102 protein-coding genes and 1 tRNA gene are annotated in these 113,747 nt (G+C 64.1%); 43 read left to right on the top strand and 60 right to left on the bottom strand.

Translation table 11 applies throughout. The features are described 5' to 3' along the window. Positions 1 to 498 precede the first annotated feature (498 nt). From rpsT to FEZ63_RS05225, 6 genes are all read right to left on the bottom strand, one after another. Complete coding sequence (gene rpsT / locus FEZ63_RS05250; RefSeq protein WP_150942585.1) at positions 499 to 771, bottom strand: 30S ribosomal protein S20; 273 nt, start codon at positions 769 to 771, stop codon at positions 499 to 501. Between the two features lie 267 nt (positions 772 to 1,038). Further along, positions 1,039 to 1,830: a TSUP family transporter gene (locus tag FEZ63_RS05245; RefSeq protein WP_150942584.1), complete on the bottom strand. Its 792-nt coding sequence runs from the start codon at positions 1,828 to 1,830 to the stop codon at positions 1,039 to 1,041. A 19-nt stretch (positions 1,831 to 1,849) separates the two neighbouring features. Continuing rightward, positions 1,850 to 2,623 carry an enoyl-CoA hydratase gene (locus tag FEZ63_RS05240; RefSeq protein ID WP_150942583.1) on the bottom strand — a complete coding sequence of 258 codons (774 nt, stop codon included), beginning with the start codon at positions 2,621 to 2,623 and terminating at the stop codon, positions 1,850 to 1,852. A gap of 156 nt (positions 2,624 to 2,779) precedes the next feature. Beyond that, complete coding sequence (locus FEZ63_RS05235; RefSeq protein WP_150942582.1) at positions 2,780 to 3,574, bottom strand: DUF2189 domain-containing protein; 795 nt, start codon at positions 3,572 to 3,574, stop codon at positions 2,780 to 2,782. Between the two features lie 172 nt (positions 3,575 to 3,746). Continuing rightward, positions 3,747 to 4,169 carry a hypothetical protein gene (locus tag FEZ63_RS05230; protein ID WP_150942581.1) on the bottom strand — a complete coding sequence of 141 codons (423 nt, stop codon included), beginning with the start codon at positions 4,167 to 4,169 and terminating at the stop codon, positions 3,747 to 3,749. A 45-nt stretch (positions 4,170 to 4,214) separates the two neighbouring features. Then, positions 4,215 to 5,825, bottom strand: a complete 1,611-nt coding sequence (locus tag FEZ63_RS05225) for a phosphoenolpyruvate carboxykinase (protein ID WP_150942580.1) — start codon at positions 5,823 to 5,825, stop codon at positions 4,215 to 4,217. A 354-nt stretch (positions 5,826 to 6,179) separates the two neighbouring features. Here FEZ63_RS05225 and FEZ63_RS05220 point away from each other — a divergent pair, with 354 nt between their 5' ends. The 12 genes from FEZ63_RS05220 (at position 6,180) to trxA (ending at position 23,783) form a co-directional block, all read left to right on the top strand. Beyond that, entirely contained in the window at positions 6,180 to 6,878 is a 699-nt protein-coding gene (locus FEZ63_RS05220) for a response regulator transcription factor (protein ID WP_150942579.1), read from the top strand. 23 nt (positions 6,879 to 6,901) lie between these two features. Further along, positions 6,902 to 8,677: a sensor histidine kinase gene (locus tag FEZ63_RS05215; protein ID WP_150942578.1), complete on the top strand. Its 1,776-nt coding sequence runs from the start codon at positions 6,902 to 6,904 to the stop codon at positions 8,675 to 8,677. Positions 8,678 to 8,683: 6 nt separating this feature from the next. Continuing rightward, on the top strand, positions 8,684 to 9,142 hold the full coding sequence (locus FEZ63_RS05210) for an HPr kinase/phosphorylase (RefSeq protein ID WP_150942577.1): 459 nt from the start codon (positions 8,684 to 8,686) through the stop codon (positions 9,140 to 9,142). Between the two features lie 89 nt (positions 9,143 to 9,231). Next, positions 9,232 to 9,639 carry a PTS sugar transporter subunit IIA gene (locus FEZ63_RS05205; protein ID WP_150942576.1) on the top strand — a complete coding sequence of 136 codons (408 nt, stop codon included), beginning with the start codon at positions 9,232 to 9,234 and terminating at the stop codon, positions 9,637 to 9,639. Then, entirely contained in the window at positions 9,639 to 9,953 is a 315-nt protein-coding gene (locus FEZ63_RS05200) for an HPr family phosphocarrier protein (RefSeq protein ID WP_150942575.1), read from the top strand. Before FEZ63_RS05205 ends, FEZ63_RS05200 begins: the two co-directional genes overlap by 1 nt. A gap of 99 nt (positions 9,954 to 10,052) precedes the next feature. After that, positions 10,053 to 11,480, top strand: coding sequence for an adenosylhomocysteinase (ahcY, locus tag FEZ63_RS05195; RefSeq protein ID WP_150942574.1), 1,428 nt, complete (start codon positions 10,053 to 10,055; stop codon positions 11,478 to 11,480). Between the two features lie 312 nt (positions 11,481 to 11,792). Beyond that, complete coding sequence (locus FEZ63_RS05190) at positions 11,793 to 14,402, top strand: sensor histidine kinase (protein ID WP_150942573.1); 2,610 nt, start codon at positions 11,793 to 11,795, stop codon at positions 14,400 to 14,402. Positions 14,403 to 14,454: 52 nt separating this feature from the next. Next, positions 14,455 to 16,017 carry a tRNA (adenosine(37)-N6)-threonylcarbamoyltransferase complex ATPase subunit type 1 TsaE gene (gene tsaE / locus FEZ63_RS05185; protein WP_150942676.1) on the top strand — a complete coding sequence of 521 codons (1,563 nt, stop codon included), beginning with the start codon at positions 14,455 to 14,457 and terminating at the stop codon, positions 16,015 to 16,017. 13 nt (positions 16,018 to 16,030) lie between these two features. After that, the gene (locus FEZ63_RS05180) at positions 16,031 to 16,765 is read left to right on the top strand and encodes a nucleotidyltransferase family protein (protein ID WP_150942572.1); all 735 of its coding nucleotides are present in this window, start codon (positions 16,031 to 16,033) and stop codon (positions 16,763 to 16,765) included. Further along, positions 16,762 to 19,923, top strand: a complete 3,162-nt coding sequence (addB, locus tag FEZ63_RS05175) for a double-strand break repair protein AddB (protein ID WP_150942675.1) — start codon at positions 16,762 to 16,764, stop codon at positions 19,921 to 19,923. Before FEZ63_RS05180 ends, addB begins: the two co-directional genes overlap by 4 nt. After that, positions 19,920 to 23,363 carry a double-strand break repair helicase AddA gene (gene addA, locus FEZ63_RS05170; protein ID WP_150942571.1) on the top strand — a complete coding sequence of 1,148 codons (3,444 nt, stop codon included), beginning with the start codon at positions 19,920 to 19,922 and terminating at the stop codon, positions 23,361 to 23,363. Before addB ends, addA begins: the two co-directional genes overlap by 4 nt. 99 nt (positions 23,364 to 23,462) lie before the next feature. Then, the gene (gene trxA, locus FEZ63_RS05165; RefSeq protein ID WP_150942570.1) at positions 23,463 to 23,783 is read left to right on the top strand and encodes a thioredoxin; all 321 of its coding nucleotides are present in this window, start codon (positions 23,463 to 23,465) and stop codon (positions 23,781 to 23,783) included. Between the two features lie 67 nt (positions 23,784 to 23,850). On the opposite strand, the gene FEZ63_RS05160 is transcribed toward trxA, so the two are convergent. The 12 genes from FEZ63_RS05160 to FEZ63_RS05105 form a co-directional block, all read right to left on the bottom strand. Beyond that, the gene (locus tag FEZ63_RS05160; protein WP_150942569.1) at positions 23,851 to 25,176 is read right to left on the bottom strand and encodes a bifunctional folylpolyglutamate synthase/dihydrofolate synthase; all 1,326 of its coding nucleotides are present in this window, start codon (positions 25,174 to 25,176) and stop codon (positions 23,851 to 23,853) included. Between the two features lie 129 nt (positions 25,177 to 25,305). Continuing rightward, positions 25,306 to 26,166 carry an acetyl-CoA carboxylase, carboxyltransferase subunit beta gene (accD, locus tag FEZ63_RS05155; protein ID WP_150942568.1) on the bottom strand — a complete coding sequence of 287 codons (861 nt, stop codon included), beginning with the start codon at positions 26,164 to 26,166 and terminating at the stop codon, positions 25,306 to 25,308. A gap of 111 nt (positions 26,167 to 26,277) precedes the next feature. Continuing rightward, entirely contained in the window at positions 26,278 to 27,117 is an 840-nt protein-coding gene (gene trpA, locus FEZ63_RS05150) for a tryptophan synthase subunit alpha (protein ID WP_150942567.1), read from the bottom strand. 148 nt (positions 27,118 to 27,265) lie between these two features. Continuing rightward, positions 27,266 to 28,483 carry a tryptophan synthase subunit beta gene (gene trpB / locus FEZ63_RS05145; protein ID WP_150942566.1) on the bottom strand — a complete coding sequence of 406 codons (1,218 nt, stop codon included), beginning with the start codon at positions 28,481 to 28,483 and terminating at the stop codon, positions 27,266 to 27,268. 44 nt (positions 28,484 to 28,527) lie between these two features. Beyond that, positions 28,528 to 29,196, bottom strand: coding sequence for a phosphoribosylanthranilate isomerase (locus tag FEZ63_RS05140; RefSeq protein WP_150942565.1), 669 nt, complete (start codon positions 29,194 to 29,196; stop codon positions 28,528 to 28,530). A 12-nt stretch (positions 29,197 to 29,208) separates the two neighbouring features. Continuing rightward, positions 29,209 to 30,156 carry a bifunctional Delta(1)-pyrroline-2-carboxylate/Delta(1)-piperideine-2-carboxylate reductase gene (lhpI, locus tag FEZ63_RS05135; RefSeq protein ID WP_150942564.1) on the bottom strand — a complete coding sequence of 316 codons (948 nt, stop codon included), beginning with the start codon at positions 30,154 to 30,156 and terminating at the stop codon, positions 29,209 to 29,211. Between the two features lie 7 nt (positions 30,157 to 30,163). Further along, positions 30,164 to 30,511, bottom strand: a complete 348-nt coding sequence (locus FEZ63_RS05130; protein WP_150942563.1) for a lipopolysaccharide assembly protein LapA domain-containing protein — start codon at positions 30,509 to 30,511, stop codon at positions 30,164 to 30,166. A gap of 16 nt (positions 30,512 to 30,527) precedes the next feature. Next, on the bottom strand, positions 30,528 to 30,836 hold the full coding sequence (gene ihfB / locus FEZ63_RS05125; protein WP_150942562.1) for an integration host factor subunit beta: 309 nt from the start codon (positions 30,834 to 30,836) through the stop codon (positions 30,528 to 30,530). A 26-nt stretch (positions 30,837 to 30,862) separates the two neighbouring features. After that, on the bottom strand, positions 30,863 to 31,828 hold the full coding sequence (sppA, locus tag FEZ63_RS05120) for a signal peptide peptidase SppA (RefSeq protein ID WP_150942561.1): 966 nt from the start codon (positions 31,826 to 31,828) through the stop codon (positions 30,863 to 30,865). Between the two features lie 123 nt (positions 31,829 to 31,951). Continuing rightward, a complete protein-coding gene (locus FEZ63_RS05115; protein ID WP_150942560.1) occupies positions 31,952 to 32,356 on the bottom strand; it encodes a YkvA family protein in 405 nt (134 codons plus the stop codon). A gap of 82 nt (positions 32,357 to 32,438) precedes the next feature. Further along, positions 32,439 to 34,145 carry a 30S ribosomal protein S1 gene (gene rpsA, locus FEZ63_RS05110; protein WP_150942559.1) on the bottom strand — a complete coding sequence of 569 codons (1,707 nt, stop codon included), beginning with the start codon at positions 34,143 to 34,145 and terminating at the stop codon, positions 32,439 to 32,441. A gap of 338 nt (positions 34,146 to 34,483) precedes the next feature. Continuing rightward, positions 34,484 to 35,116: a 2-hydroxychromene-2-carboxylate isomerase gene (locus tag FEZ63_RS05105; RefSeq protein WP_150942558.1), complete on the bottom strand. Its 633-nt coding sequence runs from the start codon at positions 35,114 to 35,116 to the stop codon at positions 34,484 to 34,486. Between the two features lie 189 nt (positions 35,117 to 35,305). Between FEZ63_RS05105 and FEZ63_RS05100 the strand changes: the two genes are divergently transcribed. From FEZ63_RS05100 to typA, 4 genes are all read left to right on the top strand, one after another. Next, positions 35,306 to 36,538: an argininosuccinate synthase gene (locus FEZ63_RS05100; protein ID WP_150942557.1), complete on the top strand. Its 1,233-nt coding sequence runs from the start codon at positions 35,306 to 35,308 to the stop codon at positions 36,536 to 36,538. 75 nt (positions 36,539 to 36,613) lie between these two features. Then, positions 36,614 to 36,811, top strand: coding sequence for a type II toxin-antitoxin system VapB family antitoxin (locus FEZ63_RS05095; protein ID WP_150942556.1), 198 nt, complete (start codon positions 36,614 to 36,616; stop codon positions 36,809 to 36,811). Next, the gene (locus FEZ63_RS05090; RefSeq protein ID WP_150942555.1) at positions 36,808 to 37,176 is read left to right on the top strand and encodes a type II toxin-antitoxin system VapC family toxin; all 369 of its coding nucleotides are present in this window, start codon (positions 36,808 to 36,810) and stop codon (positions 37,174 to 37,176) included. Before FEZ63_RS05095 ends, FEZ63_RS05090 begins: the two co-directional genes overlap by 4 nt. A gap of 159 nt (positions 37,177 to 37,335) precedes the next feature. Beyond that, the gene (gene typA, locus FEZ63_RS05085) at positions 37,336 to 39,168 is read left to right on the top strand and encodes a translational GTPase TypA (protein ID WP_150942554.1); all 1,833 of its coding nucleotides are present in this window, start codon (positions 37,336 to 37,338) and stop codon (positions 39,166 to 39,168) included. 39 nt (positions 39,169 to 39,207) lie between these two features. On the opposite strand, the gene FEZ63_RS05080 is transcribed toward typA, so the two are convergent. From FEZ63_RS05080 to ubiE, 11 genes are all read right to left on the bottom strand, one after another. Beyond that, positions 39,208 to 39,387, bottom strand: coding sequence for a hypothetical protein (locus FEZ63_RS05080; RefSeq protein ID WP_150942553.1), 180 nt, complete (start codon positions 39,385 to 39,387; stop codon positions 39,208 to 39,210). A 10-nt stretch (positions 39,388 to 39,397) separates the two neighbouring features. Beyond that, on the bottom strand, positions 39,398 to 39,622 hold the full coding sequence (locus tag FEZ63_RS05075; protein WP_150942552.1) for a hypothetical protein: 225 nt from the start codon (positions 39,620 to 39,622) through the stop codon (positions 39,398 to 39,400). 54 nt (positions 39,623 to 39,676) lie between these two features. Then, positions 39,677 to 39,976 (bottom strand): hypothetical protein, encoded by a 300-nt coding sequence (locus tag FEZ63_RS05070; protein ID WP_150942551.1) that lies wholly within the window; start codon positions 39,974 to 39,976, stop codon positions 39,677 to 39,679. Positions 39,977 to 39,978: 2 nt separating this feature from the next. Then, positions 39,979 to 40,293, bottom strand: coding sequence for a hypothetical protein (locus tag FEZ63_RS05065; protein ID WP_150942550.1), 315 nt, complete (start codon positions 40,291 to 40,293; stop codon positions 39,979 to 39,981). A 92-nt stretch (positions 40,294 to 40,385) separates the two neighbouring features. Further along, entirely contained in the window at positions 40,386 to 41,075 is a 690-nt protein-coding gene (locus tag FEZ63_RS05060; RefSeq protein ID WP_150942549.1) for a glutathione S-transferase family protein, read from the bottom strand. Positions 41,076 to 41,144: 69 nt separating this feature from the next. Next, complete coding sequence (gene cysK / locus FEZ63_RS05055) at positions 41,145 to 42,107, bottom strand: cysteine synthase A (RefSeq protein ID WP_150942548.1); 963 nt, start codon at positions 42,105 to 42,107, stop codon at positions 41,145 to 41,147. Between the two features lie 74 nt (positions 42,108 to 42,181). Continuing rightward, a complete protein-coding gene (locus FEZ63_RS05050; RefSeq protein WP_150942547.1) occupies positions 42,182 to 42,631 on the bottom strand; it encodes an RrF2 family transcriptional regulator in 450 nt (149 codons plus the stop codon). Further along, positions 42,628 to 43,089, bottom strand: a complete 462-nt coding sequence (gene dut, locus FEZ63_RS05045) for a dUTP diphosphatase (protein WP_150942546.1) — start codon at positions 43,087 to 43,089, stop codon at positions 42,628 to 42,630. The genes FEZ63_RS05050 and dut overlap by 4 nt, the downstream gene beginning before the upstream one ends. After that, positions 43,086 to 44,294 (bottom strand): bifunctional phosphopantothenoylcysteine decarboxylase/phosphopantothenate--cysteine ligase CoaBC, encoded by a 1,209-nt coding sequence (gene coaBC, locus FEZ63_RS05040; protein ID WP_201274090.1) that lies wholly within the window; start codon positions 44,292 to 44,294, stop codon positions 43,086 to 43,088. Before coaBC ends, dut begins: the two co-directional genes overlap by 4 nt. A 2-nt stretch (positions 44,295 to 44,296) precedes the next feature. Further along, entirely contained in the window at positions 44,297 to 45,868 is a 1,572-nt protein-coding gene (gene ubiB, locus FEZ63_RS05035) for a 2-polyprenylphenol 6-hydroxylase (RefSeq protein WP_150942545.1), read from the bottom strand. A gap of 1 nt (position 45,869) precedes the next feature. After that, on the bottom strand, positions 45,870 to 46,619 hold the full coding sequence (ubiE, locus tag FEZ63_RS05030) for a bifunctional demethylmenaquinone methyltransferase/2-methoxy-6-polyprenyl-1,4-benzoquinol methylase UbiE (RefSeq protein WP_150942673.1): 750 nt from the start codon (positions 46,617 to 46,619) through the stop codon (positions 45,870 to 45,872). Positions 46,620 to 46,716: 97 nt separating this feature from the next. Here ubiE and mutM point away from each other — a divergent pair, with 97 nt between their 5' ends. Further along, positions 46,717 to 47,622 carry a bifunctional DNA-formamidopyrimidine glycosylase/DNA-(apurinic or apyrimidinic site) lyase gene (gene mutM, locus FEZ63_RS05025; protein ID WP_150942544.1) on the top strand — a complete coding sequence of 302 codons (906 nt, stop codon included), beginning with the start codon at positions 46,717 to 46,719 and terminating at the stop codon, positions 47,620 to 47,622. On the opposite strand, the gene FEZ63_RS05020 is transcribed toward mutM, so the two are convergent. Then, positions 47,600 to 49,015 (bottom strand): sodium:proton antiporter, encoded by a 1,416-nt coding sequence (locus FEZ63_RS05020; protein WP_150942543.1) that lies wholly within the window; start codon positions 49,013 to 49,015, stop codon positions 47,600 to 47,602. The two genes, mutM and FEZ63_RS05020, sit on opposite strands and share 23 nt — an antisense overlap. A 173-nt stretch (positions 49,016 to 49,188) precedes the next feature. Between FEZ63_RS05020 and FEZ63_RS05015 the strand changes: the two genes are divergently transcribed. After that, entirely contained in the window at positions 49,189 to 49,980 is a 792-nt protein-coding gene (locus FEZ63_RS05015; protein ID WP_150942542.1) for a class II glutamine amidotransferase, read from the top strand. A 150-nt stretch (positions 49,981 to 50,130) separates the two neighbouring features. Here FEZ63_RS05015 and FEZ63_RS05010 read toward each other — a convergent pair whose 3' ends face one another. The 3 genes from FEZ63_RS05010 to FEZ63_RS05000 form a co-directional block, all read right to left on the bottom strand. Next, entirely contained in the window at positions 50,131 to 50,841 is a 711-nt protein-coding gene (locus FEZ63_RS05010; protein ID WP_150942541.1) for a glutathione S-transferase, read from the bottom strand. A 58-nt stretch (positions 50,842 to 50,899) separates the two neighbouring features. Beyond that, on the bottom strand, positions 50,900 to 53,893 hold the full coding sequence (polA, locus tag FEZ63_RS05005) for a DNA polymerase I (RefSeq protein WP_150942540.1): 2,994 nt from the start codon (positions 53,891 to 53,893) through the stop codon (positions 50,900 to 50,902). A 74-nt stretch (positions 53,894 to 53,967) separates the two neighbouring features. Continuing rightward, the gene (locus FEZ63_RS05000; RefSeq protein ID WP_150942539.1) at positions 53,968 to 55,176 is read right to left on the bottom strand and encodes an ROK family protein; all 1,209 of its coding nucleotides are present in this window, start codon (positions 55,174 to 55,176) and stop codon (positions 53,968 to 53,970) included. A gap of 226 nt (positions 55,177 to 55,402) precedes the next feature. Here FEZ63_RS05000 and xylF point away from each other — a divergent pair, with 226 nt between their 5' ends. The 4 genes from xylF (at position 55,403) to FEZ63_RS04980 (ending at position 59,461) form a co-directional block, all read left to right on the top strand. Further along, positions 55,403 to 56,449, top strand: a complete 1,047-nt coding sequence (gene xylF, locus FEZ63_RS04995; protein ID WP_150942538.1) for a D-xylose ABC transporter substrate-binding protein — start codon at positions 55,403 to 55,405, stop codon at positions 56,447 to 56,449. A gap of 131 nt (positions 56,450 to 56,580) precedes the next feature. Next, positions 56,581 to 57,885 carry a sugar ABC transporter permease gene (locus FEZ63_RS04990; RefSeq protein ID WP_150942537.1) on the top strand — a complete coding sequence of 435 codons (1,305 nt, stop codon included), beginning with the start codon at positions 56,581 to 56,583 and terminating at the stop codon, positions 57,883 to 57,885. Between the two features lie 11 nt (positions 57,886 to 57,896). Then, complete coding sequence (locus FEZ63_RS04985) at positions 57,897 to 58,676, top strand: ATP-binding cassette domain-containing protein (protein ID WP_150942536.1); 780 nt, start codon at positions 57,897 to 57,899, stop codon at positions 58,674 to 58,676. 32 nt (positions 58,677 to 58,708) lie between these two features. Further along, positions 58,709 to 59,461, top strand: a complete 753-nt coding sequence (locus tag FEZ63_RS04980) for an SDR family NAD(P)-dependent oxidoreductase (RefSeq protein WP_150942535.1) — start codon at positions 58,709 to 58,711, stop codon at positions 59,459 to 59,461. Positions 59,462 to 59,482: 21 nt separating this feature from the next. Here FEZ63_RS04980 and FEZ63_RS04975 read toward each other — a convergent pair whose 3' ends face one another. The 4 genes from FEZ63_RS04975 to FEZ63_RS04960 all read right to left on the bottom strand — a co-directional run bounded on the left by FEZ63_RS04975 (position 59,483) and on the right by FEZ63_RS04960 (position 63,708). Beyond that, the gene (locus FEZ63_RS04975) at positions 59,483 to 60,799 is read right to left on the bottom strand and encodes an AmpG family muropeptide MFS transporter (RefSeq protein ID WP_244622649.1); all 1,317 of its coding nucleotides are present in this window, start codon (positions 60,797 to 60,799) and stop codon (positions 59,483 to 59,485) included. A 96-nt stretch (positions 60,800 to 60,895) separates the two neighbouring features. After that, the gene (locus FEZ63_RS25890; RefSeq protein WP_150942534.1) at positions 60,896 to 61,765 is read right to left on the bottom strand and encodes a tellurite resistance TerB family protein; all 870 of its coding nucleotides are present in this window, start codon (positions 61,763 to 61,765) and stop codon (positions 60,896 to 60,898) included. Between the two features lie 130 nt (positions 61,766 to 61,895). Continuing rightward, positions 61,896 to 62,411: a hypothetical protein gene (locus tag FEZ63_RS04965; RefSeq protein ID WP_150942533.1), complete on the bottom strand. Its 516-nt coding sequence runs from the start codon at positions 62,409 to 62,411 to the stop codon at positions 61,896 to 61,898. 184 nt (positions 62,412 to 62,595) lie between these two features. Beyond that, on the bottom strand, positions 62,596 to 63,708 hold the full coding sequence (locus FEZ63_RS04960) for an S-(hydroxymethyl)glutathione dehydrogenase/class III alcohol dehydrogenase (protein WP_150942532.1): 1,113 nt from the start codon (positions 63,706 to 63,708) through the stop codon (positions 62,596 to 62,598). Positions 63,709 to 63,857: 149 nt separating this feature from the next. Between FEZ63_RS04960 and FEZ63_RS04955 the strand changes: the two genes are divergently transcribed. Beyond that, entirely contained in the window at positions 63,858 to 64,508 is a 651-nt protein-coding gene (locus FEZ63_RS04955) for an MBL fold metallo-hydrolase (RefSeq protein WP_150942531.1), read from the top strand. On the opposite strand, the gene FEZ63_RS04950 is transcribed toward FEZ63_RS04955, so the two are convergent. The 3 genes from FEZ63_RS04950 to FEZ63_RS04940 form a co-directional block, all read right to left on the bottom strand. After that, positions 64,505 to 65,257, bottom strand: a complete 753-nt coding sequence (locus FEZ63_RS04950; RefSeq protein WP_150942530.1) for a pseudouridine synthase — start codon at positions 65,255 to 65,257, stop codon at positions 64,505 to 64,507. The two genes, FEZ63_RS04955 and FEZ63_RS04950, sit on opposite strands and share 4 nt — an antisense overlap. Next, positions 65,254 to 66,171, bottom strand: coding sequence for a class I SAM-dependent methyltransferase (locus FEZ63_RS04945; RefSeq protein ID WP_244622648.1), 918 nt, complete (start codon positions 66,169 to 66,171; stop codon positions 65,254 to 65,256). The genes FEZ63_RS04950 and FEZ63_RS04945 overlap by 4 nt, the downstream gene beginning before the upstream one ends. Before the next feature lie 78 nt (positions 66,172 to 66,249). Continuing rightward, positions 66,250 to 67,956 (bottom strand): amidohydrolase family protein, encoded by a 1,707-nt coding sequence (locus FEZ63_RS04940; RefSeq protein ID WP_150942529.1) that lies wholly within the window; start codon positions 67,954 to 67,956, stop codon positions 66,250 to 66,252. 80 nt (positions 67,957 to 68,036) lie between these two features. Between FEZ63_RS04940 and FEZ63_RS04935 the strand changes: the two genes are divergently transcribed. Next, entirely contained in the window at positions 68,037 to 72,131 is a 4,095-nt protein-coding gene (locus tag FEZ63_RS04935; RefSeq protein ID WP_150942528.1) for an AAA family ATPase, read from the top strand. Further along, the gene (locus tag FEZ63_RS04930; RefSeq protein WP_150942527.1) at positions 72,115 to 73,665 is read left to right on the top strand and encodes a B12-binding domain-containing radical SAM protein; all 1,551 of its coding nucleotides are present in this window, start codon (positions 72,115 to 72,117) and stop codon (positions 73,663 to 73,665) included. The genes FEZ63_RS04935 and FEZ63_RS04930 overlap by 17 nt, the downstream gene beginning before the upstream one ends. Before the next feature lie 9 nt (positions 73,666 to 73,674). On the opposite strand, the gene FEZ63_RS04925 is transcribed toward FEZ63_RS04930, so the two are convergent. The 7 genes from FEZ63_RS04925 to FEZ63_RS04895 all read right to left on the bottom strand — a co-directional run bounded on the left by FEZ63_RS04925 (position 73,675) and on the right by FEZ63_RS04895 (position 81,527). Beyond that, positions 73,675 to 74,133, bottom strand: coding sequence for a RidA family protein (locus FEZ63_RS04925; protein ID WP_150942526.1), 459 nt, complete (start codon positions 74,131 to 74,133; stop codon positions 73,675 to 73,677). Next, on the bottom strand, positions 74,112 to 75,329 hold the full coding sequence (locus FEZ63_RS04920) for an acyl-CoA dehydrogenase family protein (RefSeq protein ID WP_150942525.1): 1,218 nt from the start codon (positions 75,327 to 75,329) through the stop codon (positions 74,112 to 74,114). The genes FEZ63_RS04925 and FEZ63_RS04920 overlap by 22 nt, the downstream gene beginning before the upstream one ends. A gap of 2 nt (positions 75,330 to 75,331) precedes the next feature. Continuing rightward, positions 75,332 to 76,168: an enoyl-CoA hydratase family protein gene (locus tag FEZ63_RS04915; protein WP_150942524.1), complete on the bottom strand. Its 837-nt coding sequence runs from the start codon at positions 76,166 to 76,168 to the stop codon at positions 75,332 to 75,334. Next, positions 76,165 to 76,674, bottom strand: a complete 510-nt coding sequence (locus tag FEZ63_RS04910; RefSeq protein WP_150942523.1) for a MarR family winged helix-turn-helix transcriptional regulator — start codon at positions 76,672 to 76,674, stop codon at positions 76,165 to 76,167. Before FEZ63_RS04910 ends, FEZ63_RS04915 begins: the two co-directional genes overlap by 4 nt. Before the next feature lies 1 nt (position 76,675). Beyond that, on the bottom strand, positions 76,676 to 77,437 hold the full coding sequence (locus tag FEZ63_RS04905; protein WP_420846262.1) for an SDR family NAD(P)-dependent oxidoreductase: 762 nt from the start codon (positions 77,435 to 77,437) through the stop codon (positions 76,676 to 76,678). A 5-nt stretch (positions 77,438 to 77,442) separates the two neighbouring features. Continuing rightward, a complete protein-coding gene (locus FEZ63_RS04900) occupies positions 77,443 to 79,797 on the bottom strand; it encodes a bifunctional salicylyl-CoA 5-hydroxylase/oxidoreductase (RefSeq protein WP_150942522.1) in 2,355 nt (784 codons plus the stop codon). 77 nt (positions 79,798 to 79,874) lie between these two features. Then, entirely contained in the window at positions 79,875 to 81,527 is a 1,653-nt protein-coding gene (locus tag FEZ63_RS04895) for a benzoate-CoA ligase family protein (RefSeq protein ID WP_150942521.1), read from the bottom strand. A gap of 250 nt (positions 81,528 to 81,777) precedes the next feature. Here FEZ63_RS04895 and FEZ63_RS04890 point away from each other — a divergent pair, with 250 nt between their 5' ends. The 6 genes from FEZ63_RS04890 (at position 81,778) to FEZ63_RS04865 (ending at position 87,348) form a co-directional block, all read left to right on the top strand. Continuing rightward, on the top strand, positions 81,778 to 82,953 hold the full coding sequence (locus tag FEZ63_RS04890; RefSeq protein ID WP_150942520.1) for an ABC transporter substrate-binding protein: 1,176 nt from the start codon (positions 81,778 to 81,780) through the stop codon (positions 82,951 to 82,953). A 156-nt stretch (positions 82,954 to 83,109) separates the two neighbouring features. Then, entirely contained in the window at positions 83,110 to 84,030 is a 921-nt protein-coding gene (locus FEZ63_RS04885; RefSeq protein ID WP_150942519.1) for a branched-chain amino acid ABC transporter permease, read from the top strand. A gap of 9 nt (positions 84,031 to 84,039) precedes the next feature. After that, positions 84,040 to 85,071, top strand: coding sequence for a branched-chain amino acid ABC transporter permease (locus FEZ63_RS04880; RefSeq protein ID WP_150942518.1), 1,032 nt, complete (start codon positions 84,040 to 84,042; stop codon positions 85,069 to 85,071). Further along, positions 85,064 to 85,813 (top strand): ABC transporter ATP-binding protein, encoded by a 750-nt coding sequence (locus FEZ63_RS04875; RefSeq protein ID WP_150942517.1) that lies wholly within the window; start codon positions 85,064 to 85,066, stop codon positions 85,811 to 85,813. The genes FEZ63_RS04880 and FEZ63_RS04875 overlap by 8 nt, the downstream gene beginning before the upstream one ends. Continuing rightward, on the top strand, positions 85,813 to 86,511 hold the full coding sequence (locus tag FEZ63_RS04870) for an ABC transporter ATP-binding protein (RefSeq protein WP_150942516.1): 699 nt from the start codon (positions 85,813 to 85,815) through the stop codon (positions 86,509 to 86,511). The genes FEZ63_RS04875 and FEZ63_RS04870 overlap by 1 nt, the downstream gene beginning before the upstream one ends. Before the next feature lie 15 nt (positions 86,512 to 86,526). Beyond that, on the top strand, positions 86,527 to 87,348 hold the full coding sequence (locus FEZ63_RS04865) for an alpha/beta hydrolase (RefSeq protein ID WP_150942515.1): 822 nt from the start codon (positions 86,527 to 86,529) through the stop codon (positions 87,346 to 87,348). Between the two features lie 8 nt (positions 87,349 to 87,356). Here FEZ63_RS04865 and FEZ63_RS04860 read toward each other — a convergent pair whose 3' ends face one another. Both FEZ63_RS04860 and FEZ63_RS04855 read right to left on the bottom strand, forming a co-directional pair. Further along, entirely contained in the window at positions 87,357 to 88,622 is a 1,266-nt protein-coding gene (locus tag FEZ63_RS04860) for a hypothetical protein (RefSeq protein ID WP_150942514.1), read from the bottom strand. Positions 88,623 to 88,650: 28 nt separating this feature from the next. Then, positions 88,651 to 89,829 (bottom strand): TAXI family TRAP transporter solute-binding subunit, encoded by a 1,179-nt coding sequence (locus tag FEZ63_RS04855; protein ID WP_150942513.1) that lies wholly within the window; start codon positions 89,827 to 89,829, stop codon positions 88,651 to 88,653. A 364-nt stretch (positions 89,830 to 90,193) separates the two neighbouring features. Between FEZ63_RS04855 and FEZ63_RS04850 the strand changes: the two genes are divergently transcribed. The 4 genes from FEZ63_RS04850 to FEZ63_RS04835 all read left to right on the top strand — a co-directional run bounded on the left by FEZ63_RS04850 (position 90,194) and on the right by FEZ63_RS04835 (position 93,442). Continuing rightward, positions 90,194 to 90,270 (top strand) — tRNA-Arg (locus tag FEZ63_RS04850). A 242-nt stretch (positions 90,271 to 90,512) separates the two neighbouring features. Next, the gene (locus FEZ63_RS04845; RefSeq protein WP_162419666.1) at positions 90,513 to 92,354 is read left to right on the top strand and encodes a mechanosensitive ion channel family protein; all 1,842 of its coding nucleotides are present in this window, start codon (positions 90,513 to 90,515) and stop codon (positions 92,352 to 92,354) included. A gap of 108 nt (positions 92,355 to 92,462) precedes the next feature. After that, on the top strand, positions 92,463 to 93,221 hold the full coding sequence (locus FEZ63_RS04840; RefSeq protein WP_150942511.1) for a hypothetical protein: 759 nt from the start codon (positions 92,463 to 92,465) through the stop codon (positions 93,219 to 93,221). Next, positions 93,218 to 93,442: a hypothetical protein gene (locus tag FEZ63_RS04835; protein WP_150942510.1), complete on the top strand. Its 225-nt coding sequence runs from the start codon at positions 93,218 to 93,220 to the stop codon at positions 93,440 to 93,442. The genes FEZ63_RS04840 and FEZ63_RS04835 overlap by 4 nt, the downstream gene beginning before the upstream one ends. Positions 93,443 to 93,471: 29 nt before the next feature. Here the strand turns inward: FEZ63_RS04835 and FEZ63_RS25465 are convergent, their stop codons facing one another. The 7 genes from FEZ63_RS25465 to FEZ63_RS04800 form a co-directional block, all read right to left on the bottom strand. Beyond that, on the bottom strand, positions 93,472 to 93,693 hold the full coding sequence (locus FEZ63_RS25465) for a SlyX family protein (protein WP_275552330.1): 222 nt from the start codon (positions 93,691 to 93,693) through the stop codon (positions 93,472 to 93,474). Next, positions 93,686 to 94,444 (bottom strand): oxygen-dependent tRNA uridine(34) hydroxylase TrhO, encoded by a 759-nt coding sequence (trhO, locus tag FEZ63_RS04825; RefSeq protein WP_150942508.1) that lies wholly within the window; start codon positions 94,442 to 94,444, stop codon positions 93,686 to 93,688. Before trhO ends, FEZ63_RS25465 begins: the two co-directional genes overlap by 8 nt. 129 nt (positions 94,445 to 94,573) lie before the next feature. After that, positions 94,574 to 94,786 carry a hypothetical protein gene (locus FEZ63_RS04820; protein WP_150942507.1) on the bottom strand — a complete coding sequence of 71 codons (213 nt, stop codon included), beginning with the start codon at positions 94,784 to 94,786 and terminating at the stop codon, positions 94,574 to 94,576. A gap of 128 nt (positions 94,787 to 94,914) precedes the next feature. After that, on the bottom strand, positions 94,915 to 95,715 hold the full coding sequence (gene iolB, locus FEZ63_RS04815) for a 5-deoxy-glucuronate isomerase (protein WP_150942506.1): 801 nt from the start codon (positions 95,713 to 95,715) through the stop codon (positions 94,915 to 94,917). Positions 95,716 to 95,727: 12 nt separating this feature from the next. Beyond that, on the bottom strand, positions 95,728 to 96,612 hold the full coding sequence (gene iolE / locus FEZ63_RS04810; protein ID WP_150942505.1) for a myo-inosose-2 dehydratase: 885 nt from the start codon (positions 96,610 to 96,612) through the stop codon (positions 95,728 to 95,730). A 20-nt stretch (positions 96,613 to 96,632) separates the two neighbouring features. Beyond that, the gene (gene iolD / locus FEZ63_RS04805; RefSeq protein WP_150942504.1) at positions 96,633 to 98,480 is read right to left on the bottom strand and encodes a 3D-(3,5/4)-trihydroxycyclohexane-1,2-dione acylhydrolase (decyclizing); all 1,848 of its coding nucleotides are present in this window, start codon (positions 98,478 to 98,480) and stop codon (positions 96,633 to 96,635) included. Positions 98,481 to 98,524: 44 nt separating this feature from the next. After that, positions 98,525 to 100,438 carry a bifunctional 5-dehydro-2-deoxygluconokinase/5-dehydro-2-deoxyphosphogluconate aldolase gene (locus FEZ63_RS04800; protein WP_150942503.1) on the bottom strand — a complete coding sequence of 638 codons (1,914 nt, stop codon included), beginning with the start codon at positions 100,436 to 100,438 and terminating at the stop codon, positions 98,525 to 98,527. A 145-nt stretch (positions 100,439 to 100,583) separates the two neighbouring features. Here FEZ63_RS04800 and iolG point away from each other — a divergent pair, with 145 nt between their 5' ends. Next, positions 100,584 to 101,573, top strand: a complete 990-nt coding sequence (gene iolG / locus FEZ63_RS04795) for an inositol 2-dehydrogenase (protein WP_150942502.1) — start codon at positions 100,584 to 100,586, stop codon at positions 101,571 to 101,573. A gap of 22 nt (positions 101,574 to 101,595) precedes the next feature. On the opposite strand, the gene FEZ63_RS04790 is transcribed toward iolG, so the two are convergent. Further along, positions 101,596 to 102,444 carry a MurR/RpiR family transcriptional regulator gene (locus FEZ63_RS04790; RefSeq protein ID WP_150942501.1) on the bottom strand — a complete coding sequence of 283 codons (849 nt, stop codon included), beginning with the start codon at positions 102,442 to 102,444 and terminating at the stop codon, positions 101,596 to 101,598. A gap of 282 nt (positions 102,445 to 102,726) precedes the next feature. Here FEZ63_RS04790 and FEZ63_RS04785 point away from each other — a divergent pair, with 282 nt between their 5' ends. The 4 genes from FEZ63_RS04785 to FEZ63_RS04770 all read left to right on the top strand — a co-directional run bounded on the left by FEZ63_RS04785 (position 102,727) and on the right by FEZ63_RS04770 (position 106,796). Then, a complete protein-coding gene (locus FEZ63_RS04785; protein ID WP_150942500.1) occupies positions 102,727 to 103,677 on the top strand; it encodes a sugar ABC transporter substrate-binding protein in 951 nt (316 codons plus the stop codon). Positions 103,678 to 103,747: 70 nt separating this feature from the next. Then, on the top strand, positions 103,748 to 104,887 hold the full coding sequence (locus FEZ63_RS04780) for an ABC transporter permease (protein ID WP_150942499.1): 1,140 nt from the start codon (positions 103,748 to 103,750) through the stop codon (positions 104,885 to 104,887). After that, on the top strand, positions 104,887 to 105,672 hold the full coding sequence (locus FEZ63_RS04775) for an ATP-binding cassette domain-containing protein (protein WP_150942498.1): 786 nt from the start codon (positions 104,887 to 104,889) through the stop codon (positions 105,670 to 105,672). The genes FEZ63_RS04780 and FEZ63_RS04775 overlap by 1 nt, the downstream gene beginning before the upstream one ends. An 11-nt stretch (positions 105,673 to 105,683) precedes the next feature. Continuing rightward, positions 105,684 to 106,796 carry a Gfo/Idh/MocA family protein gene (locus FEZ63_RS04770; RefSeq protein WP_150942497.1) on the top strand — a complete coding sequence of 371 codons (1,113 nt, stop codon included), beginning with the start codon at positions 105,684 to 105,686 and terminating at the stop codon, positions 106,794 to 106,796. A 161-nt stretch (positions 106,797 to 106,957) separates the two neighbouring features. Here FEZ63_RS04770 and recQ read toward each other — a convergent pair whose 3' ends face one another. Together recQ and FEZ63_RS04760 are read right to left on the bottom strand one after the other, a co-directional pair. Next, entirely contained in the window at positions 106,958 to 108,760 is a 1,803-nt protein-coding gene (gene recQ, locus FEZ63_RS04765; RefSeq protein ID WP_150942496.1) for a DNA helicase RecQ, read from the bottom strand. After that, positions 108,757 to 110,028, bottom strand: a complete 1,272-nt coding sequence (locus FEZ63_RS04760) for a TIGR03862 family flavoprotein (RefSeq protein WP_150942495.1) — start codon at positions 110,026 to 110,028, stop codon at positions 108,757 to 108,759. The genes recQ and FEZ63_RS04760 overlap by 4 nt, the downstream gene beginning before the upstream one ends. Positions 110,029 to 110,173: 145 nt before the next feature. On the opposite strand from FEZ63_RS04760, the gene FEZ63_RS04755 reads away from it, so the two are divergent. Beyond that, the gene (locus FEZ63_RS04755) at positions 110,174 to 110,635 is read left to right on the top strand and encodes a CAP domain-containing protein (RefSeq protein WP_244622646.1); all 462 of its coding nucleotides are present in this window, start codon (positions 110,174 to 110,176) and stop codon (positions 110,633 to 110,635) included. A gap of 62 nt (positions 110,636 to 110,697) precedes the next feature. Next, entirely contained in the window at positions 110,698 to 112,473 is a 1,776-nt protein-coding gene (locus FEZ63_RS04750) for an SLC13 family permease (RefSeq protein ID WP_150942494.1), read from the top strand. Positions 112,474 to 112,521: 48 nt separating this feature from the next. On the opposite strand, the gene FEZ63_RS04745 is transcribed toward FEZ63_RS04750, so the two are convergent. Further along, positions 112,522 to 112,824, bottom strand: coding sequence for a hypothetical protein (locus FEZ63_RS04745; protein WP_150942493.1), 303 nt, complete (start codon positions 112,822 to 112,824; stop codon positions 112,522 to 112,524). A gap of 194 nt (positions 112,825 to 113,018) precedes the next feature. Between FEZ63_RS04745 and FEZ63_RS04740 the strand changes: the two genes are divergently transcribed. Then, on the top strand, positions 113,019 to 113,747 hold a 729-nt coding region (locus tag FEZ63_RS04740; RefSeq protein WP_420846261.1), incomplete at its 3' end, for a hypothetical protein.

Here is a 113,747-nt window from a genome sequence, read left to right as displayed (position 1 = left end):
TACCCTGAGACTTGATTGGATGACTTCGCGGCGGACCGCTGAAGTGAGGTGACCTTACACAGGGGGTCAGGGGGGTGCAACACGCTCAAGCCAGATGCCAATGCTGGAAGCCGGCCACAGATGCCCACAGCCCCGTCCACAGCTTTTCCCGCACACCGATAAAGTCCTGACTTCGCAACTGATTCAGTGTTCCGGGAAGGGGGGTGCGGGGGGCGTCAAAAAAGGTTTTGGCGCAATGTTGATTCAGGTGCGATTCGGGCTCGCCAGGTGCGGGATTCGGATGCCTTGCGAACCTTTGCCTGCTAAACTGTTGAATATATTCGGGCTTTCCTGCGCGTTTTAAACCTGATCTCGGCCCAAAGCACCCCTTGAAGCGACCCCGGAGTCAAGGGGCAATGTGGATAAGTTGCGGGGTCGAAAAGTAGGGTACGGGCATGAAAAAACCCGGCTGAAAAGCCGGGTTTGAAGGGTCGTCCTCAAGGTCGCCCCGAGGGGAATTTACGCAGTGGCTTCAAGCGCCTTGACGCGGCTTGCCAGGCGCGAAACCTTCCGCGACGCGGTGTTCTTGTGAAGGATGCCCTTCTGGGCCGCCCGCATCATCTCCGGCTCGGCGGCGCGCAGGGCTGCTGCCGCATCCGTCTTGTTGCCAGTGGCGAGTGCTTCCTCAACCTTGCGGACAAAAGTCCTGACACGGCTGCGACGCGACTTGTTGATCGCGGTACGCTTCGCGATCTTGCGGGTCATTTTCTTGGCCGACACGGTGTTGGCCATGGGCCTGTCCTCGTCATTAAAATCCGATACGCCGAACCAGGCTCAATACAGCCTTGGCGGCGGTCGGGTGATTGCATGGAAACCGGAAAGCCCGCTTCATGCGCGGGCTCATGTGGAGCGGCTTATAGACGGCAGCGCGCGGAACGTCAACGCTAGAGTCGGATTCAGCTTCCTCGAACCTGATCCGGCTCTACCGCTTGCTTTGCCGCATGATCTTCGGCGAACCGGTATCCACTTCGCCGGATCAGGCTAGCGCGTGTCCGCGCGTCAAAAAAGCGCTGCGAGTCCCTGCCGCCATGGGTTGGCGGGGTCGAGAAGCAGGCGCAACGCCATCAGGCTCGACACCGCCACGAGCAGTGGGCGGATGATCCTGACCCCGAAGCGCATGGCGACTCGCGAGCCGATCTGCGCCCCGATCAGGGACGCCCCCGCCATCACGAGGCCGAGGGGCCACACGACGGTGCCGGTCGCGCTGTACAGCATGAGGCTGCCGAGGTTGCTCGCGAGATTGAGCAGCTTGGTGTGGGCGGTGGCGCGCACGACCCCATAGCCAAGCAGCATCACGAAGGCGAGCATATAGAAGGAGCCGGCGCCGGGCCCGAAGATGCCGTCGTAAAAGCCGATGGCGACGGGCGCGGTCAGCCCGAAGGCAAGCGACGTCATGCGGGCGCTGGCATCCGCGTCCTGGACCTTGCGCGAAAGCGCGAAATAGAACGCGATGACGATCAGCAGAACCGGGATCAGGATTTCGAGGACCGGGCGCGGCAGGAACTGCACGCAGAGGGCGCCGGCGATGCCGCTCACGAAGGCGATCAGCGCGAAACGCCAAGCCTGACGCCACTGGATCAGGCCCTTGCGGCCGAAGGTCCAGGTGGCGGACGCGGCCGCAAAGGAGCCCTGCACCTTGTTGGTGGCGATGGCCTGGGCGGGATCGAGCCCTGCGAGCATGAGCGCCGGGACGGTCAGCAATCCGCCGCCTCCGGCAATGGAATCGACGAAGCCCGCCAGCAGCGAGATCGCAGCCAGGGCCGCGAGCATATCGATCCCGATATCGCCCATGAGAGATGCCGCCCGTAGGTCAGCTTGACTTGAATTGGGGAGCGCGCTTCTCGATAAAGGCCTTCATGCCCTCGCGCTGGTCGTCGGTGCCGAACATGGCGTGAAACACGCGGCGTTCGAACCGCACGCCTTCGGCGAGGGAGGTCTCGTCGGCGCGATCGACGCTCTCCTTCGTCATCATGACGGCCGGCCGCGACATCGACGCGATGGTCTCGGCCGTCTTGATGGCCTCCGCGACGAGATCGGCCGCCGGAACGATCCGCGCCACCAGACCCGAGCGCTCCGCTTCCTCGGCGCCCATCATCCGGCCGGTGAGGCACATGTCCATGGCCTTCGCGCGGCCGATCAGGCGGGTCAGGCGCTGCGTCCCGCCCATGCCGGGCATGACGCCGAGCTTGATCTCGGGCTGGCCGAATTTGGCGGTGTCCGCCGCAATGATGAAATCGCACATCATGGCGAATTCGCAGCCACCCCCGAGCGCAAAGCCCGCAACCGCCGCGATCATCGGCTTGCGCCGGCTCGCCACACGGTCCCATCCCGCGAAGAAGTCGTCCACATAGGTGTCCGGATAGGAAAGCTCCGACATTTCCTTGATGTCGGCGCCGGCCGCGAACGCCTTCTCGGAGCCGGTAATGACGATGCACCCGACATTGCGGTCGGCATCGAAATCGTCGAGGGCCCGGTTCACTTCCGTGAGGAGCGTGGAATTGAGGGCGTTAAGGGCCTGCGGGCGGTTCAGCGTGACCAGCCCCACCTTGCCCCGAGTCTCGACGATGATCGTGTCATAGCTCATGCGATTGCCCCTCAACGGATGACCGTTCACCGGTTAAGCGAGGCCTCGCTTCGCGGCAAGGAAAAACGGGCAAGGCGCGCACGCTAGAGTCGGATTCAGCTTCCTCGAATCTGATCCGGCTCTATCTCTCTGTTTTCTACTTCGCCGGATCAGGCTCTAGGGGCCGACCACCCGCCGATAGAGGTGCCATGTGGCGTGGCCCAGAATGGGAAGCGTCACGGCGAGCCCGAAGAAAACCGGAATGAAGCCGATCGCCAGCAATGCGGCGACGATGAAACCCCAGAGGATCATCGTTCCCGGATTGGCGCCCACGGCCCGGATCGAGGTCTGGATCGCCACCGCCGCGCTCACGTGCCGGTCCACCAACATCGGGAACGAGAAGACGCTGATGGCGAGCACCACCAGGCTGAATACGAATCCGACGGCGTTGCCGATGACGATCAGCATCCACCCCTGACGCGTCGTCAGGACGTCGCGCAGAAAGCCGGTGAGAGAGGCTGGCACGTAGGCTCCGAAGATCGCTAGATAGAGCGCCTGCGCGACTGCCAGCCACACCAGGAAGATGCCAAAGAGCAGCAGGCCCACCAGGATGATCGATCCGATGGCGGGCGAGCGCATGACCTGCGAAGCGCCCGACCACGTGATGTCCTGGCCCAGTTCCCGCCGCCGGCTCAGTTCGTAGAGCCCGATGGCCGCCACCGGCCCCAGCATGGCAAAGCCGGCCATCATCGGGAACAGCAAGGGCAGGATGTTATTGCCGAAGATCGCCGCTGCGAGCAGCAGGCCGAGAATGGGATAGATCAGCGCCACAAAGAACGCGTGAGTCGGCATCTCGCGGAAATCGTCGACGCCTTTCTTGAGCGCGTCGCTCAGGTCGGAGGTTTGAATGTGACGGATCTGCGGAAGCTCCACCTCCGTCTCCAGATCGGGCATCGTGGGGAATTTCGCCATGGCCTTACCTCGCAAACCAGATGAACCTGAACGCGGCGGCTTCTCGACCGATCTTGCCGGTCGCGGCAGCGGCATGTCAAATGAACGGCATGCAGCAAGCTTGAGCGGGTTAAACGCGCAAGCGTGGCATTAGATCCGCAAGCCCGAGGGATTTCCCCGCCGACGACGAGGATCAGTCGCGCGGCCGGGGTGTGCCGTCGACAGCGACAACGAACGAGATCGCCAGCAGAATTGCAAGAGCCGACGAGACGATGGCGGTGGCAATCGAGGCACCGCCGCAACCCTCGATGCGGGCGGCGATCAGCGCGGCATCGGGAAACACGTTGGCGCCGATGGCGGTGACCGCCTGAACGGCCGTCACCAGACCGGCAATCAGCGCGATCCCGCGAAGGCCCGGCATCTTGGTGGCGGTCAGCACGGCGATCGCGAGGAGAACGATGGTCGCGGGTGCGAAGAGGCGGTCGCCGACCTGATGCCAGAGCGACGCATTTATCAGCCTGTCGAAATCCTCGCCCAGCACCTTGTCGCAAACCTCCGCCATCGCGGGCGAGCCCGAGGCGAACAGGACGAGGCTGGCATGAAGAAGGCGGCTCATGCGCCGCCTTCTAGCTCATCGGTGCGGTGAGGCAAGCGGACGCTCTCAGGCCGCGAGCGAGGATTGCGGCGCGGCGGCGCGGACATCCGCGTCCACATGGGCCTCAAAGCGCTTGAAGTTCTCGTTGAACATCTCGACGAGGCGTTTCGCCGAATGCGCGAAGGCTGCCTTGTCCTGCCAGGTTTTCACCGGGTAGAGGATATGCGGCTCGACGCCCGGAACCGAGGTCGGCACCGCAAAGCCGAAATACGGATCGCGACGGAAATCGGCGCGCGACAGGGATCCGTCGAGGGCGGCCGTCAGCAGGCGGCGCGTGACCCGGATCGGCATGCGGCGGCCGGTGCCGTACTGACCGCCGGTCCAGCCGGTATTCACGAGCCAGCAATCCACATGGTGCTTGGCGATGAGATCACGCAGCAGGTTGCCGTAGGCGGAGGGATGCCGCGGCATGAAGGGAGAACCGAAACAGGTCGAGAATGTCGCCTCGGGATCCTTCACGCCCTTTTCGGTGCCGGCGACTTTCGCCGTGTAACCGGAGAGGAAGTGATACATGGCTTCCGCCGGCGTCAGCTTGGCGATGGGCGGCAGCACGCCGAAGGCATCGCAGGTCAGCATGACGATGTTCTTGGGGATGCCGGCGCGACCCGTCGTGCTCGCATTGGGAATGAAATCGAGCGGATAGGCGCAGCGCGTGTTCTCGGTCTTCGAGGCATCGTCGAAATTGGGCTCGCGAGTGATCGGATCGACCGTCACGTTCTCGAGAACGGTGCCGAAACGCTCGGTGGTGGCGAAAATTTCCGGCTCCGCCTCACGCGACAGGCGGATGGTCTTGGCATAGCAGCCGCCCTCGAAATTGAAGACGCCGTAGGGTCCCCAGCCGTGTTCGTCATCGCCCAGGAGGATCCGGTCGGGATCGGCCGACAGGGTCGTCTTGCCGGTCCCGGACAGGCCGAAGAATACCGCCACGTCGCCGCCATGGCCCACATTGGCCGAGCAATGCATCGGCATGACGTTCTGGGGCGGGAGCGAGAAATTCAGATAGCTGAAGACCGACTTCTTCATCTCGCCCGCATAGGAGGTGCCGCCGATGAGCACGATCTTGCGCGTGAAGTCGCAGGCGATCACGGTCTCGGAACGGCAGCCATGGCGTGCCGGATCGGCGCGGAAGGACGGCAGGTCGATGATGGTGAGTTCAGGCACGAAGCTTTTCAGTTCGCCGCGCTCGGGACGGATCAGGAGATTGCGGATGAACAACGAATGCCACGCATATTCGGTGAAGACCCGCGTCTTGACCCGGTAGGACGGATCCGCGCCGCCCTGGAGATCCTGCGCGAACAATTCCCGGCCCTCCGCATGGGCGAGGAAATCTTCCAGCAGCGTATCGAACTGGCCCGGCGAGATGGCGCCGCTATTGTCCCACCAGACGGTATTCTCGGTGGTTTCGTCGCGCACCACGAACTTGTCCTTGGGCGAGCGGCCGGTATGCACACCGGTCTCCGCCAGCAAGGCGCCACCCTTCACCAGCTGGGTTTCGCCGCGCACCAGGGATTGCTCATAGAGGGCAGGCGCCTCCAGATTCCAGAAAACCTTCTTGAGGTTGCGGAGGCCGATGGCTTCAGCGCCCTGCGCGCTGTTGAAGACGCCGATAGTTTCCACTGAGACTTCTCCTGATCGCCGGCCGGTGTCAGCAGCCGTGTCATTTGCCGGATAGGCTTGAATATAGGCTCGCGGACGAGCGTGTCGTCCGGCGCGGGCTTTTTCTTTCAGAGATCGGGCGGGCTCGTCAACACACCTGTTCCATTTCGTTCCGTTTTGCCGGTTTCCGGCGCGTGCACCCTCCGTTCATCCCCCGTTCCGGCTTCACCTTTATGATCCCGCCACTGGCAGAGGAGTGAGGAGAACCTTACTTACGCCATGAGAAAGGCGCAGTTCGGCACGTTTTGGGGCTTTCTGCGTTACACGAGGCTACGCTGCGGCGTGGCCATCCGCGTTCAGATTTAAGGAAGTCTCATGCCAACGATCGCTCTCGTCGACGACGATCGCAACATCCTGACGTCGGTCTCCATCGCCCTCGAAGCCGAGGGCTACCGGATCCAGACCTATACGGACGGCGCCTCGGCCCTCGACGGGTTGAAGCATGCTCCGCCGGATCTCGCGATCTTCGATATCAAGATGCCCCGTATGGACGGCATGGAATTGCTGCGCCGCCTGCGCCAGAAATCGGACCTGCCGGTCATCTTCCTGACGTCCAAGGACGAGGAGATCGATGAGTTGTTCGGCCTCAAGATGGGCGCCGACGATTTCATACGGAAGCCGTTTTCGCAGCGCCTGCTGGTCGAGCGCGTGAAGGCGGTCTTGCGTCGCTTCGCCCCCCGCGACCAGATGCAGACCCGCGAAGCCGACGCCAAGGCGTTGGAGCGCGGCCAGCTCAAGATGGATCCGGAGCGCCACGCCTGCACGTGGAAGGGCGAGCCGGTGACGCTGACGGTGACGGAATTCCTGATCCTGCAGGCGCTCGCCACCCGTCCCGGCGTGGTCAAGAGCCGCAATGCCCTCATGGATGCGGCCTATGACGATCAGGTCTACGTGGACGACCGCACGATCGACAGCCACATCAAGCGGTTGCGCAAGAAGTTCAAGTCCGTTGACGACAGTTTCGAAATGATCGAGACCCTGTACGGCGTCGGCTACCGGTTCCGGGAAGGCTGACGCTCAACGTCCTTGTGAGTGGCATGAAGGTTGACCTCAATCTCGCCGAGGCCGCGGCCGACGATCCGCCTGCCCCGCGCGGCGCGATGGTTCGGGTCAGGAAGCTCGGCCGCTGGCTCGCTCAACGGGCCTCCTCGAGCCTGACGCGGCGCATCGTGGTGCTCAACCTTGCGGGCCTCGTGGCGCTGCTGGTCGGCTTCCTTTACCTCAATCAGTTTCGGCAAGGGCTGATTGAGGCCCGCGTGCTCTCCCTCGTCACGCAGGGCGAGATCATCGCCGGCGCGATCGCCAGTTCGGCCACCGTCGAGACGGACGCGATCACCATCGATCCCGACCAGCTCCTGCAGATGCAGGCCGGCGACACGGCTCGGTTCAACGAGGAAGTGCCGTCGCTGGAATTCTCGATCAACCCTGAGCGCGTCGCGCCCCTGTTGCGACGTCTCGTGACGCCCACCCAGACGCGGGCGCGCATCTACGATCGGGAGGGTTCTCTCCTGCTCGATTCCCGCACGTTCTATTCGCGCGGCGACATTCTGCGGATGGACCTGCCGCCGATGGCGGATGAGGACCTGACCTTCATCGAGCGCACCTGGCAAAACCTTCGCACGTTGTTTCGGACCAGGAAGCGCCTGATCCTCGAGGAGGTGGGACCGGCCAACGGCAAGACGCTGCCGGAGGTTCAGCGCGCCTTTGCGGGCGAGCGCGCAAGCGACGTTCGGACCAATGCGCGCGGCGAGACGATCGTGTCGGTGGCGGTTCCGATCCAGCGCTTGCGCTCGGTCCAGGGCGTGCTGCTGCTGTCCACCCAAGGCGGCGATATCGACACCATCATCGCGTCGGAACGCTTCGCGCTGCTGCAGGTCTTTCTGGTCGCCGCCGTGGTGATGATCGTCCTGTCGCTGTTTCTCGCCGGCGCCATCGTGGGGCCGGTGCGGCGGCTTGCGGAGGCGGCTGAACGGGTCAGGCGCGGCACCAAATCGCGCCAGGAAATTCCGGACTTCACCGGTCGCTCCGACGAGATCGGCCACCTGTCGGGCGCCCTGCGCGACATGACGCGCGCGCTCTACAATCGCATCGACGCCATCGAGAGTTTCGCCGCCGACGTGGCCCATGAATTGAAGAACCCGCTGACATCGCTGCGCAGCGCGGTCGAGACGCTGCCACTCGCGCGCAGCGACGATTCGCGCGGGCGCCTGATGTCGATCATCCAGCACGACGTGCGCCGCCTCGACCGGCTGATCAGCGACATCTCGGACGCCTCGCGCCTCGATGCGGAACTGGCCCGCGCCGACGCGGAGCCGGTCGATATGCCCAAGCTGCTTCAGGCGGTGGTCTCCGTCGCCAATGAGCGCCGGCACAAGGACGATCCGGCGATCGCCCTGACCATCGACCCCGCTCCTCGCGACGCCTATCTGGTGGTCGGCCATGACAGCCGTCTCGGCCAGGTCTTCAACAACCTGATCGACAACGCGCGGTCGTTCTCGCCGCCCGACGAGACGGTCCGGATCCTCATGCGGCGGCGCAAGAGCGAGATCGAGATCCTGGTCGAGGATTCCGGTCCGGGCATCGAGCCGGATGCCCTCGACCGTATTTTCGAGCGCTTCTATACCGACCGGCCCGAGCAGGGCTTCGGCCAGAATTCCGGCCTCGGCCTTTCCATCTCGCGCCAGATCATCGAGGCGCATCGCGGTACGATCCGCGCCGAAAACCGCCCCGGGCCGCTGGACGAGCACGGCGAACCGAGGCCACTCGGCGCCCGCTTCGTCATCCGGCTGCCCGCCGTCGGCAAGAAATCGTAGGCTGCCGTGAGCCTGCCCGACACCATCCACGCCACGACGATTGCCCTCGGTGAGGCCGGAATCCTGATCCGGGGGGAACCTGGATCGGGAAAATCCTCGCTCGCCCGGCAACTCCTCGGCGACGCCCGCGCCTTGAGGATATTCTCTCTTCTTGTCGCCGATGACCGCACCCGCGTTGAGGAACGGCATGGCCGTCTGGTCGCCCGGGCGGTGACGGCCGTCGCCGGCTGCATCGAAATCCGCGGCATCGGGATCGTCCGGCGGGCGGCCGAACCGGCGGTGGTCGTGCGGCTGATTGTCGATCTCTCTGAGGGCGCGCCCGAGCGGTTGCCGGAGCGGACTGAGGGAACCGTCGCCGTGTGCGGCGTCTTGCTCCCTCGCATCCGGGCGCAAACTGGGGCAAATCTCACCGATATCGTGATGGAACACATCGGTGGCCTTTGCGACGCGCCCGTGACAGAGTGATGAAGTTTTTATCGGAACTGCACTTGCGCTCAGCTTCGCAGTGCACAAAATAGCGGCTCCGCTCACGGAGCGATCGGACCAGTAACATTATGATTGGCATGGTGCTCGTCACCCACGGGCAGCTCGCGACGGAGTTCAAGGCTGCACTTGAACATGTAGTGGGGCCTCAGGAGCAGCTCGAGACGATCACGATCGGACCTGACGACGATATGGAGACGCGGCGCAAGGACATCATGGCCGCCGTCTGTCGCGTCAATTCGGGCACCGGCGTCGTGGTGCTGACCGACATGTTCGGCGGAACACCCTCGAATCTCGCCTTGTCCTGCATGAACGGCAGCACCGTCGAGGTGGTGGCCGGCATCAATCTGCCGATGTTGATCAAGCTCGCCAGCGTCCGGGACGAGGAAGGCCTCGAGGATGCGGTTTCTCATGCCCAGGAGGCGGGCCGCAAATACATCAACATCGCGTCGCGCGTCCTCACCGGGAAATCGAGCTGATGGACCTTGACGAGGATTGCCCGCCTGCGCCGATCCCGGACGGTGCGAGTCATCGAGTTCTCCCGATCACGAACCGGCGCGGCCTTCATGCCCGCGCCTCGGCCAAATTCGTCCAGACGGTGGAAAAGTTCGACTCGGACGTCACCGTCACACGCTGCGGCGAGACGGTCGGCGGGCGCTCCATCATGGGCCTGCTGACGCTCGCTGCCGCCCAGGGCACCACCATCACGGTCACGGCCAAGGGCCCGGACGCCGTGCCGTGCCTCACGGCCATCGGCGATCTCCTCGCCAACAAGTTCGGCGAAGACGAGTGAATTTCCGCAAGATATAAAGATATCTTTATATCTTGATTGCCTCCCTCTCCGGTCTCTGCTAGAGACAGCGCCAATTCAACGACGCGAAGAGAGAATGCTATGAGCCAGGCTGCCCTGAAAGGCGCGAATGCGCAGGACTATATCGTCAAGGATATCGGCCTCGCCGATTTCGGCCGCAAGGAAATCTCGCTCGCCGAGACCGAGATGCCCGGCCTCATGTCCGTGCGCGAGGAATACGGCCCGAAGCAGCCGCTGAAGGGCGCCCGCATCGCCGGCTCGCTTCACATGACCATCCAGACGGCGGTGCTGATCGAGACGCTGAAGGCTCTCGGCGCCGATATCCGCTGGGTCTCGTGCAACATCTACTCGACCCAGGATCACGCTGCTGCGGCGATCGCCGCCGCCGGCATCCCGGTCTTCGCCTATAAGGGCGAGACCCTGCAGGAATATTGGGACTACACCGCCAAGCTGTTCGACTGGCATGGCGGCGGCACCCCGAACCTCATTCTCGACGATGGCGGCGATGCCACCATGCTGGTCCATCTCGGCCTGCGCGCCGAGCAGGGCGACGTGGCGTTCCTCGACAAGCCGAGCTCGGAGGAGGAGGAGATCCTCTTCGCGCTGATCAAGAAGCTGGTCAAAGAGAAGCCGAAGGGCTGGTTCGCGGAACTCGCCGGCGCCATCAAGGGCGTGTCGGAAGAGACCACGACGGGCGTCCATCGCCTTTACATGATGGCGAAGGAGGGCAAGCTCCTCTTCCCGGCCATCAACGTCAACGACTCGGTCACCAAGTCGAAATTCGACAACCTCTATGGCTGCCGCGAGTCGCTCGTCGATGCGATCCGCCGCGGCACCGACGTCATGATGGCCGGCAAGGTCGCGATGGTGGCGGGCTTCGGCGACGTCGGCAAGGGTTCGGCCGCCTCGCTGCGCCAGGCCGGTTGCCGCGTCCTGGTGTCGGAGGTCGATCCGATCTGCGCCCTTCAGGCCGCCATGGAAGGCTACGAGGTCACGACAATGGAAGATGCGGCGACCCGCGCCGACATCTTCGTCACCGCGACCGGCAACAAGGACATCATTACCCTCGACCACATGCGGGCGATGAAGGATCGGGCGATCGTCTGCAACATCGGCCACTTCGACAACGAGATCCAGATTGCGGGCCTCAAGAATCTCACGTGGCAGAACATCAAGCCGCAGGTCGACGAGATCGCCTTCCCGGACGGCCACCGCATCATTCTGCTGTCGGAAGGCCGCCTGGTGAATCTCGGCAACGCGATGGGGCACCCGTCCTTCGTGATGTCGGCCTCGTTCACCAACCAGACGCTGGCGCAGATCGAACTCTGGACCAATGCCGGCAAGTACGAGCGCAAGGTCTACACCCTGCCCAAGCATCTCGACGAGAAGGTCGCGACGCTGCATCTCGAAAAGATCGGCGTGAAGCTCACCAAGCTCCGTCCCGATCAGGCCGCCTATATCGGCGTGTCGGAGAGCGGCCCGTTCAAGCCGGATCATTACCGCTACTGAGCGGTATCCACATCCCAAGCACTTAAAAAGCCCGGCGCCGCCGGGCTTTTTTGCGTCGCCAGCTCTTCGGCCGTTCGTTGCCCGCCGTCATCAACGGCTTGTCCACAGGTTCTCCCCGGGATCTTCAAGCCGTCCTCAACCCTCTTCCTGCCGGAGTCGCCCGTAGTCTAAGGTGGGGGCGATTCGTTTCCGATCCGTGGATTTTGGCCGGTCGGGCGTTCTGTTCATCGCGTCGAAACCGTCTTGTGGGCAACATGTCCGACAGGATTGCTGAAATGGCCTCTTTCAGGGGCGAGAGGGAGTCTTGGGAGAATGCGCGGCAGGGTCCGGCGCCGCGGGCGCCCTGGCACAACGGGAGTGACGGCGGGATGGCGCGTCGCGGCCACGCGCTCGCCGCTCGCCACCGCCTCCCTCGCCACGACGCTCCTCGCGGGCTCCTCACTGCGCGCCCTCTCGAACGAAATCACCATCCCGTTCACAGATCGCACCCTTGTGCTCCCCGATGACCCAGGCGGGGTCTTGAGTCTTCTCGCGAGCTTCGACCTGCATAACGCCTATTTCGGCCTGTTCCTTGGCCTCGTCGCTTTTTCCGCCACCACTGCGGTGATGCTTGTGCGTGAACAACGCCGCTCGTCCCGTCGCGAACGCGGGTTGCGCGCCGAGATCGCCAGGCTGCGCGGCACGGACGATCTCGCGACGCTGCTCATGGGCTCGGAGCGACAGCTTCTGGTGAGCTGGCATGGGCGGGACGGGGAGCCGCGCTTCGAGGGTGACCCCACGATCGTCGGCGAGGGATCGCCGGCGCAGCGTGCCCTCGCGTTCGGTGCGTGGCTGTTGCCCGCCGACGCGGCGGCGGTGGATGCATCGCTCGAGCGGCTGAAGCAACGGGGCGAGGCGTTTCGTCTGACGGCGCGCACCACAACCGACCGCTTCATCGACGTCGAAGGCCGCACCATCGGCGGACGGGCTCTCCTGCGGCTGCGCGATGTGACGGGAGACCGGGCGGAATTGCTGCTCGGGCGTTCCGAACTCGCGAGCGCGCGGGGCGATTTTCGCGCGATGACGACCCTGCTCGATGCGGTTGCCCACCCGCTCTGGATTCGCGACGGAGAGGATGTCCTCGTCTGGGCCAATCAGGCTTATCTGCGGGCCGTCGAAGCGGCTGACATCGCGGATGCGACGGCCCGTTCGCTCGAATTGCTCGACCGGCCGACGCGAGAAGAAGCCGACCGCCTGCGCCGAACCGGCGCGACGTTTGCGGCCCGGGTTCCGGCGGTCGTCGCCGGCCAACGCTCGGTCTTGGATGTGGTCGAACGGCCCACCGGCAGCGGCAGCGCCGGGATTGCGGTCGATGTGTCCGAACTCGAGGCCGTTCGCGTCGACCTACAACGGCAGATGGACGCGCAGCTGCGCACGCTCGACCAATTGCCGACTGCCGTTGCGATCTTCGACGGCGGTCAGACCCTCATTTTCAGCAATGCCGCCTATCAACAGCTCTGGGGCCTCGATCCGGCGTTCCTCGCCTCGCGGCCGACGGACAGCGAAATGCTCGATCGTCTGCGCGCCGGGCGCAAGCTGCCCGAACAGGCTGATTTCCGCGCCTGGAAGGCCGACATCCTGTCCGGCTACCACACGGTCGAATCGACCGAGACCTGGTGGCACCTGCCCGACCGCCGCACCCTGCGCGTGGTCATCAATCCGAATCCCAAGGGCGGCGTCACCTATCTGTTCGACGATGTCAGCGAACGCGTGCAGCTTGAATCCCAGGTTCATGCGCTCACGCGGGTGCAGAGCGAGACGCTGGACACGCTGAAGGAAGGCGTCGCGGTGTTCGGCTCCGACGGCCGTCTCAAGCTGCACAATCGCGCCTTTTCCGACATGTGGGAGCTGTCGGCGGATCTCACCGCGCAGCACCCGCATATCGACGCGATCATTGACGCCTGCCGCCGCCTGGCGCCGCAGGACGAACCGTGGGTCGATCTTCGCGGCGCGGTCGCAGGTCTGGCGGATCTGCGGATGGGCATGGATTGCCGCATGGACCGGCGCGATGGCTCGGTTCTGGAATGCGCCGCGCAGCCGCTGCCCGACGGCGCGACGCTGCTCACCTTCATCGACGTGACCGCAAGCGTCAGCGTGGCCCGCGCCTTGACGGAGCGCAACGACGCGTTGGAGCGGGCCTCGCGCCTGCGCGATGAATTCGTCCACCATGTATCCTACGAGCTGCGTTCCCCGCTCACCAACGTGATCGGTTTCGCGCAATTGCTCGGAGACGAGACCGTCGGCACGCTCAATCTGCGCCAGCGCGACTATGCGGATCACATCCTGCGGTCCTCCGGCGCGTTGCTGGCGATCTTGAACGACATTCTCGATCTGGCCTCCATCGACACCGGCTCCCTCGAACTGACGCCCGAAGAGGTCGATATTCGCTCGACCATCGATGCTGCCATGCGGGGAATCGAGGATCGGCTCGCGGAAGCGTCGCTCACCGTCGATATCGACGTTCCGGACGACATCGGGTCGTTCGTGGCGGACGGGAAACGCATTCGCCAGATTCTCTTCAACCTCCTGTCGAACGCGGTCGGCTTCTCGTCATCCGGCCAGAGCATCCGCATCCTGGCGCGCAAGCGGGAAGACGAAGTGATCTTCCAGGTGAGGGACGAAGGCCGCGGCATTCCGCCGGAGGTGAAGGCCCGCATTTTCGAGCGGTTCGAAAGCCATACCCTGGGCACCCGCCATCGGGGCGTCGGCCTCGGCCTGTCGATCGTTCGCTCGTTCGTGGAACTGCATGGGGGCAGGATCGATCTCACTTCGGCACCCGGAATGGGCACGACCGTCACGTGTATTTTCCCCAATAGCCGCGACGAATCGCCCTCGGATGGTCGATCCGCGCAGAATGCGCTACCACCACTCGCAGCCGAATAGACTCGACGTCGCCGAAGCGCGACGACGACGAAGACGAAATAGATTGGACCTTATGCACGCGCAGGATTCATCGCTCTCCGGTTGGACAATCCTCCTGGACGACCATGCGGCGACCGAACGACTCGCCAGGATTCTCGCGGATGAACTGCGTGCCGGGGATCTCGTGACGTTGTCGGGCGGGCTTGGCGCCGGCAAGACGACGCTCGCGCGCGCCCTCATCCGCCTTCTCGCCGAGGATCCCGATCTCGAGGTTCCGAGCCCGACCTTCACGCTCATGCAGACCTACGAGGGACCTGCGGGCGCGGTCGTTCACGCGGATTTCTACCGCATCGGCGGCGGGCAGGAACTGGTGGAACTGGGCTGGGACGATGCGACCGAGAACGCCATCACGCTGGTCGAATGGCCGGAACGCGCGGACGACGCGCTGAAAGCGGAACGCCTGCATATCGACCTCGATTTCGCCCCCGGGACGGGAGGACGAGGCCGGATCGCCAGTCTCGGTGGTTCGGGCTCGTTCGCGTTGCGCCTGCGGCGTCTCAGGGCGTTCCAGGGGCTGGTCGAAAAGAGCGGCTGGGCGGATGCAACCCGGGCGCCGATGCCGAGCGACGCCTCCGTGATCCGCTCCTATGAGCGGCTGGTGAGGCCGCGTGGCGACACCGCGCTTCTGATGATCTCGCCGCCACGGCCGGTCGGGCCGCCGGTGCGCCGGGGTCGTCCCTACACCACCATCGCCAAGCTCGCCGAGACGGTCCACGCTTTCGTTGCGATGGACAAAGGCCTGCGGGCGCAGGGCCTGAGTGCGCCGCGCATCTATGGCGAAGACCTCGATGCGGGGCTGCTGATCGTCGAGGATCTCGGCAGCGAGCCGGTGGTCGATGCCGGCGGTCCGATCCCCGAGCGTTATGCCGAAGCAACGCGCGTGCTCGCCAAGCTCCACGCCACCGCGCTGCCGCAGGTTCTCCCCGTCGGCGATGGTACCGATCACACGATCCCGCCCTATGACCTCGAAGCCCTGCTGATCGAGGTCGAGCTTCTGACCGATTGGTATGTGCCGCACATCATCGGCACGCAGCTATCAGGATCGGCGCGCGCGGAGTTCGTCAATATCTGGACCGAGACGCTGCAGGAGATCATCGCCGGCCCGACGACCTGGACCTTGCGCGACTACCATTCGCCCAACCTGATCTGGCTGCCCGAGCGCGAAGGGCTCGCACGTGTCGGCATCATCGATTTTCAGGATGCGGTGCTGGGTTCTCCCGCCTACGACGTGGCCTCGCTGCTGCAGGATGCCCGCGAGACGGTTCCGCCGGATCTAGAGCTGAAGCTGATCGGGGTTTATGCCCGTGAGCGCCGGGCGGCCGATCCGCAATTCGACGTGGCGGCTTTTGCGCGGGCGTACGCGATCATGGGCACGCAGCGCGCGACCAAGATTCTCGGCATCTTCGCGCGGCTCGACCGCCGCGACGGCAAACCGCATTACCTCAGGCATCTGCCGCGGATCGAGGCCTATCTCATGCGCAACCTCGCCCATCCGTCGCTCGCCAAACTCAAAGGCTGGTATGAGAATTATCTGCCGCGCCTGATTCCGCACATCGACGATTCCCCTCCTGCCTGAACCAGAGCCGCCCTTGTCCCAGCCCCTTTCGAACGCACCCACCTCCGCCATCGTGCTCGCAGCGGGTCTTGGCAAACGCATGCTGCCGCTCACCGCCACCATGCCGAAGCCTTTGGTCAAGGTCGGCGGACGGACCCTGATCGACTTCGCGCTCGATCGGCTCGACGAGGCAGGGATGACCATGGTGGTGGTCAACGTGCACCATTTCGCCGACATGCTCGAGGCGCATCTGCGCACGCGCCACAGCCCTCTCGTGGTCATCTCGGATGAACGCGAGGCGGTTCTGGAAACCGGCGGCGGCGTCAAGAAAGCCCTGCCATTGCTGGGCGCCGCACCGTTCATTACCTTCAACTCCGATTCCATCTGGGTCGAGGGAGCGCAGCCGAACCTGTCGCGGTTGATGGAGGCGTGGGATCCCGCCGAGATGGATATCCTGATGCTGGTGGCACCGCGCGATACCAGCGTCGGCTATGAGGGCGAGGGCGATTTCGGCATGGCATCGTCCGGCCGTCTTCAGCGCCGCAAACCTGGTGAGCGCGTGCCTTTCGTGTATGCGGGAGTTGCCATCGTGAAGCCCGAGATGGTGCAGGGCACACCCGATGGGCCGTTCTCGGCCAATCTTTTCTACGACCGGGCGATTGCAAACGGCCGTCTCTACGGCCTTGAGCTCGATGGCCAATGGCTCCATGTGGGCGAGCCTCATGCCATCGCCGAGGCGGAAGCGTGCCTGACCGCCAGCGTGCGATGAGCGCGGGCGAGCCTCACGTTTTTTCGATTCCCCCCGGCAGCCCGTTCCTGCCGACCCTGGTGGATGCGCTGCTCGACGGCCGCCTGGTCGGCCCGCTGTCGCGGGACCCGGCGGCACTTGCCGACATCACCATCTACGTGCCGACCCGCCGCGCCACCCGCGCGCTGGTGGCGCTTCTGGCCGAACGCGGCGGCGCGAGGGCCCAGCTCCTGCCGCGGATCGTGCCCCTCGGTGAGGCGGACGAGGCCGAGTTCGAACTGACCGGACTGGAGGGCACGCCGCTTGAAGACGCCGCCACCCTGAAACCGCCGATCCCGCCGCTGGAACGGCGCCTGATCCTCACACGCCTGATCCAGCGCTGGTCGGCCCAGGTCGATCGCACGTTGCTGCAACTGGGTCCCGATGTGCCGTTTCTGGTGCCGGGCTCGCCGGCGGAGGCCATCAATCTCGCCGCCGATCTCGAAACGCTGATGGATTCCTTCACCACCGAGGGGATCGACTGGCATGCGCTGGAACTCGCTGTCGAGGCGGATTTTTCCGAGTATTTCCGCATCACGCGCAACTTCGTGCAGATCGTCAGCGAATACTGGCCGCAAATCCTCGCCGACCGGCAGGCGAGCGACCCCGCGGCGCGGCGCGGCGCCCTGATCGAGGCAGAGGCCCGACGACTCACCCGTCTGCGCCCCATGACGCCGATGATCGTCGCCGGTTCGACGGGCTCGATCCCCGCCACCGCCAATCTTATTGCCGCCATCGCCCGCCTGCCGAAAGGCGCGGTGGTGCTGCCGGGTCTCGACACCGATCTCGACGAGGATAGCTGGCGGAAAATCGGCGGCCTCGGGGACGATGACACTGATCCCGTTCACACTCATCCGCAGGCGACCTTGCGGAGGCTGGTGGACAGCCACCTGCGCGTCCAGCGCTCGGACATTGTCGTGCTGGGGAACACCACACCGGGCGCTAGAGCACGCACCCGGGTGCTGTCCGAGGCCTTGCGTCCGGCGGAGACCACCGATCTGTGGTCCGAGATCCCGCCGACCGAGCGTCAGTTCCTCGCGGAACTGGGATGTGAGGGGCTGGCGGTCGTCGAGGCGACTGACGAGCGCGAAGAGGCGCTCGCCATCGCGATCGCGTTGCGGCAGACACTCGACGACCCGCACAAGACCGCCGCGCTCGTGACGCCGGATCGGGCGCTCGCCGCGCGTGTTGCGGCTGAACTGGGACGTTGGGACATCGCGATCGAGGATTCGGCCGGATGCCCGCTGTCGGATACGCCATCGGGCCGCCTGGCGCGCCTCGCGGCGGAGGCTGCCGCCGAAGACCTGCGACCGCTGCCGGTCCTGGCGCTCCTCGCCCATCCCCTCGTGCGGTTGGGATGGCCGCGCGAGACCGTGGCGCGCGCCTCGGCGGTTCTCGAAATCGGCGTCTTGCGCGGCCCGGCCCCTGGCGAGGGTCTGGCAGGCATGAGAACGACGCTGGCCAATAACCGGTCGGACAAGGGCCGCCGCGCGCCGCGGGCGCGAAAGCGGCTTTCGGATGCGGACTGGGATCTCGCCGACGAATTGTTGCGCCGCCTGCAGGCCGCCTTCGAGACCTTTTCGCCTGTGCTGCATGGGAAAGGGACGCTCGATCTGATCGCCCTGACGGAGCATCATCGCCGAACTTTTGAAGCGCTCGCGGCAAAGCCTGACGACGACCAGGCGGGCGATGCGGGCGACCCCTCCGCGGAGGCCCTCCGGGCGCTCTTCGACGATCTCGAATTGTCGGAGATCCGGTCGGAGGAAGATCAGCCGCTGCAAGGGCGCTTCGCCGATTATCCGGCGTTCTTCACGACGCTCGCCAAGCAGCAGACGCTCAGTCCCTCGCCACGCTCGACCCATCGCCGGGTTAAAATCCTCGGTCTTCTGGAAGCCCGGCTTCTATCGGTCGATCGGGTCGTCCTGGGCGGGCTCGACGAGGGCACCTGGCCGCCGCGCACGATCACCGATGCGTTCCTCAACCGGCCCATGCGGGCGCGTGTCGGCCTCGCCCCGCCGGAGCGGCGCATCGGCCAGACGGCGCACGACTTCGTGCAGGCACTGGGCACGCAGGACGTGGTCATCACCCGGGCGCAGAAGCGCGACGGATCGCCGATGGTGCCGTCGCGTTTTCTACAGCGCCTGAAAGCCTTCACGGGCGAGACGATCTGGTCGCGGATGGTGGCGGCGGGCGACCGCTATCGCGATTGGGCACAGGTGCTCGATACGCCGCTTCCGGCACCGCCCCTCGCGCGGCCGCGCCCGCTGCCCGATCCCGCCCTGTTTCCGCGCAGCCTCAGCGTCACGGAAATCGAGATCCTGGTGCGCGATCCCTATTCGATCTTTGCGCGCCACATCCTCAAGCTCGATGCGCTGGACGCGATCGCGGTGGCGCCGAGTGCGGCTGATCGCGGCACGATCATTCACGATGTGCTGGGCAGCTTCGGGCAGGCCTACCCCCGCGAGCTGCCGGCCCACGCGCTCGAGGATCTGCTCGGACGAGGCGCGGATGAATTCTCTGCCCTGGCCGAGGCATTTCCTGAGCTTTATGCCGAATGGTGGCCGCGTTTCACGCGCCTCGCGACGGAATTCGTCGCCTGGGAAACGCGACGCCGGCCCGAAATTCTCGATATCTACGCCGAATGCTCGGGCGCCCTTCCCATCCCTCTTTCCGACGGCACGATCTTCACCTTGCGCGCCCGCGCGGACCGGATCGAGCATCGGCGCGACGGCGGTTTCACCATCGTCGATTTCAAGACCGGTCAGCCGCCGGGAATCCGCGAGGTCTATGCGGGATTCTCGCCGCAACTGACTCTCGAAGCCGTGATGCTGATGCGTGCTGCGTTCAAGGGCCTGCCCGCCGCGAAGGAAACGCCGGACCTGCTCTACATGCACACGACCGGCGGACGAAAACCCATGGTGGCGCGCCTGATCGAGCCGACAGGTGCGGAGAAACGTCCGGTCTCTGAAATCGTCGAGGAGCATGGCCGCCGTTTCGAGGGCATGATCGCGCGCTTTGCCAAAGGCGAAGCGCCTTTTCTGTCGCGGCCTTTCCCGAAATATGCGCGCCGCTACTCGGATTATGACCATCTCGCTCGCGTCAAGGAATGGTCGCTGGTCGGCGGCGAGGGGCTCGAATGAGAACCGATCTGGTCATCCCGCAATACACCAAGGATGCGCAGCGCCGCGCCGCCAATCCGCGCGCGTCGGCCTGGGTGTCGGCCAATGCGGGCGCGGGCAAGACGAAAGTGCTCACCGATCGGGTCGTGCGCCTGCTGCTCGACGGCTGCGCGCCCGGCCGCATTCTCTGCTTGACCTTCACCAAGGCGGCCGCTGCCAACATGGCGATCCGGGTGTTCGAGTTGCTCGGTCGATGGGTGACGCTCGACGAGGAGCGTCTGGTCGTCGAATTGACCGAACTCGAGGGGCGAGCACCCAGCCGGACCCAAGTGCGGCTTGCCCGCACGCTGTTCGCGCGCGCGGTGGAAACGCCCGGTGGACTCAAGATCGACACCATCCACGCTTTCTGCGAGCGGCTGCTTCATCTGGTGCCGTTCGAGGCCAACGTGCCGGCGCGCTTCGCGGTGCTCGATGAGAACCAGAGCGGCGAAATGCTCGCTGAGGAGACCGCCAATGTGCTGGCGGATTCGGCGAGCGGCGATTACCCGCATCTGCACGATGCGCTCGCGGTCATCAGCGTCGAGGCCGCCGGCGACAAGCTGAGCGCGGCGCTGAGCGCGGCCTTGCGCTGCAAGCGCTTCCTGCGCCGCCCCGACGGGATCGCGGCCGGGTTCGAGGATCTGCGCAAGGCGCTTGGTCTCGATCCTGGCGAGAATGCCGCCTCGGTCGAGCGCGCGATGCTCGAAGACGGGATTGCTCCCAGCGATTGGATGGCGCTTGCGGCCGAACTCCGAACCGGCAAATCGACCGACGAGGCACGCGCCGCATCGCTCGTTGCGGCGTCCCTGGCGCAGGATCCCGAAGAGCGGCTGACGCATTACCTGACGGTGTTTTTCACTCAGCAGAACACGCCGCGCAAATCGTCGTCGTTCGTCACCAAGGCGGTCCCGCTGCCTGTGGCGGAGCGGCTGATCGAGGAGCAGAACCGGCTCGACCGCCTCAAGTCGAGGCTCAAGGCGGCGCATGCCTGGCAGCGCACGAGCGCCCTGTTCATCCTGGCGGCAGAAATCGGCGCCCGCGTGGAGCAGGCCAAGGCGCGTTACGGTGCGCTCGATTTCCAGGATCTCATCGACAAAACGCTGGCGCTGCTCTCCCGCGGCGACACCGCCTGGGTGCTCTACAAGCTCGATCGCGGCATCGATCATGTGCTGATCGACGAGGCGCAGGACACGAACCCGGAGCAATGGGAAATCCTGCGCCGCATCACGGCCGATTTCACGGCCGGGTTCGGCGCCAATGGCGGGCGGGTGCGCACACTCTTTGCGGTCGGCGATCCCAAGCAATCGATCTACGGCTTCCAGGGTGCAGCGCCGCAGAAATTCGAGGAAAGCCGTCAGGACTGGAAGCGCAAGGTCGCGGAGGCGGCGCTGGCTTTCGAGGATGTGAGCCTGACGCTCTCCTTCCGCTCGACGCCCGCCGTGCTCTCGGCGGTCGATGCCACCTTCGCGGTGGACGCGCATTTCAAGGGCCTGTCGTTCGAGGACACGGCCGTAGGAACGGTGCACCAGAGCGCCCGTCCGGATGTGCCCGGCTGCGTCGAGCTGTGGCCCGTCGTCACGCCGCAGGACGAGGATGAGCCCGATGCCTGGGTGCTGCCGGTGGATGCGCCCGAACAGCAATCGCCGCCTGTGGTGGTGGCCGGCCGCATTGCCGATGTGGTCAAGCGGTGGACATCGACCGGCGACGAAACGGGCCGGATCTGGAAAGCCGGCGAGGTGCTGGTTCTGGTGCGCAAGCGCGGTGCCGCCTTCGAGGCGGTGATCCGCGCGCTCAAGGAAAAGGGCGTGCCGGTCGCGGGCGCCGACCGGCTCAATATCGGTGAGCATATCGCCGTGATGGATCTGGTGGCCGCGGGCCGCGCTGCGCTTCTTCCCGACGACGACCTGACGCTCGCCACCGCGCTGAAATCGCCCCTCGTCGGCCTCACCGACGACGACCTGATCCGCATCGCCGCCTATCGGGGAGACGATGAATCGCTGCTCACGGCGCTGCAACGCCATGCGCAAAGCGAAGACCTTCCGGCGCGCCGGGCCTGCGATGCGCTTCGGCACTGGCGCGAGCTGGCGCGGGAGCAGGGTCCGTTCGGGTTTTTTGCGTCGCTGCTGGGTCCCCTGCGGGGCCGCGCGCAACTGGTCGCCCGGCTCGGCAGCGAAGCAGGCGACGCCATCGACGCCTTCCTGTCGGCCGCTCACCAATCGGAGAAGCTCGACACGCCGTCCCTTGTGACCTTCCTCGACCGGTTCGAATCGGCCGACCACACGATCAAGCGCGATCTCGATTCGACCAACAATGAGGTCCGGGTCATGACCGTGCATGGGGCGAAAGGGCTCGAAGCGCCGCTCGTGTTCCTGTTCGACGGCTGCGCCACGAAGGGCGCGGATCCGGTTCTGCTCGAACTTCCAGCCGGGACTACTGGGACCGTTCCGGTCTGGTCGCCGGGGCACAACTATGATTCGGATGCCATCGCGGCCGCGCGAACGCTGCTGCATGAGAAAGCCGCCGAGGAACACAATCGGCTGCTTTATGTCGCCATGACACGCGCCAAGGACCGGCTTGTGGTGGCTCCCTATCTGACCAGCGGCAAGACTGTGAAGCCCGAGGCATGGTCCGAAATGATCCGCCACGGACTCGGCCTGAAACCCGGCGTCCTGGAACCAGTGGAAGCGCCGTTCGGCCCCATCGAGGTCTGGCGGGAAGGACCCGTCGCCGTCGCCGCGGTGGCGGAACCCGAATCCGCATCCGTTGCCCGTGCGGCCATGCCGGAATGGCTCACGCAGAAGGTGTTGGCCGAACCGGAACCGCTGCCGCCGATCCGGCCCTCGAGCGCGCTCGGTGCGGCCGATCGAATGACGCGCCCCGGGGACGGCCCTTACGCGCCGGAAGCGCGCCTTCGCGGCACCATCGTGCACGCCCTGTTGGAGCGCCTTCCCAGCCTGCCGCCGGAGAAGCGCGAGGCCATGGCGACCGCCTATGTGAAAGCAAGGGCGCCGAGGCTCGCCGCAGGGTTGCGTGAGACGTTTGTCAGCCATGCGTCGAGCGTCCTCCAGCATGCAGCCCTGGCACCGCTTTTCGGGGCGGGATCGCGCGCGGAGGCGCCGCTTGCCGGACGGATCGCGACCGCTGAGGGCGAGCTCCTGGTGTCGGGGCAGGTCGACCGGCTCGCGGTGCTCGAGGACGAGGTGCTGGTCGCGGACTTCAAGACCACGGCGCGCCCGCCGCGAGAAGGCGAGCCGCCACCGCCATCCTATGTAACGCAGCTCGCGCTCTACCGTCTGCTGCTGCAGGAAATCTACCCGGACAAGCGCGTGCGGGCGTTCCTGGTCTGGACTGCCGGTCCGGTCGTTCACGAATTGGACAAGGCCGAACTCGAACGGGCGCTTGCCCTCATCCATGCCAGATGAGGCAGGCCCGCTCGCTTGATTCCGGACGACCCGGTTCTTAACTTGGCGATAGTGTCCGCGGCTCGATACTGAGTCGCTTTGCAACAAAGGTGAATTCTCATGGCGACCGTTAAGGTAACCGATTCGAGCTTCGGCGATGACGTCCTCAAATCCTCCGAGCCGGTCGTGGTGGATTTCTGGGCCGAATGGTGCGGCCCCTGCCGCATGATCGGCCCGGCGCTGGAAGAGATTTCGGCCGAAATGAACGGCAAGGTGAAGATCGTGAAGCTGAACGTCGATGAAAACCCGCAGGTTTCGTCGAAATACGGCATCCGCTCGATCCCGGCCCTGATGATGTTCAAGGATGGTGAGGTCGTAGCCCAGAAGATCGGCGCTGCCCCCAAGGGCGAGCTCGCCAAGTGGATCCAGGCCTCGGCTTGAATTCGGGCTGCCGGGATAAACAAAAAGGGACCGCGAGGTCCCTTTTTTCGTCGGGAGGTTTCAATCCCTACTGAGGCAGCGTTCCGTTCGCCGCCAGCACCTCGCCCGCAAGGTACAGCGATCCGCAGATCAGGATCCGTGGCGGGTGGTCCCAGACGTAGTCGTGGAGCGATGCCAGCGCTGATTCTACGCTCGGCTGGACCGAGGTGGTGAGGCCGACGCCTGCGGCGATCGCCGCCACCTCGTCGGCCGGCCGCGCGGCGATCTGGCCGCTGATCGGCACGGCGATGACCTCGCGGGCAAGGCCGATGAAATTGCGGAAGAAGGCATCCGAATCCTTGGTGCCGAGCATGCCGACGATCAGCACCAGCGGCCCGTCCTTGCGCTCGCTCTGGTCGGCCATGGCGGCGGCGAGAACCCGCCCCCCGTCCGCATTGTGACCGCCGTCGAGCCAGAGCTCGCAGCCCTCCGGCGCGAGGCCGGGCAGCCGACCCTTCGTCAGACGCTGCAGACGCCCCGGCCATTCGGCTCGGGTCAATCCGGACTCGAAAGCCGAGGTCTCGAATTGCTCGAAACCGGCGGCGCGCAAGGCGGCGATGGCGGTGCCTGCATTGACGAACTGGTGGCGGCCGACAAGGCGCGGCCGGGGCAGGTCGAGCAGGCCCTTCTCGTCCTGATAAACGAGGCGGCCGCTCTCCTCGTGAACGGAGAAATCCTGCATGCCGACGAAGAGGGGCGAAGCGCCGATGCGCTCGGCCTCCGCCCGCAAGGTCTGGTCGGCGGGCAGGTAATCCTGCGGGGCGATCACGGCCGGACAACCGCGCTTGAAGATGCCGGCCTTCTCGCGGGCGATGCCCTCCAGCGTGGTGCCGAGATATTCCGCGTGGTCGTGGCCGATGGGCGTCACCACGGCGGCGGCGGGGTGGTCGATCACGTTGGTGGCATCGAACTGGCCGCCGAGGCCTACTTCCAGCAACAGCACATCCGCAGGCTCTTCCGAAAACAGCAGGATCGCAGCCGCGGTGGTGATTTCGAACACGGTGATTGGCTGGCCGGCATTGACCGCCTCGCAGCGGCGGAACGCCTCGACCAAACGCTCCTCGCTCACATATTGCCCGCCGTTGAGACGACCGAGCCGAATGCGCTCGTGGAAGCGCACCAAATGCGGTGACGTATAGACGTGGACTGCAAGCCCGGCGCTCTCGAGAATCGCGCGCATGAACGCGATGGTCGAGCCCTTGCCGTTGGTTCCCGCCACGTGGATCACCGGCGGGAGGCGGCGTTCAGGATGGCCGAGTTGGCCGAGCAGGCGCTGGATGCGGCCCAGCGACAGGTCGATGGTCTTTGGATGCAGCGCGAGAAAACGCGCGATCAGCGCATCGGAAGATTCCATGGTCGGGGCCCCTGTCGCGCAGTCGGAAAGTGAGAGCCCGGACGCGCGTGCGACGATGAAGTAAGACGTTTATTCAACCTGGAGCATGATGGTGGCCGAAAACCGCTTCACGCGTTTCGGCATCCTGCTCTAGGCGGCGATCGCCGGCGCCTTCATGAAGAGGCCTGCGAGGCGCGCGATGGTGGCTTTCAGGTCGTGCCGGTGCACCACCATATCGACCATGCCGTGATCCTTGAGATATTCGGCGCGCTGGAAGCCATCGGGGAGTTTTTCGCGGATGGTCTGCTCGATCACGCGCGGACCCGCAAAACCGATCAACGCGCCCGGCTCCGCAATATGAACATCGCCCAGCATGGCATAGGAGGCTGTGACGCCGCCGGTGGTCGGGTTGGTGAGAACCACGATGTAGGGCAGTTTCGCTTCGCGCAGGCGGCGAATGCCGACAGTGGTGCGGGGCATCTGCATGAGCGAGAGAATGCCCTCCTGCATGCGCGCGCCGCCCGAGCCGGCGAACAGGACGTAGGGGGTGTTCTTCTCCAGCGCCGTCATGGCGCCTTTGACGAAGGCTTCGCCCGCCGCCATGCCGAGCGAACCGCCCATGAAGCCGAAATCCTGCACCGCGAGGGTCATCGGAATGTTCTCGACGCGCCCGAAGCCGACCTTGAAGGCGTCCTGCTGGCCGGTCTTGGCGCGAGCGTCCTTCAGGCGGTCGATGTAGCGCTTCTCGTCGCGGAACTTGAGCGGATCGATCGCGACCTCAGGCAGCGCCACATCGAGCCATGTCCCGCCGTCGAACATCAGGCCGAGGCGCTGGGTGGCGGAGATCCGCATGTGGTGGTTCGAGCCGGGAATGACCCATTGGTTCGTCTCCACGTCCTTGTGGAACACGACCTGGCCGGTATCCGGGCACTTGATCCAGAGATTGTCCGGCGCTTCGCGCTTGAAGAGCGTCTTGATTCTTGGGCGAACGACTTCGGAGATCCAGTTCATGACTCTATCCTTCGTTCAGCGGTCGCCCGCAATCTGGGCGCCCTCTGGAACCGCCTCCTGCATCCTTGGAGATGCTGCTTTGCAGCCCTCAGGATGAGGATGCGGTTGATTTCACGCGGCTTCCCGCTTGCTCACCGAACGGACGCCCTCGCTCAGCTCCTTCACCAATGTGGTGACGGCCTCGACCGATCGCGAGGTGGCGCGATCATCGGCGTCGAGGGTGCCATTGAGGGCATCGATCAACGCCGACCCGACCACCACCCCGTCGGCTCCGCGCGCCACTGCCGCCGCGTGCGCGCCGCTCTTGACGCCAAACCCGACCACCACGGGAAGAGGGGTGTGGCGCTTGATCCGCTCCACCGCCATCGCGACCTTGCCGAAATCGGGGGTCGCCATGCCGGTGATGCCGGTGATCGAAACGTAATAAACGAACCCGGCGGTATTGGCGAGGACCGCCGGCAGGCGCTTGTCGTCCGTGGTCGGGGTTGCCAGGCGGATGAAGGCGAGGCCGGCCTCCAGGGCCGGCAGGCACAATTCATCGTCCTCTTCGGGCGGGAGGTCGACCACGATCAGGCCATCGACACCGGCTTGCCTGGCGTCCACCAGAAAGCGGTCGCGGCCATAGGTGTGGATCGGGTTGAAATAGCCCATCAGGATCACGGGCGTGTCGGCATCGCCCTCGCGGAAGCGCCGGACCAGCTCCAGGGTCTTGACGGTGTTCTGCCCGACCTTCAGAGCCCGCAGACCCGCCGCCTGAATCGCCGGTCCATCCGCCATCGGGTCGGTGAAGGGCAGGCCGAACTCGACGATATCCGCGCCGGCTCTCGGCAGGCTCTTGAGAATCTCAAGCGAGGTTTCCGGGTCCGGGTCGCCTGCCATCACATAGGTGACGAGGGCCGCGCGGCCCTCCCGACGGCATTTTTCAAAACGGGCTTCGATGCGTGTTGTCATGGGCACGACTCCACCTCTCCTTTTGGGAGAGGTCGGCGCGGAGCGCCGGGTGAGGGGTTAAGACCAAGCCGGAAAGGGCGCAAGGCCCTCACCCGCTCGCCTTGGGCTCGCGACCTCTCCCCGGTGGGGAGAGGTGAAAAGCGGAGCCTCAAATTCCTGCTCCGAGAATCTCCGCGATCTGCGGCATATCCTTATCGCCGCGGCCGCTGATGTTCACGACCATCAGGTGATCCTTCGCCTTCTTGGGCGCGAGCTCGGTCACCTTGGCGAGCGCATGGGCCGGCTCCAGCGCCGGCAGGATGCCCTCGAGCCTGGCGCAGAGCTGGAAGGCTTCCAGCGCCTCGTCGTCGGTGGCGGAGATATAGGTCACGCGGCCCATGTCGTGGAGCCAGGAATGCTCCGGGCCGATGCCCGGATAGTCGAGGCCGGCGGAGATCGAATGGGCATCGGTGATCTGGCCGTCGTCGTTCATGAGCAGGTAGGTGCGGTTGCCGTGCAGGACCCCGGGGCGGCCGCCCGTCAACGAGGCGGCGTGCAGCTTGTCGAGGCCGTGGCCGGCCGCTTCCACGCCGTAGATCTCGACGCTGCGATCATCGAGGAAGGGATGGAACAGCCCGATGGCGTTGGAGCCGCCGCCGATGCAGGCAACAAGCGAGTCGGGCAGGCGGCCCTCCGCCTGCATCATCTGCTCGCGGGTCTCGTTGCCGATGACGCATTGGAAATCGCGCACCATGGCCGGATAGGGGTGCGGACCCGCTACCGTGCCGATGCAATAGAAGGTGTCCGCCACGTTGGTGACCCAGTCCCGCAAGGCCTCGTTCATGGCGTCCTTCAGGGTGCGGGTGCCGGATTGCACCGGCACGACCTTGGCGCCCAGCATGTTCATGCGAAAGACGTTCGGCTTCTGCCGTTCCACATCGACGGCGCCCATATAGACGATGCATTCGAGGCCGTAGCGGGCGCAGAGGGTGGCGGTCGCGACTCCGTGCTGGCCGGCGCCGGTCTCGGCGATGATGCGCTTCTTGCCCATGCGGCGGGCGAGAAGGATCTGGCCCAGCACGTTGTTCACCTTGTGGGCGCCGGTGTGGTTCAGCTCTTCGCGCTTGAAATAGATTTTGGCGCCATTCAGGTGCTCGGTCAGGCGCTCCGCAAAATAGAGCGGGCTCGGACGACCGATATAGTGGGTCATCATCGCGCTCATCTCGGCATGGAACGCCGGGTCCACTTTCGCGTCCGCGTAGGCCTTCTCAAGATCGAGCACCAGCGGCATCAACGTCTCGGCCACGAACCGACCGCCGAAAATGCCGAAATGTCCGCGCTCGTCGGGCCCGGTGCGAAAGGAATTGGGTTGAGCCTGATTTGTCACGCCGGTCCTGCCTTACGCTGATGCCGCATCTCGAAGAGATGGCGTTATTTCTCGATGGGCGAAGCAGCGAAAGCCGCCCGCGCCGCCCTGATGAACGCCTCGATCCGGTCGGGATCCTTGATCCCTGGCCGGCTTTCCACCCCGGACGAGACATCGACCGCGTCCGGCCGGGCCAGCCGGATCGCCTCGGCGACATTCTGAGGCTCGAGGCCTCCTGACAACATGAACGCAAGCGCCGGGTCAAGCCCGGCAAGCAGCGTCCAGTCGAACGGCAGCCCGTTGCCGCCCGGCAGGGCATCGCCCGTGCGCGGCGGCTTCGCATCGAGCAGAAGATAATCGGCGATGCCCGCATAATCGGCGGCGGTTGCAAGGTCGCCCGCATCCGCGACGCCGATGGCCTTCAGGACAGGCCGTCCGAAGCGCGCGCGAATGGCGGCGACACGTGTGGGCGTCTCGGCCCCGTGCAGCTGAAGCATGTCCGGATCGAGCGCCTCGATCGCCTCCGCGATGGCCGCATCATCCGGGTCGACCAGCAGCACGACGCGTTGCGCGCGTCCCTTTGCTTGGTGGGACAGCGTCCGTCCGGTGTCGAGATCCACATGACGCGGGCTTTTGGCGAAGCGCACGAATCCGACGAGATCCGCGCCTGATGCGAGGGCGGCGTCGAGGGTCTCGGGCGTCGAGAGCCCGCAGATCTTGATGAGACGGTCCATGCCGGCGTCAGTCTATGCGGGCTTGGGAAGGCTGCGCCAGACCAGCATTGCCGCAGCCAGATCTTCCAGCGCCGTGCCGACGGATTTGAAGAGCGTGATGGCCTCGGGGGCGCGTGATGGACCTCGGGCGCAAAGGTCGAACAGATCGCCGCGCACGGCGCTCTCCGCAATCGCTCCGCTCCGCAAGGCGAGCGCCACGTCGCCGCCCTCGGATTTCGCGGCCTTCGTGTCCACATAGACCTGTGAGCGCTGGAGCGCGCGGTCGTCCACTTCGCGCATCATGAGATTGAACGCGCCGACCAAGTCTACATGCGTTCCGGCCTCCAGCCATTCACCCTGGACGATCGGCTCCCGCGATAGCGTCGCGCAAGAGACGAGATCGGCTTGGCGGACCGCACCTTCGAGATCGGTCGTCGCCGTGACGGGAAGGCCCTCATCCCGGAGGATCGCTGCGAGCGTCGCGGCTTTTTCGGGTTTGTGATTCCAGAGCATCACTTCGCGGATCGGCCTCTGGCTCATATGGGCGCGGATCAGGAACGGCGCGAGGGACCCCGATCCGACCATGACCATCCGGGCGGCCTCCGGCGGCGCCAGGAAGCGGGCCGCGAGCGCCGAGGCGGCGGCGGTGCGCCACACGGTCAGCCGCGTTCCATCGAGTGCCGCGCGAGGCGCACCGGTGGTGCCGTCCATCAGCAAATAGGTGCCGAGCACGCTCGGGAGGTTCTTCGCGCCGTTATCCGGGAAAACCGACACGACCTTCACGCCCAGAAAGCTGTCTGGAGATCCGGCACCGCTCCAGGCGGGCATCAGCAGGAGCGTCCCGTGCGACTGTGCGCGTTCGATCTCGTGGTGATGGCGGATCGGCGTGACCATGTCGCTGCGAAACGCATCAGCGAGCGCATCGATCAACGCCGGAAAGGTGAGGACCTGGTCGATTTCGGCGGAGGTGACGACGCGCATGATGACTCTAGAGCAGGGCGGAATGAGAGGGTGGAATCGCCGGCAGGCCAGAGGCCGGCTTCCCGGCTTTCAGCCGCTCGGTTTCGGATCGGAGTGTATTCGCCTCGCGCCGGTAGCGGCGCCGTTCGCGACGGTGCTTGCCCTCCGCGAGCCAGGCGGCGATTCCGCCGATCACGACGCCGACCATCACGGCGCCGAAGATCACCGCAAAGAGCGGCAATCCGATCGCGAATTCCGGCGCGGCTTGAGAAAACGGATCGAGCGACAGGGTCACCATCTGCCGATTCGCGACGGCAAGCAGCACGATCAGGATCGCAATGGGCAGAAGGACAAGCGCCTTCAGGAAGCGAATCACAGGCAATCCTCTCGGCTCATTGGGCGGCGGTCTTGAGGACCTTCTGCGGCACGTTGAGCCGCTGCCGCATCTCCTTGCCGGTCTTGAACACCGGCACGACCTTCTCGGAAATGGAGACCGATTCGCCGGTGCGCGGATTGCGTCCGGTCCGGGCGTCACGCTTCTTGACGGAGAACGCGCCAAAGCCCCGCAGCTCGACGCGGTCACCTCTCGCGAGGGCATCAGCGATGGTGTCGAGAATCGCGTTGACGATGTTCTCGACGTCGCGCTGATACAAATGAGGGTTCTGCTCAGCGAGTTTGAGCACGAGTTCGGATTTGATCATGTAACGGCTATATGGTTGACGCTGCTTTATTTTTCCGAAGGGTGCCAGACCGCTAAGAGACCGTCAAGCTGAGCCGCCTTCGCGCCGTCCGCGGCCCGGCGGAATGCCTCGCCGATATTCTCGAGACCGAACAGATCGGCGCCGGTCGCCGCCCACGCAAAGAGCGAGAAATCCCGGTCGCTGCGCGGCTTCCAGTCGCGAATCGGCAAATCCTTGCGAAGGCCTCTCTGGCGTTCCAGCCACATCACCGCGTCCCGTTCGCCGCCGACCGCGTCGACAAGTTTCATCGGCAGGCCCTGGTGACCGCTGAAAATCTGGCCGGTGGAGGCCGCCGCCAACTCGCTGTCGGACATGCCCCGGCGCTCGCGAACGATTCGCTTGAACCACTCATAGGTATCTTTGACCACCGATTCGAGCGCCGCGCGGGCCTCGGGGCTGGTCGGCTTGAAGGGGCTCGGCTCGGCCTTCAGCGGTGCGGATTTCACCTCCTGCACCTTGACGCCGACATGATCCATCAGACCCGACAGATCCGGATATTGGAACAACACGCCGATGGAGCCGACGAGCGATGTCTCGCGTGCGACGATATGATCGGCTGCGATCGCCGTGATGTAGCCGCCGGACGCCGCGGTGCCGTCGACGAAGGCCACCAGGGGCTTTTTCGCCGAGAGCGCGCGGATGTTGCGGAAAAGTTCCTCGGAGCCGGTGGTGGTGCCGCCCGGGCTGTTGATGGACACGACGACGCCCGAGACCGAGTTCGCTTTGCCGACGCGCTCCATCAGGTCGGCCAGGCGCTGGTTGCCGGCAATGAATCCGTTGACCGAAATCCTCGCCACGTGGGCCTGACCCTCGGTCACGCCGAACCGGGTGGCCGCCACGTAGCCGGCGATGCCGACGGCGAGAATGAGAGCGAGGATCCCCACCACGCGCCAGAAACTGAGCTTGCGGCGCAAACGGCGGCGGTCGGCAATGGCTTCGGCGTCGATGGTCATCGGTTGTGTCTCATGATGGTTGGGCCCGCGCGACAGGCGGCACCCTATTGCGAACCGAGATAGGGCGGCAAGAGATCAGGCCAAGAATGAATCCGTCGCCGAAACCTATTTTCTGCAGCAATGTCACACTCCGGATTGCGGCCAGAAGATCCAGAGCAACAGGATGGCGGCCAGGAGCCACAATGCCACGATCGCCCACATGCCCGCTTTGCTTGCCGGTCGCTCGGCCCGGTCCTGCGCGGTAACGCGGAACTCGGCCATGAGCGCCGGCGGAACCAGCCACACAGCAAGCAGGATGCCGAGGGGGACCAGGATCAAATCGTCGAGATAGCCGAGGACCGGGATGAAGTCCGGAATGAGATCGATGGGGCTGAGCGCGTAGGCCGCGACCGCTGCCGCCACGGCCTTGGCGTACCACGGCACACGCGGGTCCCTGGCCGCGAGATAGAGAGCGACGACTTCGGTCTTGATCGACCGCGCCCAGTTTTTCAACCGTGCGACCGGCCCCGCCTCATATCCGGATGGCATGGTGGCGTCCCCGCATCCCTGAACAAAAAAGGCCCGCGCGTGGAAAACGCGCGGGCCTTCGATTGAGCTTTTTCGGGCCCGCTTACTTCTTGTCGGTCTTGGCCTTGTTGAGGGCCGCGCCGAGGATGTCGCCGAGCGATGCACCGGAGTCGCTCGATCCGAACTGCGCGATCGCTTCCTTCTCTTCCGCGACCTGGAGGGCCTTGATCGAGAGGGTCACGCGGCGCGCCTTGCGGTCGAACTGGGTGACGCGGGCATCGAGCTTCTCGCCGGCGGCGAAACGCTCGGGGCGCTGATCGCCACGGTCGCGGGCAAGCTCGTTACGCTTGATGAAGGTGGAGAGGTCGGTGTCGACGATCTTCACCTCGATGCCGCCATCCTTCACCTCGAGAACCTCGCAGGTGACGATCTGGCCCTTCTTGATCTCGCCGGCTTCCGCGAAGGGGTCGCCGCCAAGCTGCTTGATGCCGAGCGAGATGCGCTCCTTCTCGACGTCCACGTCGAGAACCTGCGCGCGAACCATGTCGCCCTTCTTGAAGTCGTCGATGACCTGCTCGCCCGGACGGTTCCAGTCGAGGTCCGAGAGGTGGACCATGCCGTCGACGTCGTTCTCGAGGCCGATGAAGAGACCGAACTCGGTCTTGTTCTTCACTTCGCCTTCGACTTCCGAGCCGACAGGATGCAGTTCGGCGAAAGCCTCCCACGGGTTCTGAAGCGTCTGCTTCAGGCCGAGCGAGATGCGGCGCTTCACCTGGTCGACCTCGAGGATCACGACCTCAACCTCTTGTGAGGTGGAGATGATCTTGCCGGGGTGGACGTTCTTCTTTGTCCAGGACATCTCGGAGACGTGGATCAGGCCTTCGATGCCCGGCTCCAGTTCGACGAACGCGCCGTAATCGGTGATGTTCGTCACGCGGCCCTTGAGCTTGGCGCCGACCGGATAGCGGGCGGCGATGCCCTCCCACGGATCAGCCAGGAGCTGCTTGATGCCGAGCGAGATGCGGTGCGTCTCGTGGTTGATCTTGATGATCTTGACCTTGACCGTCTGGCCGATGTTCACGACCTCGGACGGGTGGTTCACGCGGCGCCATGCCATATCGGTGACATGGAGCAGGCCGTCGATGCCGCCGAGGTCGACGAACGCACCGTATTCGGTGATGTTCTTGACCACGCCGTCGATGACCTGACCCTCTTCGAGGTTGGCGACGAGCTCGGAACGCTGCTCGGCGCGGCTCTCTTCGAGAACGGTGCGGCGCGACACGACGATGTTGCCGCGGCGACGATCCATCTTGAGGATCTGGAACGGCTGGCTGACGCCCATGAGCGGGGTGACGTCGCGAACGGGGCGGATATCGACCTGGGAGCGCGGCAGGAACGCCACGGCGCCGTCGAGATCGACCGTGTAGCCACCCTTGACCTGATTGAAGATGGTGCCGTTGACACGCTCGTTGGCCTCGAAGGCCTTCTCGAGCTTGACCCAGCTCTCTTCCCGGCGAGCCTTGTCGCGGGAGATGACGGCTTCGCCGAGCGCGTTTTCGATGCGCTCGACATAGACTTCGACCTCGTCACCGACGCTGACCGTCTGGTCACGGTTCGGGCCGGCAAATTCCTTGAGCGCGACGCGCCCTTCCGTCTTGGCGCCGATATCGATGACGGCGACGTCTTTTTCGATCGCCACCACGATGCCCTTGACGACCGAGCCTTCGCTGATCTCGTTGGTCAGGAACGACTCTTCGAGCAGGGCTGCGAAATCGTCACGGCTCGGCGTATATTGTGTAGCTGCAGACATTGGTTCTCCTGAACGGCCCAACTTTAAGGGGCTTCACCGGCGGCTCGTGTGACGGGCCGCTTCCAACCGCCGCTGCCGGGAACGCCCCTGTCGGGCCAGGTCCCAGGCATGCCGCCATTTATTAAGGGGCGGGCCGGTGTCTCATCGACGGGTGGAAACGCATTCTCCGGCAAGGCGTCGGAAAGGACGAAGGAGGCACACTTTCGCGTCGCCTCAAGATCGTCACCGCTGGCGCCCTGTCGGATAGGACGCTCGTTTACTGCAAATTGTAGTCGGAAACAAGCGATTGCGTGTGATGGAGCGGCCCGGTTCGATTCTGGTTGCATGACCGGTGGGTTTCACACTGGTACATCGGCCCTTCGCGTCCGGTCGTCCGTGGCCCAGTCCAGCGCCCGTTCCAGCCGGTCATTGCCCCAGAACATCTCGCCATCCTCGGTGATCAGGGTCGGCGCGCCGAAAACGCCGCGCGCCTGGGCCTCCTCGCCGATCCGTCGCAGACGCAGCTTGGTGGGGTCGGATACCGCCTCGCTCAGGACAGCGGCAGCGTCCAGCCCGAGGCCTGAGAGGATATCGGCGATCACCGCGGTTTCGCCGATATCGCGCCCGTTGCCGAATTCCTCCGTGAAGACGAGGCGCGTGAAGCGCGGCGCCCAGCCCCGGTCCGATCCGACCAGCGCCACCCGGGCGCCGAGCAGGCTGTTCTGGGGGAAGGGTTTCGGGCGGCAGAACGGTATCCGCAAGCGCGCCGCCTCGCGCTCGAGATCGCGCCACATGTAGCGGCCCTTGCCGGGGAAGATGTTGAACGGCGACGTGGTCCACCCTTGCGCGGCGAAGATGGGTCCGAGCAGAAACGGACGCCACAGCAGACCGATCCCGGCCGTATCGGCCGCCCGCTCGATCCGCATCGCCGTGAGGTACGAATAGGTCGAGGCGAAATCGTACCAGAATTCGACGATGGGACGCTGCGCCATGGGGAGGCTCCTGCGGAGGCGAATGGTGAGTGGCAAATGGAAAGTAGCGCGCGAAACGGAAGGACGAGACTAAATTCGCCTAACACCCACCCCCATTCGCCATTCGCCACTCCCCACTCGCCCTTCCCGGTTGCACCCGCGCGGCATCCCGGGTAAGCCGCGAGCGTCATTCATTTCCGGGACGAACTCATGGCTTCGAAGCGCGTGAACAAGGTCGTGCTCGCCTATTCGGGCGGCCTCGACACCTCCATCATCCTCAAATGGCTGCAGACCACCTATGGCTGCGAGGTCGTGACGTTCACGGCCGATCTCGGCCAGGGCGAGGAGCTGGAGCCGGCGCGCCAGAAGGCCCTGCTGCTCGGCATCAAGCCCGAAAACATCTTCATCGAGGACCTGCGCGACGAATTCGTGCGCGACTACGTGTTCCCGATGTTCCGCGCCAACGCGCAATACGAGGGCCTGTACCTTCTGGGCACCTCCATCGCGCGCCCGCTCATCGCCAAGAAGCAGATCGAGATCGCCGAGCGCGTCGGCGCCGACGCGGTCTCCCACGGCGCCACCGGCAAGGGCAACGATCAGGTCCGCTTCGAGCTCGGCTATTACGCGCTGAAACCCGACGTGACGGTCATCGCCCCGTGGCGCGAATGGGACCTGCGCTCCCGCGAGCAGCTCATCGCCTTTGCTGAAGCCAACCAGATCCCGATCGCCAAGGACAAGCGCGGCGAAGCCCCGTTCTCGGTCGACGCCAACCTCCTGCACGCCTCATCCGAGGGCAAGGTGCTGGAGGATCCCAACGCCGAGGTGCCGGATTACGTCTATTCGCGCACCAACGATCCGGAATCCGCCCCCGACAAGCCAACGGTGATCACCATCGAATTCCTAAAAGGGGATCCCGTCGCCATCGACGGCAAGAAGATGGGCCCGGCGGACCTTCTGGCCAAGCTCAACGCCCTCGGGCGCGAAAACGGCATCGGCCGGCTCGATCTGGTCGAGAACCGCTTCGTCGGCATGAAGAGCCGCGGCATGTACGAGACCCCCGGCGGCACCATCCTGGCGCTCGCCCATCGCGGCATCGAATCCATCACCCTCGACCGCGGCGCGGCTCACCTGAAGGATGAGCTGATGCCGAAATATGCCGAGCTGATCTATAACGGCTTCTGGTTCAGCCCTGAGCGCGAGATGCTGCAGGTGCTGATCGACAAGAGCCAGGAATTCGTCACCGGCGAGGTCAAGCTCAAGCTCTACAAGGGTGGCGTTCACCTCATCGGACGCCAGAGCCCGTATTCGCTCTACGACCAGGACCTCGTCACCTTCGAGGAAGGCGCGGTCGCGTATGATCACCGCGACGCAGCGGGCTTCATCAAGCTGAACGCGCTAAGGCTCAGGACGCTGGCTCAGCGGAAGAAGAAGCTGGGGTTGTAGCGGCGAGAAAATTGGACCTCCGCCATTGATGTAGGCATCATGTGATGCATATATTGGTGCCTGAGGGGTTATGCCATGCGAACCACAGTTGCCTTGGACGATACCTTGATCCAGAAGGCGCGCGCCCTCACCGGAGTCTCCGAGAATGCTTCTCTTTTGAGAGAAGCATTGAAAGCATTGATCGAACGGGAAAGCGCTCGCCGGCTGGCGCAGCTCGGAGGCACCGAGCCTGATCTCTCACCCATTCCGCGTCGCCGACCTGATCCGTCGTGATCCTCGTCGACACGTCCGTCTGGATTGACCATCTCAAAGCAGCCGATGATGGGCTGGCCGGGTTGTTGCAACGTGGGCGCATTCTCATTCATCCGTTCGTGCTTGGGGAAATCGCGCTCGGAAACCTCCGTCAACGCGCGCTGGTTCTAGATTCCCTCGCCGACCTGCCACGAGCCGTGCGGGCGAGCGACGAAGAAGTTCTCGGCTTCATCGAGACGGCGGGATTGTCGGGTTCTGGCGTAGGTTACGTCGATGCGCACCTTTTGGCCGCGACAAGGTTAACTGCTGGCGCATCATTCTGGACCCGGGACAAACGATTATCGCAAGTTTCTCTGGCTCTGGGCCTGTCAGCGCCGGCCCCATGACCCCGGGGCGGTGAGGATCGAACCCGCTGCCCTATTGCCGCCGCAGCCTTATCCCTATATGGCAACGCAACCAATTTCCGCCCGGTTCGAGCCAGGGGCGCGGGGGATTATCCGCCGCGAACCGGGCCGTTTTGCATTGAAAGCCCTGAAAGCCTCCCCATGAAGCTGCGCAACATCGCCATTATCGCCCACGTCGACCACGGCAAAACCACCCTCGTCGACAAGCTCCTCTCACAGTCGGGAAGCTTCCGCGAAAACCAGCGCGTGGAAGAGCGCGCGATGGATTCGAACGATCTCGAGAAGGAGCGCGGCATCACCATCTTGGCCAAGGCGACCTCGGTCGTCTGGAAGGATACCCGCATCAACATCGTCGATACCCCCGGCCACGCCGATTTCGGCGGCGAGGTGGAGCGTATCCTGAGCATGGTGGACGGCGCGATCGTGCTGGTGGACGCGGCCGAAGGCCCGATGCCGCAGACCAAGTTCGTGGTCTCGAAAGCCCTCAAGATCGGCCTCAAGCCCATTGTCGCCATCAACAAGATCGACCGGCCCGACGCCCGCCACGTGGAAGTGGTCAACGAGGTGTTCGATCTCTTCGCGGCGCTCGACGCCACCGACGAGCAGCTCGATTTCCCCATTCTCTACGGTTCGGGCCGCAATGGCTGGATGGCTGACGCGCCCGAAGGCCCGAGCGATCAGGGCCTGGGGCCTCTGTTCGACCTGGTGCTCAGGCATGTGCCGCCGGCCAAGACCGAAGAGGGCCCGTTCCGCATGCTCGGCACCCTGCTCGAGGCGAACCCGTTCCTGGGACGCATCGTCACGGGCCGCATCTCGTCGGGCTCGGTCAAGCCGAACCAGTCGATCAAGGTGATCGATCGCGAGGGCAAGCTCGTCGAGACCGGCCGTGTCTCGAAGATCCTGGCGTTCCGCGGTCTCGAGCGCCAGCCGATCGAGATCGGCGAGGCGGGCGACATCGTGTCCATCGCGGGTCTTGTCAAAGGCTCGGTGGCCGACACCTTCTGCGCGACCGAAAACGACATTCCGATCCAGGCCCAGCCGATCGATCCGCCGACCGTCACCATGTCGTTCCTCGTCAACGATTCGCCGCTTGCCGGCACCGAGGGCGACAAGGTCACGAGCCGCATGATCCGCGATCGCCTGTTCAAGGAAGGCGAGGGCAACGTCACGCTGAAGATCGAGGAGGCGACCGACAAGGATTCGTTCTTCGTCTCGGGACGTGGCGAATTGCAGCTCGCGATCCTGATCGAGACCATGCGCCGCGAAGGCTTCGAGCTTGCGGTGTCGCGTCCCCGCGTGGTGTTCACGAAGGACGAGGCCACCGGCGAATTGCTCGAGCCCATTGAGGAAGTCGTCATCGACGTGGACGAGGAATATTCGGGCGTCGTGGTGCAGAAGATGTCGGAGCGGCGCGCCGATATGCTGGAAATGCGTCCCTCCGGCGGCAATCGCCAGCGTCTGGTCTTCTACGCTCCCACCCGTGGCCTCATCGGCTACCAGGGCGAGTTGATGACCGATACGCGCGGCACCGCCATCATGAACCGGCTGTTCCACGCCTATGAGCCCTTCAAGGGCGAGATTGCCGGACGCCGCAACGGCGTGCTGATTTCGAACGACAGCGGCGAGGCGGTGGCCTATGCGCTCTGGAACCTCGAAGATCGCGGTCCGATGATGATCGAGCCGGGCTGGAAGGTCTATCAGGGCATGATCGTCGGCGAGCATAACCGCGAGAACGATCTCGAGGTGAACGTGCTGAAGGGCAAGAAGCTCACCAACATCCGCACCACCTCGAAGGATGAGGCGGTGCGTCTCACCCCGCCGATCCGTATGACGCTGGAAAAATCGCTGGCGTGGATTCAGGAAGATGAACTCGTCGAAGTGACGCCGAAATCGATCCGCATCCGCAAGACGGTCCTCGATCCGAACGAGCGCAAGCGCGCCGAGCGCTCCTCGAAGGAAACCGTCAGCGCATGACACTAAAAAGGCCTCCCTCGGGAGGCCTTTTTTTGATCCCTACCCTTCGGCCTTGTCGGGCTGCCCTTTCTTGCCCTGGGGTTTTCGCCCGTCCGACGCTTGCGGCGCGGTCATATCCTCGCCGGCAGCGTTCTCAGCGGCGCGTCCTTGCGGTGTCAGGCGCGGGGCCTCGATATCCTTATCGGTCGCCCGTTTGCGGCTTTTCTCATGCTGTGGCATCTGCGGTCCTCTATCCGCTAGTCGAATCGGTGCCGTCCGGCTCGCCGGCCTCGGGCAGGGCCCCTGCTCCGGGGGTCGAACTCTCGTTCGTCAGGTCTGGATGCGCGTGTGGGCCCGCCGCCGGCAGTTCCGGAGGCGGCGCCTTGTTGTCAGATTTCGGCACGGTGGCGGGATCCGGCTTCTTGGGAGATTGCGGGTCCTGCTGACTGTTATTGCCGTAGCTTGCATGGCCCATCGGGCTGCTCCTTCGCATTAGCCTCGTAACGGCGATCACCAATCGGGTCGCTGGCTAGGAGTGCTTCTTCCGGCTGTCGCGAGAGGCTCGTTCCGAGAGAGACAGGCCGCCCGCCACTTTGCGGTCTTCCGTCGTGCCGCGTGATCCCATTTGGTCCGAGTGGCCGCCGGATGAGCCGCCCAGGGCCGGGTTGCCGCGCCCGTGCGGTGTGCCAGCCGCTGCGCTGGCCCGCTCCGCGTCGGTGAGACCGCCGCCTTCCTGCCGGACGATCGCCGCCTGTTCGTCCGTCTGACGGCCGCCGTTGACGGCGGGGCCGTCGCTGCTGCCGACGCGGTTGTCGTTCTTCTTCGGCATGATCAATGCCTCTCCTTCTTGGAGGGCTTGTCGTCAGGCGACAGGCTCGCGTCGCTCAGATGCTTGGTGGTCTCGGGGGTCTGGGCCGCCGTGAGATCGTCATGACCTTCATCGCGATTGCCCGCACCGCCCTGAGATTGCCGATAAGCGTCAGCCTCGCCGCCGGGCTCGTTCCACGCCTTGCGCATGGTCGCATTGCCTTCGGGACCCGCGTCGCGATTGGGATCCGGCGGGCTCACATTGCCGCCGCGTTGCTGGTTGCGGATCTGATCCGCGCTCTGGTGCTTCAGCGAATGGGGTGCGTTTCTTTCCGCCATGGGAACTCCTTGCGAAATCTGCGAAATACGATCTGCAAGAAGAAACCGGCCGGGCGGAAGAAGGTTCTGGTTGAGCTTTCGTGAAACCGCTTCTAGTTCGGTGCGAAGCGTTTCATGAAATCCGGCAGCGGGCGGCCCACCGAGAGCAGGAAAGCCGCCATCGGCGCCACCACCTGCCGCACCGCCGGCCTCGCGCCTATGCGGTCGCGCCACAGGAGAAGGTTGGGCGTCGCATCCGTCATGCCCGCGCCCATGCGGGCGCCGAAGAGCTGCGCCATGTAGAAAGCGATATCGGCGAACGAATACGAGCCCGCCAGATAATCGGCTTTGCCGAGTCGCGTTTCCATCTCGTCGTAAAAGCGCGCCGATGCCTCACGACTCGCGACCGCGGCAGGATCGCCGGGCGAATCCTGCAGGCCCATCAGGCGAATGATGGGCGGGAAGTAAACCTCGTCCGACAGATGCTCGATCTGGCGCGCCCGCGCCCGGTTCTCGATGTCGTCGGGCCACAAAGCGGGCTCCGGCCGGAAGTCCTCGAGATATTCGAAAATCTGCGTCGAATCGAAGAGCTCGAGATCGCCATGCACCAGCACCGGCACCTGTCGCTTGGGATTGATGCGCGCAACCTCGGGATGTTTTGGCTCATAGAGGCGCGCCATGTCGAACGGCACCATCACGAGGTCGAAATCGACGCCTTTCTCGATCGCCGCGATCTGAGCCTTGGCGCCGAACATGCTCAAAGGGCCGGAATAGAGACGGAAACGGGCGGGGTTCTTGCTCATGGCGGCATCCTTCAAGTCCAACTGAAAAAGGCGGCCGAAGCCGCCCTTGACCGGTTCATCGTTCGACGGTCACAAGCCCTCGAAGAGCGCGCTGGTAATGTACCGTTCGGCGAAGGACGGCGCGACGGTGACGATGCGCTTTCCCTTGAATTCCGGGCGGCCGGCGATCTCGAGGGCCGCCGCCACATTGGCGCCCGTGGAGATTCCGCCGGGAATGCCCTCCAGTTTCGAGAGCTTGCGTGCGAGGTCGAAGGAGGTCTGGTTGCCGACCGTCACGACACCGTCGATGACGGAGCGGTCGAGCACGTCGGGCACGAAACCGGCACCGATTCCCTGGATCTTGTGCGCACCCGGCTGCCCGCCGGACAGAACCGGCGAATCCTCCGGCTCGACCGCGAAGATCTTCAGGTCCGGAAGGCGCGGCTTCAGCACCTGGCCGACGCCCGTGATGGTGCCGCCGGTCCCGACACCGGCCACGAACGCATCGAGCTTGCCATCGGTGTCGTTCCAGATTTCCTCCGCGGTCGTCTGGCGATGGATTTCCGGATTGGCCGGGTTCTTGAATTGCTGCGGCATCACCGAATTCGGGATCTCCTTGAGCAATTCCTCGGCGCGCGCGATGGCACCCTTCATGCCCATCGGGCCGGGCGTGAGTTCGAGTTGCGCCCCGAGGAAAGCCAGCATCTTGCGGCGCTCGAGGGACATGGTCTCGGGCATGACCAGGATCAGCCGATAGCCGCGCGCCGCCGCCACGAAGGCCAGTGCGATGCCCGTATTGCCGGAGGTCGGTTCGATCAGCGTGGTGCCGGATTTGATCGCGCCCGATGCTTCGAGCGCGTCGATCATGTTGACGCCGATCCGGTCCTTTACGCTGGCGATCGGGTTGAAGAACTCAAGCTTCACCAGAATTTCCGCATCGACGCCGTATTCCTTCGGCAACCGGTTGAGGCGCACCAGCGGCGTATTGCCGATGGTCTCGGTGATCGAGCCGTAGATCCGGCCTCGGCCGGGCTTGGAAACGGTATCAGCCATGGGTCTCTCCTGATATGCGGCCAGCAGGTTAATCTTTATAGCGAAGCTTGTCGATAATAAGAGTATTTCACAAATCAGATCGTGAAATCCGCGGCAGGCAAATCTTCGGTGGCGCCCGCGGCCTGCGCGCGCGTGCACAAATCCTCGACCGTGACACTGTCGAGTTCCGCCAGAAACGCCGCGATGCCGCGCTCGACGAGAGGTCCGACGACCAGTTGGGCGAGCCTGGACTCGGGAAGCGGCGAAGGTGTGTCGTCCGCTTCCGCCGTCATGGTGATCCGCACGATATCGGCGGCGGTGATGCGGCGACGCTCGCGGGCGAGTTCGTAACCGCCGCGCGGGCCTCTCACGCCTTTCAGAACCGAGTGATGTACCAGCGCCTGCAGGACAGGCTCCAGATGCCGCCGCGGCAGGTTGTGCCGCGCCGCCAGCGCCTTGGCCGAAACCGGCATGGGGCGGGCATAGAGCGCGATATCCGTCACGGCCGAGATGGCAAGGAGCGATCGGCGCGACAGGAAATTCATGTCCTGCCCTGCGTCAGACCGGTCGACCCGAAGCCCGATCCGGCGCGGGAGGTCTCGTCGACGGCCTCGACCGTGGCGATTTCGACCGTGGTGACTGGCGCCACCACCATCTGCGCTATGCGCATGCCGCGGGTGACGGTGAACGATTCGCTCCCGAAATTGACCAGGATCACCTGCACCTCGCCGCGATAATCCGCATCGACGGTGCCCGGCGTATTCAGCACCGTGATGCCGTGCTTGAGCGCGAGCCCGGAGCGCGGACGGATCTGGGCCTCGAATCCGGGCTCCAGTTGCAGGATGAGGCCGGTCGGCACCAGCGCGCGCTGCAAGGGCCGAAGCACCACATCTCCCGCATTCGCCGCGACCAGATCCATGCCCGCTGCCCCCGGGCTTTCATAGCGCGGCAGGGGCAGGTCCTGCGCATGGGCGAGGCGTTGGATGCGCAAAGTATGCGTCATGGACGGACCTCGATCATGCGCGCGAGATGCGCCATCAGTTTCTCGGCGACGTCCGCTTTCGACAAGGTCGGCCAGGTGTCGACCCCGGAGGCGGTGACGAGATGCACGGTGTTCCGATCCCCGCCCATCACGCCGTTTGCCGGCGAGACATCGTTGGCAACGATCAGATCGCAGCCCTTCCGGGCGAGCTTTTTCTGCGCGTTGTCGATCACGTTCTGCGTCTCGGCTGCAAAGCCCACGACCAATTGCGGGCGACCCGCATTGCGGTGGGCGATGGTTGCCAGAATGTCCGGGTTCTCCGCCAGCGAAAGGGCGGGCAAGGCGCCGCCGTTCTTCTTGATCTTCTGGGTTCCCGCATTGGCGACGCGCCAATCGGCAACGGCCGCGGCGAAAATGGCGATATCGGCCGGCAGCGCCTGCTCGACGGCCGCCAGCATGTCGCGGGCGCTTTCCACCTGCACCACCGCGACGCCGAAAGGATCGGGCAGGTTCACAGGGCCGGACACCAAAGTAACCCGAGCGCCGGCGGCGGCAGCCGCACGGGCGATGGCGTGGCCCTGCTTGCCCGACGAACGATTGGCGATGTAGCGCACCGGATCGATGGGTTCATGGGTGGGCCCGGACGTGATCAGCACGTGCCGGCCGACAAGCGGGCCACCGGCCGCCAGCAACCCTTCGACCGCATCGGCGATTTCCAGCGGTTCCGCCATGCGGCCGAAACCGAACTCGGCCTCGGCCATCGCCCCCTCATTGGGGCCTACCAGATGAATGCCGTCGCCTGTGAGCGTCGCGAGATTGCGCCGGCTCGCCGCATGCTGCCACATGCGCACGTTCATGGCAGGCGCGATCAGGATCGGCAGGGTGGTGGCGAGAAGGACGGTGGTGGCAAGATCATCCGCGTGACCGCCCGCCATGCGCGCCATCAGGTTGGCGGTGGCCGGCGCGACGACGATCATGTCCGCATCGCGCGCGAGCCGGATATGGCCGATATCGGCCTCGTCCTCGCGGTCGAACAGGTCCGTGTGGCTGCGCTGGCCCGACAGGGCCGATGCGGCGAGCGGGGTGACGAATTCCTGCGCGCCGGCGGTCAGGATGCAGCGCACCGAGGCGCCGCGCTCACGCAGGCGCCGGATCAGGTCGAGGGATTTGTAGGCGGCGATCCCCCCGCCGATGACGAGAAGGATCCGTTTGCCCGACAACGCCATCGTCAGAAACCTCCGAACGCAATGATCATCAGCGACAGCGCGATGATCCACAAGGCTGCCGTGCTCCAGCGATTGCCGCGAGACTCTGCGCGCCCGATGGCCGAGACGCTGTCGCGGTCGAGCGCGACGCCCTCTGCCGCCAGATCCTCGAACCGGCCGAGAAGGCGCTTGGTCCGAAGCGCCATGTCGGGGAGATCGGTGGCAAGGGTCGCCAGCGTCCACAAGCCCTTGCCTGCCTCTTCGACACGGCCGATGGGGCCGAGATGGCGCTCCATCCACTCGCGCACCACCGGCTCGGAGGTGGTCCACATGTCGAGCCTGGGGTCGAGATTGCGCGCCACGCCTTCGACCACCACCATGGTCTTCTGCAGCATGACCAGTTCGATGCGGGTCGCCATGTCGAACAGGGACGTGATCTCGAACAGGAGTGTCAGCAGCTTCGCCATCGAGATTTCATCGGCGCGGCGATCGTGGATCGGCTCGCCGATGGCGCGGATGGCCTGGGCGAAATCCTCCACCGAATGATGCGGCGGCACGTAGCCGGCCTCGAAATGCACGCGCGCGACGCGCAGGTAATCGCGCTGGATGAAGCCCAGGAGGATCTCGGCGAGAAACCGCCGCTCCTTCATGCCGAGCCGCCCCATGATGCCGAAATCGACCGCCACCAGCCGGCCGAGATCGTCCACGAACAGATTGCCCGGATGCATGTCCGCATGGAAGAAGCCGTCGCGGATCGCATGACGCAGGAAGGATTGGATCACCGTTCGACCCAGCGCCACCCGATCCAATCCCGCTGCTTCGATGGCCGCGATGTCGTTCAGCCGGATGCCGTCGATCCACGTGATGGTCAGCACGTCGCGCGCAGTCAGGTCCCATTCGGGTTTGGGCACGCGGAAATCGGAGTCGTCGCAGGTGTTTTGCGCCAGCTCGGAAACGGCCGCGGCCTCGAGGCGCAAATCCATCTCGACCGAGACCGAGCGTGCAAGCGCATCCACGATTTCGACCGGCTTCAGGCGCCGTGCATCGGGCACCCACCGCTCGAACAGGCGGGCTGCGGCGCGCATGGCCTGCAGATCGCGCGCGAAGCCTTCGCGAACGCCGGGGCGAACGACTTTCACCGCGACCGTCAGGTCGCCATCAGCGGTACGGATGCGGGCCTTGTGCACCTGTGCGATGGAGGCGGCGGCGATCGGCTCGCTGAACTCAAGAAAGATATCGTCGAGGGGCCGGCCGAGCGCGCTCTCGACCGTGCGCACGGCCTGTTCGCGCGGGAACGGCGCCATGCGATCCTGCAGCAGCTCGAGATCGAGTGCCGCCGCGGCGCCCACGATATCGGGGCGCGTTGCGAGGAACTGGCCGAATTTCACGTAGGACGGACCGAGACGGGTCAGCGCAGCCGAAAGCCGCGCCGCCCCATCGCCCGCGCCGCGCCGCTCGATGATCCGGGCCAGGCGCAATCCCAGCCGCGCCGAAGGGGGCAGGGCGCTGGGGTCGATCAGCGCCAAGGCGCCTTCCCGTGCGAGAACGAAGCCGGCGCGTGCGTTGCGGGCAAGGTGGACGAGGCTGCCGATCACGTCAGATCTTCCAGCCGGAATGGATGTTGACGACGCCTGCCGTCAATGGACGATGCGTGACCCGTTTGAATCCGGCTTCCTCGATCATCCGCGCGAACACGGCGGGTGTTGGAAAGCGACGGATCGACTCGACGAGATACTGGTAGGATTCCGCATCCCCGGTGACCATCTGGCCAAGCTTCGGGATGACGTTGAACGAATAGGCGTCGTAGATCTTGTCGAGCAGCGGAACATCGACCTTGGAGAATTCAAGGCACAGGAATCGTCCGCCCGGCTTCAGAACCCGATGCGCCTCGCGCAAGGCCGCCTCGATGCGCGGCACATTCCGGATGCCGAACGCGATCGTGTAGGCATCGTAGGCCTTCGCTTCGAGCGGCAACTCCTCGGCATTCGCCTCGACGAAATCGATCCGGCCGGCATAACGCTCGCCGGCGCGCTCCTGCCCCACTTTCAGCATCTCGCCGTTGATATCGAGCACGGTCACACGAGTCTGCGGGCCTCCGGCATCGAGGATGCGAAACGCCACGTCGCCGGTGCCGCCGGCCACGTCGAGATGGCGAAACGGCCGGTCGCGGGGTGGCCGAACGGCGGTGACGAGGGTGCTTTTCCATAAGCGGTGCAGGCCCGCCGACATCAGATCGTTCATGAGATCGTAGCGGCCGGCGACGGAGTGGAAGACCTCGTTGACCTTGCGCTGCTTCTCGTCGAGCGGCACGGACTGGAACCCGAAATGGGTCTTCTCGTCGGTCATGGTCGTCACGCCTCACCTCAAAACCTGTGAGGCGATCCATAGCGGAAGCGCGCCCGAAACGCTATGTGAAGGCCGTCCTGAACCGCAGAGATGGTTGATGCCAGAGCTACCCGAAGTCGAAACCGTCCGAAGGGGCCTCGAACCCGCCATGGTGGGCGCCCGGTTCAAGAGCGTGGCCCAGCGCCGGCCGGACCTGCGCTTTCCTTTTCCCGAGCGGTTCGCCGAGCGATTGAACGGGCAGGAGATCACGGCTTTGGGGCGCCGGGCCAAGTATCTGCTGGCCGATCTGTCCTCCGGCGAGGTGCTGGTGATGCATCTCGGCATGTCGGGTCGCTTCCTGGTCGTGCAAGGCGGCGCGGAGATCCGACCGGGCGAGTTCCATTTCGATCCGGCACTCGGCGCGCATGACCATGTGGTGTTCGGCCTCTCGAACGGCGCGACGGTCACCTACAACGATGCCCGCCGCTTCGGCTTCATGGATCTGGTGCCCCGGTCGGACATCGAAACCTGTCGGCATTTCAAAGGCATGGGCATCGAGCCGCTGGGCAACGAATTGTCCGGCGAGACCATCGCGCGGCTTTTTGCCGGCAAGCGCACGCCGCTCAAGGCCGCGCTCCTCGACCAGAGGCTGATCGCCGGCCTGGGCAATATCTACGTCTCGGAGGCGCTCTTTCGCACTGGTCTGCACCCGGAGGCCGCCGCCGGCTCGCTTGTCACCGCGACTGGCCGGCCGAGCGAGAAGGCCCACCGGCTCGCCGATGTCATCCGCGACGTGCTGAACGAGGCGGTGATCGCCGGTGGGTCGACGTTGCGCGATCATGCGCAGGTCGACGGCACGCTCGGCTATTTCCAGCATCGCTTCCGAGTCTATGACCGTGAGGGCGAGGCTTGCGTGACGCCGGATTGCAGGGGCGTCGTTCAGCGCCTGGTGCAATCGGGCCGCTCGACCTTCTATTGCCCGAAATGCCAGCGACCGAGGATCAAAAGAAAATCAGCGTCGTGAGCAGGAAGACCGGCAGCAGGATCGTGCTCGACCACATGAGATAGCCGAAGAAGCTCGGCATCCTGACGCCGCCCCCGCGGGCAATGGCGTAGACCATGAAGTTCGGCGCGTTGCCGATATACGAGTTCGCACCCATGAACACCGCGCCGGCGGAGACGGCCGTCAGCGTGACGGCGCCCGCCCTCATCAGGTGCTGCGGATCGCCGCCGGCGAGCTCGAAGAACACCAGATAGGTCGGTGCATTGTCGAGGAACGACGACAGCCCCCCGGCGAGCCAGAAATAGGCGGCATTGTTGGGGCTGCCATCGGCGTGCGACACCAGCGCGACCAGTGGGGCGAAAACACCGTCGGAGCCGGCCCTCAGCATGGCGAGCACGGGAATGATGGTGATGAAGATGCCGGCGAAGAGCTTCGCCACCTCCTGGATAGGCCCCCACGAAAAGCCGTTTTCGAGGCGGTAGCGCTTAGGCGTCCGCGCGAGCGATGTGAGCGCCACCGCAATCATGACGAGATCGCGCAAGACGTTGGCGAGTTCCACATCGCTGCCGAGCACGGCAATGCGACCGAGATCGACGGTGGCACTCATCAGGATGGCGCCGATGATGATCGCCAGTAGCGGAAAGTTGATGCCGCCGGCGACGCTGACCTCGGTGTCCGGCGTCGGATCCGGCCTCGAGACGCCCTCCTTCCGGTAGATCACCCAATCCAGCAGAAAGAAGGTCGCCAGCAGAACGCCGCTGACGAACAGCGTCTCCCGCCACAGGTTCTGCGTCGTCCAGAAGAAATCGACACCGCGCAGAAACCCGAGGAAGAGCGGCGGATCGCCGAGCGGGGTGAGGGAGCCGCCGATATTCGAGACGAGAAAGATGAAGAACACGATCACGTGCACGTTGTGCCGACGATTGTCGTTGGCGCGCATGACAGGCCGGATCATCACCATGGAGGCGCCGGTGGTGCCGATCAGGCTGGCGAGGAGGGTTCCAAGAGCCAGAAGCGCCGTGTTGGCGACCGGGGCGCCGTGGATGTTGCCGCGAACCACGATGCCGCCCGCAACGGTGAACAAGGCAAGGAGCAGCAGGATGAACGGGATGTATTCCAGAAGCGCCGTGTGAACGAGGGCGTGCAACGCGGTCGATGGGCCGAGGATCAGCGCCATCGGCACGAGGACGAGGAGACCCCAGGCGGCGGCGATCTTGCCCTGGTGATGCTCCCAGGTGTGAGTCGCCAGCAAGGGCAGCAAGGCAATCGACAGAAGGATGCCGATGAAGGGCAGCGCCCAGAGGAAGCCGAGGGCGCGGCCATCAAGCTCCAACGCCATCGCGGCGCTCGGCAGCGCCGTGAGCAAGATCGCAAGCCCGAGGCTTGACGCGCGCTGGCGGGTCGTTTGACGCATGTATCCCCCGTCGTCCCCGGATTTCCGGTCCTTGATTGCCTCGGGTTCTAGGCGAATGACCGCCAAGCCGCAACGCCGGGCGTTAACGGACTGTTCACCATGATCCACACAAGGTAAACAGGGTTGCAAAAGCCGACAGGCGCCGCGTGAGAGCGCTCCGGGGGTCATCGCGAATGTGCCGCTTTCTTGCCTATCGGGGAGAGCCGATTTTCCTGACGGATCTCGTCTGCGCGCCCTCCCACTCGCTCGTCCACCAATCGCTCCACGCCGCCGAGGCCAAGACCGAGACCAATGGCGACGGCTTCGGCATCGGCTGGTATGGCGAGCGCCAGGTCCCCGGCACCTATCGCGAGGTCCGGCCGGCCTGGTCGGACGAAAACTTGCGCTCCTTGTGCGACCAGGTCCGCTCCGGCCTGTTCTTTGCCCATGTGCGTGCCTCGACCGGCACCGCCACCACCCGCGCCAATTGCCACCCCTTCGCGCATGGCCGTCATCTTTTCATGCATAACGGCCAGATCGGCGGCTATTCCCGCATCAAGCGCCGGATCGAAGCGCTGATCCCGGACGATCTCTATGAGACCCGCCACGGCACCACCGATTCGGAAGCGATCTTTCTTCTGGCGATCGCCAACGGGCTTGCGACGGACCCGGTAGATGCGATGGCGCGGACGCTGAAGCAGGTGCGCGTGCTCATGGTCGAGGCCGGTATCGCCGAGGCCCTCAAATTCACCGCCGCGGTGACCGATGGCGAGAACCTGTGGGCCTATCGCTGGTCCTGCGACGGCAACCCGCCGACGCTCTATTTCCGGGAGGCCGGGGGAAACCTGCTGGTGGTCTCCGAACCCATCGACGACAAGACGAAAGGCTGGCGCGAGGTGCCCAAAGGCTGCGGCCTCGTCGCGCGGGCCGGCAGCGAAACCCGGGTCCAGTGCCTCAACGAGGCGATGGCGCAACTGGCGGCATAACCCCCGTCATTCCGGGGCGCGAAGCGAACCCGGAACCCATATTCCAGAACCTCACCGGAATTATTGCCCCAAAAAGTCGCGCCTAATGCGGCGACGTGAGCGATTATGGGTTCCGGGTTCCGCTGCGCGGCCCCGAAATGACGAGGGCGGTCAGTCGTCCAATTCCGGATACCGCCGGAAGATGCCTTCCTGGTTGAACGGGATGCGGCGGTCGCTCGCGAGATAGGCCTTGATCCGCGGCCGCTCGGCAATCGCCGCATGGAGTGCCGTCACCAGGGGCGTTTTCTTCAAAGCCGCCGCCGCGGTCTTGGGGAAGGCATAGGCCAGGCCCTCGACGATCTGAAACAGCGACAGATCGGCGTAGGTCAGGTCGGCGCCGACGAGATGGTCGCTGCCCGACGGATTGCGGTCGAGAATATCCTCGAACCACCCCAGAAATTTCGGAATCCGGTTCTGGCGGAAATCCTCCGCGCGGCGAAGCGACTCCTCCTTCTGGTCCTCGTAATAGAGGCTGGAGCCGACCGGGTGGTGGGTGTCGTGCGCCTCGTTGACGAAATCCGCGATCGTGAGTTGGATCTGGTGCGTCCAGAGCCCACCCGCCGGATCCTTCGGCGCGAGGCCGTGCTGCGCTCCGAGGTAGAGCAGGATCGCGGCCGTCTGGCCGATGAGGCGGCCGTCGGCGCGCAAGAACGGCGGCGCGAAGGGCGGCGTCTCCGCGTCCTTCATCAACCGCATCATGGCTCGTGTACCCCCGGGGCCGCGCGCCACATCGACATAATCGGCAGCCGCTTCCTCAAGCGTCAGACGGACGAATTCGCCGCGCCCTTGAATCGTCGGCCAGTAGTAGAGTTCGTACATCATCGGCAGTTCTCCGCGTGCGGGGAGATGAACGCTCCTGCGCGCGAGGAGGTTCGGTGTCTCAATGCGCCTCGTCCCAGTTCTGCGCCGCGCGCGCATCCACGCCGAGCGGAACTTTCAAAGCTACGGCGGGGAACGGTGCGTCCGTCATCACGCGCGCAATCACCGGCAGCGTCGCGGCGATCTCGTCGTCCGGCGCCTCGAACACCAGTTCGTCGTGCACTTGCAGCAGCATCTTGGCGGAGAGGCGCTCGGCCTTCAAGGCTCCTTCCATGCGGGCCATGGCGCGGCGGATGATGTCGGCTGCGGTGCCTTGAATCGGCGCATTGATGGCCTGTCGCTCCACGCCCGCGCGTTCGTTGGGATTGCCCGACTTGATCTGCGGATAATGGCAGACGCGGCCGAACAGGGTCGTCACATAGCCATTTTCCCGCGTCATCTTCTTGATGTCGTCCATATAGGCGCGGATGCCGGGGAAGCGCTCGAAATACTGCTTGATGAAGGTTGCGGCCTCCCCATGCGGAATGCTGAGACGTTGCGCCAGCCCAAACGCCGATATGCCGTAGATGATGCCGAAATTGATAGTCTTGGCCTGACGACGCAGGTCCGGATTCATCTGATCGAGGGCGACGCCGAACATGGCCGACGCGGTGGCGGCGTGAATGTCGATGCCTTGCGCGAACGCCTCCTGCAATTGCGGGATGTCCGCGATGTGCGCGAGGATGCGCAATTCGATCTGGCTGTAATCCGCCGAGATGATCTTCGATCCCTCCGGCGCCACGAAGGCGCGACGGATCTTGCGGCCGGCCTCGGTGCGGATCGGGATGTTCTGCAGATTGGGCTCGGACGACGAGAGGCGTCCCGTCGTGGTCGAGGCGAGCGCATAGGACGTGTGCACCCGCTTCGATTGCGGGTGCATGTGCTGCTGCAGCGAGTCGGTGTAGGTCGATTTCAGCTTCGAGAGCTGCCGCCATTCGAGAATTTTCTCGGGCAGCAGATGCCCCGCCTGCGCCAGCTCGTCCAGCAACGTGGCGGGGGTCGCCCATTGGCCCGACGGCGTTTTCTTTGCACCCGGCAACCCCATCTTGCCGAACAGGATATCGCCGATCTGTTTCGGCGATCCGAGATTGAACTTTTCGCCCGCGATCTCCTGGATCTCATCTTCCAGCCGCGCCAGCGATTGGGCGAAATCGCCTGAAAGTCGACTCAGGATCTGGCGGTCGACCGAGATGCCGCGCATTTCCATCCGGCCGATCACGTCCACCAGCGGGCGCTCGAGCGTTTCATAGACGGTTGCGCGCCCTTCCGCCGGCAGGCGAGGCTTCAGCACCTGCCACAGGCGCAAGGTGACGTCCGCGTCTTCCGCCGCATAGGCGGTCGCCTTGTCGAGTTCGACGCGCTCGAACGACACCTTGCCCTTGCCGGTGCCCGCGACTTCGGCCCACGTCATCGGCGAATGACCGAGATGGCGTCTGGCCAACTCGTCCATGCCGTGCGGACCCTTGCCGGCATCGAGCACGTAGGAGATCAGCATCGTGTCGTCGAAGGGGCGCACCTCGATGCCGTGGCGGCACAGGATCACCCAGTCGTATTTGATATCCTGGCCGATCTTGAGAACCGACGGATCCTCGAGCAATGGCTTGAGAACCGCCAGCGCGTCGGCGAGCGGGATCTGCCCCGGCAGCATGCCGCCGCCGAACAGATCCGAATCGCCGCGATGTTGAAGCGGCACGTAGCCGGCCCGTCCGGGCTTGAGGGCGAGCGCAATCCCCACGAGATCGGCAAGGTTCGGATCGAGCGCGCTGGTGGCGGTGTCGAGCGCCACGTAACCTTGCTCGCGCGCCTGCGCGACCCAGCTCTTGAGCACCTCGATATCCATGATCGTCTCATAAGAGGCGGTATCGAACCCCTGTGACGACGCATGGGTGGCACGCTGCGCCGCGAGCTGCGACGGCGTGCCGACAAACCCGTTCGGTCCGGCCTCGCCGCTTACCGGCGCGGCAGGACTGGATCCTTCCGCTGCCGTGTCGGTCGCGCCGAGACGCTCCCATCTGATCGAGGCGCCGCCGGGCATCAGCCGCGGGTCTGGCTCGATGGCGGCGAGATCGACCTCGTAGAGGTCGGCGACGCGGCGGGTGATGGTGTTGAACTCCATCGCCTTCAGGAACGCGATGAGGGATTTTGCATCGAGGTCGGGAACCGGCAACGCATCGAGCGGCACCGGCAGCGGGGCCTCGCAATCGAGCGTCACGAGTTTTTTCGAGAGCCGCGCCATGTCCGCATTGGCAATCAGGGTCTCGCGCCGTTTCGGCTGCTTGATTTCGTCGGCGCGGGCGAGCAGCGTTTCGAGGTCGCCGAATTCCTTGATGAGCTGGGCGGCGGTCTTCAGGCCGATGCCGGGCACCCCCGGCACGTTGTCCGAGGAATCGCCCATGAGCGCCAGCAGGTCGCCGATCTTCTCCGGCGGAAGTCCTTCCCATTTTTCCGTGACGGCAGCCTCGTCGAGGTTGCGCTCCGCGCGGTAGCCGGGCTTTCCCTTCGCGCCCGATTCAAAATCGTAGAAGCACACGAGCGGGCCGACGAGCTGCATCAGGTCCTTGTCGGATGAGATGATCAGCACGTTGGCGCCGCGCGCCTTGGCCTCCTGCGTGTAGGTGGCGATCAGGTCGTCGGCCTCGTACCGTTCCAGTTCGATGGGATCGAGCCCGAAAGCGCGGATCGCCTCGCGCATGAGCGGCATCTGCACGATCAGATCGCTCGGCGGGTCGGGGCGGTGGCCCTTGTAATCCTCATAGAGCTCCTTGCGGAAAGAGCCCTCGGATTTGTCGAGAACGATCGCGAGGTGGGTTGGTTTCAGCCCTGCCGCGCCATCGCGTATGAATTGCAGCAGCTTGGTGACGAACAGGCGCACGGCGCCGGTCGGCATGCCGTCCGAAATCCGGGTGTTGTACTTCGAATCCTGGTTCATGGACTGGAAGTAGGCCCGGAAGATGAAGGATGAGCCGTCGACCAGGAAGACCTGGTCGCCGGCAGCGACGGGACGGGATGAAGCCATGGGTCTCGTTCGTAAGGAGGCGTGTGTCCCCACAGATAATGTTTTCGGGCCCCGGTGGCTATGGCGCTGCCCCGTTATGCCGCTTTCAATCGCGCCAGATCGAGGTCCATCTCTCTCAGCGCCTGCATGACGACGCCCTCGGTGAGGATGTCCATGGACGATTCCACCACATGAATGGTCGCCAGAGAGCGCAATTCCGGGATGGTCTGTGATTCGAGTGCGGCGTCGAAGGAGGGGCGCAGCAGGTCCATGGCGCGGGTTCCGGGGCCGCAGATGACGATATGGTCGGGTTCGAGCGTCTGGATCAGGATTCCGGCCGCATCCCCCAGCACCTCGCCGGCCTCGCGGAAAAGGTTGAGGAGCGCGGGATCGCCGGACCGCGCCTGCGCCACGACGGCGTTCATCGCGTCCTCGCTCGGAATGAGCAGGGTCGGAGCGGGACGATGGTCGATGAGTTGGGCGTCGCGGTGGAGCGCGTAATCGGCGAGAAATGCCTCGATGCAGCCGCGCCCGCCGCAGCGGCATTGCGGGCCGCTCCGCCTCAGGCGCACATGCCCGAACTCGCTGCCGCCCGAGCGTGCGCCGCGATAGAGCTCGCCCTGGACCAGGAAGCCGAGGCCGACGCCGTCGCCGATCATCAGGCAGGCCGTGCGGCCGGAGCGGAGAGCGGGGTCGCGCTGGGTGATGGCGAACGCCATGGCGCTGGCATCGTTCTCGATCAGCACCGGCTTGCCGAGACGCTGGCTCAAGCCCGAAGCCAGCGGCAGATCGCGGGTGCCGAGGACTGGGCTCCAGGCAACGACGCCGTCGCGGGTATCGACGTAGCCCTGGCAGGCGAGACCTACGGCCTTGACGCTGTTTGCGTCGTTGTCGCGGGCGAAGGCCGTGATGGTATCGGCGAGAACATCCATGAGCTCGTCGGCTTCGAGATTGCGCAGGGGCCGTTCCACGTGCCGGCTCGCCCGGTTGCGTCCGGCACTGTCTACCAGCCGTAATTCGATCCGGTTGAATCCCGTCCAGACGCCGACGACCGAGCCCAGGGTCGCGGCGAACGAGAGGCGAACCTTCGGCCGGCCGCGGATCAGGCCTTGGGTTGCGTCGCCGGTCTCGTCGCTCACGAGAATGCCCTCGTCGAGAAGGCTCGCGGTGAGGTCGGAGACGCTTGCCGGACTCATGCCGAGGTGCTGGCCGATTTCCACCCGCGCCAGGGGCCCCTCCCGCCGGAGGCAGTCGAGAAGCCGCCTGCGGGCGGTTTCGCGTGGGGTGAGCGCCAGAGAGGACATCGTTCTCTATTTATTCGCTGGATGAAAAAAACAATACGATAATGGCCAAGATTCGACCAAATGATAAGAGATTTGCTGCTTGAAGATCGCGTTTCCCCGGATAATTATTTCTCTGCTCGAATAATACCGATGGCATGCCTTGAGCCCATGCGTCCCGTTTGAAGAGGACAGCGTGCCACGACACACAGGGCTTCGCGCAAGGGAAGCGTTGCCCAAGGAGGAAGCCATGTTGTCCAAGAAGCACGTATTGATCGGCGTTGCGGCGCTTGCCCTGTCGACGTCCAGTGCGATCGCCCAAGGGAAAGGCCCGGTGGTCGGCGTCAGCTGGTCGAACTTCCAGGAGGAGCGCTGGAAAACCGATGAGGCCGCGATCAAGGGCGCGATCGAGAAGGCCGGCGGGACCTACGTGTCGGCCGATGCGCAATCTTCGCCCGCCAAGCAGCTCACCGACATCGAGAGCCTGATCGCGCGGGGCGCAAAGGCGCTGATCGTCCTGGCGCAGGATTCGGAAGCCGTTCGTCCGGCCGTCGACAAGGCGGTGGCGGAAGGGATCGCGGTCGTCGGCTATGATCGCCTCATCGAGAACCCGCAGGTCTTCTATCTCACGTTCGACAATGTCGAGGTCGGGCGCATGGAGGCGCGTGAGGTCTTCAAGGTGAAGCCTGAGGGCAATTACGTGTTCATCAAGGGCTCGGGCGCCGATCCCAACGCCAATTTCCTGTTCCAGGGTTCGATGGAAATTCTGAAACCCGCCATCGATGCCGGCAAGATCAAGAACGTCGGCGAGGCCTATACGGATGGCTGGCTTCCCGCCAATGCGCAGCGGAACATGGAGCAGTTCCTGACCAAGAACAACAACAAGGTCGACGCGGTCATCGCCGCCAATGACGGCACGGCGGGCGGCGCCATCGCGGCGCTCGCGGCGCAAGGGCTCGCGGGCTCGGTCCCGGTCTCGGGTCAGGATGCCGACAAGGCAGCGCTCAACCGCATCGCGCTAGGCACGCAGACTGTCTCGGTGTTCAAGGATGCGCGCGAACTCGGAAGCACGGCGGCCGATGTCGCGCTGCAACTTGCCGGCGGCAAGAAGCTGAATGAGATCAAGGGTTCGATGGCGTGGAATCTCGGGCCCAAGAAACAGGCCATGACGGCGATCTTCCTCAAGCCCGTGCCGATCACCAAGGACAACCTCAACGTCGTGATCGATGCCGGCTGGGTGACGAAGGACGTCGTTTGCCAAGGCGTGAAGCCCGGTTCGGTGAAAGCCTGCAACTAGGCTCGCGTCCCTCGTAATTCCGGGGCGATCCGGCAAGCGCCGGCGATCCATGCGCGCGGCGAATGTCGCCGGACCATGGATTGCAGGCTTTGCCCGCCCCGGAATGACGCCTGATCGCAGGATGTCCTCTCATGACCGCACCGACTCTGCCGAGCGCCATCAAGACGATGCCGGGGACGACGGAAGGCTCGATTCTGTCGCGGCTTGAAATCGACGTCCGCATGCTCGGCATGCTGGGTGCCCTCGCCGTCATCTGGATCGGTTTCGATCTTCTCTCGGGCGGCGTCTTCCTGACGCCGCGCAATCTCTGGAACCTGTCGGTCCAGACGGCTTCCATCGCCATCATGTCCACCGGCATGGTGCTGATCATCGTCACGCGCAACATCGATCTCTCGGTCGGCGCGATCCTCGGTGTCGTCGGCATGATCATCGGCGTGGTGCAGGTGCAATGGCTGCCGGGATGGCTCGGGTTCGGCCATTGGCTCACCGCACCCATCGCCGTGTTGCTGGCCGTCACGGTCGGCGGGTTGATCGGATTGTTTCAGGGTTGGATGATCGCCTATCTCGCCATCCCGTCCTTCATCGTCACGCTGGGCGGATTGCTGGTCTGGCGCGGCGCGGCATGGTGGGTCACGACCGGTCAGACGATCGCGCCCATGGATGGTCGCTTCAAGGCTTTCGGCGGCGGCGTCGAAGGCGCGCTTGGGGCGAATGCCACGTGGATCATCGCCGCCATCGCTTGCGGGCTGATCATCGTCGGGCTCGGGCTCTCGCGGCGGCGCCGCATCCGCTTCGGATTTCCGCTGCGTCCCCGCTGGGCCGACGCCTCCATCGCGGCTTTCGCCTGCGCGGCGGTGATTGCGGCAGCGTCGCTCGCGAACGCCTATCCGCTGCCGGGGGGAATCGCCCGGCGCTGGGCGGAAGAGAACGGGATCGCGTGGCCGGAGGGCGGCCTGTTCATTCCGCACGGCGTTGCGCTGCCGGTGGTGATCGCCGTCGTGGTGGCGTTGCTGATGACCTTCCTGGCGAAACGACTGCGCTTCGGCCGCTACGTCTTCGCCATCGGCGGCAATCCTGAAGCGGCGGAACTGTCCGGCATCAACACGCGCTGGACGCTCATGAAGGTGTTCGGCCTCATGGGCGTGCTGTGCGGGATATCGGCCTGCATCTCGACCGCGCGCCTCAACGCGGCAACCAACTCGGCAGGCGCGCTCGACGAATTGTACGTCATCGCCGCGGCGGTGATCGGCGGCACGTCGCTTGCAGGCGGCGTCGGCACCATTGCGGGCGCCGTCCTGGGCGCCTTGGTGATGCAGTCGCTGCAATCCGGCATGGTGCTGCTCGGCGTCGATACGCCGCTGCAGAACATCGTCGTGGGCGCCGTGCTGGTGCTGGCGGTCTGGCTCGACAGCCTCTATCGCCGCCGGATCAAGTGAGGGAGGGCATCATGCAGCCGATCGAGACAACTCCGCTCATCGAAATGCGCGACATCTCCATTGCGTTCGGCGGCATCAAGGCTGTCGACGACGTGACGGTCGATCTGCATCCCGGCGAAGTGGTCGGCCTGCTCGGTCATAACGGGGCGGGAAAATCGACCCTCATCAAGATCCTGTCCGGCGCGTACCAGCCCGACGGCGGCGAGATCTACGTCAATGGCGAGCGCGCCGACATTTCGACGCCGCGCGATGCCAAACGGCACGGCATCGAGACGATCTACCAGACGCTGGCGCTCGCCGATAACATCGACGCCGCCGGCAACATCTTCCTCGGGCGCGAGGTGCTGACGCCCTACGGCACCCTCGACGACGCCACCATGGAGGCCGAGACCCGCAAGGTGATGGCGCGGCTCAATCCGCATTTTCGCCGCTTCAAGGAGCCGGTGAAAGCACTCTCGGGCGGCCAGCGCCAATCCGTGGCGATTGCGCGCGCGATCTATTTCAACGCACGCGTGCTCATCATGGACGAGCCGACCGCGGCGTTGGGGCCGCAGGAAACGCAGCAGGTGGCGGATCTCGTGCTGCAACTGAAGCGGGAAGGCATCGGCATTTTCCTCATCAGCCACGATATTCACGACGTCTTCGGACTTGCCGATCGCATCAGCGTGATGAAGAACGGCAAGCTCGTCGGTTCCGCGAAGGTCACGGATGTGACGCAGGATGAAGTGCTTGGCATGATCATCCTTGGCAAATGCCCAGCAGGCGCGAAGCCCGGCCCCGGCGCGAGCTGATTGCCGCCGCTGCAACGACGAAAGCACGAACGATGACCCAGACGATCTATGGTTCTCTCAAAGGCAAAACGGTTCTCGTCACCGGCGGAGCGAGCGGCATCGGCGAAAGTGTCGCGGAGGCTTTTCATGCGCAGGGCTGCCGCGTCGGGATTCTCGACTACAACGCCGAGGCCGGCCAAGCGCTGGCGCAACGTCTCGGCGAGCACGCGCATTTCGAGCATAACGACGTGCGCGACATCCCGGCGCTGCAGCACGCCATCGGTCGCGTGAGCGCGGCGCTTGGTCCGATCACGATCCTCGTCAACAATGCCGCCCGCGACGATCGGCATACCATCGATGAGGTTACGCCGGATTATTGGCGCGAACGCTTCGCCACCAATCTCGATCACCAGTTCTTCGCCACCCAGGCGGTGCTCGCGGACATGGACAAGGCCGGCGGCGGATCGGTGATCAATATGGGTTCCACAAGCTATCTCGTGAGCGAGGATTCGTTTGCCGCCTACAAGACCGCGAAATCGGCGGTCGTCGGCCTGACGCGGGCGCTGGCGCGCGAGTTGGGCCCGCGGCACATCCGCGTCAATTCCATCGTGCCGGGCTGGATCATGACCAAGCGCCAGATCGACCTGTGGCTCACGCCCGAAGGCGAGGCCGAGTTGCTCAAGCGGCAATGCGTGAAGCGTCACCTGATGCCGGAGGATGTCGCGCGCGTGGCCCTGTTCCTGGCCTCGGATGACGCAAGCGCCATCACCGCGCAGAGTTATCTGGTGGATGGCGGTTGGGTGTGAGCGTTCGGCTCGGCCGGCGGGTTACGCCCGCGTTGCCGCCTCGACGGGCGCCGCCGCATCGGCCGCATCGCGCTCGTGCTCGGTCTTCATCGTGTCGCGCCGGACGATGAAGCAAAGGACCACCAGCGGGATGCCGATGGCGGCGGTGGCGGTAAAAAGGACCGGGTAGCCATAGGCGTCGACGACCGCACCCGAGCTGCCGCCGATCAGCTTGCCCGGCAGCGCATAGAGCGAACTCAGCAGCGCGTATTGGGTGGCGGCGAAGCCCGGTGCGGTGAGGCCGGACATGTAGGCGACGAGCGCGGAACCGGCGAAGCCCGAAGCGAAATTGTCGATGCTGATGGACAAGACCAGCAGATCGAGCCGTGCGCCCTCGTTGGCGAGCCACGCAAACATCAGGTTCGAGGATGCGGCGACGACGGCACCGATGAGCAGCGTCCACCACAGCCCGATGCGGGTGAGCGCGATTCCGCCTGCGAACGCCCCCGCAATGCCGATCCAGACGCCGTAGAGTTTCGACACGTTGGCGATGTCGGCCTTGGAGAAACCAAGGTCGATATAAAGCGGGTTCGCCATGACGCCGGCCACGAAATCCGGGAGACGGAAGCACGCGACGAGAAGGAGGATCGGGACCAGGATCATTCCCTTGCGCCGGAAGAGATCGGTGAGCGGCTCGACGATCGCCCCGCCGAACGAAAGCCGCTTGGCCGCAGGCACGAGATCGACCCGCGGCGCGATCAGGGCGGCGATCAGGCCGACGCTCATGAGGCCGGCCATCGCCAGATAGGCGCTGCGCCAATTGACGAATTCGGCCATGTAGAGCGCACCGGCGCCGGCGCAGATCAGGGACAGCCGATAGCCCAGTTGCAGGCTCGCGGCCATCATGCCCTGGCGATCGGTCGAGGTGGCGTCGATGCGCCAGCCGTCGATGACCACATCCTGCGTCGCCGACGCAAAGGCGACAAGGAGCGCTGACGCGATGGTGAGGCCAAGACTTGTCGCCGGGTCGCTCATGGCGATTCCCACCAGCCCGATGGCGGTGGTGAGCTGCGCCAGCACCATCCAACCGCGCCGCCGCCCCAAAAGTTGCGCCAGGATGGGCACATCGTAGCGATCGACGATGGGGGCCCAGAGGAATTTCAACGAATAGGCGAGTGCGACCCAGCTCAGCATGCCGATTTCGGTTCGCGAGATTCCCGCCTCGCGAAGCCAGGCAGAAAGCGTGCTGAAGACGAGAAGAAACGGCAGCCCCGACGAGAAGCCGAGCGGCAGCATGAGGGCGATGCGACCATCGGTGAGGACATCGCGGAGGCTGAGACGGCGACGGGTTTCGGTCATCAACCAACCTTCAATTCGGAACGGCCAAAATCCCGCGTGAAACGTCAGGCTCGTCGGAGAAACCGATCTCACAGGCGGTCGTCAGCCTGTTAGCAACTACCGCTGAACCGGTCCAGACGCATGCGCGTCGATGTGGGCGACCACGCGCGGGTCGAGGCCCAGAGCGGCCGACAAATGCGCCAGAAACACCCGTTCGTCGACGCTGTTCGGCGTGATGATACGTCGCGCCGCCGTATAGGCCTGCACGGCCATGTCGGGAGTCTTCGCGGCAGCTGCCAGATCCGTCGCGCTTGCCGGATGGTCGAGCTCGTGCTCGATCAGGCGAGCGCCTTCGCCGTCGATTCCGGCGCTTTTCAGCGCGCCGAGAATGCGCGCCCGTTCAGCCTCGTCGATACGGCCATCCGATGCCGCAGCGGCGATCATCGCCCGCAGCACGAGCAGCGCCGTATCGCCAGCGGCGGCGGGCTCCGGCGCCGACAGAGCGAGGGGTAACTCAGCGGCCTGCCCGTCTATCAGCAGCGGATCATGATCGGGCTTCTTTACCAGACGGTTGAACAGGGCCGTGCCCTTGCTCATGGCGCTCGCGCCGAGTTTGCGGCCGGTTTCCGAATTGACGACGATTTTTGTCAATCCCATCACGGCCGCCGTCACCACGGCGTTGCCCTGCGGCGTCTTCAGATATTCCTGGGCCTTGCCGAGAAGCAGATCCGTCAAATCCGCTGGCGGGGGCGCGGCGGGTTTGGCCGGCTTCGGAACCGCCTCGCCGGTGGCAGCGGGCGTATCGGGTGGCGGGGGGCTAGGCCGGTTCGCGAGCCCGATCAGGTCGCTCAGGATCGTGCCTGCTCCGAGAGCCGGCGTTGCGGCGGGTTTGGCCGCCGGGGGCGCAGGCTCAGCCGCTGCAACCGGCGCGGCCGGAGGCGCTGCGGGCGTTCCCAGAGCTTCGAGCAGTTTCTTGGCGTCGAACATGAATTCCCCCACGAACCCATGGAATGTTGCGAAAAACGATAGTTAAAAACGGGACGCCCGCAAGTTCTTTTGCGGGGCGGGAAGGTCTAACGACGGAAATGGCGAGATTTCGCCCGATGCGACAGCCGGCCTAGAAGATCATGCCGAGCATGCTCCAGACCATCATGGCGCCCATCATGTAATAGATCCATTTGGGCATGCCCGAGGACCCGGCCCGTGCCGCCTGCCCGTCGACCGCGTTGATCAATTCCGTCTGCACCTGTTGCCCTTTGAGCACCAGCAAGGTCAGCCCCTGAATGGCTTCGGCCTGGGCGTTCAGGACGGCTGTCGCGTGCGGGTGCTGGGCCTGCGACTCGGTTTCGTTGAGGTGAGCGAGCGAGGTGCCGATCTTCCCGATCGCGCTGCGCATCACGTCGAAATTCTGGCTTTGCTCCGCCAGCAGGAGCCGCGCCTGTGTGACCGGATCATGGGTGTGCTTCTGCGCCGCCTGCGACAAGTGCTGCATCAGGCCGTCAGGCCCCTGCGCGATGACGCTCCGCACGGCCTTGCCGGCATCTGACGCCAATGCGGCCTGCGTGAGGCCCACTGCCTTGCCGACAATTTTGCCGGCGTCCGGCGTGAAGAGGGGCTCGCGCGTCTGTTCCATGATCGATGCCTTTGGCGAATGTCGCTCCGATGGAGCGCTTCCTAACCGTTTTATCGGCTAAAAGCTACACTCTATCGTTCTGACCAATTATTCCTTTGCGGAAGGTGCCTCTCTGTGCGTTGAAACACCCAGCGAAAGCGCGCCGCCGAAGCTGCGCGCTTTCGAGAGCCAGGCGATCTCCCGATCAGTAGACGATGACGGAACGGATCGATTTGCCTTCGTGCATGAGATCGAAGGCCGTGTTGATCTCGTCGAGGGGCATCGTATGGGTGATCAGATCGTCGATGTTGATCTTCCCCTCCATATACCAGTCGACGATCTTCGGCACGTCCGTGCGGCCGCGCGCACCCCCGAACGCAGTGCCTTTCCAGACACGGCCGGTGACGAGTTGGAACGGCCGCGTGGCAATTTCCTTGCCGGCCTCGGCGACGCCGATGATGATGCTCTCACCCCACCCGCGATGGCAGCATTCGAGGGCCTGGCGCATCACGTCGGTATTGCCGGTCGCGTCGAACGAGAAATCGGCCCCGCCGCCGGTGAGATCGACGATGGCCTGGACGACCTTGTCGTTGCCCACCTCTCGCGGATTGATGAAATCGGTCATACCGAATTTCTTCGCGATCTCGACCTTGCCGGGATTGATGTCGACACCGATGATCTTGTCCGCGCCGACCATGCGCGCGCCCTGAATGACGTTGAGCCCGATGCCGCCGAGGCCGAACACCACGACATTCGCGCCCGGCCAAACCTTGGCGGTATAGATCACCGCGCCGATGCCGGTCGTCACGCCGCATCCGATGTAGCAGATCTTGTCGAACGGCGCGTCCTCGCGGACCTTCGCCAGCGCGATCTCCGGCAACACGGTGAAATTCGCGAATGTCGAGCAGCCCATATAATGGAACACCTGCGCGTCATCGCAGCGAAACCGGCTGGTGCCGTCGGGCATCACGCCCTGTCCTTGGGTGGCGCGGATCGAGGTGCAGAGGTTGGAGCGCTGCGACAGACAGGTTTTGCACTGGCGGCATTCCGGCGTGTAGAGCGGAATGACGTGGTCGCCTGGCTTCAGCGTGGTGACCCCCGGGCCGACCTCGCGCACGATGCCGGCGCCTTCATGGCCCAAAATGGCCGGGAATTTCCCCTCCGAATCGAGTCCCGACAGCGTGTAGGCGTCCGTGTGGCAAACGCCGGTCGCCATCACCTCGACCAGGACTTCTCCCTGGCGGGGGCCCTCGAGCCGGACGGTCTCGATTGTGAGCGGCTTGCCTGCTTCCCATGCGACGGCGGCCCTGGTTTCCATGATGCTCGATCCTTGATGATTCTCTGGCGGACTATGGGAACCTGCGGCAAGTGAGGTCAAGAGAAGGGCATTTGCAGCCAAAGGGCTTCACATGGGGCAACGCTGTTGTATGTCGTCACGGACCATAGAACTCCTCGAGGACCAAGACCGTGTCAGATCTCCGCGCTGCGATCATCCCCGTCACGCCGTTCCAGCAGAACTGCACCTTGCTGTGGTCCGACGAAACCAAGAAAGGCGCGGTGATCGATCCGGGTGGCGATCTCGACCGTATACGCGAGGCGATTGCGCAGAATGGGGTCACGGTCGAAAAGATTTTGCTGACGCACGGCCATATCGATCATGCCGGCGCGGCGGCGGAATTGAAGGACGAGCTCGGCGTTTCAATTGAGGGCCCGCACGAGGCGGATCGCTTCCTGTTGGATCAACTGCCCGAAACCGGCCGCGGCTACGGGATCGCCAATGCGCGCGCGGTGACGCCCGATCGGTGGTTGCGCGACGGCGACCAGGTGACGATCGGCGATCTCACCTTGGATGTTCTGCATTGCCCCGGCCATTCGCCCGGCAGCGTGGCGTTCGTTGCGCCCACGCTGCATTTTGCGATCGTCGGCGACGTGTTGTTCAAGGGTTCCATCGGGCGGACGGACTTGCCGGGCGGCGATGGCGCGGCGCTGATCCGCTCCATCCGCGACAAGCTGCTGCCGCTCGGCGACGAGGTGGCGTTCATCTGTGGCCACGGGCCGACGAGCACGATCGGGGCCGAGCGCCGCACGAACCCATTCCTGCAAGGGGGTGAGCGTTAGAGGTTTACCTTCGGCGGCAGGACCCGCCCCAATTCGGCCGTGCCCAAAACCCGGTACTGGCCGGGACCGAGATCGTCCGGCAGGTCGAGCGACCCGATGCGGTCTCGGTGCAGCACGGTGACGTGGTTTCCAACCGCGGCGAACATGCGCCGGACCTGATGGTAGCGTCCTTCCATCAGCGTGACCGTGGCGCTTCGTTCCGAGAGCGTCTCCAGCGGGACCGGCAGCAGGGGTTTGTCCTCGCCCTCCAGCAACAGCGTTCCGGAGGCGAAGATGCCGGCCTCGTCGCCACGCAACGGTCGATCCAAAGTCACGTGGTAGCGCTTCGACACGTGGCTGCGCGGAGAGATGATGCGGTGCAGCAGCGCGCCGTCGTCGGTCATCAACAGCAGGCCGGATGTCTCCTTGTCGAGACGGCCGATGGTCGACAGGGCGGGGTCGCGGCGGCGCCACCGCTCGGGGAGCAGGTCATAGACCAGCGGGCCGGTTTCCTTATGCGAGCAGGTGACGCCCAGCGGCTTGTGGAGCATGAGCGTCAGACCGGGCGGCGGATCGAGCGGCTTGCCGTTGACGCGCATGCGTTCGGAAAGGTCCGGCGCAACGGTCACGCGCTGGTCCGGATCGTCGAGCTCGGCGCCGTCGAGCGTCACACGGCCCGATCTCACCATGTTCTGGACTTCCCGGCGCGAACCGTATCCGAGGTTCGCAAGCAGCCTGTCGAGACGAAGCGTCGTTGGCAGCTTGCTCATTTGCGCCCCTCGAAAATCTTGTAGCCCCCCGTCTCGACGATGACGACGACGCGCTTGAAGAGGGGTTTCAATTCGGCCTCGTAGGGCAGATGGCGGTTGGCCACGAGCCAGCATGAGCCGCCGGTGCGCAGCATAGCGGCCGCCCTGCGGATGAAACTCGCGCCCAGGGCGCGGTCCTCAGCGCCGCCATCATGGAAGGGCGGGTTCATGACGACGAAGTTGAGAGATGCGAGTTCGGGGGCAGATCCGCGAAGATCGCTCCAATCGATATCGACGCGCGAATCCTGGACATTGCGGCGCGCCGCCTCAACCGCGCGGCGGTCGATGTCGACCAGGGTCAGGTGCTGCACGTCGGCAGACCGCAGGATCGGCCGCGACAGATAGCCGATGCCGCATCCCAGATCCGCCCCACGTCCTGAGAAGGCCGGGAGGTATTGTTCCAGGAGCGCACTGCCCGGATCGACACGGTTCCAGCTGAAAATTCCCGGCTGGGACCAGAGCCCCAGATCCTCAAGAAGCCGCGGGGAGCCCTCAGTCATCGCCGCGTCGATACCGACGAGCGCGTCGGGACGCGTGACGACGCAGATACGGTGATGGCGGCGCGCGGTTTCAGCGACCTCGCAGCCGAAGGCCACCAGTTCCTTGCCCAACCGCGAGCCGCCCTTGTCCTTGGGCGCCAGCACCGTGAGGCGTCCACTGGGCGCGACCGCGCGCAAGGCGTGCGCAATGACGTATCGCCGCTCCATGGTGCCGGGGGGCGCCAGCATGAGCATGCCCGCCAGTGAGCCCGTCTCTTGCGCCTCGATGCTTTGGGAGCCCGGCATCAGCGGCGAAAATTGAATCGCCCCCTCCGGTCGATCGGCAAGATCGGTCGGCGGCACGCCATAGAGGCCTTCTGGTCTTGCTTGGTCCACGATAATCCTGTCCACGGTCAATGATCGTGTCCCTATAGAGCATCATCGGGCGGCGTGGATACCGGTCTGACCGGCGGGTCAGGAAATGGCTCTCGGCGAGGCCTGCGGCTTGTCAATCTTCCTCATCCAGAGCGGTGTGGGAATTCCGTTCAGGGAATAGAACTGATCGAGGCGCTGCCGATTCTTGCCGTTCTGCCGCAAGCCCAGGAAGGTCGCGGCGTTGGCACCGAAGAAGCGGTCGCTGGCAGAGGGGTCGAGGCCCTGAAGCACGGTCTCGAAACTTGACAGGTACGACCGGACCTTTTGTCCGATCAGGCTGGCCATGTTCCAATCGGTGCCGAACATGAGGCGGTCGTAGAGGGGGGCCGAACCAACCGCCAGCGAGTAGTTCTGCAACTCCGCCAGCTTGCGGCTCAGTTCCTTCGGACGGCTGAGGACCTCGCTGAAATATCCTGAATCGGCGTAGAGGTTTTCGCCGCGCTGGCCCGCTTTGCGCATCAGATCGATATAGGGCTTCGTATAGGGCGGTTTTCGATCCTGCAGCGGATCGCCGAAATGGCCGAAATTGACCCGCAGACGAGGAAAGAGAGTGATGGCTTCTTTCCAATGGCGGGCTGTTGCCAATTCTTCAAAATCATCGCAGGTGCCCATCGACTGGATGGTGTGGGTCATGATCGGCACGTCGAAATCCTCGCACCACCGGTAGAGCTCTGCCAGTCTTCCGTCGAGCTGATCGCCGAGGTCCGGCACCGCTTGCAGGCTGGCGGGCAGCCACGGGCGCTGCCAGAAATCCGGCTTTTGACGATGGATCTTACCGTTTCCGTAGGGCGCAAATCCCATCGGAGGATAGATCTTGATGCCGATGAAGCCCTTTTTGTGGACCGCATCCTGGGCCATTTCGAGCGGCGAGAAGGGACCCCGATGCATGACCGCGCGCATGGGACAGAACGGCGCGAAACCGTGAATGCGCCCGCGCGACAGAATGCTGATTTGCGACATCAGTCTGATCTGGTCTTGAACGCTCGTGGCGGTCGGGGACCCTCCTCCGAGCGGCCAGTCGAAATCCAGCAAATGGGCGACTGCCAAATCCACGTCCCGCTTTGGGCTGGAGCCAATCGCGCGAACGTATTCGAGCCAGTTCAGGCAGCGATACTGGCCTTGGCAGATAATGAAAGCCAAAACGCCGTCGACCTTCACCTCGCGCCCGCGAGCACGGAGCGCGCGTAGGCGGGGCCCGTGCTCGAAATACGTGTCGGCTTCTGGCAGGTCATCGAGGAGGCGAGCGATATCCGCGGCCTGCCCGGTTCTCAACGACCGCGCTTGTCTGGCGTTCGCGTTCCGTAACTCCTGAACGGTGTCGTCGTATCTTTCCCGACGGAGATCGTCGGCAACCGACTTCACTCCGCCGTCGGACAAGGCACGCCCGGGTTGGCAGGAATCGAATGCCTCCTTGAGCCGCGCGACGCCCCGCATTTCCTTGTTGTAGTCCGGGGTATGGGTCCACAAAAGACTTTGGATAGGGCCGCTGAGGAAATCGATCGCGCCTTTGAACTCACTGTCGCGCCCGATGACATCGGTCAAAAGCCGATTCACATGCACATCGGAGGCGTTGAACACATGAGCGTGCATGTCGATGGTGAGGGGTTTGTTCGGGTCGCCGGTGCGGAGGTCGGGGGAGCAGACATTGCCGGTTTGCCAATGAGCGCAGGAGGGGAGCCCCGCGATAGCCCCCGCCGATCCCAACGCGACCAGTAAACGGCGGCGGCTGATTTCGTTTTCGAACATCAACCTTTACCCCTTTTTTCCCTATCTATTTGGGTTATTAAGTGATGTTATCATAACTTCCCGGATTTGGGGATGGCTTGATGAATGTCGACTCATCGCCGGACAGTCTTACCCGCTTTGTTCCTGGTACACTTCTCGATTGGTCCGACGAATACAATCAAGATGCGGTTGATCCGCTACGTGAGGTGCATCTCGGTGCCCTGATGATTACTGACATCTCGGGGTTCACACGGCTGACTGCAAAGCTCTCCCGCGACGGCGGCAGTGCCGGCGCCGAACACATCAGCGAGGTGCTGAATACTTTCGTCACGAGGCTCGTGGCGCTTACCGAGCAGCAGGGCGGGCGCGTCCTGAGCTTCGAGGGAGATTCGATCGTCGCCGGCTGGAAGGCCGGGTCGGATCAGGACCTGGCGCTCGCCGCGTGGCGCGCCTGCTATTGTGCGCAGGTCCTGCACAAGCGGGCGGGGGGGCAAAAGGTCGGCGGCGAGGTGCTCGCCATCCGTTCCGGAGTGGCTGCCGGCGCTACCCACCTGCTCCACCTGATGACGCAAGCCCAAACCCGGCGCGTGATCCTGACCGGCCCCGCCTTCGATCAGGTCCTGCGTTGCACGGCTCTGGCGGAAAGCGGCGAAATCCTGATCGACGACGAGGCATGGGACATTCTGGGCCCGCATGCGGAGGGGACCGCGACCGAGAATGCGTCGGTCCGCCTCTTGACGGTCGATCTGCCGCCGGCGATGGCGAGCGCGATCTACCAGACCCCCGACGAGCCGCCTGCGCGACAGATCGACCCTGAACGCTATCTGCTGCCGGGTTTGAGATCGAGGTTGGCCTCGTCGCTGTCTCGCTGGCTGGGTGAATTGCGGACCGTCACGGTGGCGTTCGTGAGAATCGCCGAGCCCGGCCTCATCGAAGATCTCCCGCGGCTCGACGAGGTGCTGGCGGGCCTCCACCGGCAGATCGCGCGCTTCAACGGAGAGATCCTGAGAATCGACGCCTGCGAGGGAGAATTGCGGGTGCTCGTGGTCTTCGGCCTGCCAGGAAGCGCGCATCGCGACGATCCGAGACGAGCCGTTCTGGCAGCTCTCGGGCTGCAATCCGCGTACCGACATGACGGCATGCGTTTGTCGATCGGCGTTGCGACTGGCGAGGCCTTTTGCGGGGCGATCGGCGCGCCGCATCGCGCCGAATACACGGTGATCGGCGAAGCGGTGAATCGCGGCGCGCGCCTTTCGGCGACAGCGGCCGGGCGAATTCTCACCGATGAAACGACCGCAAGCGCGGCGGGGAATTTTGCGACATTCGATGGGCCTTGGTCGATTCAGGTTCCGGGCCTGCGGGTGCCGATCCGATCCTTCGTTGCTGTTCGCCCGACCGACAAGAGCGGCGCGCGCGAAGGTCACGACCTCGTCGGCCGGGAAACCGAATTGCGGGCTCTCGACGCCCTTCTCGACGCCAAGCCTCGACCGCGTCCGATCGTCATGGTCGGCGAGGCGGGCGTTGGCAAATCGGCGCTCGTCGAGGCGTTCATGGCGCGGTGTCGCGCGCAGGATATCCGTGTGCTGTATGGCGCCGCGGACGATATCGAGCGCGGAACGCCCTACTTTGCATTTCGGTCGATCATTCGAAACCGCCTCAGGCTGCAGGAGCAACGAGGCGTCGAGGCGCTGGCGGCAATCCGGGAGCACCTTAAATCCCGCGAGGAGCTTTTGCCGCTGGTTCCGCTATTGCGCGATCTCTTCGACCTCGGGCCGGCCGAGAGCGCGCCGGTCGACCAGCTGCCCGGCAGTTCGAGAGCCGAGAGCCTACGCCGTCTCATCTGCGATCTCCTGCTCGACTCGCGGGATGCTGTGCGGACAGTGATCATCCTCGAGGATCTGCACTGGGCTGATCCCGCATCGTTGGCGTTGATCGCCGATTTGGTCCGTCACCCCGGCCGCATTCCGATTCTGATGACCTCGAGAGAGTTTGGCGTTTGCGATGACATCATGGGCGACGAAGAGTTCACCCGTCTCCAGATCGAGCCGCTCGACGAGCAAGGAACGATGGAGCTGGTTCGACGCTCCCTAAAGCCGGCGGATGCGTCGGCTGCCACGCGCGAGCTGATCTGGGATCACACGGCGGGAAATCCGTTCTTCATCGCCGAGTTGTGCCGCGTCATCGACCAACGGCGTCCGTCCGTGCTCGGTGACAGTACTGCGCTGCGCGAGCCTCCTCAGGTGGCGTTGCCGCAATCGGCCCGCGCGGCCATTCTCAGCCGCACGGACATGCTTCCGCCAGACGAACAGGTGGTCCTGAAAGTTGCCAGCGCAGCCGGGGCCGATTTCTCGACCGACGATGTTCGTTGTACCGACATCATCCAGTCGGCGAATATCGACGTCGAGCCGTGTATCAAGAACCTGCTCGGCCGCCAGTTGTTGAAGCCCGCGACGCACGCGCCAGAGCGGCTGGTCTTCGGCCACGCCACCATCCGCGATGTGGTCTATCAGAGCATGCTCCTGGAACACCGCCGCGAGGTGCATGCCGCAATCGCCCGTTCGCGCGAACAGCGTGGGAGGTTGGAGACCGAGAGCCTTCCGTTTGTCTTGACCCAGTGGCAACGCGCGGGCGACAGACGCAAGGCCTTCGAGTATCTCGACCAAGTGGCGGAACTTCGATTGCGCCAATTCGATAACGCCACGGCGATCAGCCTCGTTGAAGAATTCCTGACCATTGCGGCGGAGGACCAGTTGGAGGTCCCGAACGCGCGGCGGGCGATGGCGCATTTGCTGGTCGGGGAGGCTAATCTCAATCTCGGCAGGGTCGATGCGGCCCTGCAAGCCTATCAGCAGGCACTGCCGCTGCTCGATCTGCCGTTGCCGCGGGGCCCGGTGGCGCTGGTCGCCGATCTCCTGCGTCAGATGCTCGGCCTGATGCTGCGCCGCCTGCGCCGTTCGGCCACCACATGGATCGACACCGCAGACGTCGTTCGTTCGATCCCCCGAGGCGATCCTTTCCTCCGCGCCGCCAAGGCGCACGAAGATCTGACCCAGATTTATTATTTCAGGAGCGAGAAGGCGCGCTTGCTCCACGCCACCTTGCGCGCCACCAACCTCGCCGAGCGATACCCGTGGATCACGCCGGTCCTTGCGGTCAATTATGCGAGTCTCGGTGCGATCTGTGGTGTCATTCCGCTGCGGGGACAGGCAAAAACCTATCTGGGTTTTGCCTCGCGCGTGGCCAAACGCGTCGGCAACTCCGCTACGGATGCGCAGGTGCACTTGCTGACGGGGCTCTATGAGACCAGCGTGGCCGAATGGCGCTCGGCCCAGCGCCATTTCGAAATGGGTCTCGATCATGCATCCCGCATGGGTGATTGGCGGCGATGGTCGGAGATCGCCGTCAGCCTGGAGACCATCACAAGTCCGTGGTTCCTCACGCCCATCTACCCGGGCGAAGCCGCGTGGGTGGACCTCGTCGAATCGATCCGGGCGACCGGAAAACGTCGCGACGACCTGCAGGTGCTTGGCTGCGGCCTCGTTGCCGCGTTGCGAGGCTACACGGTGGTGGGAAACGCACAGGCCGTTCGCGAATGCCGTGATGAATTGCGAACGCTCGTGGAGGAACATTCGGCCGGCATCGAGATGATCCACCGCCTCGAGGCGGCCGCCTATCTGGCGGCGGACGCGTTTGAGACCGGTTCCGGCGCGGAGGGCAAGGATTGGCTGGAGCGCGCCGGTTCCTATCTCGGCGCCATCAATCCGGCGATGAAGTCTCGAACGCTTCCGGCGTTGAGCGCGATCTTTGCAACCGCCGCTGCCTATGAGGGCGGCTCGGACGTGCCCGCAGTCCGGGAGATCTGCCGGAAGCTTGCGCATGTCTCGCAAATCAAACTGAGGCACTTTGCCCGCGTTTATCCGATCGGACGACCGCGCGCCTGCCTTTGTGGCGGCGATCTTGCCTTTGCGCGAGGCCGCCTGCCGAAGGCTGCGCGCCTGTGGCGGCACGCGCTCAAGGAAGCGATCAGGTGGGAAATGCCTGTCGATGGTTGCGAGGCGCTCAAACGGCTGCGTGCGACCGGCTCTGCCATCACCGGTGATGACCTCACGGCTGCGGGCGTCGTGCGCCGGATTCTCCCTGCGCGCGCGTCGGAATGGCGCGAACTGATGGAGGCCTCGCGTGTGGAAAACGCTTGAACGCAAGCCGCGGGTGCTCGTGGTGCTGGCGCATTTCGACGAGACGCGCAACCCACATGGCCGACCGCACTTCGTGCCTCAGGGCGTCGGCCATGCCTTTCTCGCCGGGGCATTCGACCGCAACAACGTGGACGTCAAACTCTACAGTGAATTTCACAGCGGCCCCCTTCTGAACGAGAAGGCGCTCGCGTGGCCCGACATGCTCGTGCTCACCGGCGTCACCTCCTCGTTCGACCGGATGAAGCAGCTCACCGCTTATGCGCGCACGCTCTCGCCCGGTTGCGTTGTGGTGGCTGGCGGCCCCGCCGTTCGCAACCTGCCGTCATTCAGCGCGCACTACTTCGATTACGCTTGCCAGGGGGATGTCGAGGACCTGATGGGTATCGCCCTGGAGGTCTTCGGCGCCGCGGCCGTGCCCGAGTGGCATGAACCGCGGTTCGATCTCTTGAACTGGGGCGGCCCGGTGAATTACGTCGAATCGAGCCGCTACTGCAATTTTCGATGCACGTTCTGCGCGCTGACGGGTGAGGGACGGTCCTACAAGACGTACGATCTGGCGTCCATCGAGCGGCAGATCCGGTCTCAGCGGCGCAAGAAAATTCTGTTATTCGTCGACAACAATTTTTACGGCAATGACCGGTCGTTCTTCCGGCAGAAACTCGATCTTCTCGCCGACCTTCGGCGCGAAGGAGTCGTGCCCGGCTGGATCGCCCTCGTCACGAGCGACTTTTTTGCCGATCCAGATAATCTCGTGCGGGCGCGCAAGGCCGGATGTCTCGGTCTTTTTTCAGGGGTCGAGAGCCTCAGCGACGAGCAGATCAAGGTCTACAACAAAAAACAGAATCTGATTCAGCCGCAGATCAGGATGATCGAGTCATGCCTCGAGGCCGGCATCGTCTTCCAGTACGGCCTCATCTTCGATCCCTCGACGCAGAGGCTCGGCGCAATGCGCCGGGAGCTGTCTGCGATCCTTGGCACGCCATCGATTCCGCTGCCGGCATTTCTCAGCCTGACGATCCCGTTGCTGGGTACGCCCTATTTTCAGAGTTGCGCCCATGAGGGACGGTTTCTGCCGCACGCGAAGCTGCGGGACATGGATGGTTTCACGCTGATGACGAAGCCGATCGACGATCTCGAAGCCGTCGTGCCCTTTGTGCGCAACATGGAGAAACTCGGAGGGCATAGCCGCGACATCCTCCGGCACAGCCTCGGCTTCTACAAATCCTACCGTCATTCGCTGTCAGCGCGTCAGATGATCGCCTCCGTCGGCAATGCCGCGCGTCTTTGTTTTCCGCAGATCATCCACAACCGTCGACATCTCGTGCCGCATCGCGACGAAACCCTGACATACGTCACGACGACCCAGCCGCTCGGGCCCCTTTACCGACCGAGCTTGCCCGTCGGGGAGATCTACCGCGATCATTTTCTTCCGACGATGATCACGGATGCCGAAGGTGGCTTGCATGCCCACATACTGGCGAATGCGACACCATCTTCGCCCGCCCGTGCGATCGACGCCGGGCTGCCGGTTTGACGGGCGGCTTCACGATTTCACAGGAAGAACGGCCGTCGCTTCGATTTCCACCAGTGCCTTTTTCTCGACGAGACGCACCACCTGAACGAGGGCCATGGCCGGGTAGTTGGTTCCCAGAACCTCGCGATAGGCGCGTCCCAGCTCGCGCAGATTGGCGAGATAATCGTCGATGTCGACCACGTACCAGGTAAGGCGCACAATGTGCTGCGGCCCGGCGCCGGCCTCCGCGAGGATCGCGCAAATGTTCTCGAAGGTCTGGCGCGCCTGCGCGACAAATCCTTCGGGGAAATTGCCGCTCTCGTCCCAGCCGATGATTCCCCCGGTGACGACGAACTTGCCTTCGGCCATCATGCCGTTGGAATAGCCGCGCGGCACCGGCCAGTTCTTCGGGTGCAGAACTTCGGCGCCGCCAGCGGTGAGCCGGTCGGCGGGCGATGTGCGGGCGGTCACGGGTATCTTTCCTGGCATGTCTTCCCTTCGCGCGCCGAACGGGCGGCGTCCGTCATCTTGATGAACTCGCGGGCGATCACGATCTTCTGCACCTCGGTCGCGCCTTCATAGATGCGCAATGCACGAATTTCGCGATAAAGTTCCTCGACCTTCACCCCCTTCGTGACGCCAAGGCCGCCAAAAATCTGCACGGCTTTGTCGATCACCGATTGGGCGCACTCGGTCGCGTGCATCTTGGCCATCGCAGCCTCGCGGGTCACCCGCGCCGCGCCATGGTCCTTGGTCCAGGCGCTGCGGTAGACGAGGAGGGCGGAGGTATCGATCGCCGTCGCCATGTCGGCCAAGGCAGCCTGCGTCATCTGAAGATCCGACAACGGCGCTCCGAAAAGCTGTCGCGAGGACGCATGCATCAAGGCGTCGTCCATGGCCCGGCGTGCGAAGCCGAGGGCGGCGGCGCCGACCGTGGCGCGGAACACGTCGAGCGTCGCCATCGCGACCTTGAAGCCTTCACCGGGCCCACCGACGCGCTTTGTGACAGGAACCCGGCAGCCGTCAAAGCGCAAGGTCGCGAGAGGATGCGGCGCGATGACGTCGATCCGGCTCTCGATCGTGAGGCCGGGCGTATCCGCGTCGACGATGTAGGCGGACAATCCGCGCGCACCGGGTGCTTCGCCCGACCGCGCAAAGACCACGTAATGGTCGGCAATGCCGCCGTTGGAAATCCAGGTCTTGAGACCATCAATCCGCACGTGATCGGCCCCGTCGGGCGCCGCCATCGTGCTCATCGCCGCCACATCGGAGCCGGCCTCAGGCTCCGAAAGCGCGAAGGCCGCGATCGCCTCCCCGCGCATCACCGGCGGCAGATAAAGCTGCTTCATTTCGTCCGAGGCGAACAACGTGATCGGCCCGGTACCGAGGCCCTGCATGGCGAAAGCAAAATCCGCAAGGCCATCGTGATAGGCCAGAATCTCGCGGGCAAGGCAGAGCGTCCGCACGTCGTAAGTCGGCGTGAGGCCGCCATAGGCCTCCGGAACGGTGGCTCTGAGCCATCCCGCCTCGCCGAGCCTGCGGACGAGGTCGCGGCATGAGGCATCCACATCATGATGATCGACGCTGTGGCGAATTTCGTCGGCTGTCCAAGCGCTGAGGGATCTGGCGAAGTGCCGGTGCCGCTCCTCGAAAAATGGCCAGGACAGAAAGCTCGAATCGATCACGGTCAATCTCCCCGGAAAACGGGCTTCTCTTTAGCCGCGAAGGCGCGATAGGCGCGGGCGAAATCCTCCGTCGTCATGCACAAGGCTTGCGCGATCGCCTCGGCTTCGATGGCCTCCTCGACGGACATCGCCCATTCCATGGCGAGCATCCGTTTGGTCATGGCGTTGGCGTAGGTGGGGCCGGTGCCGATCTGGCGTGCGAGGACCTGCGCCTCGTCAAGCACGCTTGATTTCGTGACGATGCGGCTGAAAAAGCCCCAACGTTCGCCTTCCTCCGCGCCCATGAAGCGACCGGTGAAGAGGAGTTCGGAAGCGCGCCCCTGTCCAAGGATGCGCGGAAGAATGGCGCAGGCGCCCATATCGCACCCGGCAAGGCCGACCTTATTGAACAGAAACCCAACCTTCGCGTCGGCGGCGGCGAGACGCAGATCGGATGCCATCGCCACGATGGCGCCGGCTCCCGCGCAAATTCCTTCGACGGCGGCGATGATCGGCTGCGGCGCGGCGCGCATGGCCTTCACCAATTCGCCGGTCATGCGCGTGAACGCCGTCAGTTCCTTCGTGTTCATCTCGACCAGCGGCCCGATGATTTCGAACACGTCGCCGCCGGATGAGAAATTGCCGCCCGATCCGGTCATGACGATCGCCTTGACGCCGTCATCCTTGGCGCAGGCATGGAAAAAGTCCGTCAATTCGCGATAACTCTCGAAGGTGAGCGGATTTTTCTTGTCCGGCCGGTTGAGCGTCACGGTGGCGACCGGACCGTCGACGGCGAGAAGGAAATGCTGGGGGCGGTAGCCTGAAAGCGGCAGCGTGACCGAATTGGCATATTGCATCATTCAACGTCCCCGTGGACCGCCTGTCGGGCGGATCGTTTCGTCTTGGCCAGGAGCCGCATGAGATCGGCCTGATCCTTCTGGCTCAAGCCACCAAAGAGTTCGGCAATCCAGCCTTCGTGCTCGGTCGCGATCGTCCGGAACTCGGATTGTCCGGCGGGAGTCAGGCTGATCATCTGCGCGCGACGGTCCGTCTCGGAAACGCGGCGGTCGATATGACCCGATGCGACGAGCCGGTCGACGAGACCGGTCAGGTTGCCGTTCGACACCATCATGCGTTTCGACAGGTCGGAGAGGGTCATGCCGTCCGGCGCCTTGTCGAGTTGGGCCATGAGGTCGAAACGTGGCAGCGTTACCCCGAACCGATCCCGCAAACGACGGCGGATCTCACCTTCGATCAAGGTCGAGCAGGTGAGAAGGCGCAGCCAGAGCCGCAACTCGTCACGATGGTCGTCCGGCATCTCCACGGCGTTCGTTTCGGCGTCGAGAGGGATCATGATGTTGTTCATGTCAGATCTCTCCACCGGCCACCACGATGGCTTGTCCCGTGACCGACCGTGCGCCTTCGCTACACAACCAGAGCACCGCATCGGCCACCTCGGCGGGGTCGATGAGGCGCTCCTGCGGGTTGTGCTTCACGAGCTCCTTGAGGGCTTGCTCGCGGGACCTGTCGGTTTTCGCCATGATGCGCTCGATACTCTGCGCGACAAGATCGGTGTCGGTGAATCCCGGGCAGACGGCATTGACGGTCACGCCGGTTTGGGCCGTCTCGATCGCGAGCGCACGCACCAAGCCGATCACCGCATGTTTCGCGGCGCAATAGGCGGTCACATAAGAGTAGCCCTTGAGCCCCGCTGTCGACGCTACGGCAACGATGCGTCCGAAACCGCGTTCGGTCATCGTCCCCAGCACGGCCTGCGTCACATTCGTGACGCCAAGCAGGTTGACATCCAGCATCTGGCGGAAGATTGCCGGATCCGTTTTCAGGAACGGCACGGAGGCAGCGCCTCCCGCATTGGCAATCATGAAATCGACGGGCCCATGGCGCGAGACCACATCGCGGATCGCACCTCGCACAGCCGCGACATCGGTCACGTCCGCCGCAGCCGCGCTCCGGGCATCCCCCTCGGCCATCGCGCGCTCCAGCGTCGCGCGATCGCGCCCGATGATCGTCACCGTCGCGCCGGCCTCGCAAAGCGCCTTTGCGATCGCGCGACCGATGCCCCTGCCGCCGCCGGTGACGACTGCGTGCCGCCCTTCAAAGCTTTCCATGCCCATCATTCCGCCGCGAGAGATTTCTCGCCGGCCTCCATTTTCAGTTCCGCCCGCGTCTTCGGCTTGCCGCGGATCTTGAGATCCTCGAGGTCCTGCCGGTCGCGAACGGAGTTGCGGAAGATCTGTTCTTTACCCGCCAGATACGGCGCTGGGCAATCGATGGTCTTGGCACCATACCAGGCCGCAGCCTTCATGGTGAAGAACGGGTCCACTAAGTGGGGTCGTCCGAGGGCAACCAGATCGGCGCGACCAGCCGCCAGGATGGTATTGACCTGATCGGCGGTCGTGATGTTGCCGACGCACATTGTGGCGACCTGAGCCTCGTTGCGGATCTGATCCGAGAACGGGGTCTGGAACATGCGGCCGTAGATCGGACGAGCTTCGGAGACCGTCTGTCCGGCCGACACGTCGACGAGATCAACGCCGTGCTGCGCAAAAGCGCGCGCCACTTCAACCGCCACGTCGCCCGTCACGCCGCCTTCGGCCCAATCGGTTGCCGAAAGACGAACCGACATGGGCTTGTGCGCCGGCCATACCTCACGCATGGCGTCAAACACTTCAAGCGGGAAGCGCAGGCGGTTCTCGATCGAGCCGCCATACTCGTCAGTCCGGCAGTTCGTCAGGGGCGAGATGAAACTGGCCATCAGATAGCCGTGAGCGCAATGCAGTTCGAGCATGTCGAATCCCGCACGGTTCCCCCGCTCAGCCGCTTCGACGAACTGCGTCTTGATAAGGTCCATGTCGGCGCGAGACAATTCGCGCGGGACCTGGCTGTCGGGGAAATAGGGGATTGGAGATGCCGAACAAATGTCCCAGGCGCCCTCCTCGAGCGGCCGGTCGATGCCCTCCCACATGAGCTTCGTGGCGCCCTTACGTCCCGAATGTCCGAGTTGCAGACAGAATTTCGCGGCCGAGTGGCTGTGCACGAAATCGACGATCCGCGTCCAGGCCGTCTCCTGCTCGTCGTTCCACAATCCGGTGCAGCCGAGCGTGATGCGCGATTCAGGCGAGATGCAGGTCATTTCGGTGAAGACGAGTCCCGCCCCTCCGGTTGCCCGTGCGCCGTAATGCACGAGATGCCAGTCGCCTGGAACACCTTCTTCGGCCGAGTACATGTCCATCGGCGACACGACGACCCGATTGTCCAGGACCATCTCGCGCAAGCGGAGGGGCTGGAACATCGGCACGTCGGGCTCATCGACAGGCACGTCGAAGCCGCTCTGGCGAACCTGCTGGGCAAACATCCGGTCGACGGCCGCGACGAAGGCAGGCGCCCGCAGGCGGAGGTTGTCATAGGTGATCGCCTTGGCGCGCGTCATGACGCCGAACGAGAACTGCACCGGGTCGAAATCCCAGAAGCGCGCCAGATGCTCGAACCAGACCAGCGACACATCGGCGGCGTGCTGGGTCTTTTCGACCTCTTCGCGGCGTCCGGTCTCATAGAGCGACAAAGCGCCGGTCACGCTGGGATCGCGCTTGAAGGCCTCGAAGAGGGCGATGGCGTCCTCCATCGCAAGCTTCGTGCCGGAGCCGATGGAAAAGTGTGCCGTCGCCTTCGCGTCGCCGATCAAAACCTTGTTGCCCATCACCCAGCGCTTGTTGCGGATCATCGGGAAATTGCGCCAGATCGAGCGATTGATCAGAATTTTATGATCGCCGAGGAACCAGCCGAAGATTCGCTCCATGAGCGCCGCGCCCTCGGCCTCGCTCTTCTCGGCAAGTCCCGCCCGGACAAACGTCTCGGGGTCGGTCTCGAAAACCCAGGTCGACCGGTTGGGTTCGTATTGGTAGGCGTGCGCGATGAATGGCCCCCACTCGGTGTCCTGGAAGATGAACGTGAACGCGTCGAGCGGTCTGGTCGAACCCATCCACGCGAACTTGTTCGGACGCAGATCGACCTCGGGTTCGAAATGTTCGGCGAAATGGTCTCGAAAACGGCTGTTGGCGCCATCCGCAATGACCACCAGATCGGCATCGCCAAACTGGCGCTCATCGTCCACATCGGCCTCATAGCGCAACTTGACGCCGAGGCTGGAGGCGCGCTCCTGCAGGATAAGGAGCAGGGTCCGGCGCGAGCAGCCGCAGAAACCGTTGCCGCCGATGCGATGCTCGGTGCCCTTGAAGTGGATCGCGATATCATCCCAATAGGCGAATTCGCGCGTGATACGCTCGTAGCTCGGCCGGTCGTATTTCTCGAAGTTATCGAGGGTCGCGTCGGAAAAGACGACGCCAAAGCCGAATGTCTCGTCGGCGCGATTGCGTTCATAGACAGTGATGTCCGCATGCGGCCACTGCTTCTTTTGCAGGATCGCGAAATAAAGCCCCGCGGGGCCGCCGCCGATTATCGCCGTCTTCATGAGCATCATACCATTGCGTCGATCAGATTTTATTATAAGCTTAAAATAATTTGCAGGCAACTTCGATCGCAAACCCGTCAGGCAAAGGATTTTGCGTCCTGGCGGCTCTCATGACTCTCTGCAATCCGGCGAAGCGCGAATCGTTGGAGCTTTCCGGTCTGGGTCCGCGGGAGCGCGTCCACATATTCGATGGCGCGGGGGTATTTATAAGGGGCGATCTCCGCCTTCACGTGCTCCTGCAGCATTTTTGTCAGGTTCTCACTGGGCGTGAAATCCGAACGCAGGACGACGAACGCCTTCACGATCATGCCGCGCTCGGCGTCCGGCGCTGCCACGACTCCGCATTCGGCAACCGCCGCATGGGTCAGAAGCGCCGCCTCGACCTCCGGTCCGGCGATGTTGTAACCGGACGACACGATCATGTCGTCGGAGCGGGCCTGATACCAGTAATAGCCGTCCGCATCCATGATGTAGGTGTCCCCGGTCATGTTCCAGCCGTCCTGCACGTAGCGGCGCTGCCGGTCATCGGCCAGATAACGACAACCGGTCGGTCCACGCACGGCGAGGCGACCGATGGTGCCCGGAGGAACCGTCAGACCTTCGTCGTCGACGACCTTCGCCTCATAGCCGGGCACCGGCTTGCCCGTGGCGCCGGGGCGGATCTCGCTCTCGGTCGCCGCGATGAAGATGTGCAGCATTTCGGTGGCGCCGATGCCGTCCATCAACTTCAGGCCTGTCGCCGCCTGCCATGAATCGAAAGTGTCCTTCGGCAACGGCTCTCCGGCGGAAACGCATTTGCGCAAGCTTGAGATGTCGTGGTCCTTCAGCTTCGGCAGCATCGCCCGGTAGGCCGTGGGCGCGGTGAAACAGACGCTTGCCCGGTATTGTGCGATAGCCGAGAGCAGATCCTCCGGCCCCGCCTTTTCGATGAGGACGGTCGACGCACCGACGCGCATCGGGAAAAGCACGATGCCGCCAAGGCCGAAGGTAAAAGCCAGCGGCGGCGAACCAATGAAGCGATCGCCAGGTCCGGCTTGCAGGACGTTGCGCCCATAGGCATCGCAGATCGCCAGGAGGTCACGGTGAAAGTGCATGGTGCCTTTCGGCTCGCCGGTGGTACCCGAGGTAAAACCGATCAGGGCCACATCGTCGGCGGCGGTTTCAACGGGCTCGAAGTGCGGCGAGGCGGCATCCATCAGCATTTCCAGGCTGTCGGGCGCACCGGACCCCCAATACACGATCCGCTCGAGTTCCGGCGCGAAGGATCTTGCCGTCTCCATCTCGTCCGCCAACCGGTGGTCGCAGAACGCCAGGCTAATGCCGGCCCTGATCGCGGGGTAGGCGATTTCTTTGGCGCGCAGCAGTGGCATGGTCGCCACCACGATCCCGCCGGCTTTCAGCACCGCGAGGTAGATCGCCACCATCATCGGGTTGTTGGCCGACCGCAGCAGCACGCGGTTGCCGGTCACGAAGCCAAGCTTCTCCACGAGCACGTTGCAGATCCGGTTCACCTGCTGGTGCAACTCGCCATAGGTAAGGGTTTGCCCGGGGCTGACAAGACACGGCTCGCCCGCCCGCCCCTCGCGTATCCAGCGGTCGAGAAACGCCTCGGCGCAATTGAGGCGGTCAGGATATTGCAGTTCCGGACGTGTAAACAGCAAAGTGGGCCATTGGTCCCGAGGCGGGAGATTGTCGCGCGCGAAGCAATCGAGATGAGCCGTGTACGCCATCGTCCGTTCCTCTGCGGGGCGGAAATAAGCCGCTTGAAGAAATCCGATATTTATTTAAAGCTTCAAATAATGTTTTGGCAATGCCGAACAGAAACCCTTGCGCTGGCAGGCTGCCGAATAGGAGTATTCTGAAGGCTGGAATTGCGGCTACATTAGCGCCGACCATCGCCATGGCGACGGACGTCGCGGCGGACAACGAACACGCCGCACGGCAAACCGTGCGCGGGGAACTCACAATCGGGAGAATGGCATGAATGTGACTATCAAGACCCTCGGCGTTGCCGCCGTCCTCGGCCTCGCAGCAACACCCGCGCTGGCCCAGGAGAAGGTGAAAATCGGCTTGCTCCTCACTCTTTCGGGCCCTTCGGCCGTGCTCGGCCAACAGGCGCGCGACGGGTTCCAACTCGCGGTGAAGGACCTCGGTGGCAAGCTCGGCGGGCGCGATGTCGAGGTGATCGTCGTGGACGATGAGCTCAAGCCCGACGTCGCCGTGACGAAGGTCAAGGGCCTTCTTGAACGCGACAAGGTGGATTTCGTCGTCGGACCGATCTTCTCGAACGTGGCGGTTGCGGTTCACAAACCGATCGTCGACTCGAACACGTTCTATATCAGCTCCAATGCCGGCCCTTCCAACCTCGCCGGCAAGAGCTGCAGCCCCTATTTCTTTGCGACCTCCTACCAGAACGATCAGAACCACGAGGTTCTCGGAAAGGTGGCGCAGGATCGCGGCTACAAGAAGGTTTATCTGCTCGCGCCGAACTATCAGGCTGGCAAGGACGCGCTCGCGGGCTTCAAGCGGCACTTCAAGGGCGAGATCATCGAGGAATCCTACGTTCCTCTGAACAACCTGGATTTCCAGTCCGAGCTTGCCAAGATCGCATCGCTGAAGCCGGATGCGATCTTTACCTTCATGCCGGGCGGCATGGGCGTGAATCTGGTCAAGCAATATCGCGCGGCGGGTCTTGCCGACCGCATTCCGTTCCTGTCCGCGTTCACGGTCGATGAATCCACCTTGCCGGCCCAACAGGATGCGGCCATCGGAATGTTCGGGGGCTCCAACTGGGCGCCAAACCTCGACACGCCGCAGAACAAGAAATTCGTCGCAGATTACGAGGCGGCGTACAACTCGGTTCCGGGGTCCTATTCCATGCACGCCTACGACGCTGCCTTGCTGATCGACAGCGCCTTGAAGGCAACCGGCGGCAAGACCGACAACAAGGACGCGTTGCGTGCAGCCCTCAAGAAGGCCGATTTCAAATCTCTGCGCGGCGACTTCAAGATCGGCGCCAACGGCTTTCCGGTACAGGACTTCTATCTCGTGAAAGCGGCAAAGCGCCCCGATGGCAAGTTCCAGACCGAAATCGTCGAGAAAGTCTTCGATGACTACACGGATGCCTATGCCAAGGAATGCGCGGCGACGAACTAGGCCTCGGCTCTTGCCACTTCTTGCCTCGCCTCGTTCCAATCTCATGTCAGGGACGAGGCGGGCCCCTGTCGACGCGCAAGCTCATCGACCTCTCGTGTGCCTCAAGCGGCCAGCGAGGCATCGGCTCGTGCATGTGTCGTACCCAGTGAAGCGCCTATGACACCGACACTTCTCTTCGTCCAATCGCTGAACGGTCTCCAGTTCGGACTCATTCTTTTCCTGATCGCCGCCGGTCTCACGCTCGTTTTCGGCGTCATGGACTTCATCAATCTGGCGCACGGCGTCCAGTACATGGTGGGCGCCTATCTGATGGCGGCGTTCAGCGCGTGGACGGGGAATTTCGGATGGGCGCTGCTGCTGGCACTGCCATCCGCACTGGCAGTCGGGTTGTTGCTCGAGGCGCTGGTCTTCCGTCACCTGTATGATCGCGATCACCTCGACCAGGTGCTCGCCACATTCGGCGTCATCCTGTTTCTGAACCAGGGCGTAAAATTCGTCTGGGGCGCGGCGCCTCTGAATGTGCCTGCTCCCGAATGGCTGTCGGGTTCGGTCGAGCTCGCGGATGGCCTGCTCTATCCGGTCTATCGCCTTGCCATCATCGTCGCGGGCCTCGCGGTCGCGGCCTTGCTTTACGTTCTGGTCAACCACACGCGAGTGGGCATGTTGGTGCGCGCAGGCGCGTCGAATGCCCCCATGGTCTCAGCCCTCGGCGTCAATATCCGACGGTTGTTCATGATCGTGTTCGGCTTCGGCGCCATGCTGGCGGGATTCGCGGGCGCCATGGTGGCGCCGATCCTGTCAGTCGAGCCGGGCATGGGCGACAACATCCTGATCCTTGCTTTCGTCGTCATCGTGATCGGCGGCATCGGCTCGATTCGCGGGGCATTTCTCGCAGCTCTGATGGTCGGGCTGGTCGATACGGTCGGCCGTTCCTTCGCGCCCAATCTGCTGCGGCTGTTTCTCGATCCTGCCACGGCGAGCCAGACCGGGCGTGCGGTCGCGCCCATGCTCATTTACATCTTCATGGCGGCAATCCTGTTCTTCCGGCCGGCTGGCCTATTCCCCGCGAAACGCTAGGACGGGCCGATGACAGAACTTGCGCAAACGAGATCCGCTCCGGCCCTGCCGTTCGGCCGGCGATTTGAACTCGTCCCCGTCATCCTGTTCGCGGTGTTCGCCGCGGGACCGATCCTTGCATCCGCCTCCGGCGCGGAAGGGTACGTGCTGTCGCTTCTCACCCGCGTGATGATCCTGGGCCTTGCGGCGATGTCGCTCGATCTCATCCTTGGCTATGGAGCGTTGGTCAGCTTCGGGCACGCGGCCTTCCTGGGGATCGGGGCCTATGCGGTCGGCATTCTCGCAAGCCACGGATCGGAGGACGCGCTGGTGCAGATCCCAGTCGCGCTCGCCGCCTCGGCCGGCTTCGGGCTGGTGACCGGCGCCATCTCGCTGCGGACCAAGGGCGTCTATTTCATCATGATCACGCTGGCGTTCGGCCAGATGCTGTTCTTTCTCGCCACCTCGCTCGCAGCCTACGGCGGTGATGACGGGATGACGCTTCCGGAACGCAGCCGTGTTGCCGGCACCGCGCTGATCGAGAGCGACGTGGCGTTCTACTGGGCAAGCTTTTTTTGCCTGCTCGTTACGTACGCACTCGCGCGCGCCGTCGTGGCGTCGCGGTTCGGGCGCGTCTTGCGGGGAACGCGCGAGAACAGCGTGCGCATGGAGGCGATCGGGTTCCAGCCATTTCGCTACCAACTGGCGGCTTACGTGCTCAGCGGCATGATGGCGGGTCTTGCCGGCTGCCTGCTCGCCAACCAGACCGAGTTCGTCAGCCCCGCCTACATGACGTGGCAGCGCTCGGGCGAGCTGATCTTCATGGTCGTGCTCGGTGGGCTTGGCACCCTGCATGGCGCCATTATCGGAGCGGCGGCATTTCTGCTGCTCGAGGAATTCCTGCCCGAGATTCTGCACACCCTCGGCTTCATGCTGCAGGAAGACATGCGTGCGCGCTTGGTGGAGAACTGGAAGATGATCTTCGGGCCGCTGCTGATTCTCATCGTGCTGTTTGCCCGCGGGGGAATCATGGGGCTATGGCGGCGAGGCCACCATGGTTGAACCATTGCTCGAACTGCGGCATCTCAAGAAGAATTTCGGCGCGCTTGTCGTCACGGACGATGTCAGTCTCGCGGTCGAGCCCGGCGAGCTGCACGCGATCATCGGCCCGAACGGCGCCGGGAAGACGACGCTGATCCACCAGATATCGGGCTTTCTGTCATCGGCGTCGGGCGAGGTTCTGCTTGGTGGCCAGGACATCACCCGCTTGTCGATGCATGAGCGCGTCAGGCGCGGGCTCGCGCGGTCGTTCCAGATTACCTCGATCCTGCCCGGTTTCTCCGCTCTCGAGAATGTCGCGCTCGCGGTTCAGGCGCGCTCCGGCTCCAGCTTCCGGTTCTTTGGCGATGCATCTCGCGAACGGGGACTGAACGAGCTCGCCATGGATTGTCTCGAACAAGTGGGGCTCGGCGATCGCGCTTTCGCGACAGCGGGTTTTCTGTCGCATGGCGAGAAACGCCAGCTCGAACTTGCCATCGCCCTGGCGACCAGGCCGAGGCTGCTTCTTCTCGACGAGCCGTTGGCCGGAACCGGCCACGACGATTCGCAGCGTGTCGTGGAGACTCTCAGAGCCCTGAAGAGCCGCATCACGATCGTGCTTATCGAGCATGACATGGATGCGGTGTTTTCACTCGCGGACCGGGTCAGCGTCCTCGTGTATGGACGCGTCATTGCCACCGATACACCGGTTGCGATTCGCGCCAACGCCGAGGTGCGAACCGCCTATCTCGGCGAGGAAGTCTGATGCTGTCGGTCCGGCACTTGCAGGCATCCTATGGCGCCGCCCAGGTCCTGTTCGACGTGTCGCTGGAGGTGAAGGCCGGCGAGGTCGTCACCCTGTTGGGTCGGAACGGCATGGGCAAGACCACGACGATCCGTTCCATCATGGGTCTGCTTCGCCCTAAGGCCGGCGAGGTGATGTTCGAGGGCCGCCTCGTCACTGGCCGCGAGCCGTTTCATGTGGCGCAAGCTGGGATTGGCCTCGTACCCGAGGGCCGGCAGATTTTTCCGACGCTGACGGTCGAGGAAAATCTTGTGGCAACGGCTGCGGCGCGCCATGGCTCGCGGCGCTGGACCCTCGACGCCGTCTATCATCTCTTTCCCCGCTTGAAGGAGCGCCGCGGCAATTTCGGAATGCAGCTTTCCGGAGGCGAGCAGCAGATGCTGGCGATCGGTCGCGCGCTGATGACCAACCCGAAACTCATGATCCTCGACGAGGCGACCGAAGGCTTGGCGCCGTTGATCCGCGCAGAAATCTGGGATTGTCTGAAGCGACTCAGAAGCGAGCATCAATCGATCCTGGTCATCGACAAGAATGTGGATGCGTTGACGCATTTTGCCGATCGGCATGTGATCATCGAAAAGGGCCGCTCGGTGTGGACAGGCACGAGCGCTGAACTGAGCAGCGACGCGGGTTTGAAAGATCGATATCTTCACGTCTGAACGGAGCAGGCTCGCATGATGCCCAATGCCGAGATCGATCTCGAGGCCGAATACAACAACCGGGCGCGCGTGCCCGACCACGGCGTGCACATCGCCGCATGGTATCGCGACGCGGCGGCCTACCGCGGCAGCGCACGCTGCGAGCTTGATCTCGCCTATGGCCCCGGCGAGCGGCACCGTGTGGATTTCTTCCACCCCGACGACGAGGCAGGTGGGCCGGTCGTGTTGGTGATCCATGGCGGTTATTGGCAGGCGCTCGATAAATCCTCAGCAAGTCATCTGGCGCGGGGCGCCAACATGCGAGGGCTGACCGTCGCCGTGCCGAGTTACGATCTCGCTCCGTCGGCAAGTCTTGCCGAGATTGTCGGTTGCATCGAGAGAGCATCGGATTTCATCGCCGAACGCACGCAGCGGCCGCTGGTGGCGGCGGGGCATTCCGCCGGCGGTCATCTGGCGGCCTGCCTGATGGCGCGGCCCGGCGGGTCGCGGCGACCGATCCGCGTCGGCATGCCGATCTCGGGATTGTTCGACCTCGCGCCGCTCGTCTCCACATCCGTCAACGCCGCATTGGGCCTGAGGCCCGAGGAGGCGCACCGCCTGAGCCCGCTTCACTTGACCCCACCCCAGGATGGACGGCTCGTTGCCGTGGTGGGCGGGGCCGAAAGCAGCGAGTATTTCCGCCAATCGAGAGAGGTGGTTGAAAGATGGAGCGCGGCCGGGGTCGATGCCCGCGTTCACATCGTGCGGGGCGCTCATCATTTCGACGTGATGGTGGGTCTTGCCGACCCGAGCGATCCGCTGGTGGATATCCTCGTCTCGCTTGCGGCGGATGCGTGACCGACTTTCTACTTCAAGGCTTCCACGCGCGCAGTCGCCCGCACGACCCCGAGCGCCAGGGCATGGCGGTAGAGCTCCCGGGCTCGTTCGGGGTCGCTTCGGATACCGACGGCTCCGATGGTCGACAGGGCATTGGGATCGAATGTCTCTGCGAGCAGGAACGTCGCTTGTGCGTTGCCGTCTTCCTGTGCCCGTTCGAGCAGGAGGCGCGCGCCGCTGACGTCGCCGCTGCGAAACAGCGCTTCCGCCCTCGCGATGAGGCGGTCGTCTGACGGCAAAGGCGGTGTGGCCCGCGCTATCGCGTTCTTGTCGGACGCTGCCGCCGACGTGGCAGCCTCGCCATCGACGGGTGCCGCGATGGCCCCGGTGGTGACAACAGATTGCCGTCCTGCAGAATCATCGGCCGGACCTGCCATCGCGATGCCTTCCAGCGAAAACACCCACCGGTTAGCTTTGACCTCCTGCCTCTCCGTGGTTTCCTGAAGCGCTCGCATCTCGTCGACCCTCGCCGCCCACTCGCGCGCCACGTCGTCGCCACGCTCCCTCTCGCGCACCAGCGCCTGCTGAAGATTTGCGATTTCGCTTGCGGCGGACATGGATTCACGCTGTCGCGCGGCGCGGAGAGTCGCGAGCTCTTTGCTAACCGCCGCGAGTTCGCGCGCCGCCGCCTCCGCCCGCTCTTCCTGGCGTTTCAATGAGGCCTGCAATTCAGTGGTCGCGGCGGACATGGATGCGGCGTCCTGTTCCCGCGAGGTTTTCAAGGCCTGGAAGTCGCGGTTGACCGTATGCAATTCGTTCGCGAGAGCAGCGGCGCGCTCACGCTCAGTCTCCAATGCCTCTTCCAGTGCGGTTGTCTCCACGGCGTTCACCGCCGCAGGCTGACTCAAGGCCGACGCCGCGTCTCCCAGATCGTCGGGTAGGCTTTGCAAAGCCGCCATCAATGCCGGATGAGACACCCAATCGAGAAGGATCGACGCCAATGTGCCGACCTCGATTGCGACGGTAAGCTTGTTCGCCGCAGACCTCACGTCGCCGCTGCGAAGGAATGCCCGCAACTCTCCCGCGAGCTGCTTCTGCTCCGGCATAGGCACGAGCAGCGGCAGCAGCGAGCGGATCTCCTCGGGACTGATCGGAGGCCGCTCGCGATCCGGCGCAGATTGCTGGCCCGGCTGAACGCCCACCTGAGTTTCAGCTCGCACTTCGCCCGCGACCAGAAACGCACTTAAACCCGCAATCAATGTGAGACGCAATGTCGAAGAGTTTCGTCCAATCATCTCGGACCTCTTTTTGTTTTTCCATCGCCTAGTTCTGGCGGGCGCTCCCCCGCGCTGCTCTCTGGCGTTCGGTCTGCCATGCAAGGAAATCCCGGAAGAGGATTTCGCGCTGGGCGGGTGTAACCATGGCTCCGCGGCTGCTGAGGAATGCCTCGAAATTCTGCAGCTGAGAACCGGTCGCGCTGGTCGTGAGCCGGTCGAGCCAGTCCTGGGCCGGTCTCACCCGCTGCCATCCCGGCACTTCGGCCGCCAGATTGACTTCTTTCCATTTCGGATGGCGGCCGGGCTGCAGGAATTCGTCGAACCGCGAGAAGAACGCGTTGACGAACTTCCTGACGCGGTTGTAGCGGTCCGAATTCTCGGGCCAGTTGAAGGCCGCCAGGAGGCTGCCGACGGCGAGCGTCTCGACAGGCTTGTCCGCATCGATCAGCCGGGGATAGTCGGTGTTTGCGAGGCGAGCCGGGAAGTAGGTCTCGGCGATCTCTCCCTCGAACGGGATCGGCAGCAGGTGAAACCGTCCCTCTGCCTGAAACTCCGCCATCGCGCGAACCGGCCGACCAGCGACATAGACGGCGGCCTGGATCTCGCCTGCCCGCAATCGTTCGTAGGATGAGCCCTGATCGAAGGTCGTGAGTTCAGGCTTAATACCCAGTTTGTCGAAGATGATCCGTGCCGTCAGATTCGTGCCGCTTCCCGCCTTGTCGATATTGACCTTGCGGCCATCGAGTTGACGGATGTCCGTGATGTCCCGACCGGTGAGGATGTGAACTTCCTCGTTGTAGAGGCGCGTGATGAAACGCAGTTTTCGGACCGCGTCGTTTTGAAGGTTCTCGGCTTTCAACTGCTCGCGGGCATCCATCTGCACGATGCCGATATCGACGCCGCGCAGGAACATCACGTCGCGCAGGTTTTGCAGCGACCCTCGCCCGATGATCGGAAGCACACGCAAGTCATCGCCGTCGAGGACATTTGCCAGATCGGCCGCAATGCGGATGTACGTGCCATCGGCCCCGCCCGAGATGATGCCGACGGTACCCGAATTGATACGGGCCGAATTTGAAAGCGGCGCCGGCTGAGCCGATGCCTCGAGGCTGCCGGCGAGAAGCGAGAGAGCGACGACGGCGGCTTGCCACAGCCTCGCGCCGGCGCTCGATCGATCGTTCAACGGATCATCGGCGAAGATGCCGCCGGGAACTCTCCTCGACATATTAGTCCTCCCAGAACTGGCGCTTGAACCGCGTCGGCCTAAAACGCCGACTTTCCCGGGTTGCGCTCATGTACTCTCTCGCTGACTTCAAGAATAGAAGCCAGATGACGATTACCGTAAGCCGATCAATCGGTTGGTCAATACGCTGTCGTAGGGAAACCAATAATCCAAAAGAGCTACAGGAATAGCTGAGATGCCAAATACAGTATTATGTTTTTTCCTGATGAGCGAAGACTTACTTATTTTGAACCCCCCGGACGGAGAACAATCTCAACGCCCAGCAGGGAAAGGCCACGGCAGGTCGCCAGGAGGTTGCCCTCTCTGCCTCAATCGGGTAGTGAAATCATCAGGTCCACGGCCTCAAGCACCCGTAGCTCAGCTGGATAGAGCGTTGCCCTCCGAAGGCAAAGGTCACACGTTCGAATCGTGTCGGGTGCGCCAAATTTCCTCGACCATCAAATCACCATTCGCGGCAGTCCGGTTGGGGTCTCGAATTGGGCGATCCCGGTTCGCTCCTTCGTTGACATGTCCAGCCGCGGTTGGAGACGCGCCCGCGATCTTCAAAAGCGGCTCGCATGAGGCCGTCGAGGCGAGCGCAACACAGCGATGCTGTGGAACCTTCCAAAATGCTCCGCCTCGCTGAAAAAAATCCGCTATTCTCCACCGCAACACAGGGGAAAACGATGGCTGAGACAGACCTGATGCATGATCCGACCGAGCTTATGACTCACCTTGAGGAGGCTTCCGGCACGCTCGAGCGGGGTTTTCTCAGTCGTCTGGCGGCGCTGCGCCATTCGGGGGAAGATTGGACGAGCCTGCAGGCGACGCTCCAAGCCAAGGGTCTATCGCTCGGCTCTCTGATCCTGTTGCTCGTGGGCACAGCGCTTGTCACTTATCTGCTGATCGTAGCAATCCGGGTTTTCCTGCGGTCGCGGATCGGGAAGGATCATGGCTGGAAACGCGGTGCCATGGTGGTGGCATCGACGGCGCTGGCTCTCGTGTTGATTTTCGTCGCGACGCGATTTGCGACGGCCGATCCCGACCTTCGGCGCGTGCTCCGGATATGGGCGTTTGCCATTGCGCTCTTTTGCCTGATGCGCGCTGCATTGATGGCGATGTTTGGTGCCAAGCATCAGGAAGCGGCCGTGGTTGCGGCGCCGCCGGCGCATCGCTTCCGCGACACCGTCAGCTTCGCGATTCTCTGGGCTCTCGTCGGCATTTCGATCAGCGCGACATTGCGGGTCTACCAGGCCGGGCCGGGCTTCAGGGATCTTGTCAGCACCCTGTTGGTGGCCGCCCCCGTCACCTTTCTTCTCGCTTATGCCTACTGGCGCCATCGGACGGCGGTCCGCACGCTGATTGCGCCGCCCGATACCCAATCGCGCGGTCGGCGTCGCCTCGCCGCGAGTTGGCCATGGATTGCCATCGCGGTGCTGGTCCTGACGGTGGTGGTCCTCGAAATCGGGTTTACTCTCGGACGCCCCTTGCCGCCGCTGGCGATCGTGCTCACGCTCCTTCTCGTGCTCGCGGCTCCCCATCTCGATGACATCGTCGCGCGGTGGAGCGAGCGCGGAATTGCCTCGCCGGACACTTCGATCGTCGCCCTGGCGCTACGCCGCACGACGCGGTTCGTGATCGCAATCGCGATCCTGTGCCTCCTTGTCTATCTATGGGTCGTCCCCGTGCTGACGGCGTTTGGCGTCGAAGCTGCCGCCGTTGCCCGATCGGTGACCGAACTCGGCCTGATCGCGCTGGTGGCAGCGTTCCTGTGGAATGCGGTCGGCGCGCTCGTAAGCCGCGCGGCGCAGGCGGAGGGTCATGGCGCCTCGTCGGAGGAGGTCGAGGGTCCACGAACCCGTCTCGGCACGCTTCTGCCGCTTCTGAGCGGGGTCGTGAAAATGACCATTCTGTCCGTGACGCTCCTGACGTTTCTGGTCGCCATTGGCATTAACGTCTGGCCCATCATCGGCGGCTTGAGCATCTTCGGCATTGCCATCGGTTTTGGATCCCAGACGCTCGTCAAAGATGTGGTTTCGGGACTGTTCTTCCTGATCGACGACGCCTTCCGGCTCGGCGAATACATCGAAACGCCGGGGGCCAAGGGCACGGTCGAGAAAATCTCGGTGCGTTCGGTCAGCCTGCGCAACGCCCGCGGCGCGCTGGCAAGCGTGCCTTATGGCCAGATCGGCAAGGTGATCAATTTCAGCCGTGGCTGGGTCATCGAGAAGCTTGTCTTCCGGGTCGCCTTCGATACGGACGTGGAATTGGTCAGAAAACTGTTCAAGACGATCGGGCAGGAGATCGCAGACGATCCGGAATTGAGCCCGGATCTTCTCGAGCCGTTCAAGAGTCAGGGAATTTCGGCGGTCGAAGACGGCACGCTGATCATCCGGGGAAAATTCAAGGCACGTGCCGGCAAGCAATTCGCCGTCAAGAAGGCCGTATTGACCGCGGTGCAGAAGGCGTTCCGCGAGAACGACATCCACGCGGTGCCAAAGCCCATCGGCTCAATGACAGCCCCGTGAGAAACAATGTCACGGGTGGCGGTTTCCTTGGTGGTTCGTTAACGGGCTTGTGGGAGGTTTCCCGGCGGCCTTGCGAGGCGGCTGTAATTTCGGAGAGCGCTCGAGGCGATGTCCACCTGGCGAGATGAGAGAAACGAGAAATCCCGCGCGCGGCTCGAGCGCCGGCTTTCCGATCTGTTCCCGCCCTGCGTCCTGTCCCACGCGATGCGGCAACCATTGACGCCGCCGACCCAGCGACTGGCGGTCGAATCCTACTGGCGGCATCATCCCCTGTTGGCTGACAGGCTTTGTCGCGCGCTCGCGGCCAGGAGCGGTACGCCACCGGGTTGGGTCTGGCGGCTCGGCAGCGGCAAGGGGGGCGATGCGACATCCTTCCGGGCACCGCCCGCGCCGTATCGAGAGCGGAAATATTCGCTGGGTCCGGGCCATTGCTGCGTCTGCGGGCAACCGGTCTACCGGCTCGGGTGGCACGCGGATTTATGGGGCGACGGCACCCCCAACAAGAATGCAACCTGGCATTCGGCCTGCGTTGTTGCCTGGAAGCTGTGGGCAGCGCCGACGGCCTATCTGCGAATTCTCAAGCTTCGCCAGCAGCGCAAATGCCCCAGCACCGGGAAGCGGTTGCTGAAAACATCCGAGGTCGACCATCGCGTTCCGCTTTTTTCCGTATGGGCGGAGCACCGCGAACGACCCTGGCCGGAATTGCTGGCCTTCTGGGGTGCGCCCAACCTGCAGGTCATCAACAAGGCGGCCCATTCGGACAAATGCGCGCAAGAGGCGGGATTGCGCGCACAGAAGCGGGCAGCGGTTGCGGAGAGCCTCGCATCGCCGCAACCCCGCCAAGCCGTCGGAGACATGGTCTCATGATCTCCATGTTCATTGTTGGAATCACCGGCGGTCTGGTTGCGGCGTATTTTGCCTGGCCGTATGGCTGGCTTGCGGCGGCTGGCGCCTATGTGGCCGGCGGGACGCTCTGCGCCCTCGTCCCGGCGATCATCGGGTGGCGTCAGGAGGTCGCGCGGGAGCGCTCGCTTATCGATGCCCCGGTGTCGGAGCGCGTCGCGCGCGAAGACGCAAGACACGGCTAGAAAGCGAACGCGACTGAGATTTCTTCGGATTAATAGTGCGGAGGCGGCGGCTCCGGCGCAGCAGGTGCGCCTGCATTGTCGGCTGCTTCCCGCACTCGTTCGCCCAGATTGGCGAGGCGGCGGGTCAGGGCGTCGATCTGCTTCCACTGCTCGGTGATGGTCCGGTTCAGGTCCTCGATGAGTTGATCCTGATAGGAGAAGCGCATCTCCAGCGTGTCGACACGGGCGCGCAGATTATCGATTTCACTCACCGGCGTTTTCTTCCCTGGGGCTGGCGCGCTCCACCAGACCGTGAGCAAGCGCAATGCGTTCATCGAAGACGAAACAGTCGCCAGCCCAACGACTCTCGGCCTCGGGAACGGCTTCCAGATATTTCAGGATGCCACCTTTCAGGTGATAGACCTCCTCGAATCCCTGCGACAACATGAAAGAGCTCGCTTTCTCGCACCGGATGCCGCCCGTGCAGAACATCGCCACCTTCTTGTGTGTGCGCGGATCGAGTTCGCGGGCGACAAAATCCCGAAATTCGCTGAAACGCCCGATCCCGGGATCGATCGCACCCTCAAAGGTGCCCATTTCGACCTCGAACTGGTTGCGTGTATCGACCAGCACCAAATCCGGTTCTTCGAGGAGCTTGTTCCAATCCTCCACCGCGACGTAGGTGCCAACCCTTTCCGTGGGATCGGTCGCTTCGTGCCCAAGCGTCACGATTTCTTTCTTGAGCCGCACCTTCAGTCGCCGGAAGGGCATCTCCGCGGCGGTCGAGAATTTCAGCTCGAGGTTGTCGAGGCGCCGTTGAAAAAGTGGTCCGGTCCGGCACTCTGCCACGAAGGAATCGATCGCCTCCGGGGCGCCCGCAATGGTGCCGTTGATGCCCTCATGAGCGAGCAGGATCGAACCCTTCAGGCCGAGATCGGCACAGAGGTGCTCAAGCGGCGACTTGAGATCCCGGAAATCCGGCAAGGACACGAATTGATAAAGGGCTGCAACCTTGTACGTCATCGCGGTGGTTTATCAGGAGGCGTCGCGTCAGGAAAGCGCGTCGGGCCGGCCTGTTTGTCGCTCCAGTAGCATGATGCCGAAAAGTGTGTAGCGGTTTTCGGACCACATCATGCTCCAGCTTATCGTGATCTAGGGGAACCGCTGGCGGATCGGCGCCGCCGAGCAAGCCGGATCGCCGGCACCTCCTGCGCCGCACGCAACGGCGCCGCCCCATTCGCTGCTCTGCACCGTCACCTCATCGCCCTCAGCCCGGATGCTTGCGGTGCTGACGGAGCCCGACACGGCGCAGCCTGCGAGACCCAGAGCGAGCAGGCAGGCAATGGCGAGAGTGGCACGCGACATGCAGAAGATCCCGAGGCGAGAGGTGCGGATGAACGGCCGCGCAGAGGCCGCGGACGCAAATCGACCCTCGGACAGGATTTTGGCCAAACTGCGAAAGCGTTCGGAGCAGCCTTCCCTGGCTGGCTCTCTCAGCGATTCATCAGCCAAGCATGGTCGGGATCGTTATGGAATTTCCAAACCCGCTTCGGCCCCGCCATCACGTTGAGATAATACGACTCGTAGCCGTGCGGGGCGCCGACCGGATGATAACCCTTCGGGACCAGGACCACGTCGCCGTCGCTTGCCGCCAGCGTTTCGTCCAGCGACCGGTCGTCCGTATACACCCGCTGGAGCGCAAAGCCCGAGGGCGGGTTGAGGCGGTGATAATAGGTTTCCTCCAGGAACGACTCGTCCGGCAAGGCATCCCGATCGTGCTTGTGGGGCGGATAGCTCGACCAATGGCCGGACGGCGTGATGACCTCGACCACGAGCAGGCTTTCGGCGGGCTCGGTCTCCGGCAGAATGTTGCGGACATGGCGTGTGTTGGTGCCGGTGCCGCGGGTTTCCTGCCCGACCTGATTGGGAGAAATGATGCGAGCGGGGAGTTTTCCCTCCCCCGGCGCGGTGCAAACCGCGATCTCGCAATCGGTTTCGGCGGTCAACGACCATTCCGAACGGGCGGGCGCATACAGCGACCATGGGTCCGGTTCGAAGGGCGATTCGCGTCCGCCGATCAGGCCGAAATCCTGTCCCGCCGCCGCAACACGCGCCTTGCCGGACAACATGACGATGCAGGCCTCCCGGTCTTCCGTTTGCCGCTGCAAACTCTGTCCGGCATTGAGGCGATAGACGTCAAAGCCCACATAGGTCCATCCGGCCGAGGCCGGCGTGATGGAATGCACGCGGCCGCTCGAATCCGGCCGGCTCGGTTTGACGAGAAGCCTCGACATGTGTTCGTCCCTCTATCGCAGGCCAGCTTCCGTCAGGAAGCGGGTCAGATTGGCATAACCCATCTTGGCATAGGTAAGCGGATGGGCCTTTTTGGGATCCTGCTCCGCCTCGATGACAACCCAGCCGCTATAGCCCGGCAGTTCCCTGAACACGGACACGAAATCCACCATGCCGTCGCCTGGCACCGTGTAGACGCCTTCGAGGACGGAATCGAGAAAGCTCCAATTCTCGGCCTTCGCCTTTTCCATCACCGCCTTGCGCACGTCCTTGGTGTGAACGTGGCTGATGCGCGAACGATAGCGCCGCGCGAGAGCCGCCGGATCAGCGCCGCCCCAGGTGGCGTGGCCGGTATCGAGCAACAGGTGGGCGGCGTCCCCGGTCGCGCTCATGAAGGCGTCGATATCCGGCTCCGATTCGACGATCGTGCCCATGTGGTGATGATAGACGAGGCGCACGCCTTCCTTCAGCGTCTGCTCCGCCACCTGCGTCACGCGCCGTCCATACTCGGCCCAGTCCCCGCTCTTCATCACGGGACGCTGCGACAGAGGTTTCGTGCGGTCGCCATGGATGGCATTCGAGGTCTCGGCGAAGACGAGCACGTTCGAGCCTATCGCCTTGAGCAGATCGAGATGGGGGCGCAGCGCTTTCATCTCCGCCTCCGCATCACGCAGGAGAAGCTCGGCCGAATACCAGCCGGACACGCACGCCATATGGAAAGGTGCCAGCGCCCTCTTGAGCGCTTCGGGCTCGCGGGGAAACTTGTTACCGAGTTCCATGCCGACGAAACCGGCCTCCTTCGCCTCGGCGAGGCAGACCTCCAACGGGGTTTCGCCGCCGAGTTCCAGCATGTCGTCATTGGACCAGCCGATTGGATTGGCCCCGATTCGGATCGTCATGTGTTGTATTCCCCAATTGATCAATCGCCGACGCGTTGCGCCGAAACAGCATTCTCATACGCCTTGCGGGCTTCATTCACCTGTGGCCGCACGGATACTTCCGGCACCGCAACGTCCCACCAATGCCCTCCCGCATCGGTCGCAGCGAGCGGGTCGGTGTCGATGACGATGACCGTCGTCACTTGCGCCTGGCGGGCCTTTTGCAAAGCGGTCTCGAGTTCGGCAATGCTGCTCACCTTGATGGCGCGAGCCCCGAGGCTTGCCGCATGCGCCGCAAAATCGATGTCGGGCAGTGTCACGTGCCGGGTGTGCTGCAGCAGATTGTTGAAGCTCTCCGAGCCGGTCGCCCGCTGCAGCCGGTTGATGCAGCCATAGCCGCGATTATCCAGCAGCACGACGGTGAGTTTCTGGCCAAGCATCACCGATGTGGCGAGTTCGGAATTCATCATCAGATAGGAGCCGTCGCCCACCATGACGATGACCTCGCGTGCCGGGTCGGCCATCTTCACGCCGAGGCCCCCCGCGATCTCGTAGCCCATGCACGAATAGCCGTATTCCATGTGATAACCGAGCGCCTGCGCGGCTTTCCAATGCTTGTGCAATTCGCCCGGCAAGCCGCCTGCGGCACAAACAACGATGTCGGATGGCGAGGTATTGCGCTGCACGGCGCCCACCACTTGCGCGTCCGAAGGCAGTTCCGCATTGGTCGGATCGGTGTAGCGCGCGGATTCGTCGAACCACCGTGTCTTCTCGGCCCGGGCTTTCGCCGTCCACGCGTCCGGCGCTTTCCAACCCTGGAGTGCTTCGCCCAACGCCTCGAGTCCGGCCTTGGCGTCGGAGACGAGCGGGAGGGCGTTGTGCTTGGTGGCGTCGAAGGTCTGGACGTTCAGGCCGATGATGCGACGGTTCGGGTTCTTGAACAGCGCCCAGGAGCCGGTGGTGAAATCCTGAAGACGCGTGCCGACCGCCAACACCACATCGGCTTCCTCCGCGAGCGCGTTCGCCGCTCCGGTGCCGGTGACGCCGATGGAGCCGAGATTGGCCGCGTGATCGTGGGGCAGGCTCGATTTCCCGGCCTGCGTTTCGCCGAGAGGGATTCCATGCTGTTGCGCGAAGTCAGCGAGTGTCCGTTCGGCACCCGAAAACAGCACCCCGCCGCCCGCGACGACGAACGGTTTCCTAGCGCTTCTGATCAGCGCAACCGCCTGTTCAAGCTCCGACAGGTCGGGCCGGATGCGGCGCTGCATCCAGATTTTTTCGGCAAAGAAGCTCTCGGGATAATCGTAGGCTTCCGCCTGCGCATCCTGGCACAACGCCAATGTCACGGGGCCGCACTCGGCGGAATCGGTGAGCACGGTCATGGCGCGCTGGAGCGCGGGGATGATCTGCTCGGGGCGTGCGATGCGGTCGAAATAGCGGGAGACCGGCTTGAAGCAATCGTTGGCCGAAACCGTCCCGTCCGAGAAATCCTCGATCTGCTGCAGAACCGGGTCGGGCCGGCGATTGGCGAACACGTCGCCGGGCAGCAGCAGCACCGGCAGGCGGTTCACATGCGCCACGGCCGCCGCCGTCACCATGTTGGTTGCGCCGGGGCCGATCGACGTTGTGCAGGCCATCATCCGCCGCCGCCGCGAGGCCTTGGCGAAGGCGATGGCGGCGTGCGCCATGCCTTGTTCGTTGTGGCCGCGAAAGGTCGGGAGCTGGTCGCGCACGCCGTACAGCGCCTCGCCCATTCCCGCCACGTTGCCGTGGCCGAAGATCGCCCACACTCCCGCGAAGACCGGCACGAGCGTCCCGTCGATCTCGGTCTTCTGCGCCGTCAGGAAGCGGGCGATCGCTTGCGCCATGGTGAGGCGGATCGTGCTCATGGGTGCTCCTTGTGGAATGTGCGGGTTCGACCGAATTGGCATCGTCACGCAGCCTTTGAACGACCGGCGATGCGCTGCCAGGACTCGACAAGACGCCGGAAGCGGCCCGCCATGTCGGCAACGGCCGCCTCATCGTCGATCTCGCCCTTCAACCATAGGCGCGCGGCCTCGTTGAAGATCGTGCGCCCGACCGCGAAACCCTTGACCAGGGGTTCGCTTGCCGCCGCCGCGAAGGCGGCTTCAAGCTCTGCCTCCGGCGCCTCGAGTCCAAGCAGCACGATGCCGCGGCAATAGGGATCGTTCGTCTTGATCACAGTGCCGATCGCGCGCCACGCGGCGGCATCGGTCTGTGGCTCGAGTTTCCACCAATCGGGCTTGATGCCGAGATCGTAAAGCCGTTGCACCACGATGGCGACTGTGTCGGGTCCGAGCGGTCCATTCTTGCCTGCGATGATCTCGATCAGCAACTCGCGGCCGACCTTGCGCGCGGCGTCGTAAAGGCGGAGCAACTCGCGTTCCTGACGCTCCTTCATGTCGGGCGGATCGTCGGGATGGTAGAAGCACAGGCACTTGATGGTGTGCCCGACAGGCCATTCGATGAGTTGCGCGGCAAGGCTTCCGCCGCCCTCGAAATCGAGCGGGCGCGAGCCCGGCAGCTCGACCGGGCGACCGATCCAGAAAGGGTGGTCGGCTGCGCGAAACAGCGCCTCGCGGCCATAGGTGCCATCCAGCAACATGCCGAAACCGGGGCGGCCGTCGGCCACCCGCGCCGCAGCCTCGACTGCCAGCACCTTGAAGTCGCGCACCCGCTCGACCGATGCACCGACCTCGTTCGCCATCGCCTCCAGCTGCATGCGATGATCGATGGCGAGCGCCATCAGCGTGGCGGGGGCGGGGCGCCGCGTCGTCGCCCAATGGATGTGGTTGATGTCTTCGTCGAGACGAATCGCCTTGTGGCGGCTGCCGTGTTGCAGGAAGTGCCGCAGTTCCGGAAAGGTCGGAATCTCCGGCGAGCACAGAAGGCGCGAGACCGCGAAAGCACCGCTGGCATTGGCGTAGGCGCAGCACGTCTCCAAGGGTTCGTCCATCAACCAGCCGCGCAGGAAGCCCGATAGAAAGGCGTCGCCGGCGCCAAGGACGTTGAAGACCTCGACCGGAAAGCCGGGTCCCTTGACCCCATCATCGAGCGCGTCGGGGATGGGGCCGGGAAACACCACGCAGCCCATCGGGCCGCGCTTGCACACGATCGTGCCCCGGGAGACCGCCCGAATATTGCGAATGGCCTCTAATGTATCCTCGGAGCCTCCCGCGATGTGCAGCTCTTCTTCGGTGCCGACAATGAGGTCGCAATCGGCAAGGATCGGTCTGAGATGCTCGGTCACGGCCTCGGAGCGCACATAGCGCGAATCGCCGGCGGCATGCCCGAGAAGACCCCAGAGGTTGGGGCGGTAATCCACGTCGAAGACCACCTTGCGGCCATTCGCCTTGGCGATGCGGATCGCCTTTCTCTGCGCCGCTGCCGTATTGTCGCGCGAGAAATGCGTTCCCGTGACAACGACGGCGCCGGCCGAGGCAATGAAATCCTCGTCGATGTCGTCCTCGTGCAGCGCCATGTCGGCGCAATTGTCGCGGTAGAAGATGAGGGGGAACGAATCCTCGTCGCGCACGCCCAGGATCACCAGCGCCGTCAGCCGCTCCGCATCAACCACAATCCCTTGCGTGGCAACGCCCTCGCGCACCATCTGCTCGCGGATGAAATTGCCCATTGGCTCGTCGCCAACCCGCGTGACGAGTCCGGATTTGAGCCCGAGCCGCGCGGTGCCGATGGCGATGTTGGCCGGACAGCCGCCGACCGCCTTCGAGAAGGACGCCATGTCTTCCAGTCGTCCACCCACCTGCTGGCCGTAAAGATCGACCGAGGAGCGGCCGATGGTGACGACATCGAGAACAGGCTTCATGGTATTCCTCCCGGAACCGGCCTAGAGCCAGATTCGAGCCTTATCGCGGCGCTTGCTGCTGTAGAATGTTTATTCTATTAGCATCTTGAGCTGGAACATCAATTCTAAACTTGCCGCTGAGCCGGCAAAGAATGTCGGGGGTAACATGATCAGGATCGCCGTTCTGGGCGCCGGCCGCATCGGCCGGATTCATGGCCGCAACGCCGCCAACCATCCGGATGCACGCCTCGTGGCGGTGGCTGATCCACATGCGCCTTCGGCGCAGGAACTCGCGGCGGCCACGGGTGCTGACGTTGCGTCGCTCGACGATATCGTCGAGCGCTCGGACGTCGATGCCATCCTCATCTGCACGCCCACCACCACGCATGCCGATCTGATCGAGCGTGGCGCACGCGCCGGCAAGGCCGTGTTCTGCGAGAAGCCGGTCGATCTGTCGAGCGCGCGGATCGAAGCTTGCCTCGGCATGGTCGAGAAGGCCGGCACGCCGCTGATGATCGGGTTCAACCGCCGCTTTGATCCGAATTTTGCGAACCTGCGCCGACGTCTCGCCGATGGCGAGGTGGGCGAGGTCGAACTGGTGACGATCCTGTCGCGCGATCCGGGCCCGCCGCCCGTCAGCTACATCGCGACATCCGGCGGCCTGTTTCGCGACATGATGATCCACGACCTCGACATGGCGCGCTTTCTCCTGCTCGGCGACGAGCCGGTTGAGGTGCATGCGGTCGGCTCGTCGCTGGTCGATCCGGAAATCGGCAAGGCGGGCGATGTGGATACGGCCGCCGTGCTGCTGAAGACCGCGAAGGGCCGCATCGTCCAGATCTCGAATTCCCGCCGCGCCACCTACGGCTACGATCAGCGGGTGGAGGTTCACGGGTCGAAGGGCATGATCCGCGCGGGCAACATCCACCGCACCACGGTCGAAGTGGCCAATGCGGCCGGAGTCACCGCCGATCCGGTTCAGGATTTCTTCCTCGAGCGCTACGCCGACGCTTATCGGGCGGAACTGGGCGCGTTCCTGGCGGCTGTGAAAGCCGGCAAGGCCTGCGAGCCCACGGGCCGCGACGGGTTGATGGCGCAGCGTCTCGCTGATGCGGCGACTGAGTCGGCGCAAAGCGGCAAACCGGTGCGGCTGTAAAACGACGGCCGTGGCGCTCGCCCTATCGCTCTGCGCGCTTCTCCGCAGTGCCGACCGCGAGCGCCATCGCCAGTGCGAAGGAAGCCGATAGCGAGCGAAAGGCGCCGAAATCCGATTCGGCGACCTCGAGCCACACGCCGGCACTGGGAACCAGCGGACTGAACGCCGAATCGGTGATCGCCACCACCGGAATGTCGCGCCGAGCGGCGAGTGCGGAGAGTTCGGCGGTGACGGGCGCATAGGGTGTGAAACTGATCGCCAGCACCGCATCCCGTTTGGTCGCCGTTGCCAGTTGTTCCGGTCCCAGTTGGGCGATGTGATCGATCAGGATCGCCCGCACGCCGAGTTTGCCGAACGCATAGGCGCAATAGGCCGACACCGGAAAGACACGCCGCGCGCCGAGCAGATAGATCGTATCCGCCTTGGCCAGCGTCTCGATCGCCCGGGACAATTCCTCGGGGCGGACCGAATCGCGCATTCGCTCGAGAGAGACGGCAGCCGCGGCGGTGAAGCCATCGAGCAGCGACACCGCATGCACGTGGTGCCCCTCCGCCTCGCGCAATCCTCGCAGGCGCTCGCGATAATCCGGGAAGCGCTCGCGCAGCCGATCGCGGAACAATTGCTGGAGATGAGAGAATCCCTCGTAGCCGAGGCTCTTGGCGAAGCGCACCAGCGTCGAGGGCTGCACGCCGGCATGCTCGGCGATGCCCGCAACCGTCCCGAACGCCATTTCCTCCGGGTGAGCCAGGGCGAAGCTCGCGAGTTGCTTGAGCCGCTTCGGCATCGCCTCACGGCGGCTCAATAGCAGCGTGCGAAAGCCCTCGTAATCGTCCGGAATAGCGTCGACCGCCATCTCTGAGCCGTCCGCCATGATCGTGTCGGTCTCCCATCGCCGTGTTTTCAGCCTGAAGCGGGGACCTTGACACCGATCGGCTAAAAATGGAATAAAAATTCTAAAGAGAGAAGTAAACGGCTCGACCGTTCTGTTTCGGATCGAGCCGCAGAGGGAACGCCAGTTTCGCCCGATGTACTGAACGCATCGGGAATTCCTTCTGCCACCTCAACGACGCGACGGTTTGAAAGTCGCGCTGTTCATTGCAACCGGAGCCTCCGGACGATGAACCCAGGCAAACCCATCTCGGGAGGAAACAACATGAAGTCACTTCTCACAGGTCTCGTTGCAGCCGCGGCAGTCTCGGCGACCTTCACGCTTGCGACCGCCATTCCGGCCGCCGCCCAACAGAGTCCGCGGATCATCGTCGTCAGCCACGGCCAGGCCAATGATCCATTCTGGTCGGTGGTCAAGAACGGCGTGACGGCGGCAGGGCAGGATATGAAGGTGCAGGTCGATTACCGTGCGCCCGAGACCTTCGACATGGTCGCCATGAGCCAGCTCATCGATGCGGCCGTAAACCAGAAGCCCGCAGGGCTCATCGTGTCGATCCCCGATGCCTCGGCTCTCGGCCCGGCAATCCAGAAAGCCGTGGCAGCCGGCATTCCGGTGATCTCCATGAATTCCGGCTCGGACGTTTCCAAGAAGCTCGGCGCGCTCCTCCACGTGGGCCAGGACGAAGTCGACGCGGGCCGCATCGCCGGCGCAAAGTTGAAAGAGATGGGCGGCAAGATCGGCATCTGCGTGAACCAGGAGGTCGGCAACGTGTCGCTCGACCTGCGGTGCAAGGGCTTCGCTGAGGGCTTCGGCGGCAAGGTCACCGTGTTGCCGGTCTCAAACGATCCCACCGATATCCGCGCCAAGGTCAAGGCCGCTCTCACCTCCGACGGGTCAATCGACACGATTCTAGCGCTGGGCGCCGGAACAGCCGGCGAGCCCTCGGTGGCTGCCGTCAAGGATGTGGGCAAGTCGGGCGTGCGCGTCGCGTCTTTCGATCTCTCGGCCAATTTCCTGAAATCGATTGCGGCTGGCGAAGCGGCATTCGCGATCGACCAGCAGCAATATCTGCAGGGCTATCTGCCGGTCACGTTCCTGGCCCTCAACGCAAAGTACGGCCTGGTCCCCGGCGGCAACGTGCCCTCAGGTCCGAATCTGATCACCAAGGAAAAAGCCGCGCAGGTAGTCGAATTGTCGGCAAAGGGCATCCGCTAGGCTTCCCAAAGTCCCGCAGCCCGCGGCTCGTCCGTGGGCTGCGTTTTTCCAAAGCGTGATGGAGGCGGGAATGGCGCATCTCGAACAGCCGACAGCGGGCGGTCCCGCCGCAGCGGTCGAAACGCCACGCGATGAGCGGCTGAAGGCGGCGTCCCTCGCCACTCGCCTCATGCGCCGCCCGGAGCTCGGCGCCGCGGCGGGCCTCGTCCTCGTCACCCTCTTCTTTCTGTCCACCGCCGATCCGTCCATGTTCACCCTTGCGGGAGTCATGAACATCCTGACGCCGTCATCGCAACTCGGCATCCTGGCGATCGCCGCCGCGCTGTTGATGATCGGCGGTGAATTCGATCTTTCCATCGGATCGATGGTGGCTTTTTCCGGCCTGATATTCGGTTGTTTCCTGCTGCTCGTGGGGCTCCCGTTGCTGCCGGCGATCCTCGCCACGCTCGTTGCAGCGGCGTTCCTCGGCGGCATCAACGGCCAGATCGTGATCCGCACCCGGCTGCCATCGTTCATCGTCACGTTGGCGTTCCTGTTCATCTTGCGCGGTCTCTCGCTCGTCGGCTTGAAATGGGCGACGGGCGGCTCGACGCAGATGCGCGGGATCGGCGAACAGGCGGGCGAAGGCATCGTGCGGGAGATGTTCTCCGGAAACGCCTTGGAGGGACTTTTTGCGTGGCTTGCCGCGAACGATATCGTGGCGAAGTTCCCCAACGGGGTCCCGACAGTGAGCGGCGTTCCGGTCTCCATCATCTGGTTCGTTCTCTTTACCGCGTTCGCAACCTGGATCCTGCTGCGTACCAAAGCCGGCAACTGGATTTTCGCCGCAGGCGGTGATGCCAATGCGGCGCGCAATTCGGGCGTTCCGGTCGACCGGGTGAAGACAAGCCTGTTCATGCTGACCGCTTGCGCCGCGACGCTCGTGGCCGTCCTGACGGTGCTCGATGCCGGATCAACCGATGCCCGGCGCGGCTTCCAGAAAGAATTCGAGGCGATCATCGCGGCCGTCATCGGCGGCTGCCTGCTTACCGGCGGTTACGGCTCGGCCATCGGCGCGTTTTTCGGCGCCATCATCTTCGGCATGGTGTCGATCGGCCTCACCTATACGCGCTTCGATTCCGACTGGTTTCAGGTCTTCCTCGGCGCGATGCTGCTGCTGGCCGTTCTGTTCAACAACTTCATCCGCAAAAAAGTGACGGGAGAACGTTGATGGCCTCTACCGACGCGCTGATCGACGTTCGCAACCTCGTCAAACATTTCGGCTCCGTCATCGCCCTGTCGGGCATCTCCATGACGGTGCGCCAGGGCGAGGTGATGTGCCTGCTGGGCGATAATGGTGCCGGCAAGTCCACGCTCATCAAGACCCTGTCGGGCGTGCATAAGCCGAGCGACGGCGAGTTTCTGGTCGAAGGCGAGCACGTCAATTTCACCAGCCCGCGGGACGCCCTCGATGCGGGCATCGCGACGGTCTACCAGGATCTTGCGATGATCCCGCTCATGTCGGTGACGCGCAACTTCTTCATGGGACGCGAACCGACAAAAGGGATCTGGCCTTTCCGCTATGTGGATTTCGACCATTGCGACGAAGTCACCCGTGAGGAAATGAAACGGATCGGGATCGACGTGCGCGATCCCCACCAGGCGGTCGGCACCCTTTCGGGCGGCGAGCGCCAATGCGTTGCGATTGCGCGCGCGGTCTATTTCGGCGCCAAGGTGCTGATCCTCGACGAACCCACCTCGGCGCTGGGAGTCGCTCAAACCTCGATGGTGCTGAAATACATCCATCAGGTGCGCCAGAAGGGCCTCGGCGTCATCTTCATCACCCATAACGTGCGCCACGCCTACGCGGTGGGTGACCGTTTCACGGTGCTCAATCGCGGCAAGACTCTCGGAACGTTCGACAAGTCCGGCATTCAGATCGACGAGCTGCAGAATCTGATGGCGGGCGGCAAGGAGCTGCAATCCCTGTCGAACGAACTCGGCGGCATGGTCTGAGGCTTTCAAAAATGGCATCACTCGGCGTTGGTTTGATCGGCTCCGGCTACATGGGCAAATGCCACGCGCTTGCGTGGAATGGGGTCGCGGCGATTTTCGGCGACGTGGAACGCCCTCGCCTGGCGGTCTTGGCTGAGACATCGCCGGAACTCGCAGTCAGCAGGGCGCGCGAACTGGGCTTCGTGCGCGCCACCGCCGACTGGCGCTCGCTCGTTTCCGACCGCGAGGTCGATGTGGTGTCCATCACCACACCCAACGCGTTCCATCCCGAAATGGCGATTGCGGCGCTGGAAGCCGGCAAGCACGTCTGGTGCGAGAAGCCGATGGCGACGAGGCTCGCCGATGCGGAGCGGATGGTTGAGGCCGCTCGCGCATCGGGCAAGGTCGCGGTGCTCGGTTACAACTACATTCAAAACCCGATGATCCGCCTGATCCGACGCCTGCTTGACGAGGGCCGGATCGGTGAGGTCAATCACGTCCGGATCGAAATGGACGAAGATTTCATGGCCGACCCCGAAGCGCTGTTCTTCTGGAAGAGCGAGGCTTCGTCCGGCCACGGGGCGCTCGACGATTTCGGGGTTCACGCGCTGAGCCTTCTGTGGGTGATGTTCGGCGGCGTCCGTCGGGTGTGCGGACACATGTCGCGGCCTTACTCCGATCGTCCACTGGCGGGCGGCGGGCGGCGCGCGGTCGAGACCTACGACATCGCCAGCACGTTGATCGAACTCGAAAACGGCGCATCCGGCCTCATCGCGCTGAACCGGTCGGCCTGGGGCCGCAAAGGTCGATTGTTCGTTCAGTTGTTCGGCGCGAAAGGCACGATCGTTTTCGACCAGGAACGCATGAACGAGCTTCAGCTCTACACCGTGGGGGACAGCGAAACACAAGGCTTTCGCACCATCCTGGCCGCGCCCCATCATCCGCCCTACGACAAATTCATTCCCGCTCCCGGTCACGGTCTCGGATTCAACGATCTCAAGGTCATCGAATGCCGCGAGCTCGTCGGGCGCATTCGGGGCGAAGCGGCATCGCTCATCGATTTCGAAGATGGCTTTCGCATCGAGCGCACGGTGGATGCGATGGCGCGCAGCGCACATTCCGGCACATGGGTCGAGGTGGGCTAGCTCTCCGTCATTCCGGGGCCGCGAAGCGGAGCCCGGAGCCCATATTCCAGACCGGCCATGGGCAATCCACCTCCGTCGGAATGCGGGGCATCATCCGGCAACGTTAGCGTTTATGGGTTTCGGGCTCGCGGCACAGCCGCGCCCCGGAATGACGGCGCGACCTAGTCGGCGTGTTCGCGCACCACCGTCAGAAACGCATCTGCGTAGCGGTCGAGCTTCGCTTGCCCGACCCCGTGGATCTCCCCGAACGCACCAGCCGATTTCGGGCGTTTCACCGCCATGTCGACAAGCGAGCGATCCGAGAAGATCACATAGGCGGGCACGGCCTCTTCTTTGGCCAACCGCGTCCGCAGGGTCTTCAGCGCGAGCAGCAGCGGATCGTCGCCGGGCACCACGGACTCGGCCGCCATCACACCGCGCCGGCTCTTCCGCTCACGTGGCTTCATCAACACATCGGCGCGCAATTCCACCGGTTCGAGGCCTTTCAACACCGCGACGCCGCGTTCAGTGATGGTCCAGCGCCCATATTCGGAGAGTTCGAGAGCGATAAGACCGAGCGCGTAGATCTGGCGAAGGAGTGAGCGCCATTCGGTCTTCGAGCGGTCCTTGCCCACACCGAATGTCTTGAGGCCATTGTGGCCGAGGCGAAGGATCGCGTCGGTCTCTTCCCCCATCAGAATACTGATGATGTGTTCGGTGCCGAAGCGTTCGCCGGTGCGCACGATGGCGGACAGGAGCTTCTGCGCCTCGATGGTGCCGTCAAATAAAACGACGCCATCGATGCAGAGATCGCAATTGCCGCACGGCTCGGTGGTCTCGCCGAAATAGGCCAGAAGTGTCTGGCGGCGGCAGCGTGGTGCCTCGCACAAAGCCACGAGGGCGTTCAGGCGCTGTCGCTCGACACGCTTCTGCTCTTCCGATGCGTCGCTGTCCTCGATCTGCGAGCGGCGCAGACGCATATCGTCGAGACCGTAGAGCGTCAGGGTGTCGGCGGCCTCGCCGTCGCGCCCCGCACGGCCGATCTCCTGGTAATAGGCCTCAATGGATTTGGGCAGAGCCGCATGCGCGACGAAACGCACGTCAGGCTTGTCGATTCCCATGCCGAACGCGACGGTCGCCACCATCACGACGCCGTCCTCCTGCAGGAAGATGTCCTGGTTTTTGGCCCGGTCCGCCTGCGCCATTCCGGCGTGATACGGCATCGCCCGGTAGCCCGCCTGGCAGAGGGAATCCGCCAACTTCTCGGTGGCGTTGCGCGACGCGCAATAGATGATGCCGCTCTCACGGCGGTGTTTGTCGAGAAAGGCGAAGAGCTGTCGCTTCGACTGGTCCTTCGATTGCATGGCGAGCCGCAGATTCGGGCGGTCGAAGCCGTGGATGAAGATGCGCGGCTCCGTCTCGAACAGCCGGTGCATGATGTCGCCGCGCGTGGAAACGTCGGCGGTGGCGGTCAGCGCGATCGTCTGCACGCCACCGAGTCTGCGGCGAACGTCACCCAGCAGCGCGTATTCGGGGCGGAAATCATGTCCCCACTGCGACACGCAATGGGCTTCGTCGATGGCGAGCAGGCTGACGCCGGAGCGTGCGAGCCATTCGGTGGCATTCGAATTCGCGAGGCGCTCGGGAGAGGCATAGAGCAGCCGCATCCGGCCATCCCGCACCGCGTCGGCGACGCGCCGGTTCTCATCCGGATCATTGGCAGAGTTGAGGCTTCCCGCCTCGACGCCGAAATGGCGCAACGCCGCAACCTGGTCGCGCATGAGGGCGATGAGGGGCGAGACCACGAGCGTCAGGCCCTCGCGCACCAAGGTGGGCAATTGATAACAGAGCGATTTTCCCGCCCCGGTCGGCATCACCGCCAGCACATCGTGTCCCGCAAGGACGGACCGCACGATGTCTTCCTGACCATCGCGAAAGGTCGAGAAGCCGAAGACGTCGTGGAGAATTTTAAGCGGGTCGGTCACGGTTCCGGTGTGGCCGAGGGTCTGGATTCGGTCAATGCGGCATTGGGAATCTTCAGGAAAGCGAGAACGCCTCCGGCCGCCGCGACGGCGGTCGAAAGCGTCGCCTGCAGCAGGTAGCCGCCCGTCGGCGCTTCCCAATCGAGCATTTCGCCGGCAACGAATATGCCGGGCACCCGGCGCAGCATCAGATGGTCGTCCACTTCCGCGAAGGGAACGCCGCCCGCGGTCGAGATCGCCCGCTCCAGCGGCTTCAGGCCGGTCAGGCGGAGGGGTGCGGCCTTGATGAGGCGCGCGAGGGCTTCTGGATCGGCCGGCAGGTCCGTGCCGCCTTCGCGCAACAACGCGATGTCGAGGGGCGACAACCCGGCCGCCTTGCGCAGAAACGTCGAGGTGGATTGCCCTTTCCGCGGAACCGCCAGTCGGTTGATGAGCGATTGCAGGGAAATGTCCGGCCGCAGATCGACGCTCAGGATGGCCTCGCCGTCCCGCTCGATGGCATTGCGCAGCGGCGCCGAGAGCGCGTAGACCGCGCCGCCCTCAAGCCCGTCCGCGGTGACCACCGCTTCGCCCCGCACCGTCACGCCGCCGAATGTCAGGGCAATACGCTTGAGGGGCTGACCCTCGAACCGGGTGCGCAGAAGGTCGGACCAGGCCACCTTCACGCCCATATTGGCGGGCCGAAGTCTGGTGATCGGCACGCCGCGGGCCTCGAGGAGCGGCACCCATGCGCCGGTGGATCCCAAGCGAGGCCAGCTCGCGCCGCCGAGCGCCAGAACGACCGCATCGGGGCGTGCGGTGACGATCTCGCCGGCCGCGTTCGTGAAAAGGAGGCTGCCCGCCTCGTCCCACCCTTGCCAGCTGTGGCGCAGGGCGAAGGCAACACCGAGCGATTCGAGGCGGCGCAGCCAGGCGCGCAACAGGGGCGATGCCTTGAAGGCCTTGGGAAATACCCGGCCGCTCGAGCCGACGAAGGTTTCCTGGCCGAGGCCCTCGCTCCAGCGGCGAAGCGCCTCCGGCGGGAAAGCCTCGATGGCCGGGCGCAAATGCGGCAGCGCCTCGGCGAAACGCACGACGAATCGGGCCAGATCCTCGCTGTGGGTCAGGTTGAGGCCGCCGCGCCCGGCCATGAGCAGTTTTCGGCCGACCGATGGCATCTGGTCGTAGATCGTGACCGCAAGGCCCGCTTGCGCCAGCCTTTCAGCCGCCATCAATCCGGCAGGACCGCCGCCGATGACGGCAACACGAAACGAGGATGGTTTTTTTGACATGCGGTGAGCTGACGCGGGAGGCGTTATGGACCCGACGCGCACGGCATGGCATGCAGCGGCATCGGATCGGCGGCACGTCCACATGACCGCCATTGCGTATTTTATCAAGGGGAACGGCCGAAGATGCCGGCCTCAGGGGAATTCCATGAAGGCTTTGTCGTTTGTCTTTCTGGCCGTCCTGGCTGTCGCCGGATGTGCCGGCCAGCAGCTCCCCGCCTCCCACCAGGTCACCGGGAGCACCACGACTGACGCCGCACAGGCCGCGTCGTTGATTTCAGCCTATCGCGTCTCGCAGGGATTGAGCCCGGTGACGGTCGATTCCCGTCTCAACGATGCTGCCGAGCATCAGGCTCGTGCGGTTGCGGCGGCCGGAAAGCTCAGCCATGGCCGTTTCGGCAGCCGGATGGAGGAATTCGGCGTCCTCGGCTATTCGGCCGAGAACCTGTCCGCCGGATCGTCGACAGTCGACGGTGCGATCGGTCGCTGGAAAGCCTCATCGGGCCACAACAGCAACCTGCTGATGCCTCAGGCAAGGCGGATCGGCCTCGCACGGGCGGATGCGAATGGAGGCTATGGCCGCTATTGGGCCCTCGTGCTCGGGCAATAATTTTAAGCGGCACAAACTTGACCGTGGCGCGTTAGGGGCTTGTTCCTTCAGCGCGGGCGCCCATGACATACCAACAGATCCTCGCCTTCGCCGTGGTCGCCGGGATGATGGCGCTCTTTGTGTGGGGCCGTCTGCGCTACGACATGGTAGCGGCGCTGGCCCTGCTCACGGCAGTGCTCGTCGGCGTCGTGCCGGCCGACAAGGCTTTCTCCGGGTTCAGCGACGACATCGTCATCATCGTCGCTAGCGCGCTTCTGGTGAGCGCGGCGGTCGCCAAATCGGCGGTGCTCGAGGCCGGTCTCGATCGTCTGGCGCCCTACCTTCGCACCACGCAGCTTCAGATCGTCGTGCTGGTCGGCGTCGTAACGGTGCTGTCGGCCTTCGTGAAGAACGTCGGCGCCCTGGCGATGATGATTCCCGTGGCGTTCCAGATAGCCCGCCGCACCAACACGCCGCCGTCGCAGTTCCTCATGCCGATGGCCTTCGGGTCGCTTCTCGGCGGGATCGTGACGCTCATCGGAACCTCACCCAACATCATCGTGTCGCGGGTTCGGAGCGAGATGCTCGGTGAGCCATTCGGGATGTTCGACTTCGCGCCTGTGGGGATCGGCATCGCCATCGTCGGCGTCACGTTTCTGGCCTTCGGCTATCGCCTCCTGCCGAAGGACCGCAAGGGCGCGGCCAACCTGGATGAAGCACTCAATATCAAGGATTACGTGACTGAGGCACGGGTTCCGGCGGATGCGGACATTGCCGGCAAGACGGTGGCCGACCTGCTCAAGATGGGCAAGGGCGACATCAAGGTTGCGGCGATCATTCGAGACGAAACCCGCAGTTCGAGCCCCTTCCCGGATGCGCCTATCCGCCAAAACGATTTGCTGATGCTGGAGGGGGAGCCCGATGCGCTGGAGAGCGTGGTGGCTCGCTCGGGCCTGAAACTCAGCGGCGAACACCGCCGCCCCGACAAGCAGGAGACCGACGAGATCGGCGTGATCGAGGCGATTGTCGGTCCCAACTCGGTGCTGACCGGCGCCTCGGCCGAACGCATCGCGCTGTATGAGCGCTATCAGGTCAATCTCATCGCCGTCAGCCGCAGTGGCAAGCGCTTCACCGAGCGTCTGCGCGACATCACCCTGGGGACGGGGGATGTGATCGTTCTCCAGGGGAATCTCACGAGACTTCCCGACACCCTGAAAGATCTTGGCTGCCTTCCCTTGGCCCAGCGCGCGATCCGGCTGGGCAGCGCGCGACGGAGCTTTCTTCCCCTGGCGGTTCTGGCGGTTGCGATGGCGCTCGTCGCCTTCAATCTGCTGCCGGTGGCAATCGCGTTTTTTGGCGCCGGCGTGCTTCTCGTGTTGTTTGGCTCACTCACCTTGCGCGAGGCCTACGAGACGGTGGAATGGCCGATTCTGGTGATGCTCGGGGCGCTCATCCCGGTGAGCGAGGCGATTCGCACGACCGGCGGGACAGAACTCATCGCCGCGTGGCTTTCCTCTGCGGCAAATGTCCTTCCGCCGACCGGAGCGCTTGTGCTCATCATGGTCGCGGCAATGGCCGTGACGCCGTTTCTCAACAATGCCGCGACCGTGCTGGTCATGGCGCCGATCGCGGCGAGCTTCGCGACGCAACTCGGCTTCCGTCCCGATGCTTTCCTGATGGCGGTCGCCATCGGCGCGGCCTGCGATTTTCTCACGCCCATCGGCCATCAGTGCAACACGCTGGTGATGGGACCGGGCGGCTATCGATTCGGCGATTACTGGCGCCTGGGGCTGCCGCTCTCGATCATCGTGGTGGTGGTCGGAACGCCCCTCATCATGATCTTCTGGCCGCTGCAATGAGGAACGGAGCGGAGGAGCGGCCGTTGCCGGGCTTTTTGTTGGGGTTTCTCAGTGAAAAATCGAGGTGAGCAGCAGGCCGAGCCCGGTCAAGGAGGATCCCATTGCGACAATCATGGACCAGCAATGGAGGCGATCGCGCTCTTCCTGATTGAGGAGAGGGCGCGTGCGCGCATCGGAGCGGCCCAGGATGAACGTGTTATGGCGCGACGGCCGCGCCGGGGCGGGCATGATTCCGAAGCCCGCGCGCTCGGCGAGACGCGGGCGCTCATAACGGGACGGGGCGGGTGTGAATATCGGGTCGGGAGAGGTCTGCGGGCCCATATCCATCATCGCGTTTGGGTGGTGCGTCATGGGCTCAGCTTGGATGAGAGCGATGAACGCGCGGTAAATCTTCGGCGCGGTTCCGGTTCCTGGTGAACAAAGCGTTGATCGCCCGCCAGAGAAAAATTCGTCCCTGGGCCGATCCATTGCGACCAAGCAACGCCCCGCATTTTCGCATTTTATGCAATGTGATATCGATCTTGCTTCGCGGAGCGAGGTTCGGAGTGCGCACATTGCAAAAATGGATGGGGGCTGCAGGTCTCGCCGCCCTTGCTGCGGGCTGCACACCCTCGGGCGGTGCCGACATCGCCGCCCGGCTCGATCCGACCGGCGTCGTCGGCACGGCGCGGGATCTGAGGCCGAATTCTGAGGTCCCGGATGATTCGGGCAGTATCGATCTGAGCCTCATCGCGCCGCGACTCGACGCCGTGGCGGCTGGCGACCTCTCCCGGCCGGACATGGCCGGTGCCATCGATGGCCGGATCAGCCAGGCCATGACGATGCAGACCCTGAACCTCGCGGCTTCGGTGGCGAATGCGGGCGTCGGAGCGGCCATGACGGGAGGCGCCAGCCTCGCTGCTCCCAGCCTCCTCATGCAGGCGGCTGGAACGGGCTATGCGGTATCGAAGATGAGCGAAGCGCGGGGTCAGGTGCGGGGCACGATGGCGCGCGCCGAGGCGGAACGCGCGGCCGCGCGGATCGTGCCGGACGCGGATCGCCCCGCCGAAGCGCAAGCGATTCTCTCGGTGATCGACGGCGCGGGGCGCAGCGCCGCCTGGCAGAATCCAGCGTCGGGCGCGTCCGGCAAGGTGACGATCAAAGCGCTCAACCGGTCGCAGATGCCGGGGGACATCCGCTGCCGCCTCGTGGTGCGGGAATGGCGGGGCACCGGCGGCTCCCGCCGCGGCAACATGATGGCCTGTGCCAACCGCGGCGTCTGGTACGATCTTTCG

The sequence above is a fragment of the Microvirga brassicacearum genome (assembly GCF_008757455.1).
GTDB classification, from domain to species: Bacteria; Pseudomonadota; Alphaproteobacteria; order Rhizobiales; family Beijerinckiaceae; genus Microvirga; species Microvirga brassicacearum.
The sequence above is the reverse complement of the archived record's forward strand: the minus strand, read 5'-3'. Positions and strand labels throughout refer to the sequence as shown.

Excerpts from the sequence above, each read along its gene's own strand:
- rpsT (WP_150942585.1), bottom strand. The coding sequence starts at position 771 with ATGGCCAACACCGTGTCGGCCAAGAAAATGACCCGCAAGATCGCGAAG.
- FEZ63_RS05245 (WP_150942584.1), bottom strand. The coding sequence starts at position 1,830 with ATGGGCGATATCGGGATCGATATGCTCGCGGCCCTGGCTGCGATCTCG.
- FEZ63_RS05240 (WP_150942583.1), bottom strand. The coding sequence starts at position 2,623 with ATGAGCTATGACACGATCATCGTCGAGACTCGGGGCAAGGTGGGGCTG.
- FEZ63_RS05235 (WP_150942582.1), bottom strand. The coding sequence starts at position 3,574 with ATGGCGAAATTCCCCACGATGCCCGATCTGGAGACGGAGGTGGAGCTT.
- FEZ63_RS05230 (WP_150942581.1), bottom strand. The coding sequence starts at position 4,169 with ATGAGCCGCCTTCTTCATGCCAGCCTCGTCCTGTTCGCCTCGGGCTCG.
- FEZ63_RS05220 (WP_150942579.1), top strand. The coding sequence starts at position 6,180 with ATGCCAACGATCGCTCTCGTCGACGACGATCGCAACATCCTGACGTCG.
- FEZ63_RS05215 (WP_150942578.1), top strand. The coding sequence starts at position 6,902 with ATGAAGGTTGACCTCAATCTCGCCGAGGCCGCGGCCGACGATCCGCCT.
- FEZ63_RS05205 (WP_150942576.1), top strand. The coding sequence starts at position 9,232 with ATGATTGGCATGGTGCTCGTCACCCACGGGCAGCTCGCGACGGAGTTC.
- FEZ63_RS05200 (WP_150942575.1), top strand. The coding sequence starts at position 9,639 with ATGGACCTTGACGAGGATTGCCCGCCTGCGCCGATCCCGGACGGTGCG.
- ahcY (WP_150942574.1), top strand. The coding sequence starts at position 10,053 with ATGAGCCAGGCTGCCCTGAAAGGCGCGAATGCGCAGGACTATATCGTC.
- FEZ63_RS05190 (WP_150942573.1), top strand. The coding sequence starts at position 11,793 with ATGCGCGGCAGGGTCCGGCGCCGCGGGCGCCCTGGCACAACGGGAGTG.
- tsaE (WP_150942676.1), top strand. The coding sequence starts at position 14,455 with ATGCACGCGCAGGATTCATCGCTCTCCGGTTGGACAATCCTCCTGGAC.
- addB (WP_150942675.1), top strand. The coding sequence starts at position 16,762 with ATGAGCGCGGGCGAGCCTCACGTTTTTTCGATTCCCCCCGGCAGCCCG.
- addA (WP_150942571.1), top strand. The coding sequence starts at position 19,920 with ATGAGAACCGATCTGGTCATCCCGCAATACACCAAGGATGCGCAGCGC.
- trxA (WP_150942570.1), top strand. The coding sequence starts at position 23,463 with ATGGCGACCGTTAAGGTAACCGATTCGAGCTTCGGCGATGACGTCCTC.
- FEZ63_RS05160 (WP_150942569.1), bottom strand. The coding sequence starts at position 25,176 with ATGGAATCTTCCGATGCGCTGATCGCGCGTTTTCTCGCGCTGCATCCA.
- accD (WP_150942568.1), bottom strand. The coding sequence starts at position 26,166 with ATGAACTGGATCTCCGAAGTCGTTCGCCCAAGAATCAAGACGCTCTTC.
- trpA (WP_150942567.1), bottom strand. The coding sequence starts at position 27,117 with ATGACAACACGCATCGAAGCCCGTTTTGAAAAATGCCGTCGGGAGGGC.
- FEZ63_RS05140 (WP_150942565.1), bottom strand. The coding sequence starts at position 29,196 with ATGGACCGTCTCATCAAGATCTGCGGGCTCTCGACGCCCGAGACCCTC.
- lhpI (WP_150942564.1), bottom strand. The coding sequence starts at position 30,156 with ATGCGCGTCGTCACCTCCGCCGAAATCGACCAGGTCCTCACCTTTCCG.
- ihfB (WP_150942562.1), bottom strand. The coding sequence starts at position 30,836 with ATGATCAAATCCGAACTCGTGCTCAAACTCGCTGAGCAGAACCCTCAT.
- sppA (WP_150942561.1), bottom strand. The coding sequence starts at position 31,828 with ATGACCATCGACGCCGAAGCCATTGCCGACCGCCGCCGTTTGCGCCGC.
- FEZ63_RS05115 (WP_150942560.1), bottom strand. The coding sequence starts at position 32,356 with ATGCCATCCGGATATGAGGCGGGGCCGGTCGCACGGTTGAAAAACTGG.
- rpsA (WP_150942559.1), bottom strand. The coding sequence starts at position 34,145 with ATGTCTGCAGCTACACAATATACGCCGAGCCGTGACGATTTCGCAGCC.
- FEZ63_RS05105 (WP_150942558.1), bottom strand. The coding sequence starts at position 35,116 with ATGGCGCAGCGTCCCATCGTCGAATTCTGGTACGATTTCGCCTCGACC.
- FEZ63_RS05100 (WP_150942557.1), top strand. The coding sequence starts at position 35,306 with ATGGCTTCGAAGCGCGTGAACAAGGTCGTGCTCGCCTATTCGGGCGGC.
- FEZ63_RS05095 (WP_150942556.1), top strand. The coding sequence starts at position 36,614 with ATGCGAACCACAGTTGCCTTGGACGATACCTTGATCCAGAAGGCGCGC.
- typA (WP_150942554.1), top strand. The coding sequence starts at position 37,336 with ATGAAGCTGCGCAACATCGCCATTATCGCCCACGTCGACCACGGCAAA.
- FEZ63_RS05080 (WP_150942553.1), bottom strand. The coding sequence starts at position 39,387 with ATGCCACAGCATGAGAAAAGCCGCAAACGGGCGACCGATAAGGATATC.
- FEZ63_RS05075 (WP_150942552.1), bottom strand. The coding sequence starts at position 39,622 with ATGGGCCATGCAAGCTACGGCAATAACAGTCAGCAGGACCCGCAATCT.
- FEZ63_RS05070 (WP_150942551.1), bottom strand. The coding sequence starts at position 39,976 with ATGCCGAAGAAGAACGACAACCGCGTCGGCAGCAGCGACGGCCCCGCC.
- FEZ63_RS05065 (WP_150942550.1), bottom strand. The coding sequence starts at position 40,293 with ATGGCGGAAAGAAACGCACCCCATTCGCTGAAGCACCAGAGCGCGGAT.
- FEZ63_RS05060 (WP_150942549.1), bottom strand. The coding sequence starts at position 41,075 with ATGAGCAAGAACCCCGCCCGTTTCCGTCTCTATTCCGGCCCTTTGAGC.
- cysK (WP_150942548.1), bottom strand. The coding sequence starts at position 42,107 with ATGGCTGATACCGTTTCCAAGCCCGGCCGAGGCCGGATCTACGGCTCG.
- FEZ63_RS05050 (WP_150942547.1), bottom strand. The coding sequence starts at position 42,631 with ATGAATTTCCTGTCGCGCCGATCGCTCCTTGCCATCTCGGCCGTGACG.
- dut (WP_150942546.1), bottom strand. The coding sequence starts at position 43,089 with ATGACGCATACTTTGCGCATCCAACGCCTCGCCCATGCGCAGGACCTG.
- coaBC (WP_201274090.1), bottom strand. The coding sequence starts at position 44,294 with ATGGCGTTGTCGGGCAAACGGATCCTTCTCGTCATCGGCGGGGGGATC.
- ubiE (WP_150942673.1), bottom strand. The coding sequence starts at position 46,619 with ATGACCGACGAGAAGACCCATTTCGGGTTCCAGTCCGTGCCGCTCGAC.
- mutM (WP_150942544.1), top strand. The coding sequence starts at position 46,717 with ATGCCAGAGCTACCCGAAGTCGAAACCGTCCGAAGGGGCCTCGAACCC.
- FEZ63_RS05020 (WP_150942543.1), bottom strand. The coding sequence starts at position 49,015 with ATGCGTCAAACGACCCGCCAGCGCGCGTCAAGCCTCGGGCTTGCGATC.
- FEZ63_RS05015 (WP_150942542.1), top strand. The coding sequence starts at position 49,189 with ATGTGCCGCTTTCTTGCCTATCGGGGAGAGCCGATTTTCCTGACGGAT.
- FEZ63_RS05010 (WP_150942541.1), bottom strand. The coding sequence starts at position 50,841 with ATGATGTACGAACTCTACTACTGGCCGACGATTCAAGGGCGCGGCGAA.
- polA (WP_150942540.1), bottom strand. The coding sequence starts at position 53,893 with ATGGCTTCATCCCGTCCCGTCGCTGCCGGCGACCAGGTCTTCCTGGTC.
- FEZ63_RS05000 (WP_150942539.1), bottom strand. The coding sequence starts at position 55,176 with ATGTCCTCTCTGGCGCTCACCCCACGCGAAACCGCCCGCAGGCGGCTT.
- xylF (WP_150942538.1), top strand. The coding sequence starts at position 55,403 with ATGTTGTCCAAGAAGCACGTATTGATCGGCGTTGCGGCGCTTGCCCTG.
- FEZ63_RS04990 (WP_150942537.1), top strand. The coding sequence starts at position 56,581 with ATGACCGCACCGACTCTGCCGAGCGCCATCAAGACGATGCCGGGGACG.
- FEZ63_RS04985 (WP_150942536.1), top strand. The coding sequence starts at position 57,897 with ATGCAGCCGATCGAGACAACTCCGCTCATCGAAATGCGCGACATCTCC.
- FEZ63_RS04980 (WP_150942535.1), top strand. The coding sequence starts at position 58,709 with ATGACCCAGACGATCTATGGTTCTCTCAAAGGCAAAACGGTTCTCGTC.
- FEZ63_RS04975 (WP_244622649.1), bottom strand. The coding sequence starts at position 60,799 with ATGACCGAAACCCGTCGCCGTCTCAGCCTCCGCGATGTCCTCACCGAT.
- FEZ63_RS25890 (WP_150942534.1), bottom strand. The coding sequence starts at position 61,765 with ATGTTCGACGCCAAGAAACTGCTCGAAGCTCTGGGAACGCCCGCAGCG.
- FEZ63_RS04965 (WP_150942533.1), bottom strand. The coding sequence starts at position 62,411 with ATGGAACAGACGCGCGAGCCCCTCTTCACGCCGGACGCCGGCAAAATT.
- FEZ63_RS04960 (WP_150942532.1), bottom strand. The coding sequence starts at position 63,708 with ATGGAAACCAGGGCCGCCGTCGCATGGGAAGCAGGCAAGCCGCTCACA.
- FEZ63_RS04950 (WP_150942530.1), bottom strand. The coding sequence starts at position 65,257 with ATGAGCAAGCTGCCAACGACGCTTCGTCTCGACAGGCTGCTTGCGAAC.
- FEZ63_RS04940 (WP_150942529.1), bottom strand. The coding sequence starts at position 67,956 with ATGTTCGAAAACGAAATCAGCCGCCGCCGTTTACTGGTCGCGTTGGGA.
- FEZ63_RS04935 (WP_150942528.1), top strand. The coding sequence starts at position 68,037 with ATGAATGTCGACTCATCGCCGGACAGTCTTACCCGCTTTGTTCCTGGT.
- FEZ63_RS04925 (WP_150942526.1), bottom strand. The coding sequence starts at position 74,133 with ATGCCAGGAAAGATACCCGTGACCGCCCGCACATCGCCCGCCGACCGG.
- FEZ63_RS04915 (WP_150942524.1), bottom strand. The coding sequence starts at position 76,168 with ATGATGCAATATGCCAATTCGGTCACGCTGCCGCTTTCAGGCTACCGC.
- FEZ63_RS04910 (WP_150942523.1), bottom strand. The coding sequence starts at position 76,674 with ATGAACAACATCATGATCCCTCTCGACGCCGAAACGAACGCCGTGGAG.
- FEZ63_RS04905 (WP_420846262.1), bottom strand. The coding sequence starts at position 77,437 with ATGGAAAGCTTTGAAGGGCGGCACGCAGTCGTCACCGGCGGCGGCAGG.
- FEZ63_RS04900 (WP_150942522.1), bottom strand. The coding sequence starts at position 79,797 with ATGAAGACGGCGATAATCGGCGGCGGCCCCGCGGGGCTTTATTTCGCG.
- FEZ63_RS04895 (WP_150942521.1), bottom strand. The coding sequence starts at position 81,527 with ATGGCGTACACGGCTCATCTCGATTGCTTCGCGCGCGACAATCTCCCG.
- FEZ63_RS04890 (WP_150942520.1), top strand. The coding sequence starts at position 81,778 with ATGAATGTGACTATCAAGACCCTCGGCGTTGCCGCCGTCCTCGGCCTC.
- FEZ63_RS04885 (WP_150942519.1), top strand. The coding sequence starts at position 83,110 with ATGACACCGACACTTCTCTTCGTCCAATCGCTGAACGGTCTCCAGTTC.
- FEZ63_RS04880 (WP_150942518.1), top strand. The coding sequence starts at position 84,040 with ATGACAGAACTTGCGCAAACGAGATCCGCTCCGGCCCTGCCGTTCGGC.
- FEZ63_RS04875 (WP_150942517.1), top strand. The coding sequence starts at position 85,064 with ATGGTTGAACCATTGCTCGAACTGCGGCATCTCAAGAAGAATTTCGGC.
- FEZ63_RS04870 (WP_150942516.1), top strand. The coding sequence starts at position 85,813 with ATGCTGTCGGTCCGGCACTTGCAGGCATCCTATGGCGCCGCCCAGGTC.
- FEZ63_RS04865 (WP_150942515.1), top strand. The coding sequence starts at position 86,527 with ATGATGCCCAATGCCGAGATCGATCTCGAGGCCGAATACAACAACCGG.
- FEZ63_RS04860 (WP_150942514.1), bottom strand. The coding sequence starts at position 88,622 with ATGATTGGACGAAACTCTTCGACATTGCGTCTCACATTGATTGCGGGT.
- FEZ63_RS04855 (WP_150942513.1), bottom strand. The coding sequence starts at position 89,829 with ATGTCGAGGAGAGTTCCCGGCGGCATCTTCGCCGATGATCCGTTGAAC.
- FEZ63_RS04845 (WP_162419666.1), top strand. The coding sequence starts at position 90,513 with ATGGCTGAGACAGACCTGATGCATGATCCGACCGAGCTTATGACTCAC.
- FEZ63_RS04840 (WP_150942511.1), top strand. The coding sequence starts at position 92,463 with ATGTCCACCTGGCGAGATGAGAGAAACGAGAAATCCCGCGCGCGGCTC.
- FEZ63_RS04835 (WP_150942510.1), top strand. The coding sequence starts at position 93,218 with ATGATCTCCATGTTCATTGTTGGAATCACCGGCGGTCTGGTTGCGGCG.
- trhO (WP_150942508.1), bottom strand. The coding sequence starts at position 94,444 with ATGACGTACAAGGTTGCAGCCCTTTATCAATTCGTGTCCTTGCCGGAT.
- FEZ63_RS04820 (WP_150942507.1), bottom strand. The coding sequence starts at position 94,786 with ATGTCGCGTGCCACTCTCGCCATTGCCTGCCTGCTCGCTCTGGGTCTC.
- iolB (WP_150942506.1), bottom strand. The coding sequence starts at position 95,715 with ATGTCGAGGCTTCTCGTCAAACCGAGCCGGCCGGATTCGAGCGGCCGC.
- iolE (WP_150942505.1), bottom strand. The coding sequence starts at position 96,612 with ATGACGATCCGAATCGGGGCCAATCCAATCGGCTGGTCCAATGACGAC.
- iolD (WP_150942504.1), bottom strand. The coding sequence starts at position 98,480 with ATGAGCACGATCCGCCTCACCATGGCGCAAGCGATCGCCCGCTTCCTG.
- FEZ63_RS04800 (WP_150942503.1), bottom strand. The coding sequence starts at position 100,438 with ATGAAGCCTGTTCTCGATGTCGTCACCATCGGCCGCTCCTCGGTCGAT.
- iolG (WP_150942502.1), top strand. The coding sequence starts at position 100,584 with ATGATCAGGATCGCCGTTCTGGGCGCCGGCCGCATCGGCCGGATTCAT.
- FEZ63_RS04790 (WP_150942501.1), bottom strand. The coding sequence starts at position 102,444 with ATGGCGGACGGCTCAGAGATGGCGGTCGACGCTATTCCGGACGATTAC.
- FEZ63_RS04785 (WP_150942500.1), top strand. The coding sequence starts at position 102,727 with ATGAAGTCACTTCTCACAGGTCTCGTTGCAGCCGCGGCAGTCTCGGCG.
- FEZ63_RS04780 (WP_150942499.1), top strand. The coding sequence starts at position 103,748 with ATGGCGCATCTCGAACAGCCGACAGCGGGCGGTCCCGCCGCAGCGGTC.
- FEZ63_RS04775 (WP_150942498.1), top strand. The coding sequence starts at position 104,887 with ATGGCCTCTACCGACGCGCTGATCGACGTTCGCAACCTCGTCAAACAT.
- FEZ63_RS04770 (WP_150942497.1), top strand. The coding sequence starts at position 105,684 with ATGGCATCACTCGGCGTTGGTTTGATCGGCTCCGGCTACATGGGCAAA.
- FEZ63_RS04760 (WP_150942495.1), bottom strand. The coding sequence starts at position 110,028 with ATGTCAAAAAAACCATCCTCGTTTCGTGTTGCCGTCATCGGCGGCGGT.
- FEZ63_RS04755 (WP_244622646.1), top strand. The coding sequence starts at position 110,174 with ATGAAGGCTTTGTCGTTTGTCTTTCTGGCCGTCCTGGCTGTCGCCGGA.
- FEZ63_RS04750 (WP_150942494.1), top strand. The coding sequence starts at position 110,698 with ATGACATACCAACAGATCCTCGCCTTCGCCGTGGTCGCCGGGATGATG.
- FEZ63_RS04745 (WP_150942493.1), bottom strand. The coding sequence starts at position 112,824 with ATGACGCACCACCCAAACGCGATGATGGATATGGGCCCGCAGACCTCT.